This window comes from Tatumella ptyseos, from assembly GCF_030552895.1.
Taxonomy (GTDB): Bacteria; Pseudomonadota; Gammaproteobacteria; order Enterobacterales; family Enterobacteriaceae; genus Rosenbergiella; species Rosenbergiella ptyseos_A.
Window position 1 is genome coordinate 1,672,200 of the sequence record NZ_CP130649.1, and the last position, 115,343, is coordinate 1,787,542.

115 protein-coding genes and 2 tRNA genes (1 of these 117 only partly in view) are annotated in these 115,343 nt (G+C 45.7%); 46 read left to right on the forward strand and 71 right to left on the reverse strand.

What is annotated here, in order from left to right; genetic code table 11:
* The 3 genes from trpB to QJR74_RS07885 all read left to right on the forward strand — a co-directional run.
* A protein-coding gene (trpB, locus tag QJR74_RS07875; protein ID WP_304371328.1) for a tryptophan synthase subunit beta crosses the window boundary here: on the forward strand, positions 1–609 show its 3' portion. The gene continues 582 nt to the left of window position 1, outside the view; the window shows 609 of its 1,191 coding nt (coding positions 583–1,191); its start codon lies off the left edge, out of view; it ends in the stop codon at positions 607–609.
* Positions 609–1,421: a tryptophan synthase subunit alpha gene (gene trpA, locus QJR74_RS07880; protein WP_304371329.1), complete on the forward strand. Its 813-nt coding sequence runs from the start codon at positions 609–611 to the stop codon at positions 1,419–1,421. The genes trpB and trpA overlap by 1 nt, the downstream gene beginning before the upstream one ends.
* A 115-nt stretch (positions 1,422–1,536) precedes the next feature.
* Positions 1,537–1,851 (forward strand): BON domain-containing protein, encoded by a 315-nt coding sequence (locus tag QJR74_RS07885; RefSeq protein WP_304371330.1) that lies wholly within the window; start codon positions 1,537–1,539, stop codon positions 1,849–1,851.
* A 40-nt stretch (positions 1,852–1,891) separates the two neighbouring features.
* Here QJR74_RS07885 and ompW read toward each other — a convergent pair whose 3' ends face one another.
* Positions 1,892–2,524, reverse strand: a complete 633-nt coding sequence (gene ompW / locus QJR74_RS07890; RefSeq protein ID WP_304371331.1) for an outer membrane protein OmpW — start codon at positions 2,522–2,524, stop codon at positions 1,892–1,894.
* Positions 2,525–2,830: 306 nt separating this feature from the next.
* Here ompW and QJR74_RS07895 point away from each other — a divergent pair, with 306 nt between their 5' ends.
* The 3 genes from QJR74_RS07895 to yciA are packed head-to-tail and all read left to right on the forward strand — an operon-like array spanning position 2,831 to position 4,603.
* Positions 2,831–3,565, forward strand: a complete 735-nt coding sequence (locus tag QJR74_RS07895) for a YciC family protein (RefSeq protein ID WP_304371332.1) — start codon at positions 2,831–2,833, stop codon at positions 3,563–3,565.
* Positions 3,566–3,606: 41 nt separating this feature from the next.
* Positions 3,607–4,143 (forward strand): septation protein A, encoded by a 537-nt coding sequence (locus QJR74_RS07900; RefSeq protein ID WP_099822802.1) that lies wholly within the window; start codon positions 3,607–3,609, stop codon positions 4,141–4,143.
* A 37-nt stretch (positions 4,144–4,180) separates the two neighbouring features.
* Positions 4,181–4,603 (forward strand): acyl-CoA thioester hydrolase YciA, encoded by a 423-nt coding sequence (yciA, locus tag QJR74_RS07905; protein ID WP_304371333.1) that lies wholly within the window; start codon positions 4,181–4,183, stop codon positions 4,601–4,603.
* A gap of 39 nt (positions 4,604–4,642) precedes the next feature.
* On the opposite strand, the gene QJR74_RS07910 is transcribed toward yciA, so the two are convergent.
* Positions 4,643–5,413 carry an energy transducer TonB gene (locus tag QJR74_RS07910; protein ID WP_304371334.1) on the reverse strand — a complete coding sequence of 257 codons (771 nt, stop codon included), beginning with the start codon at positions 5,411–5,413 and terminating at the stop codon, positions 4,643–4,645.
* Between the two features lie 168 nt (positions 5,414–5,581).
* Between QJR74_RS07910 and QJR74_RS07915 the strand changes: the two genes are divergently transcribed.
* The 3 genes from QJR74_RS07915 to QJR74_RS07925 all read left to right on the forward strand — a co-directional run bounded on the left by QJR74_RS07915 (position 5,582) and on the right by QJR74_RS07925 (position 7,939).
* Complete coding sequence (locus tag QJR74_RS07915; RefSeq protein WP_304373997.1) at positions 5,582–5,878, forward strand: YciI family protein; 297 nt, start codon at positions 5,582–5,584, stop codon at positions 5,876–5,878.
* Positions 5,879–6,104: 226 nt separating this feature from the next.
* Complete coding sequence (gene cls / locus QJR74_RS07920) at positions 6,105–7,571, forward strand: cardiolipin synthase (RefSeq protein ID WP_304371335.1); 1,467 nt, start codon at positions 6,105–6,107, stop codon at positions 7,569–7,571.
* A 44-nt stretch (positions 7,572–7,615) separates the two neighbouring features.
* Positions 7,616–7,939 (forward strand): HI1450 family dsDNA-mimic protein, encoded by a 324-nt coding sequence (locus QJR74_RS07925; protein ID WP_304371336.1) that lies wholly within the window; start codon positions 7,616–7,618, stop codon positions 7,937–7,939.
* Between the two features lie 49 nt (positions 7,940–7,988).
* On the opposite strand, the gene oppF is transcribed toward QJR74_RS07925, so the two are convergent.
* From oppF to QJR74_RS07955, 6 genes are all read right to left on the reverse strand, one after another.
* The gene (gene oppF / locus QJR74_RS07930; protein WP_304371337.1) at positions 7,989–8,996 is read right to left on the reverse strand and encodes a murein tripeptide/oligopeptide ABC transporter ATP binding protein OppF; all 1,008 of its coding nucleotides are present in this window, start codon (positions 8,994–8,996) and stop codon (positions 7,989–7,991) included.
* Positions 8,993–9,979: an ABC transporter ATP-binding protein gene (locus QJR74_RS07935; RefSeq protein ID WP_304371338.1), complete on the reverse strand. Its 987-nt coding sequence runs from the start codon at positions 9,977–9,979 to the stop codon at positions 8,993–8,995. Before QJR74_RS07935 ends, oppF begins: the two co-directional genes overlap by 4 nt.
* An 8-nt stretch (positions 9,980–9,987) precedes the next feature.
* The gene (oppC, locus tag QJR74_RS07940; protein WP_304371339.1) at positions 9,988–10,896 is read right to left on the reverse strand and encodes an oligopeptide ABC transporter permease OppC; all 909 of its coding nucleotides are present in this window, start codon (positions 10,894–10,896) and stop codon (positions 9,988–9,990) included.
* A 13-nt stretch (positions 10,897–10,909) separates the two neighbouring features.
* Positions 10,910–11,830: an oligopeptide ABC transporter permease OppB gene (oppB, locus tag QJR74_RS07945; protein WP_304371340.1), complete on the reverse strand. Its 921-nt coding sequence runs from the start codon at positions 11,828–11,830 to the stop codon at positions 10,910–10,912.
* A 67-nt stretch (positions 11,831–11,897) separates the two neighbouring features.
* Positions 11,898–13,505: an oligopeptide ABC transporter substrate-binding protein OppA gene (gene oppA / locus QJR74_RS07950; protein ID WP_441007656.1), complete on the reverse strand. Its 1,608-nt coding sequence runs from the start codon at positions 13,503–13,505 to the stop codon at positions 11,898–11,900.
* A gap of 559 nt (positions 13,506–14,064) precedes the next feature.
* A complete protein-coding gene (locus QJR74_RS07955) occupies positions 14,065–14,682 on the reverse strand; it encodes a thymidine kinase (protein WP_304373998.1) in 618 nt (205 codons plus the stop codon).
* 172 nt (positions 14,683–14,854) lie between these two features.
* On the opposite strand from QJR74_RS07955, the gene QJR74_RS07960 reads away from it, so the two are divergent.
* Positions 14,855–15,262, forward strand: a complete 408-nt coding sequence (locus tag QJR74_RS07960) for an H-NS family histone-like protein (protein ID WP_304371342.1) — start codon at positions 14,855–14,857, stop codon at positions 15,260–15,262.
* Between the two features lie 51 nt (positions 15,263–15,313).
* Here the strand turns inward: QJR74_RS07960 and galU are convergent, their stop codons facing one another.
* Positions 15,314–16,213: a UTP--glucose-1-phosphate uridylyltransferase GalU gene (galU, locus tag QJR74_RS07965; RefSeq protein WP_304371343.1), complete on the reverse strand. Its 900-nt coding sequence runs from the start codon at positions 16,211–16,213 to the stop codon at positions 15,314–15,316.
* Positions 16,214–16,345: 132 nt separating this feature from the next.
* Entirely contained in the window at positions 16,346–17,359 is a 1,014-nt protein-coding gene (locus QJR74_RS07970) for a response regulator (protein ID WP_304371344.1), read from the reverse strand.
* A gap of 164 nt (positions 17,360–17,523) precedes the next feature.
* Here QJR74_RS07970 and QJR74_RS07975 point away from each other — a divergent pair, with 164 nt between their 5' ends.
* From QJR74_RS07975 to xthA, 4 genes are all read left to right on the forward strand, one after another.
* On the forward strand, positions 17,524–17,985 hold the full coding sequence (locus tag QJR74_RS07975) for a YchJ family protein (protein WP_304371345.1): 462 nt from the start codon (positions 17,524–17,526) through the stop codon (positions 17,983–17,985).
* Between the two features lie 46 nt (positions 17,986–18,031).
* Positions 18,032–18,880 (forward strand): formyltetrahydrofolate deformylase, encoded by an 849-nt coding sequence (purU, locus tag QJR74_RS07980; RefSeq protein WP_214216321.1) that lies wholly within the window; start codon positions 18,032–18,034, stop codon positions 18,878–18,880.
* A gap of 140 nt (positions 18,881–19,020) precedes the next feature.
* Positions 19,021–19,105 (forward strand) — tRNA-Tyr (locus QJR74_RS07985).
* A gap of 84 nt (positions 19,106–19,189) precedes the next feature.
* A complete protein-coding gene (gene xthA, locus QJR74_RS07990) occupies positions 19,190–19,999 on the forward strand; it encodes an exodeoxyribonuclease III (RefSeq protein WP_304371346.1) in 810 nt (269 codons plus the stop codon).
* Here xthA and QJR74_RS07995 read toward each other — a convergent pair.
* Together QJR74_RS07995 and QJR74_RS08000 are read right to left on the reverse strand one after the other, a co-directional pair.
* On the reverse strand, positions 19,996–21,906 hold the full coding sequence (locus tag QJR74_RS07995; protein ID WP_304373999.1) for a DNA topoisomerase III: 1,911 nt from the start codon (positions 21,904–21,906) through the stop codon (positions 19,996–19,998). The genes xthA and QJR74_RS07995 overlap by 4 nt on opposite strands.
* 93 nt (positions 21,907–21,999) lie before the next feature.
* Positions 22,000–22,551: an NAD(P)H nitroreductase gene (locus tag QJR74_RS08000; RefSeq protein WP_304371347.1), complete on the reverse strand. Its 552-nt coding sequence runs from the start codon at positions 22,549–22,551 to the stop codon at positions 22,000–22,002.
* 168 nt (positions 22,552–22,719) lie between these two features.
* Here QJR74_RS08000 and sppA point away from each other — a divergent pair, with 168 nt between their 5' ends.
* Positions 22,720–24,588 (forward strand): signal peptide peptidase SppA, encoded by a 1,869-nt coding sequence (sppA, locus tag QJR74_RS08005; RefSeq protein WP_304371348.1) that lies wholly within the window; start codon positions 22,720–22,722, stop codon positions 24,586–24,588.
* A gap of 97 nt (positions 24,589–24,685) precedes the next feature.
* Positions 24,686–25,696 carry an asparaginase gene (gene ansA, locus QJR74_RS08010; protein WP_304371349.1) on the forward strand — a complete coding sequence of 337 codons (1,011 nt, stop codon included), beginning with the start codon at positions 24,686–24,688 and terminating at the stop codon, positions 25,694–25,696.
* Positions 25,697–25,727: 31 nt separating this feature from the next.
* Here ansA and QJR74_RS08015 read toward each other — a convergent pair whose 3' ends face one another.
* Entirely contained in the window at positions 25,728–26,009 is a 282-nt protein-coding gene (locus QJR74_RS08015; RefSeq protein ID WP_304371350.1) for a YeaC family protein, read from the reverse strand.
* A gap of 7 nt (positions 26,010–26,016) precedes the next feature.
* Positions 26,017–26,418 carry a peptide-methionine (R)-S-oxide reductase MsrB gene (msrB, locus tag QJR74_RS08020; RefSeq protein WP_304371351.1) on the reverse strand — a complete coding sequence of 134 codons (402 nt, stop codon included), beginning with the start codon at positions 26,416–26,418 and terminating at the stop codon, positions 26,017–26,019.
* A gap of 223 nt (positions 26,419–26,641) precedes the next feature.
* Here msrB and gapA point away from each other — a divergent pair, with 223 nt between their 5' ends.
* Together gapA and QJR74_RS08030 are read left to right on the forward strand one after the other, a co-directional pair.
* Complete coding sequence (gapA, locus tag QJR74_RS08025) at positions 26,642–27,640, forward strand: glyceraldehyde-3-phosphate dehydrogenase (RefSeq protein ID WP_304371352.1); 999 nt, start codon at positions 26,642–26,644, stop codon at positions 27,638–27,640.
* A gap of 57 nt (positions 27,641–27,697) precedes the next feature.
* Positions 27,698–28,573 (forward strand): D-hexose-6-phosphate mutarotase, encoded by an 876-nt coding sequence (locus QJR74_RS08030; RefSeq protein ID WP_304371353.1) that lies wholly within the window; start codon positions 27,698–27,700, stop codon positions 28,571–28,573.
* A gap of 37 nt (positions 28,574–28,610) precedes the next feature.
* On the opposite strand, the gene QJR74_RS08035 is transcribed toward QJR74_RS08030, so the two are convergent.
* The gene (locus QJR74_RS08035; RefSeq protein ID WP_304371354.1) at positions 28,611–29,363 is read right to left on the reverse strand and encodes a MipA/OmpV family protein; all 753 of its coding nucleotides are present in this window, start codon (positions 29,361–29,363) and stop codon (positions 28,611–28,613) included.
* Between the two features lie 249 nt (positions 29,364–29,612).
* Here QJR74_RS08035 and QJR74_RS08040 point away from each other — a divergent pair, with 249 nt between their 5' ends.
* Positions 29,613–31,340, forward strand: a complete 1,728-nt coding sequence (locus QJR74_RS08040) for a potassium/proton antiporter (RefSeq protein ID WP_304371355.1) — start codon at positions 29,613–29,615, stop codon at positions 31,338–31,340.
* Entirely contained in the window at positions 31,340–32,542 is a 1,203-nt protein-coding gene (locus tag QJR74_RS08045; RefSeq protein WP_304371356.1) for a multidrug effflux MFS transporter, read from the forward strand. Before QJR74_RS08040 ends, QJR74_RS08045 begins: the two co-directional genes overlap by 1 nt.
* Here the strand turns inward: QJR74_RS08045 and alr are convergent.
* Both alr and QJR74_RS08055 read right to left on the reverse strand, forming a co-directional pair.
* Positions 32,535–33,620, reverse strand: a complete 1,086-nt coding sequence (gene alr / locus QJR74_RS08050; RefSeq protein ID WP_304371357.1) for an alanine racemase — start codon at positions 33,618–33,620, stop codon at positions 32,535–32,537. The two genes, QJR74_RS08045 and alr, sit on opposite strands and share 8 nt — an antisense overlap.
* 18 nt (positions 33,621–33,638) lie before the next feature.
* Positions 33,639–34,934 (reverse strand): D-amino acid dehydrogenase, encoded by a 1,296-nt coding sequence (locus QJR74_RS08055; protein ID WP_304371358.1) that lies wholly within the window; start codon positions 34,932–34,934, stop codon positions 33,639–33,641.
* Between the two features lie 455 nt (positions 34,935–35,389).
* On the opposite strand from QJR74_RS08055, the gene dsbB reads away from it, so the two are divergent.
* Positions 35,390–35,911, forward strand: a complete 522-nt coding sequence (gene dsbB / locus QJR74_RS08060) for a disulfide bond formation protein DsbB (protein WP_304371359.1) — start codon at positions 35,390–35,392, stop codon at positions 35,909–35,911.
* Positions 35,912–35,933: 22 nt separating this feature from the next.
* On the opposite strand, the gene QJR74_RS08065 is transcribed toward dsbB, so the two are convergent.
* A complete protein-coding gene (locus QJR74_RS08065; RefSeq protein WP_092675248.1) occupies positions 35,934–36,371 on the reverse strand; it encodes a YcgN family cysteine cluster protein in 438 nt (145 codons plus the stop codon).
* Between the two features lie 82 nt (positions 36,372–36,453).
* The gene (locus tag QJR74_RS08070) at positions 36,454–36,732 is read right to left on the reverse strand and encodes a YcgL domain-containing protein (RefSeq protein WP_304371360.1); all 279 of its coding nucleotides are present in this window, start codon (positions 36,730–36,732) and stop codon (positions 36,454–36,456) included.
* Positions 36,733–36,887: 155 nt separating this feature from the next.
* On the opposite strand from QJR74_RS08070, the gene minC reads away from it, so the two are divergent.
* The 3 genes from minC to minE are packed head-to-tail and all read left to right on the forward strand — an operon-like array spanning position 36,888 to position 38,717.
* Positions 36,888–37,598 carry a septum site-determining protein MinC gene (gene minC / locus QJR74_RS08075; protein WP_304371361.1) on the forward strand — a complete coding sequence of 237 codons (711 nt, stop codon included), beginning with the start codon at positions 36,888–36,890 and terminating at the stop codon, positions 37,596–37,598.
* A gap of 33 nt (positions 37,599–37,631) precedes the next feature.
* Positions 37,632–38,444, forward strand: coding sequence for a septum site-determining protein MinD (minD, locus tag QJR74_RS08080; protein WP_304371362.1), 813 nt, complete (start codon positions 37,632–37,634; stop codon positions 38,442–38,444).
* 3 nt (positions 38,445–38,447) lie between these two features.
* Positions 38,448–38,717, forward strand: coding sequence for a cell division topological specificity factor MinE (minE, locus tag QJR74_RS08085; RefSeq protein ID WP_062812076.1), 270 nt, complete (start codon positions 38,448–38,450; stop codon positions 38,715–38,717).
* 37 nt (positions 38,718–38,754) lie between these two features.
* On the opposite strand, the gene rnd is transcribed toward minE, so the two are convergent.
* The 5 genes from rnd to QJR74_RS08110 form a co-directional block, all read right to left on the reverse strand.
* On the reverse strand, positions 38,755–39,879 hold the full coding sequence (gene rnd, locus QJR74_RS08090; protein ID WP_304371363.1) for a ribonuclease D: 1,125 nt from the start codon (positions 39,877–39,879) through the stop codon (positions 38,755–38,757).
* 38 nt (positions 39,880–39,917) lie between these two features.
* Positions 39,918–41,621, reverse strand: a complete 1,704-nt coding sequence (locus QJR74_RS08095) for an AMP-binding protein (protein WP_304371364.1) — start codon at positions 41,619–41,621, stop codon at positions 39,918–39,920.
* A 108-nt stretch (positions 41,622–41,729) separates the two neighbouring features.
* Positions 41,730–42,314 carry a Slp family lipoprotein gene (locus tag QJR74_RS08100; RefSeq protein ID WP_304371365.1) on the reverse strand — a complete coding sequence of 195 codons (585 nt, stop codon included), beginning with the start codon at positions 42,312–42,314 and terminating at the stop codon, positions 41,730–41,732.
* 63 nt (positions 42,315–42,377) lie between these two features.
* Positions 42,378–43,106, reverse strand: coding sequence for a tRNA (adenosine(37)-N6)-threonylcarbamoyltransferase complex dimerization subunit type 1 TsaB (gene tsaB, locus QJR74_RS08105; RefSeq protein WP_304374000.1), 729 nt, complete (start codon positions 43,104–43,106; stop codon positions 42,378–42,380).
* A 59-nt stretch (positions 43,107–43,165) separates the two neighbouring features.
* Positions 43,166–45,067 carry an ATP-dependent DNA helicase gene (locus QJR74_RS08110; protein WP_304371366.1) on the reverse strand — a complete coding sequence of 634 codons (1,902 nt, stop codon included), beginning with the start codon at positions 45,065–45,067 and terminating at the stop codon, positions 43,166–43,168.
* A gap of 96 nt (positions 45,068–45,163) precedes the next feature.
* Between QJR74_RS08110 and QJR74_RS08115 the strand changes: the two genes are divergently transcribed.
* Positions 45,164–45,508: a RidA family protein gene (locus QJR74_RS08115; RefSeq protein ID WP_304371367.1), complete on the forward strand. Its 345-nt coding sequence runs from the start codon at positions 45,164–45,166 to the stop codon at positions 45,506–45,508.
* Between the two features lie 8 nt (positions 45,509–45,516).
* Here QJR74_RS08115 and QJR74_RS08120 read toward each other — a convergent pair whose 3' ends face one another.
* Positions 45,517–45,699, reverse strand: coding sequence for a YoaH family protein (locus QJR74_RS08120; RefSeq protein WP_304371368.1), 183 nt, complete (start codon positions 45,697–45,699; stop codon positions 45,517–45,519).
* A gap of 17 nt (positions 45,700–45,716) precedes the next feature.
* On the opposite strand from QJR74_RS08120, the gene pabB reads away from it, so the two are divergent.
* The 3 genes from pabB to QJR74_RS08135 all read left to right on the forward strand — a co-directional run bounded on the left by pabB (position 45,717) and on the right by QJR74_RS08135 (position 49,150).
* A complete protein-coding gene (pabB, locus tag QJR74_RS08125; protein ID WP_304371369.1) occupies positions 45,717–47,090 on the forward strand; it encodes an aminodeoxychorismate synthase component 1 in 1,374 nt (457 codons plus the stop codon).
* Positions 47,083–47,640, forward strand: a complete 558-nt coding sequence (locus QJR74_RS08130) for a CoA pyrophosphatase (protein ID WP_304371370.1) — start codon at positions 47,083–47,085, stop codon at positions 47,638–47,640. Before pabB ends, QJR74_RS08130 begins: the two co-directional genes overlap by 8 nt.
* A 145-nt stretch (positions 47,641–47,785) precedes the next feature.
* Positions 47,786–49,150 (forward strand): L-serine ammonia-lyase, encoded by a 1,365-nt coding sequence (locus QJR74_RS08135; protein ID WP_304371371.1) that lies wholly within the window; start codon positions 47,786–47,788, stop codon positions 49,148–49,150.
* A gap of 41 nt (positions 49,151–49,191) precedes the next feature.
* Here QJR74_RS08135 and QJR74_RS08140 read toward each other — a convergent pair whose 3' ends face one another.
* From QJR74_RS08140 to QJR74_RS08155, 4 genes are all read right to left on the reverse strand, one after another.
* Positions 49,192–50,760 (reverse strand): TerC family protein, encoded by a 1,569-nt coding sequence (locus tag QJR74_RS08140; protein WP_304371372.1) that lies wholly within the window; start codon positions 50,758–50,760, stop codon positions 49,192–49,194.
* A gap of 226 nt (positions 50,761–50,986) precedes the next feature.
* Positions 50,987–51,796 carry a 23S rRNA (guanine(745)-N(1))-methyltransferase gene (gene rlmA / locus QJR74_RS08145; protein ID WP_304374001.1) on the reverse strand — a complete coding sequence of 270 codons (810 nt, stop codon included), beginning with the start codon at positions 51,794–51,796 and terminating at the stop codon, positions 50,987–50,989.
* A 107-nt stretch (positions 51,797–51,903) separates the two neighbouring features.
* Entirely contained in the window at positions 51,904–52,113 is a 210-nt protein-coding gene (gene cspE, locus QJR74_RS08150) for a transcription antiterminator/RNA stability regulator CspE (RefSeq protein WP_001062678.1), read from the reverse strand.
* 334 nt (positions 52,114–52,447) lie between these two features.
* Entirely contained in the window at positions 52,448–52,738 is a 291-nt protein-coding gene (locus QJR74_RS08155) for a YebO family protein (protein WP_304371373.1), read from the reverse strand.
* 166 nt (positions 52,739–52,904) lie between these two features.
* Between QJR74_RS08155 and QJR74_RS08160 the strand changes: the two genes are divergently transcribed.
* Positions 52,905–53,129 carry a YobH family protein gene (locus QJR74_RS08160; protein WP_304371374.1) on the forward strand — a complete coding sequence of 75 codons (225 nt, stop codon included), beginning with the start codon at positions 52,905–52,907 and terminating at the stop codon, positions 53,127–53,129.
* A 7-nt stretch (positions 53,130–53,136) separates the two neighbouring features.
* Here QJR74_RS08160 and htpX read toward each other — a convergent pair whose 3' ends face one another.
* The 4 genes from htpX to QJR74_RS08180 all read right to left on the reverse strand — a co-directional run bounded on the left by htpX (position 53,137) and on the right by QJR74_RS08180 (position 57,563).
* On the reverse strand, positions 53,137–54,015 hold the full coding sequence (gene htpX / locus QJR74_RS08165) for a protease HtpX (protein WP_304371375.1): 879 nt from the start codon (positions 54,013–54,015) through the stop codon (positions 53,137–53,139).
* Positions 54,016–54,231: 216 nt separating this feature from the next.
* A complete protein-coding gene (gene prc / locus QJR74_RS08170) occupies positions 54,232–56,277 on the reverse strand; it encodes a carboxy terminal-processing peptidase (RefSeq protein ID WP_304371376.1) in 2,046 nt (681 codons plus the stop codon).
* A 19-nt stretch (positions 56,278–56,296) separates the two neighbouring features.
* Complete coding sequence (gene proQ, locus QJR74_RS08175; RefSeq protein WP_304371377.1) at positions 56,297–56,968, reverse strand: RNA chaperone ProQ; 672 nt, start codon at positions 56,966–56,968, stop codon at positions 56,297–56,299.
* 79 nt (positions 56,969–57,047) lie between these two features.
* Entirely contained in the window at positions 57,048–57,563 is a 516-nt protein-coding gene (locus QJR74_RS08180) for a GAF domain-containing protein (protein ID WP_304371378.1), read from the reverse strand.
* 201 nt (positions 57,564–57,764) lie between these two features.
* Between QJR74_RS08180 and yebS the strand changes: the two genes are divergently transcribed.
* The 4 genes from yebS (at position 57,765) to QJR74_RS08200 (ending at position 63,781) form a co-directional block, all read left to right on the forward strand.
* Positions 57,765–59,009, forward strand: coding sequence for a membrane integrity lipid transport subunit YebS (gene yebS / locus QJR74_RS08185; protein WP_304371379.1), 1,245 nt, complete (start codon positions 57,765–57,767; stop codon positions 59,007–59,009).
* Positions 58,978–61,611: a PqiB family protein gene (locus tag QJR74_RS08190; protein WP_304371380.1), complete on the forward strand. Its 2,634-nt coding sequence runs from the start codon at positions 58,978–58,980 to the stop codon at positions 61,609–61,611. The genes yebS and QJR74_RS08190 overlap by 32 nt, the downstream gene beginning before the upstream one ends.
* Positions 61,612–61,683: 72 nt before the next feature.
* Complete coding sequence (rsmF, locus tag QJR74_RS08195) at positions 61,684–63,108, forward strand: 16S rRNA (cytosine(1407)-C(5))-methyltransferase RsmF (protein WP_441007604.1); 1,425 nt, start codon at positions 61,684–61,686, stop codon at positions 63,106–63,108.
* A gap of 214 nt (positions 63,109–63,322) precedes the next feature.
* Positions 63,323–63,781: a hypothetical protein gene (locus tag QJR74_RS08200; protein WP_304371382.1), complete on the forward strand. Its 459-nt coding sequence runs from the start codon at positions 63,323–63,325 to the stop codon at positions 63,779–63,781.
* A 47-nt stretch (positions 63,782–63,828) separates the two neighbouring features.
* On the opposite strand, the gene QJR74_RS08205 is transcribed toward QJR74_RS08200, so the two are convergent.
* Positions 63,829–64,374 (reverse strand): DUF1440 domain-containing protein, encoded by a 546-nt coding sequence (locus QJR74_RS08205; protein ID WP_304371383.1) that lies wholly within the window; start codon positions 64,372–64,374, stop codon positions 63,829–63,831.
* Between the two features lie 200 nt (positions 64,375–64,574).
* Entirely contained in the window at positions 64,575–64,916 is a 342-nt protein-coding gene (locus tag QJR74_RS08210; protein ID WP_304371384.1) for a DUF2511 domain-containing protein, read from the reverse strand.
* A 133-nt stretch (positions 64,917–65,049) separates the two neighbouring features.
* Between QJR74_RS08210 and QJR74_RS08215 the strand changes: the two genes are divergently transcribed.
* The gene (locus QJR74_RS08215) at positions 65,050–65,283 is read left to right on the forward strand and encodes a DNA polymerase III subunit theta (RefSeq protein WP_304371385.1); all 234 of its coding nucleotides are present in this window, start codon (positions 65,050–65,052) and stop codon (positions 65,281–65,283) included.
* Here QJR74_RS08215 and QJR74_RS08220 read toward each other — a convergent pair.
* Positions 65,273–67,330: a S9 family peptidase gene (locus QJR74_RS08220; protein ID WP_304371386.1), complete on the reverse strand. Its 2,058-nt coding sequence runs from the start codon at positions 67,328–67,330 to the stop codon at positions 65,273–65,275. The genes QJR74_RS08215 and QJR74_RS08220 overlap by 11 nt on opposite strands.
* A 153-nt stretch (positions 67,331–67,483) precedes the next feature.
* On the opposite strand from QJR74_RS08220, the gene purT reads away from it, so the two are divergent.
* The gene (gene purT, locus QJR74_RS08225) at positions 67,484–68,668 is read left to right on the forward strand and encodes a formate-dependent phosphoribosylglycinamide formyltransferase (protein WP_304371387.1); all 1,185 of its coding nucleotides are present in this window, start codon (positions 67,484–67,486) and stop codon (positions 68,666–68,668) included.
* 32 nt (positions 68,669–68,700) lie between these two features.
* Here purT and zwf read toward each other — a convergent pair whose 3' ends face one another.
* Positions 68,701–70,188 (reverse strand): glucose-6-phosphate dehydrogenase, encoded by a 1,488-nt coding sequence (gene zwf / locus QJR74_RS08230; RefSeq protein ID WP_304371388.1) that lies wholly within the window; start codon positions 70,186–70,188, stop codon positions 68,701–68,703.
* Between the two features lie 281 nt (positions 70,189–70,469).
* Between zwf and pyk the strand changes: the two genes are divergently transcribed.
* The gene (pyk, locus tag QJR74_RS08235; RefSeq protein ID WP_304371389.1) at positions 70,470–71,912 is read left to right on the forward strand and encodes a pyruvate kinase; all 1,443 of its coding nucleotides are present in this window, start codon (positions 70,470–70,472) and stop codon (positions 71,910–71,912) included.
* Positions 71,913–71,944: 32 nt separating this feature from the next.
* On the opposite strand, the gene lpxM is transcribed toward pyk, so the two are convergent.
* The 3 genes from lpxM to znuA all read right to left on the reverse strand — a co-directional run bounded on the left by lpxM (position 71,945) and on the right by znuA (position 75,300).
* Positions 71,945–72,919, reverse strand: a complete 975-nt coding sequence (gene lpxM / locus QJR74_RS08240; protein WP_304371390.1) for a lauroyl-Kdo(2)-lipid IV(A) myristoyltransferase — start codon at positions 72,917–72,919, stop codon at positions 71,945–71,947.
* A gap of 128 nt (positions 72,920–73,047) precedes the next feature.
* Positions 73,048–74,370 (reverse strand): murein DD-endopeptidase MepM, encoded by a 1,323-nt coding sequence (mepM, locus tag QJR74_RS08245; RefSeq protein WP_304371391.1) that lies wholly within the window; start codon positions 74,368–74,370, stop codon positions 73,048–73,050.
* Between the two features lie 15 nt (positions 74,371–74,385).
* Positions 74,386–75,300 carry a zinc ABC transporter substrate-binding protein ZnuA gene (gene znuA / locus QJR74_RS08250; protein ID WP_304374002.1) on the reverse strand — a complete coding sequence of 305 codons (915 nt, stop codon included), beginning with the start codon at positions 75,298–75,300 and terminating at the stop codon, positions 74,386–74,388.
* Between the two features lie 138 nt (positions 75,301–75,438).
* Between znuA and znuC the strand changes: the two genes are divergently transcribed.
* Together znuC and znuB are read left to right on the forward strand one after the other, a co-directional pair.
* The gene (gene znuC, locus QJR74_RS08255; RefSeq protein WP_304371392.1) at positions 75,439–76,197 is read left to right on the forward strand and encodes a zinc ABC transporter ATP-binding protein ZnuC; all 759 of its coding nucleotides are present in this window, start codon (positions 75,439–75,441) and stop codon (positions 76,195–76,197) included.
* Positions 76,194–76,979: a zinc ABC transporter permease subunit ZnuB gene (gene znuB, locus QJR74_RS08260; RefSeq protein ID WP_304371393.1), complete on the forward strand. Its 786-nt coding sequence runs from the start codon at positions 76,194–76,196 to the stop codon at positions 76,977–76,979. The genes znuC and znuB overlap by 4 nt, the downstream gene beginning before the upstream one ends.
* A 59-nt stretch (positions 76,980–77,038) precedes the next feature.
* On the opposite strand, the gene QJR74_RS08265 is transcribed toward znuB, so the two are convergent.
* The 7 genes from QJR74_RS08265 to aspS form a co-directional block, all read right to left on the reverse strand.
* Entirely contained in the window at positions 77,039–77,713 is a 675-nt protein-coding gene (locus QJR74_RS08265; protein ID WP_304371394.1) for a hypothetical protein, read from the reverse strand.
* Between the two features lie 130 nt (positions 77,714–77,843).
* Positions 77,844–78,857: a Holliday junction branch migration DNA helicase RuvB gene (gene ruvB / locus QJR74_RS08270; RefSeq protein ID WP_304371395.1), complete on the reverse strand. Its 1,014-nt coding sequence runs from the start codon at positions 78,855–78,857 to the stop codon at positions 77,844–77,846.
* An 8-nt stretch (positions 78,858–78,865) separates the two neighbouring features.
* Complete coding sequence (gene ruvA / locus QJR74_RS08275; protein ID WP_304371396.1) at positions 78,866–79,483, reverse strand: Holliday junction branch migration protein RuvA; 618 nt, start codon at positions 79,481–79,483, stop codon at positions 78,866–78,868.
* A 91-nt stretch (positions 79,484–79,574) separates the two neighbouring features.
* The gene (gene ruvC / locus QJR74_RS08280; protein ID WP_304371397.1) at positions 79,575–80,096 is read right to left on the reverse strand and encodes a crossover junction endodeoxyribonuclease RuvC; all 522 of its coding nucleotides are present in this window, start codon (positions 80,094–80,096) and stop codon (positions 79,575–79,577) included.
* A 29-nt stretch (positions 80,097–80,125) separates the two neighbouring features.
* Positions 80,126–80,869, reverse strand: a complete 744-nt coding sequence (locus tag QJR74_RS08285) for a YebC/PmpR family DNA-binding transcriptional regulator (RefSeq protein WP_304371398.1) — start codon at positions 80,867–80,869, stop codon at positions 80,126–80,128.
* A gap of 63 nt (positions 80,870–80,932) precedes the next feature.
* On the reverse strand, positions 80,933–81,373 hold the full coding sequence (gene nudB, locus QJR74_RS08290; protein ID WP_304371399.1) for a dihydroneopterin triphosphate diphosphatase: 441 nt from the start codon (positions 81,371–81,373) through the stop codon (positions 80,933–80,935).
* A complete protein-coding gene (gene aspS, locus QJR74_RS08295) occupies positions 81,373–83,151 on the reverse strand; it encodes an aspartate--tRNA ligase (protein ID WP_304371400.1) in 1,779 nt (592 codons plus the stop codon). The genes nudB and aspS overlap by 1 nt, the downstream gene beginning before the upstream one ends.
* Before the next feature lie 244 nt (positions 83,152–83,395).
* Here aspS and cmoA point away from each other — a divergent pair, with 244 nt between their 5' ends.
* Together cmoA and cmoB are read left to right on the forward strand one after the other, a co-directional pair.
* On the forward strand, positions 83,396–84,124 hold the full coding sequence (gene cmoA, locus QJR74_RS08300) for a carboxy-S-adenosyl-L-methionine synthase CmoA (protein ID WP_304374003.1): 729 nt from the start codon (positions 83,396–83,398) through the stop codon (positions 84,122–84,124).
* The gene (cmoB, locus tag QJR74_RS08305) at positions 84,121–85,101 is read left to right on the forward strand and encodes a tRNA 5-methoxyuridine(34)/uridine 5-oxyacetic acid(34) synthase CmoB (RefSeq protein ID WP_304371401.1); all 981 of its coding nucleotides are present in this window, start codon (positions 84,121–84,123) and stop codon (positions 85,099–85,101) included. The genes cmoA and cmoB overlap by 4 nt, the downstream gene beginning before the upstream one ends.
* On the opposite strand, the gene cutC is transcribed toward cmoB, so the two are convergent.
* A complete protein-coding gene (cutC, locus tag QJR74_RS08310; protein WP_304371402.1) occupies positions 85,069–85,881 on the reverse strand; it encodes a copper homeostasis protein CutC in 813 nt (270 codons plus the stop codon). The genes cmoB and cutC overlap by 33 nt on opposite strands.
* 77 nt (positions 85,882–85,958) lie before the next feature.
* Here cutC and QJR74_RS08315 point away from each other — a divergent pair, with 77 nt between their 5' ends.
* On the forward strand, positions 85,959–87,095 hold the full coding sequence (locus QJR74_RS08315) for a MalY/PatB family protein (RefSeq protein WP_304371403.1): 1,137 nt from the start codon (positions 85,959–85,961) through the stop codon (positions 87,093–87,095).
* Between the two features lie 6 nt (positions 87,096–87,101).
* Here QJR74_RS08315 and QJR74_RS08320 read toward each other — a convergent pair whose 3' ends face one another.
* Positions 87,102–87,656, reverse strand: a complete 555-nt coding sequence (locus tag QJR74_RS08320; RefSeq protein ID WP_304371404.1) for a VOC family protein — start codon at positions 87,654–87,656, stop codon at positions 87,102–87,104.
* 228 nt (positions 87,657–87,884) lie between these two features.
* Between QJR74_RS08320 and argS the strand changes: the two genes are divergently transcribed.
* On the forward strand, positions 87,885–89,615 hold the full coding sequence (gene argS / locus QJR74_RS08325; RefSeq protein ID WP_304371405.1) for an arginine--tRNA ligase: 1,731 nt from the start codon (positions 87,885–87,887) through the stop codon (positions 89,613–89,615).
* Positions 89,616–89,683: 68 nt separating this feature from the next.
* Here the strand turns inward: argS and QJR74_RS08330 are convergent, their stop codons facing one another.
* From QJR74_RS08330 to otsB, 19 genes are all read right to left on the reverse strand, one after another.
* On the reverse strand, positions 89,684–90,121 hold the full coding sequence (locus tag QJR74_RS08330) for a GlcG/HbpS family heme-binding protein (RefSeq protein ID WP_304371406.1): 438 nt from the start codon (positions 90,119–90,121) through the stop codon (positions 89,684–89,686).
* A gap of 296 nt (positions 90,122–90,417) precedes the next feature.
* Positions 90,418–91,647, reverse strand: coding sequence for an O-antigen ligase family protein (locus tag QJR74_RS08335; protein WP_304371407.1), 1,230 nt, complete (start codon positions 91,645–91,647; stop codon positions 90,418–90,420).
* Between the two features lies 1 nt (position 91,648).
* Positions 91,649–92,638 carry a glycosyltransferase gene (locus QJR74_RS08340; RefSeq protein ID WP_304371408.1) on the reverse strand — a complete coding sequence of 330 codons (990 nt, stop codon included), beginning with the start codon at positions 92,636–92,638 and terminating at the stop codon, positions 91,649–91,651.
* A 566-nt stretch (positions 92,639–93,204) separates the two neighbouring features.
* On the reverse strand, positions 93,205–93,618 hold the full coding sequence (locus tag QJR74_RS08345) for a flagellar protein FlhE (RefSeq protein ID WP_304371409.1): 414 nt from the start codon (positions 93,616–93,618) through the stop codon (positions 93,205–93,207).
* Between the two features lies 1 nt (position 93,619).
* Positions 93,620–95,695, reverse strand: a complete 2,076-nt coding sequence (gene flhA, locus QJR74_RS08350) for a flagellar biosynthesis protein FlhA (RefSeq protein WP_304374004.1) — start codon at positions 95,693–95,695, stop codon at positions 93,620–93,622.
* Entirely contained in the window at positions 95,688–96,836 is a 1,149-nt protein-coding gene (gene flhB / locus QJR74_RS08355) for a flagellar biosynthesis protein FlhB (protein ID WP_304371410.1), read from the reverse strand. The genes flhA and flhB overlap by 8 nt, the downstream gene beginning before the upstream one ends.
* Before the next feature lie 143 nt (positions 96,837–96,979).
* Entirely contained in the window at positions 96,980–97,624 is a 645-nt protein-coding gene (gene cheZ, locus QJR74_RS08360) for a protein phosphatase CheZ (RefSeq protein WP_441007657.1), read from the reverse strand.
* Positions 97,625–97,630: 6 nt separating this feature from the next.
* Positions 97,631–98,020 carry a chemotaxis response regulator CheY gene (gene cheY, locus QJR74_RS08365; protein WP_304371412.1) on the reverse strand — a complete coding sequence of 130 codons (390 nt, stop codon included), beginning with the start codon at positions 98,018–98,020 and terminating at the stop codon, positions 97,631–97,633.
* A 47-nt stretch (positions 98,021–98,067) separates the two neighbouring features.
* Positions 98,068–99,117, reverse strand: coding sequence for a protein-glutamate methylesterase/protein-glutamine glutaminase (locus tag QJR74_RS08370; protein WP_304371413.1), 1,050 nt, complete (start codon positions 99,115–99,117; stop codon positions 98,068–98,070).
* Positions 99,114–99,980, reverse strand: a complete 867-nt coding sequence (gene cheR, locus QJR74_RS08375; protein ID WP_304371414.1) for a protein-glutamate O-methyltransferase CheR — start codon at positions 99,978–99,980, stop codon at positions 99,114–99,116. Before cheR ends, QJR74_RS08370 begins: the two co-directional genes overlap by 4 nt.
* Positions 99,981–100,045: 65 nt before the next feature.
* Positions 100,046–101,713, reverse strand: a complete 1,668-nt coding sequence (locus QJR74_RS08380; RefSeq protein WP_304371415.1) for a methyl-accepting chemotaxis protein — start codon at positions 101,711–101,713, stop codon at positions 100,046–100,048.
* Positions 101,714–101,791: 78 nt separating this feature from the next.
* Entirely contained in the window at positions 101,792–102,271 is a 480-nt protein-coding gene (cheW, locus tag QJR74_RS08385; RefSeq protein ID WP_304371416.1) for a chemotaxis protein CheW, read from the reverse strand.
* Positions 102,272–102,273: 2 nt separating this feature from the next.
* Positions 102,274–104,247: a chemotaxis protein CheA gene (gene cheA, locus QJR74_RS08390; protein WP_304371417.1), complete on the reverse strand. Its 1,974-nt coding sequence runs from the start codon at positions 104,245–104,247 to the stop codon at positions 102,274–102,276.
* 3 nt (positions 104,248–104,250) lie between these two features.
* On the reverse strand, positions 104,251–105,195 hold the full coding sequence (gene motB / locus QJR74_RS08395; RefSeq protein ID WP_304371418.1) for a flagellar motor protein MotB: 945 nt from the start codon (positions 105,193–105,195) through the stop codon (positions 104,251–104,253).
* Positions 105,192–106,079 carry a flagellar motor stator protein MotA gene (gene motA / locus QJR74_RS08400; protein WP_304371419.1) on the reverse strand — a complete coding sequence of 296 codons (888 nt, stop codon included), beginning with the start codon at positions 106,077–106,079 and terminating at the stop codon, positions 105,192–105,194. The genes motB and motA overlap by 4 nt, the downstream gene beginning before the upstream one ends.
* Before the next feature lie 85 nt (positions 106,080–106,164).
* The gene (flhC, locus tag QJR74_RS08405; protein WP_304371420.1) at positions 106,165–106,749 is read right to left on the reverse strand and encodes a flagellar transcriptional regulator FlhC; all 585 of its coding nucleotides are present in this window, start codon (positions 106,747–106,749) and stop codon (positions 106,165–106,167) included.
* A gap of 10 nt (positions 106,750–106,759) precedes the next feature.
* The gene (gene flhD, locus QJR74_RS08410; RefSeq protein ID WP_304371421.1) at positions 106,760–107,098 is read right to left on the reverse strand and encodes a flagellar transcriptional regulator FlhD; all 339 of its coding nucleotides are present in this window, start codon (positions 107,096–107,098) and stop codon (positions 106,760–106,762) included.
* 558 nt (positions 107,099–107,656) lie between these two features.
* Entirely contained in the window at positions 107,657–109,036 is a 1,380-nt protein-coding gene (gene otsA / locus QJR74_RS08415) for an alpha,alpha-trehalose-phosphate synthase (RefSeq protein WP_304371422.1), read from the reverse strand.
* Positions 109,029–109,802: a trehalose-phosphatase gene (otsB, locus tag QJR74_RS08420; RefSeq protein ID WP_304371423.1), complete on the reverse strand. Its 774-nt coding sequence runs from the start codon at positions 109,800–109,802 to the stop codon at positions 109,029–109,031. The genes otsA and otsB overlap by 8 nt, the downstream gene beginning before the upstream one ends.
* Positions 109,803–110,082: 280 nt before the next feature.
* Here otsB and msrA point away from each other — a divergent pair, with 280 nt between their 5' ends.
* From msrA to umuC, 4 genes are all read left to right on the forward strand, one after another.
* Positions 110,083–110,616, forward strand: coding sequence for a peptide-methionine (S)-S-oxide reductase MsrA (gene msrA / locus QJR74_RS08425; RefSeq protein WP_304371424.1), 534 nt, complete (start codon positions 110,083–110,085; stop codon positions 110,614–110,616).
* 138 nt (positions 110,617–110,754) lie between these two features.
* A tRNA-Ser gene (locus QJR74_RS08430) sits at positions 110,755–110,842 on the forward strand.
* Positions 110,843–111,080: 238 nt separating this feature from the next.
* Positions 111,081–111,503 (forward strand): translesion error-prone DNA polymerase V autoproteolytic subunit, encoded by a 423-nt coding sequence (gene umuD / locus QJR74_RS08435; RefSeq protein WP_304371425.1) that lies wholly within the window; start codon positions 111,081–111,083, stop codon positions 111,501–111,503.
* Entirely contained in the window at positions 111,503–112,765 is a 1,263-nt protein-coding gene (umuC, locus tag QJR74_RS08440) for a translesion error-prone DNA polymerase V subunit UmuC (protein ID WP_304371426.1), read from the forward strand. Before umuD ends, umuC begins: the two co-directional genes overlap by 1 nt.
* A 5-nt stretch (positions 112,766–112,770) precedes the next feature.
* Here the strand turns inward: umuC and QJR74_RS08445 are convergent, their stop codons facing one another.
* The 3 genes from QJR74_RS08445 to phoH form a co-directional block, all read right to left on the reverse strand.
* The gene (locus QJR74_RS08445) at positions 112,771–113,808 is read right to left on the reverse strand and encodes an NAD(P)H-dependent flavin oxidoreductase (protein WP_304371427.1); all 1,038 of its coding nucleotides are present in this window, start codon (positions 113,806–113,808) and stop codon (positions 112,771–112,773) included.
* 18 nt (positions 113,809–113,826) lie between these two features.
* Positions 113,827–114,309, reverse strand: coding sequence for a GNAT family N-acetyltransferase (locus tag QJR74_RS08450; protein ID WP_304371428.1), 483 nt, complete (start codon positions 114,307–114,309; stop codon positions 113,827–113,829).
* A gap of 62 nt (positions 114,310–114,371) precedes the next feature.
* Positions 114,372–115,160: a phosphate starvation-inducible protein PhoH gene (gene phoH / locus QJR74_RS08455; protein ID WP_304371429.1), complete on the reverse strand. Its 789-nt coding sequence runs from the start codon at positions 115,158–115,160 to the stop codon at positions 114,372–114,374.
* Positions 115,161–115,343: the final 183 nt, after the last annotated feature.

Consider the following 115,343-nt stretch of genomic DNA (forward strand, 5'->3'; position numbering starts at 1 on the left):
CCCTTCCCGACTATCGTTCGCGAATTCCAGCGCATGATTGGTGAAGAGACACGCCAACAAATTATGGAAAAAGAGGGGCGCCTCCCTGATGCCGTTATCGCCTGCGTAGGGGGTGGATCGAATGCGATCGGCATGTTTGCGGACTTTATTGATACGCCTGAAGTCCAGCTAATTGGCGTTGAGCCCGCGGGTCATGGTATTGAAAGTGGTGAGCACGGTGCCCCCTTGAAGCATGGCCGAACTGGTATCTATTTTGGTATGAAAGCGCCAATGATGCAGACCGAAGAAGGTCAAATTGAAGAATCTTATTCTATTTCAGCTGGCCTAGATTTTCCTTCAGTTGGCCCACAACACGCTTACTTGAATAGCATTGGTCGAGCTGATTACGTTTCAATTACCGACGATGAAGCCTTAGAGGCCTTCAAAGCATTATGTAAAGCAGAAGGCATTATTCCTGCGTTAGAATCTTCACATGCGCTGGCGCAGGCTATAAAAATGGCTAAAGCCGCTCCTGAGAAAGCGCAACTGTTAGTCGTCAACCTTTCAGGCCGTGGCGACAAAGACATATTCACTGTTCACGACATCTTACAACAACGGGGAGAAATTTAATGGACCGTTATGCAGCTCTATTTTCCCGGTTGTCTGACCAACAACAGGGAGCCTTTGTTCCGTTTGTAACCTTAGGCGATCCAACTCCTGAGCTTTCATTACAAATCATTGACGCCTTAGTTGACGGTGGTGCAGACGCTTTGGAATTAGGGATACCCTTCTCCGATCCTCTCGCCGACGGCCCAACTATTCAGACGGCAACACTGCGCGCTTTTGCTGGCGGTATTACCACTCAAAAATGCTTTGATATTTTAAAAACGGTTCGTAACAAGTATCCCGAACTGCCTATTGGTTTGCTCATGTATGCAAACTTGGTCTTTAGCCAAGGGATTGATGAGTTCTATCAACGTTGTGCCGAAGCGGGTGTAGACTCTGTTCTGATAGCTGATGTCCCTATCGAAGAGTCTTTACCTTTTCGTCAAGCGGCAACGCGTCATGGTATTGCTCCGATCTTTATTTGCCCGCCGAATGCTGACGATGCATTGATTGAATCTATTGGTCAGTGGGGACAAGGTTACACCTATCTCCTTTCGAGAGCTGGCGTGACCGGGGCTGAAAATCGTGCGACCACCTCACTTGGGCACTTAGTTGAAAAACTGAATCAGTATGGTGCCCCACCAGCAATTCAAGGGTTTGGGATTTCGCAACCTGAACAAGTGCGTGCTGCGATCGACTCGGGTGCGGCTGGCGCCATAGCGGGTTCAGCAACCGTCAAAATCATTGAGCAGTATGCCGTAGATCCTGAACATTTACTGCAGAAGTTAAAACATTTTGTCAGCGAACTCAAAGCGGCGACCCATAAGTCAGCTTAGTCGTGACGTGGATTAAGATTTACTATAGAAATATTAGAAGATTTCTTATTAATAGGCTAAATTTGAGCTGATCGTCTGATCACTATATCATCAAGATTCAACAGGGAGGCATCGAATGAAGTTTGCAAAAATAGTGACAACTGGTTTATTAGCGACCGTACTTGGATTATCTCTAGCGGGTTGTGCACCAACCCCAAAGCATGAAGGTACCGGTGGTTATATTGATGACACAGTCGTGACAACTAAAGTAAAAGCCAAACTATTAGGTGTGAAGGATTTACGTTCTACGGAAATCAACGTTGAAACCTTCAAAGGGCGTGTGCAATTAAGTGGTTTTGTAAGTTCTGCGCAAGCGGCACAAAAAGCAGTTGATGTAACGCGTACTGTACCTGGCGTTCGTTCGGTCGTGAATGGTATGCAAATCAAGTAAACCGCAAGGTAAAGGCCGTTAATACGGCCTTTTTTTAAATTTAGAACTTGTAACCTGCTCCTAAGAAAAATACCACTGGGTTGATTTTAGTATCAATTGAGTGTGATTCCCCCGCTGCTTTAAAGCGAACTTTCGTTTTAATATCCATATACCATACTGAAGCATTTAGCATCCAATGATCATTTAATTGATAATCCATACCTGCTTGCGCAGCATAACCCCACGAATCTTTGAGACGTAAGTCTGACAAGCCTGCTTGGCGGCCAGTATTATTGAACTTATTATCGAAGAAGGTTGTGTAGTTGATACCTGCGCCAACATAGGGTTGGAATTTTTCGCTGCTATCCAGAAAATAATATTGTGCCATCAAGGTGGGGGGGAGTTGGTGCACCGTGGCAATATTACCGGTGGAGCGTAAGCCGACTTTATGTCTGAAGGGAGTCGCAGCGAGAAGCTCCACACCAATATGGTCTGTTGCCATATAGGTAAATGTTAGCCCAAGTTGAGTGTTATTGCTGACATTAAATGAACCCAGTCCTAATACATTATCGGAATTTCCCGTTGGACGGACTAACGCTGCTCCGCCACGAATAAAAAAATCACCCGCTTGGTGGGCAGAGGCCATTGCTGGGAAGAGTAGAGCCATGGCTAACATAATTTTACGCGCTTCCATAATAACTCCTGAATTTATCGATAAAAAATGACGAAACGTAAACACCTATAATTATTGTGCCTATTCTGTCGCGTTTATCGACGAAATTCATGTGAATAATGAAGCAATTATTCTATATAAAACAATGCCTTGATCGAGATCAATTTAGATACAGTATTTCCCTTCGAGCAATTAACTCTTTTATCAAGCAGTTACCCATTAATGCTCAAAAATCGATATAATAGAAAGTTATGTAAGTCCTGTGCCAGTTCCCACTTTATCCATGTACAATTGGGTCAAGTTTTCCCTATACATCAAGGAGTTTTCATGTCCCTCACGGCCAATCAATTTTACCGTGACGCTGCCCAGCAGTTTAAGCAGCATTTCAAGCCGTTGATATTGATCTCACTGCTCTCAGCCTTTGTTACAGTATTGTTACTAAAAACTTTCATCCCCTCAACAGACCCACTAAGCGACTTTTTAAAAAGTGGTGAAAGTACCGACTCGCTTTTTGGTCTAATTAAAGACATGAGTGAGGATCAACGTAGTGTTTTAATGCACATCTCGGCCGTAATGACCTTTTCTGCTCTGATCGGTAATACTTTATTGGTAGGCGGAGTACTCAAATACTTATCTGCAACGGCTCAAGGGCAAGCAACGAGCGCAATTCGCGCTATCGGTGCCAGTGCACCAGTGTGGCCACGTCTACTTATTCAAACATTTTTGCTCACCACCATTGTACAACTCGGCTTTTACGTGTTGATTGTACCTGGGGTGATACTCATGGTGTTATTCTCTTTATCCCCTGTACTCCTGCTCGAAAATGATCGTGGATTACTGAAAACGATGAAACAGAGTGTGCCGTTAGTGTGGAAAAATATCCGTCTTATCGCACCAGCGGTTATCGCCTGGTTCGTCGTAAGGATTGCGTTGACCTTTATCTTTGGTAGCTTTGGCTTAATGCCTAACAGCATCATTCTGCTTATTAGCAATGTATTAGCCCACTTAACCTCAGCATTGTTATTGATCTATCTCTATCGTATTACTGCCCAGATTCGTTAATCACCATGCAGCCTACTTTTAGGCTGCATTAGGACAATAAAATGAAACAGTTGCTCGATTTTTTACCTTTAGTCGCTTTTTATATCTGTTACAAGCTCTACGATATTTTCGTGGCTTCAGGAGCATTGATTATCGCTTCAGCATTAGCCTTGATCGCAACCTGGTTTATCTACCGTAAAATAGAAAAAATGACGTGGGTGACCTTTATTTTGGTTACCCTTTTTGGGTCATTGACCCTTATTTTCCATAACAATGAATTTATTAAATGGAAGGTAACCGCTATTTATGGTTTCTTTGCTTTGGCACTACTTTATAGTCAGTTTTTTATGAAAAAACCGATTATTCAGTCAATGTTAGGGAAAGAGGTGCAACTTCCGGATAGTTTGTGGCGCAAGCTGACTTATGCTTGGGTACTCTTTTTTATCTTCTGTGGCGCACTGAATGTCTATGTTGCGTTCTGGCAGCCTGAAGCCGTTTGGGTTAACTTTAAAATGTTCGGCTTAACTATTTTGACCGTTGTTTTTACCTTAGTGAATGGACTTTTCATTTGGCGTCATATGCCACAAACCGACAAATAATAATAACTTATAAATAGATGTAATCTGGAGCAATGTTATGAGCGAAAATTTACGAAGCCCGCAAGGTGAGATGGTCCTGCGTACCCTGGCAATGCCCGCGGATACCAATGCCAATGGGGATATTTTCGGCGGCTGGGTTATGTCACAGATGGATATGGGTGGCGCGATCTTGGCTAAGGAAATTGCTGAGGGTCGCGTTGTCACCCTTCGTGTCGATGGTATGACCTTTCTAAAACCGGTTGCAGTGGGTGACGTTGTCAGCTGTTATGCGAGTTGTATCAAGACCGGCCATAGTTCAATTACCATTAACGTGGAGGTCTGGATTAAGAAAGTATCTTCCGAACCGATTGGACAACGTTATTGTACAACAGAAGCGGTTTTCATTTATGTAGCCGTGGACGAACAGGGTAAATCACGTGCACTTCCAGAGCATGCACAAGGACTCGCCCACTGTCGTTAATACAGAAAAAGCGTGAAGCTGCCTTCACGCTTTAGTTTTCTATTCGATCGATGAACTTCCATCAATTCTGAAGATAATATTGAAGGTCTGACCTTGAGCCGGATGCCCCGGTGCATAACGCCAGCGTTTAATGGCATTTCTAACTTCTCGATCAAACATTCCTCTTGGCTCAGCCGAAACAATTTCGATGTTATCGACGGCACCTGTTGCGTCAACATCAAACTTAACTCGAACACGGCCTTCAACATGTAACGCTAAGGCACGTGCTGGATAAGCGGGATTAACGGTTGCCAAACGTTGTGGCTTACCTTCAGACACACTTTTCTGTTGGTCTGTTGATTTTTGTGGCGCTGTTTGTGCACGTGTTTGCGGCTGCGTATTCTGTTGATTAAACGGATTATCTTGTGCAGGTGGCGCCTTATGTTCGACCGGTTTTTCTACTGGCTTATGTACCACCGGCTTGGGTTTCTCATGGTGGACCGGTTTAGGGATGACTTTTTTAACCGGCTTGGGCTTCGGTTTTTCAACCGGAATTTCAACCTTATGCTCTACAGTTGGCTGTTCAACCTCAGGCGTTGACTCAGCTGTTGAGACAGGTTGCGGGGTTGCCGCGGCACTTTTCGCAGCAAGCTCCGGCTGAACTTCAGGTGCGACCAAAGAAACATTTATTGCTTGCTGGGGAGGCGGCAATTGGAATTCACGGTTCATCGAGGCATAGAGTAATCCTGCAATGACTGCACCATGTAATGCAATAGAGACGATTGTCGCAATCGATCCACGTTTAGGTAACTCTTCGGTTAGACTGCTCATAGTATTCTTTCGCTCAATGTATTACCGATATTCTAAATGCAAATAGCAATCAGTTTCAATGCTGTTTTCATTACAGCCAAAGAAATTTGGTCACCGATGCTTTTTAATTGCGCCCTAGGTCATATTGCAGTAACTTTCATCTTTTACCCTACCGACAAAGGTATTCCTGTGCTTTACGTCATTTATGCCGAAGATAATAAAGATTCGCTAGAGAAGCGTTTAAGTGTACGAGCAGCCCATTTGGCTCGATTACAAATTTTAAAAGATGAAGATCGTTTGCTTACCGCAGGTCCCATGCCGATTGCAGATAGTGAAGAACCTGGTCATGCAGGTTTCTCCGGTTCCGTAATCATTGCTGAATTTTCATCTTTAGATGAGGCACAAACCTGGGCTAATGACGATCCTTACGTTGCTGCAGGCATTTACCAAAACGTTACCGTGCGCCCGTTTAAACGCGTTTTTTGATGGGCTACTAATTTCTGCTGAGCGGGGATGATTTAAATACCTCTCCGCTAGCTTTTAAACACATTTTACTATTACCAATTTTTCCCTTTATCTTTTCTTAGCCTGATTTGCTTCATAGTCTTTGCCCTTTCCCATTCGCCTCCCGAGTAAAAATCCGGAATTGGTTTACATTCCTAATACTCCACGTACACTACACTCAACTTTATTTGGGGATTCGATACTGCCTATGACCTCTGCGACTTTCTATGGCCTACTTAATGGTGTCATTCTCTTTAGCTACTGGCTATTGATCGCGAGTGTTACTATACGAATCCTGATAAAACGCCGTACCGTCTCTTCCTCAATGGTATGGTTACTGATTATTTTCTTTCTCCCCCTCGTCGGCGTTATTGCGTATATCGCTTTCGGTGAATTATATCTCGGCCGGCGGCGAGCTGAGCGTGCACGCAGTATGTGGCCAGCTACTGCACACTGGCTACAAGAGTTAAAAAGCTGTCAGCATATTTTTGCGACCCACACCAGCGATGTGGCCAGTAGTCTCTTTAACCTCTGTGAAAACCGACAAGGGATCCCGGGGGTGAAAGGCAATCAGCTGCAACTCCTCACCAGCGCACCAGATGTGATGAATGCGTTGATCCGGGACATTAATCTTGCCCACCGTACCATTGAAATGGTTTTTTATATTTGGCAGCCCGGGGGGAAAAGTGACCATGTTGCTAATGCCCTAATTAGTGCTGCGCGCAGAGGTGTTGTCTGTCGAGTACTACTTGATTGTGCGGGGAGCCGCCAATTTTTCAAAAGTGCATGGCCTGAACGTATGCGACATGCCGGTATTGAGGTGATTCAGGCACTTCCTGTTAATATTTTCCGCTTTTTTCTCCGTCGCCTAGATTTACGTCAGCATAGAAAAATCGTCCTAATTGATAACGCTATCGCCTACACTGGTAGCATGAATATGGTCGATCCGCGCTTCTTTAAGCAAGATGCAGGCGTCGGCCAGTGGGTAGATTTAATGGCACGGATGGAAGGACCCGTAGCGACTACATTAGGGATCGTTTACTCTTGCGATTGGGAAATCGAAACCGGTGAGAGAGTCCTTCCCCCTTTGCCTGAGCGTGTAAGTATGCCATTCGAGCAGTCCTCAGGGCACACCATTCATGTTATTGCTTCAGGCCCAGGGTTTCCTGAAGATCTTATCCATCAAGCACTGTTAACGGCCATTTATGCCGCTCGTGAAAGCTTGATTATGACTACTCCTTATTTCGTTCCTAGTGATGACCTTTTACACGCCATTTGTACTGCTGCATACCGTGGTGTTGAGGTCAGCTTGATTGTGCCGCGCAAAAATGATTCGCTACTCGTCGGCTGGGCAAGCCGAGCATTTTTCACCGAACTGCTTGATGCAGGAGTGAATATTTATCTTTTCGAGGAAGACCTCCTTCATACGAAAAGCGTCTTAATTGATGGAGAACTCAGCTTAATCGGCACCGTCAATTTAGATATGCGTAGCTTGTGGTTAAACTTTGAAATTACCTTAGTCATTGACGATGCGGATTTCGGGAATGATTTAGATTGTGTGCAACAAGATTATATTGCGCGTTCAACCCTCCTTTCTAAGGAATCATGGTCGCACCGTGCTTACTGGAAACGGATTGTCGAACGATTGTTTTACTTCTTGAGTCCATTATTGTAAAACTGCGTTGAACTCTATTCTCACTGAAAATAACTAGGTTACTTATGGATTTAAATAATCGCCTTACCGAAGATGAAACACTTGAGCAGGCCTATGATATTTTCTTGGAGCTAGCTGCTGACAACTTAGATCCTGCAGACACAATTCTCTTTAATTTACAATTTGAATCTCGTGGAGGCGCTGAGCTTCACGACCCCTCAGCAGATTGGGAAGAGCATGTGGATTTTGACTTAAATCCGGATTTTTTTTCTGAAGTCATTATTGGCTTAGGGGAGGATGAGGACGCCCCGATTACCGATATTTTTGCCCGAATTCTACTTTGTAGAGAAAAAAATCATAAACTCTGCCATATATTATGGAGAGAGTAATTCACTCTTTATCGGTTGGACGCCCTAGCTCAAACTAGGGCGTTTTTCGTTAAAGGGGATCGGCTTTCAAACAGGATACTGCATGACTGAAGTTACCTTCTAATACGGGTTTAGTCTTCGCACACTCAGCTACCGCCTGCGGGCAACGAGTACGAAAAACACAGCCTGAAGGAGGATTAATGGGTGAAGGAAGTTCCCCTTCAAGTAACTGTACCTGCTTAGTCATCTCTTTATCAGGGTCTGGAATAGGTACGGCAGACATCAACGCTTGGGTATAAGGGTGTAACGGCTGATGATAAACTTGGTCATAGGTTCCCAACTCAACCGCATGGCCTAAATACATCACTAACACCCGATCTGAAATGTGTTTTACGACCGCCAAATCATGCGCGATAAAAATAAGTGATAATCCCATCTCCCGTTGTAATTTTTGCAGCAAATTCACCACTTGAGCTTGAATCGAGACATCTAAGGCAGATACGGGTTCATCACAAATCACTAATTTTGGCTCGAGTATCAAGGCCCGAGCAATACCGATACGTTGACATTGTCCGCCTGAAAACTCATGTGGGTAACGGTTAATCAGGTTAGGTAATAGCCCCACTTTCATCATCATCGCCCGGACTTTTTCACTGACTTCATGCTTTGACATCTTTGGATGATAAGTCCTTAATGGTTCGGCAATAATATCACCGACAGTCATGCGGGGATTCAGTGAAGCCAGGGGATCTTGGAAAATCATTTGGATATCAGTACGCGCATCACGCCAAGCTTTATCATCTTGACCCAAAAGATCTTTACCTAACCAAGTGACTCTTCCTCCTTGTGCTTTAACAAGGCCGATGATCGCACGGGCAAGCGTCGATTTACCGCAACCCGATTCCCCGACCACTCCTAAGGTTTCTCCTTCGTAAAGACGCAGGCTGACACCATCTACCGCCTTTAAGCTCTTTTTAGGCTGCCAAAACCATTGCTGCCCCTCTTTAATCTCAAAATGGACACGCAAATCCGCGATTTCGAGTAAAACTTTTCTATCTTGTAGCGCGATATCGTTCATCGTGCGACCTCCAAGGGATGGTGGCAAGCGCGTAGGCGCCCTTCTGCAAATGCTTCGAGTTGTGGCGATTGGCGACAAATGTCCGTAGCGTAAGCACAGCGTGGTTGGAAAGGACAGCCACTAGGAAGGCGTAATAAATTAGGAGGGTTGCCCGGAATCGTCAACAAGCTCTCTTCATCGCTATCTAAACGTGGCACGGCACTGAGTAATCCTTGAGAATAAGGGTGTACCGGCTGATAAAAAATATCCCGTGCGCTGCCATATTCCATTGTTCGGCCCGCGTACATCACTAAAACTTTGTCACAAATACCCGCGACTACCCCAAGATCGTGGGTAATCATGATGATTGCCGTATTAAACTCATGTTTAAGCTCATTTAATAAGGTCATGATCTGCGCTTGGACCGTCACATCCAAGGCGGTAGTGGGTTCATCGGCAATTAACAGTTTTGGCTGGCAAAGTAACGCCATGGCGATCATCACCCTTTGGCGCATACCTCCGGAAAACTCATGCGGATACATGGCCATTCGCTTCTGTGCTTCCGGCATCTTAACAGCATCTAGCATCTGCAGGGAGTGCGTAAACGCCTCTTTCTTACTCATTCCCTTATGCAGTCGAAGCACTTCGATGAGTTGGTCACCCACTTTCATATAGGGATTGAGCGAGGTCATCGGGTCCTGGAAAATCATGGCCATCTCTTCCGCCCGCAGTCTATTTAACTGAGCTTCAGGGAGGTTAAGAATTTCTTGGCCATTAAAGCGAGCAGATCCGCCAATGCGACCGTTCTTAGCCAATAATCCCATCAGGGCAAAGGCAGTTTGCGATTTTCCTGAACCTGACTCACCAACGATACCTAAGGTTTCGCCTGGTTTTAGGGAGAAGTTCAAATCATTGACGGCAGTGACATCACCATCATGCGTACTAAAAGTGACGCGTAAATCTTTGACATCAAGCAGTAATGGATGCTGTGTTAATGAAGTCATTGTCCCTCCTAGCGGTCTTTAGGATCAAGCGCATCGCGTAAGCCATCGCCGATAAAATTAAAACAAAACAGTGTGATAACTAGGAATCCCGCCGGGAACAGTAATAACCAAGGAGAAACTTCCATTGAATTGGCCCCGTCACTGAGTAAAGCCCCCCAACTGCTGAGCGGTTCTTGAGTGCCAAGACCTAAAAAGCTGAGAAAAGATTCAAACAAAATCATACTGGGGACTAATAACGAAGCATAAACCACAACAACACCCAACACATTTGGCACAATATGACGGCTAACAATTTTGAAGGTGGAAACGCCACCGACTTGTGCCGCTTCAATGAACTCTTTGCGCTTTAGTCCTAACGTTTGTCCGCGTACTATCCGCGCCATATCTAGCCAAGACACCATTCCTATTGCCACAAAGATAAGAAGAATGTTTCGGCCAAAAAAAGTCACTAACAAAATCACAAAGAACATGAAGGGAAAGGAGTTTAGAATTTCTAGTATGCGCATCATGATCGCATCGACTTTTCCCCCCAGATACCCTGCTAAGGAACCGTAAAAAGTACCTACGATTACCGCGATGATTGCCGAGGCAACACCTACCATTAATGAAATCCTACCACCAATCGCTACGCGGACCAGTAAATCACGACCTGAAGAATCGGTACCGAAGTAGTGCTTTGAAGCTAAATCGGGTGCAGCTGACATCATCGACCAATCTGTATCGTCGTAGGTAAACGATGACAACACTGGAGCAAAGATGACGAATAGAACAATTAACAGTAAGACAATTAAGCTGAAGAGTGCTGCACGGTTATGAATGAAACGTCTACGGGCATCTTGCCATAAACTACGCCCTTCAATATCGAGTTGCTCGGTGAAAGCTTCGACCGCCTGACTATTTTTTTTACTTGCTAACATGCGGGTCTCCAGCTTAATAACGAATTTTCGGATCGATAACGGCATAGAGCACGTCAACAATCGCATTAAAGACTATGGTTAATACCCCGACTAAAATCGTCAGGCTCATGACCAAGGAGTAGTCACGATTTAATGCCCCATTAACGAACAGCTGTCCAATTCCCGGCAGACCGAAGATTGACTCAATTACCATTGAACCGGTGATAATGCCGACAAAAGCCGGTCCCATATAGGAGATAACAGGTAATAATGCGGGGCGTAAGGCATGACGTAGTACGATTCTGGATATGGGGAGGCCTTTGGCCCTGGCGGTACGAATATAATTAGAGTGCATTACCTCTATCATCGAGCCACGCATGATCCGGGCAATACTGGCAATATAGGCCAGTGAGAGTGCCAGCATAGGCAACAGCACATACTGCCATTGACCACCGTTCCAACCTCCGCCGGGTAGCCATTTTAGCGATATAGCAAACAGCATCACCAGTAAGGGCGCGACCACAAAACTCGGTATCACGACCCCCGTCATGGCAATTCCCATTACGGTATAATCTACCCAGCTATTTTGCTTTAATGCGGCAAAAATTCCGGCACTGACCCCGACCACTAACGCAAAAACAAAGGCTATTAGCCCCAGTTTGGCAGAAACAGGAAAGGCTTGGCCGACTAAATAGTTTACAGAATAGTCTTTGTATTTAAATGAAGGGCCAAAGTCGCCGTGCGCGAGTTGCACGAGATAGTTAAAATATTGTTGGCCGATTGGCTCATTGAGATGATATTTAGCTTCAATATTGGCCATCACTTCCGGAGATAAACTGCGCTCGCTGGTAAAAGGACTCCCGGGTGCCAAACGCATCATAAAGAAAGAGATCGTAATAAGTATAAATAGAGTCGGAATGGCTTCAACAAACCGACGGAAAATAAATGTTAACATTGCTTCACCTATCAGGCTTAAGTAAACGAGTTAACCCGGCGCTTTCACACCGGGATTGCCTGTAAAATTAGTGCTTAATAATATAGAGGTCTTTATCATAAACATTATCGAGTGGATCTTTACCCGTATAGCCCCCGACGTAAGGTTTAACTAAACGCGTGTTAGCATAATAGAATACGGGGATATCTGCGGATTGTTGGTCCAATATTTTCTCAGCCTGGCGATAAGCCTCACTTCGGCTGGCCTCATCTGTCGCTTTAACACTCTTCGCCATCTCGTTATCAAAATTCTTATCTTTGAAGAACGAGGTGTTATTCGAACTGTTAGATAACATATAATTGAGGAACGAACTCGGTTCATTATAATCCGCACACCACCCTGCGCGCGCCACATCGAAACTGCCTTGGTGACGAGAATCAATATAAGTTTTCCACTCTTGGTTGACCAGTGTCACATTAACACCGATATTTTTCTTCCAAATCGCCGCCGCTGCGATGGCGAGTTTTTTGTGAAGATCTGAAGTGTTATATAGCAGTGAGAACTGAAGAGGATGATTAGGACCATACCCTGCTTCTTGTAAAAGTTTTTTGGCTTCTTCATTCCGTTTCTCTTGACTCCAAGAGAACCACTCTGGCTTATCGATTTGAACACCATCGGTTGCCGGATTAGTGAAGCTATAGGCAGGGGTTTGCCCTTGGGCCAAGACTTTATTCACAATAATATCGCGGTCTAACCCTAACTTAAGGGCTGTTCTGACTTTAACGTCATTGAAAGGCGCTTTTTTATTATTTATTTCATAATAATAAGTACAGAGGAAAGGGTCGACGTGCAGCTCTTTAGGATTATTTTTCTGTAATTTTTTAAATAGCTCAATAGGTAAATTATTGTAGGTTATGTCACTACCGTTGTCCGAGAAATAGCGGTTTACGTCCGTGACTTCTGAAGCGATCGGTAGGAAGGTCACTTTGTTAATAACAGTATGAGCGTTATCCCAATAGTTTTTATTTCGGACGACCACAATACTTTCATTAACAGTGTGGCTAGCTAATGTATAGGCGCCGTTACTGACCCAATGTTCTGGAGAGGTCCATTGGTCGCCATAGGCTTTAATCGCTGGGGCATAAACCGGTGACATCGCAGCATAGATGGTTAATTTATAGAAATAGGGAATAGCTTCGGAGAGCGTAACTTGTAAAGTGTGATCGTCTAAAGCCTTCACACCCAATTTCTCTGGCGGAAGTTTACCGGCAATAATCGCATCGATATTCTCGACATGACCATATTGCAAGAAACTCGCATAAGGAGAAGCCGTTTTCGGATCGGCTAAACGCTGCCAGCTAAAAACAAAGTCTTGCGCAGTCACCGGTTTACCGTTCGACCACTTAGCCTCTTTACGCAAATGGAAAGTCCATACTTTGTTATCCTTTTGCTCCCAACTCTCTGCTACACCTGGAACCACTTGTCCTTGGTTATTAGAAATTGCTAATCCTTCAAACAGATCGTGGCTGACGTTACTTTCAGGCACACCCTCAATTTTATGCGGGTCTAGTGATTGAACTTCCCCACCATTACCCTTAATTAGCGTCTGATTTTCGGCAAGCTGTACCCCTGCTGGAACTTGTGCAGCAATTACCGACTGCCCCGCCGTCAGCGCCATTAAGACAGCAGTAGCCATTACGTTCTTAGTCAATTTCATGTTACGACTCCACACATTTTCATTATAATTATAGGGTTTTTCCCCGGCCCGATTCCTGTCTGTCCAACGACTCACTCTTTCATCAACCTTACAGACAATTGACAATTTTTTTACGCGTTAAGCGGTCAAGTTAGTAGTCTATCGTGAACGCTATGTGATGGACCTCACTGATAATCATCACATTGTTCACTATTAATACATGCACCTATAAGAGCATCTACTGATTGATCGGGATTTGTCCCTATAAATAACTATAAGCAATATTTATGCCAGAATCGCCACTATTGATCGAGCGGTAAGTAATTAACCTAAACGATATTTAAATTTGATTAAAGTGTTTAAACTATTAGGAAGGAATGTATCAGAGTCGTGAATAGATACTAAAGTATTATTAATGAAATAAATATCAGCACCAAATAAGTGCACCATTTCAGCATAATGCACTTAAATAATGCAAAACCTCACTCAGCCAGCAACATGGCACTAAGAAAGTGCAGACTATTTTATCTGCACCAACCTTCATGATAAAAATTATCGATTAATCTGAGGAAATCTTACCGAAAATAGCTTCTTCGCCGCCCTGCTCAATCGCTTGCCAATAATGCTTACGGCATACCGAAATATATTGATCATTACCACCGATAACCACTTGCGCCCCATCATGGAAGGGACGACCCTCAGCATTTAACCGCAGCACCATATTCGCCTTACGGCCACAATGACACACTGTTTTCAACTCTACGAGTTTGTCTGCCCAGGCAAGTAAATATAAACTCCCTTGAAATAATTCACCGCGAAAATCAGTTCTTAAGCCGTAACACAATACGGGTATATTCAAATGGTCAGTAACATAGGTTAGTTGTTTCACTTGTTCACGAGTTAGAAACTGCGACTCATCAATTAAGATACAATGAAGCTCTTGTGTTTCATTAGCCTGTTTAATCTCATGAAAGAGATCAGTACCTGGACTAAAAAGTGCGGCACTACTGGATAAGCCTATTCTCGACGCAACACGTCCCTTACCATATCGATCGTCAATCTCTGCAGTAAAAATTAAAGTGCGCATTCCCCTTTCCTGATAATTGTAAGAGGACTGTAATAGAGACGTAGATTTTCCTGCATTCATCGCAGAATAGTAAAAATAGAGCTGTGCCACGGAAGGATTCTCATTAAAAATGTAAAGCCCGATCATACCATAGCCCCTTTTGCATCAGGGGATTAAATCTCGGCGGATAATAAATGCTTTCGCTACGGGAACAAGTTGCAATAAGATAACCCTAGGTAATATCATAAAAATTACTAATGGAATTTTCCGACGAGGATCACTAATGAGTGGCCAACTTCTTTCCTTAAACAACTACCGTTTGTTACGTGCTGAAGCCCGTAATTTCTCTTTAGAAACTCTCTGCGACATAGTGGATAAATTTACGGCTATCGTCGAAGAACGTCGTGAAGAGCAAGCAAGTGAAGGCGCTAAAGCCGTCGAACATGCTAAAAGAGTCGATAAAATCCGCGAGATGATGCTGTCCGAGGGTATTGATATCAGTGAATTAATGCAACAAGATAAAAGTGTAGTAGCCGTTAAGAAAACGCGTGAAAAACGCCCGGCAAAATATGAATACACTGATTCATCGGGAATCCATCAAACCTGGACGGGTCAAGGGCGTACCCCTTCAATTATCCAGAAAGCCCTCGATAATGGCGATTCTCTAGAAAAATTCCTAATTAAAAGTTAAAAAAAACCGCCAATTCATGGCGGTTTTTTTATAAGCTATGCATTCAAAAAACTATTTAACGTTCTCTGATAACCAAGCTTTAAAGTCTTCACCCAACACTGGGTGACGAACACCGTATTCGACGAAAGCTTGCATGTAACCTAGCTTGTTACCACAGTCGTGGCTCACACCTTTAAGGTGGTAAGCTTCGACAGTCTCTTTCTCCATCATCATTGCAATAGAGTCAGTAAGTTGGATTTCTCCACCCGCGCCCGCAGGGGTTTTCGCCAACAATGGCCAAATGTCTGCAGAGAGTACGTAACGACCTACTACCGCTAAGTTTGACGGAGACTCTGAAGCCTTAGGTTTTTCTACAACGCCTACCATTGGTGCACTGTCACCAGGTTGTAATGTCGCACCTTGGCAGTCTACAACACCGTAAGCGGTCACGTCTTCAACCGGTTCAACCATGATCTGGCTACGGCCAGTTGATTCGAAGCGTGATAACATTTCAGCAAGGTTATCTTTCTTCGGATTAGATTCGTATTCATCAATGATGACATCAGGTAAGATTACCGCAAAAGGTTCATTGCCTACGACTGGGTGTGCACACATTACAGCATGACCTAACCCTTTCGCCTCGCCTTGACGGACTTGCATGATAGTCACGTGTGGAGGACAAATCCCTTGAATTTCATCTAACAGCTGACGCTTGACACGTTTTTCAAGCATTGCTTCTAATTCAAAGCTCGTATCGAAATGGTTTTCAATCGAGTTTTTAGAAGAGTGTGTCACTAACACTATTTCATTGATGCCCGCAGCGATACATTCATTCACCACGTATTGAATTAAAGGCTTATCAACCAGCGGTAACATCTCTTTTGGGATAGCTTTTGTCGCAGGTAACATTCTAGTACCTAATCCTGCAACGGGAATTACAGCTTTTCTAATTTTAGAAACGGGAGCAGACATCAAACAAACCTCGTTAGTTTGGCAGATTGCCAAAACATCCTTTAAAGAAACTAAATAATATCATAACAGTTAGTAAGAATTATCTAGAAAAAATAAAAATAGTTTAAGTATAAAAAGAGTTCATCAAGTTAATTACGAAAAACGTAACCATAACTTCCGCGGTCCATTCCACACTTCACATTCAGCACTTTGTAATAATAACCGTTGTTCTTGGACAGAATCGTGGTAATAACGCCCTAGGGCCAAATCCTTTATCAAAGTGGTGTGCCTTTGGTCATGATGAACGATACAAGATAACCCACTGTTTACGATTAACAGATGACCACGGGAACGATTAAAATACCCAATTACTAAGGGATATTCATCATGCAACCCAGACTTTTTTAACAAAAGTTGTAAGTCATGCAGTACTGAAGTTAATGCGGGAAGATAATCAGTATGGGAAGTAATGTGCTTTTTCAATAGATCATTAAAGAATGCTCTAAATAGCAGAGCGGTAACTGCCCCATACTCTCCTACCCACTCTGCATCAAATATATAGAAGCCAAATTCATGGTCTGATAACTCTGCAATATCGATAATTAATCCATTGTTTTCACTAGTATTGAGTTGACGATAACCGACATGGCATCCAGCAACAGTCAAATGGGCAGGAGGTTGCAGATTTCTGAGTAAGGCGAGAGATTCTTCAGGAAAAGAAACCAGATGGTTCCATTCTTGCTGTAACTTATCGTTTTCATCTATCTGAGAGCTGAACATATCGGGATACACGGCTTCAACCAGTAAGGTTTTTAGGGCTACAACATCCGTTAATGGCTTCAAGATAACATCATAAACCCCGGCCCGCATCACAGCAGCAATAAGATTAACGTCTTGGGTATCAGTCAACGCAATAATTGGCGTCTGCACCGTCGCGGCATGTAATTGTTTGATGAGCGGAACCGCTGGAATGTCCAGTAGATTGAGACCGCAGACAATCAGGGTAACATCATGTTGCTCAACAAGGTCTAATCCTTCTTCACCGCTGTCAGTTTTTATCACTTGCGCACCGGCATAGTGTAAAAATTCAGCCAGTACCGCGTCACAGACGGGATCATTGTCAATGATTACCACAATTTTATTGGTTAAGAAATTTTCCACACTCATCTACCTGCACTTTCATTTATACTGCTTGCTAAGTAAAACTTTCTGCGAAAAGCTTCACTCAGCTTAAGATATTGAAGTGAGTATAGCTGAAGTTTCTTGACTCGTTGTTCAATATTAAACAATTAAGAGTTTTGGATATCATTCCCCTTCATAAGAGAATTATTGTGCAACCAGACCTATGTCCATGTGGAAGCCTAAACCCGTTAGAACATTGTTGTCGTCCACTAATCAGGGGCGATGCTCACGCGTTATCGGCTGAGCAATTGATGCGCTCACGTTACACTGCTTATGCAATGAACGCTTATTCGTATATAACGGAGACGTGGCATAGCTCTACTCGTCATCCAACGTTAGCACACCTACTTGAACAAGAAAGCGTGGGGATACAGTGGCAAGGGCTAACAATTATTGAGACTCACGCTGGGCCCGTCGTTGATGAAGCCTTTGTTACCTTCTTCGCCCGCTATAAAAGTGATCAGCAGCCTGGCTGGATTTACGAAACTTCACGTTTTGTTCATGAAAATAATCGCTGGTATTATATTGACGGGGTTCATAAAATGCCGGGCCGTAATGAGATTTGTCCTTGCGGCTCACTAAAAAAATTTAAAAAATGCTGTGCACGCTAAGCTTTGTTAGCACACAGTTATACTATGCAACACAGGATCAGCTTTAATGTCAGCGAAAAATATTGAACGTAAAATTCTCCGTACCATCTGCCCCGATGCTAAGGGCTTAATCGCTAAAATTACGAATATCTGTTACAAGCATGAATTAAATATCGTTCAAAATAATGAATTCGTCGACCACCGCACTGGTCGTTTTTTCATGCGTACCGAGTTAGAAGGAATTTTTAATGACTCAACACTGTTAGCGGATCTTGACGGGGCGCTACCAAGCGGCTCACTTCGTGAACTGCATGCTGCGGGACGTCGTCGCATTGTCATTATGGTCACTCGTGAAGCACATTGTTTAGGTGACCTGTTAATGAAAAGCGCGTTCGGCGGTTTAGACGTGGAAATTGCGGCAGTGATAGGTAATCATGACACCTTGAAATCATTAGTTGAGCGTTTCGATATTCCTTTTATCCACATTAGTCATGACAATCTGACACGTGAAGCACACGATACTCAAATGGCAGACTGCATCGACCAATATCAGCCTGACTATGTGGTATTGGCGAAATATATGCGTGTATTAACGCCTGAATTCGTTAAACGTTTTCCTAACCAAATTATTAATATTCACCACTCCTTTCTCCCTGCATTCATCGGCGCTCGCCCCTATCACCAGGCTTATGAACGTGGCGTAAAACTCATTGGTGCCACCGCGCATTACGTAAATGATAACTTGGATGAAGGTCCAATCATTATGCAGGATGTAATCAACATTGACCACAGCTATACCGCGGAAGAGATGATCCGTGCTGGACGCGATGTTGAGAAAAATGTGCTAAGCCGTGCTGTCGATAAAGTCTTGGCACAGCGTGTATTTGTGTACGGAAATCGTACAATAATATTATAGAGTAGATCATTTGATTATTATTGCGTCGGCTTTCGCACAGAAACAAAGCACTTGATTGAATATCGTTGATTTCCACTTTACTCGGTAAGCGTTTTTGCTATTATGCCGCCACATCCGGCAACGGATGTGGCTTAGTATTAGGTGGGGTTCCCGAGCGGCCAAAGGGAGCAGACTGTAAATCTGCCGTCACAGACTTCGAAGGTTCGAATCCTTCTCCCACCACCACTTCTCTTTTTCACTTATCTCTTCCATGACATTCCACTCAATTCTCGTTACCATAACGAAAACTGAATCAATTAGGATGTCGACGTGAAATTTGTCTCTTTTAATATCAATGGCCTTCGCGCCCGCCCACACCAACTTGCTGCTTTGGTCGACCAACACCAACCTGACGTAATTGGGCTTCAAGAAACCAAAGTTCACGATGATATGTTTCCACTTGCAGACGTTGAGGCCTTGGGGTATCACGTTTTCTATCATGGACAAAAAGGCCATTACGGTGTGGCATTGATGACGAAAGTTAAGCCTATCTCTGTACAAAAAGGCTTTATTACAGACGACGATGAGGCACAGCGTCGCATCATTATGGCTGAGATCCCCACCCCATCTGGCGAAAGTGTCGCGGTAATAAATGGCTACTTTCCTCAAGGCGAAAGTCGCGACCATCCCACTAAATTTCCGGCTAAACAAAAGTTTTATGCTGACCTAACCCAGCATCTACGCACGCAACTCAAACCTGAACAACTTGTATTGGTCATGGGTGATGTCAATATTAGTGTGACTGACGACGATATTGGTATTGGTGAAGTTAACCGTAAGCGTTGGTTGAAAACGGGTAAATGCTCATTCTTACCTGAGGAACGCGAGTGGATGGACACTCTCTTAAGCTGGGGGTTAACGGATACATGGCGCCGAATCAATCCTGAAGTTAATGACCAATTTTCTTGGTTTGACTACCGTTCAAAAGGCTTTGATGATAATCGCGGTTTACGCATTGATCTGTTACTCGCCAGTGCACCGTTAGATGCACGTCTCATCGCAAGTGGCATTGATTATCCCCTTCGTTCAATGGAAAAACCTTCTGACCATGCCCCAGTATGGTCAGAGTTTGATCTCTAAGCCTTTTTCGCCACCCGCTTTTTATAAGCGGGTTTTGCCGGTGAGTGTTTTGCTAATTCCCTTAACACTCGCGTTGGTGGCGTTTGTCGAGCGTGACTAATTAACTGATGTAATGTGTCAACCAGAGGTTGCATAAAGTCTTGGTAACGATATTGTTTCTCGCTAATACGGGTCAACGTCGATTCCCAATGAGCGGTCATGTCCGGTGCGGCTGAGGGTTGAGGTAATGCATGAATAAGACCTCGGCCCACAATGGTAGAATGAATATAACGGCCCTTTTTTTCTAAGAAACCGCGTTTAAACAATAACTCAATAATCCCCGCTCGCGTTGCTTCTGTTCCCAAACCATCGGTTTCTCTGAGCACTTTTTTTAACGCCTTGTCTTGCACGAAACGTGCAATACCTGTCATCGCAGACAATAAAGTCGCATCGGTGAAATGTCTTGGGGGCTGAGTCTTTTTCGCAACAACTTCCCCCCCTTGACACTGTAAAATGTCACCTTTCGCGACGACCGGTAAAACTGCCCCGTCGTTTTCTTCATCACGTTCTTTCGCTCCGAGGAGTACACGCCAGCCCGCACTAGAAAGAAAACGCGCCTTAGCCACGAATTTTCCCCCTGCTATCTCAAGCTCAATGACACATTTACGGTATTGCGCATCCTGTGCGAACTGCATCAGGTATTGGCGGGCAATTAATCCATAAATATTCTTTTCATGTTCAGTAAGCTTGACGGTATTACGTTTAGCCGTAGGGATTATGGCGTGGTGTGCATCAACTTTTTTATCATCCCAGCAGCGATTGCGAAGACTGAGGTCAATCTCATCAGGTAACGACTGGTATTCGGAAAGATGGGTTTGTAGCGCATCGATGACAGATTGACGTCCAACGAAATGCTCTTCGGGGAGATAACGGCAATCTGAACGAGGATAAGTAATTAGCTTATGCGTCTCGTAAAGTTTTTGACAGATATCTAAAACTTGTTGCGCACCGAGATTAAACCGTTTTGCTGCTTCAATTTGTAGACTCGACAACGAGAATGGCAATGGAGCAATCTCACTCTCTGTTTTATTTTGGTAGTGCGTCACCTTAGCCGGTTGTTGCGTTATCCGCGCGACCACATGTTCAGCGAGACTTTGGTTCAGTAAACGACCTTCTTCATCCTGCCAGCCTTCGCAAGCATCACTAGGTACCCAAGTCGCCGTAAAAGGTTGGTTATCAGCCAAAACAAACGCTTTCACTTCGAAAAAGTCTTTGGCGATAAAATTCGCTATTTCTTCATCACGACGTACCACCAGCCCTAGCACGGGGGTTTGCACTCTGCCGACCGATAAAACCCCATCGAAGCCTGCTTGACGTCCAAATAAAGTGTAAGCGCGTGTCATATTGATCCCATAAAGCCAATCGGCTCGCGCTCTTGCCAGTGCAGAAATACATAACGGGGCAAATTCACTATTATTTCTCAGCTGCGTAATCGCCCGTTCAACGGCCTGTGGATTAAGATCATTAATGAGACAGCGCTTTACACGCTGACGTTTTTCTGTCGGTAACCCTAAATAATCAATAACCTCATCAACTAATAACTGTCCTTCCCGATCTGGATCTCCAGCATGCACAACCTCTGTGGCATCAGCTAGAAGTTTTCCGATAGCGGTGAGCTGTTTCTTAACATCATTACGCGGGGTCAACTGCCATTTTTCAGGAACAATGGGTAAATCCGCGAGCGCCCAACGTGCGTATCGCGGATCGTATAGATCGGGTTGTGCCTGTTCTAGAAGATGTCCAACACACCATGTGACCACATCTTTAGGACCACACTGTATGTAACCCTCTCCACGGCGGTGAGGCTTAGGGAGCACATCGGCAATGGCGCGGGCAAGACTGGGCTTTTCCGCAATAAACACTCGCATAGAAAAAGACATTCCTTAATCTTGGTAAAAAAAGAGTGACCGTTTAGCAGACAATCAACAGGCTACTATTACCGATTTTATAAAAATTTGCTGTCAGAATTCGCTGACATAGGGATCGAGATCAATAGGTTGTACGGGGGATACCGCGGAAAACTGCGGCGTACCCAGGTAAAGAAAACCGACTATTTTATCTTGAGGCTGGCAATGGAAAGCTTCGCGAACCTTAGGATGATCAGTCCATGCACCAGACCGCCAAATACCGTTGAATCCTTGTGCTTGGGCAGCCATTTGCATCGCCATCACGCTGCAGCCTGCACTCACCACTTGCTCCCATACCGGTACTTTATGATTTTCTTGGCAGCGAGCAACAACCGTAATAATGAGAGGCGCTCGGAAAGGTGCTTGAGTAGCTTTTTCGATGGCTTTATCGTCAAGCTGATCATCAATGGAAAGCTGACGCAGTAAGTGACTAAAACGTTGTAAACCCTCACCCTGTATCAGTGAAAAATGCCAAGGTTTGAGTCCGCCATGATCGGGTGCACGGGCCCCAGCTTGTAATATTGCCTCGAGCATTTCACCCTCTGGGGCTGGAGCGGTTAATCGAGAGACCGAACGGCGCTGTAAGAGTAACTCTAATGAATCCATGCTATTCCCCTTAACGGTAGTGGTTGGTTGAAGTCTGACATATCAATAGGCTTTGTAACAGTATTTGATGATTAACTGCTGACTTTTCACCCTGGTCTAATTAGGATAGATGACAAGTTTTTCTTTGGACCGTCTAAGTATTAGATTTTATTAATAAATGGAGAATTTATGCGCACTGCGTGGCGAATTATAGTCAGGGTTTTGAGTAGCCTATGGCGTGTTATCAATTTCATAAGAGAGTGTATTCTAAATCTTTTCTTACTCGTGCTAATTTTATGCGGGATAGCACTTTGGGGCCTGTTTTCTCACGAATCAACACCCACCCGTACAGTTAATACTACGCAAGCGCTAGTAGTAAACCTCAATGGCGTGATCGTGGAACAGCCGTCGCAAGATAAAAAAATCTCCAAGCTTCTAGGGCAAGAGCTTCTGGGAACAAATAGTAAACTTCGTCAGGAAAATGCACTCTTCGAATTAGTGGATACTATTCGTGAAGCTAAAAGTGATAAGTCTATTACTGGGATAGTGCTCGACCTGCACAATTTCGCAGGTGGCGATCAGCCAGCATTGAATTATCTCGGTAAAGCCTTAAAGGAATTTAGTGCATCGGGTAAGCCCATCTATGCTTATGGGGATAATTTTACCCAAGGACAGTACTATCTCGCCAGTTATGCTAATCATATCTATCTTTCTCCGCAGGGAGCCGTAGACCTTCATGGTATGGCAACCAATAGTCTCTATTTTAAAGCGCTATTAGATAAGCTCAAAGTCTCCTCACACGTGTTTCGTGTCGGGACTTACAAATCTGCCGTTGAACCCTTCCTTCGTGACGATATGTCCCCTGCTGCGCGCGACGCGGATACACGTTGGATTACTCAATTATGGGAAAGCTATCTGCAGACAGTTTCGGCAAATCGTCATTTAACACCACAGGAGGTTTTCCCGGGTGCTGAGGCTATCATCACCGCTCTGAAAGCGAATGGTGGCGATACGGCCAAGTACGCGTTAGCAACCCATTTGGTTGATGGTTTAAAAAGCCATGCTGACGTAGAGCAAGAATTGAGTAAGACTTTCGGTTGGGATAATCAGCAAAAGTCGTTTAAACAAGTCAGTATCTATGACTATACCCCCCCTGCCAAAACGAATAGTGATAAACCTAATATTGCGGTAATTGTCGCAAATGGCGCCATCATGGATGGGCCAGCCAGTGATGGAAATGTTGGAGGCGAAACGACTGCACAACAAATCAGAGAAGCTCGCCTCGATCCTGCAATCAAAGCCATTATCCTGCGTGTAAATAGTCCTGGTGGGAGTGTTACCGCGTCCGAGCAAATCCGCGAAGAGTTAGTTGCGGCGAAAACGGCAGGTAAACCTATTGTTGTCTCAATGGGCGGTCTAGCCGCATCAGGGGGATATTGGATCTCAACCCCTGCCGACTACATTATCGCTAGTCCGACAACACTGACCGGTTCAATCGGTATCTTTGGTGTAATTAATACCGTAGAGAATACCTTGGGCTCAGTTGGCGTCCATACTGATGGTGTATCGACCTCACCGCTTGCCGATATTTCAATGACTAAGGCATTACCGGATCAAGTGACCCAAATGATGCAACTCACCATTGAAAACGGCTATCGTCATTTTATCAACTTGGTTGCTCAGTCTCGTCACAAAACGCCAGAACAGGTCAATGAAATCGGCCAAGGACACGTTTGGACGGGTGAAGATGCGAAACAAAACGGGCTTGTCGATGCTTTAGGTGACTTTGATGATGCGGTGAGCAAAGCACAATCCTTAGCGCACCTGCAAAAAGCCTCCCTCAAGTGGGTACAACAAGATCCCTCTTGGATGGATACGTTATTCTCACAGATGCAAGCCTCCGTTTCGGCCCGACTTCCCGATCAGGTGAAGGCTTGGTTACCGGCTCCTTTGTCAGAAGTGATAAGTAAAGCTCAACAACAGCCTGGACTTTTTAATCAGCAAGGCGACCCACAAAATCGTTACGCTTGGTGCGTCAACTGCGGAGTCATCAATTAACACTCATAGCCCGACATTCGTCGGGCTATATTTCTTCTCCTGAAGTTTCTATACTCCAGCATAATTTTTTACTTTGTCCCGCTATTCGGAATTCGTTATGCAGAAAAAAAATATTTATGTCGCCTACACTGGTGGAACCATTGGCATGCAGCGTTCCGCTCACGGTTATATTCCAGTCTCAGGGCATTTACAGCAGCAGTTAGAGTTAATGCCAGAATTCCATCGTCAAGAAATGCCTGCTTTCACCATTCACGAATATACGCCGTTAATGGACTCCTCCGATATGACTCCGGCGGATTGGCAAGTCATTGCTGAGGATATTCGCACCCATTACGACGAATACGATGGCTTCGTGATTCTTCATGGCACAGACACCATGGCTTTTACCGCATCGGCGCTCTCTTTCATGCTGGAAAACCTTGGAAAACCGGTTATTGTGACAGGGTCACAAATTCCTCTCGCAGAGTTGCGTTCAGATGGTCAGCAAAACTTGCTCAATGCGTTATATGTCGCAGCCAATTATCCAATTAGTGAAGTAGGATTATTTTTTAATAACACCTTATTTCGCGGTAATCGTACCACCAAAGCCCATGCGGATGGTTTTAATGCTTTTGCATCCCCGAACCTCTCGCCATTGTTAGAGGCAGGTATTCATATAAAAAAATTGAATACAACACCAGTACCGGCTCAGCAAGGTGAACTTATTGTCCATCCAATTACCCCTCAACCGATTGGCGTAGTCACCATCTATCCAGGAATTTCTCCCGATGTTGTGAGCAATTTCCTCCGTCAACCGGTCAAAGCATTAATTCTACGCTCGTACGGTGTCGGAAACGCCCCGCAATCTGCAGCGTTTATTGCGGTATTAGCAGAAGCCTATGAACGTGGCATAGTGGTGGTTAATCTCACTCAATGTATGTCTGGTAAGGTAAATATGGGGGGATATGCGACCGGAAATGCTTTGGAGCAAGCTGGAGTCGTTAGCGGTAGCGACTTAACAGTGGAAGCTGCACTAACTAAGTTACATTATTTACTCTCTCAACAACTCTCTGCAGAAGAAATTCGAGTGCTGATGCGACGCAACCTACGCGGTGAACTCAGCGATTAAGAAGTAAGGGTGCTTTGGCGCACCCTTTCTTTCAATCGAGTTTGATACGGGTTATATCGTCGACTATTCCAAACTCTTCTTTGAGTTGTCGCTTACTTTTCATCACCATCTCTCCCCCTTTAGCCACTGACATATGCTGGGGGTTATCATTATGGCGAGCTTGCCACAACAGGACAAGCTGCAAAGTGTGCTCTTTTTGCTGGGACGTCAATGCCACACCATCCGGCCATTTACCCGTCTCAGTGGCCATTACTAGGCGTTGGTACACTTCTGGGGTCATCTCGGCTAATACACGCTGTAAATCGGCACTCATTTCAAGCCTATCCTTTCGTTTGACTACCATGAGTATCAGTGAAGTTTAAGGATGCCGAATTCACACAATATCGTTCACCACTCGGTTGAGGACCATCGGGGAAAACATGCCCTAAATGCGCATCACACTGTCCACAGCGAATTTCGATACGATGCATATTGTGGCTGTCGTCATCTAAATAACGTATAGCATCATCCGAAACCGGTTGATAAAAACTTGGCCATCCACAGCCAGAATCGTATTTTGTATCAGAGTAAAATAATGGTGCTTGGCAGACGATACAATGGTAATAGCCTTCTTCCTGATTGTGTAGTAGTGCTCCACTAAACGGAGGTTCTGTTCCTCGTTCCTGCGTGACATAGCGTTGCATTTCATTGAGTGAAGATAAAGAGGGTGACTCGTTGCTCATAATTGATCCTACTAAACAGTTCAAGTCATCATTATAACAAACTCATAACAAATTGGTCTTTTTTTTCGACCATAACGTCCAAACTCTTCTCAAAAACCCTTTTTTGTAAAAACCTGATAATTGATTTCCCACAGTTATTGACACGATTAAGCTTGACGTATGAAGCGGTTTTTGTAATTTTACTGCCAACCTTTTATTCACTATCAAATAGCTGGTGGAATATATGACTATCAAAGTAGGTATCAACGGTTTTGGCCGTATCGGTCGCATTGTTTTTCGTGCTGCACAACAACGTTCAGACATCGAAATCGTCGCGATCAACGATCTGTTAGACGCAGAATATATGGCTTACATGCTGAAGTATGACTCAACTCACGGTCGTTTTGACGGTACTGTTGAAGTGCAAGATGGCGCGTTAATTGTAAACGGTAAAAAAATCCGTGTTACCAGCGAAAAAGATCCAGCTAACTTGAAGTGGGACGAAGTCGGTGTTGATGTGGTAGCAGAAGCTACTGGTATCTTTTTAACTGACGAAACCGCACGTAAGCACATCACCGCAGGTGCTAAGAAAGTTGTCTTGACTGGCCCTTCTAAAGATGACACTCCAATGTTTGTTCGTGGTGCTAACTTCGATAAATATGCGGGTCAAGATATTGTTTCAAACGCATCCTGTACCACTAACTGCCTAGCGCCGTTAGCAAAAGTTATCAATGATAACTTCGGTATCATCGAAGGGCTGATGACGACCGTTCACGCAACCACTGCAACGCAAAAAACCGTTGATGGTCCTTCTCACAAAGATTGGCGTGGTGGACGTGGTGCAAGCCAAAACATCATTCCTTCTTCTACCGGTGCAGCAAAAGCTGTTGGTAAAGTATTACCAGAATTAAATGGTAAACTGACTGGTATGGCTTTCCGTGTCCCAACGCCTAACGTCTCTGTGGTTGATCTGACTGTACGTTTAGAGAAAAAAGCCTCTTACGCTGAAATCTGTCAAGCCATCAAAGCGGCTTCTGAAGGCGCAATGAAAGGTGTACTAGGCTTCACAGAAGATGACGTAGTATCAACCGATTTCAATGGCGAAACCCTAACGTCTATATTCGATGCGAAAGCAGGTATCGCATTGAATGACAATTTCGTCAAACTGGTTTCATGGTATGACAACGAAACAGGTTACTCTCACAAAGTTCTTGATTTAGTTGCACTGGTTGCAGGCAAATAAAATCTAAGTATTGTGAATAAGGGCGACTTAGGTCGCCCTTTTTTTTGGAGAATTTCAATGCAATCATCCCTTTTTACACTCCCGATCTCGGAGCAACTTTCTCCCTTCTGCTCTCTTCGTCGACAAGGTGAGTTAACACTGCTTATCATTGAACACACTGAATTCCGTGCCGCCTTCTCACTGCAAGGTGGTCAACTCATCGCATGGCAACCTAATAACCAACCTGCGGTGATCTGGTTAAGCGACCAGACTGAATTTACGCAAGGAAAAGCAATCCGTGGCGGCATTCCCATTTGCTGGCCGTGGTTTGGTCCAGCGGGCAAGCCATCCCATGGTTTTGCACGAACGTCTGAGTGGCAGCTAATTAATTGCGAAGAATCTGCTCAGCAGGTAAAAGTGACGATGCGCTTAACTGCCACGCCTGAAACGCACAAAATTTGGCCCCATGATTTTGAATTAACGTTAGTCGCTCTATTGAGTGCCGAGTCTAGCCGGATTACGTTACGCATTACAGGAAACATAGAAACGACGGCGGCTTTACATAGCTATTTCCACGTCGGCGATAGTGAAACGGCAAGGGTCAGCGGCTTAGGCGAATATTACATTGATAAAGTCAAGGGCAATACGTTAGCGTCTCAGCAGGGTGAGCAGACCTATCAAGGTGAAGTGGACCGTATCTTTACCCATCCCGCAGCTGAATCATTATTGAAAGACCCTCAGCTTAAGCGTGCACTAAAAATCGAACACGAAGGTTTAAGTGACGTTGTCACTTGGAATCCTGGCGCAACGCTTTGTCACTCGATGGCTGATATGAGCGATGACGGCTATAAAACGATGGTTTGTGTGGAAACTGCCCGGATAAGCCAGCCATTTGTTACAACGACTACCACCCCTGCCGAGTTAACGGTCACCATTACCCCACTACCCTGGTAAGAAAACTCTCCCAAAGCGGGCTTTGGGAGAGTTAATTTTAAAACTGGTAATTAACGCCTGTCCAAACCGTTGTTTGACCAGATTTATCGACCATTGAACTATGCTTAATCTCATTATCGAAATGGGTATAACGAGCACCTGCCACAATCGTCCAATCACGAGTCAATTGATACGTTGCACTGATATCAACATAAGGTGACCAGCTATCATCGGCTTTGTAGCGATCAATTCCGGTACGACGAGATTCTTTTTCTGAGACACCGTAGTAATAATCGGTTTGATTAGCACTCTGCCATGTTACCCCGGCACCAGGAATCAAAGAAAGCGCACCGAATTGTAACGGATAATGATAATTAGTGTCCCATACCAATCCATTACTTTCATTAAGTACATCACCCGTCAACGCAGTTTTTACTACACCCCAGGTGGCAACATGAGTCCACTCTCCACCCATCATCATTGTGAGATGACGTTTGTCGAGGCCACGCATCGCACTATGATGGGCACGGTGTGGATTAAAATATTGCCCAGTCGTGTTCGCAATAATTGAAAATTGGTCAGCTTCGCCATGATAGAGGTAATAACCAGCCTCTAAGCCATGAAAGAAAACGTTCTCATCTTGATAATTAATTAACGGAAACGGGACTGTCCGATCTTTTGTATTATGATAAGGCGATTCGGACCATAGTGCGGCAACTCCTACTGAAAGAGGTTGAGCTAACAGGTCCTGTGAAAATAAGAGGTTCGCGCCAACCAACGAGGCGGCTAATAAGTACGTTTTTTTTATCATGTTTACATCCTGAGTTAACTAACTTCCTAAGATTACTCACACTAAAATGATATTTTAGCGATATCTTCTTATCGAATTTTGATCATATAGGGCTTATTCATTTCGAAACTAGCTTTTTATTCTGAAGTTATGCATTTCGCACCAAAAATCAGGGTTTTCTTATTCTCCACTTCGTTAATAAGCGCCACACAGATTGCCTAAATTATGTAATACTCTGATATCTTCAGCAGGTGTAAGGGATGAGCCACTATGGATTCAAGTACAATCAACAGTTTGTTTATCATCGGCTCGGTACTCGTCACCGCCAGTATTTTACTCAGTGCCTTTTCGTCGAAGTTAGGGATTCCTATCCTGGTTATCTTTCTAGTTTTAGGGATGTTAGCTGGTGAACAAGGTATCGGTGGAATTGTCTTTAACAACTATCCTGTCGCGTATTTAGTTTCAAATCTCGCCTTAGCCGTCATTTTGTTAGATGGGGGGATGCGTACCAGTGTGAGTTCCATTCGTATTGCCATCTGGCCTTCATTGTCTTTAGCCACTATTGGCGTCTTGATTACGGCAGGTTTGACCGGTGCTTTGGCTGCGTACTTGTTCCACCTTGATCTCATGCAAGGCTTTCTCATTGGCGCAATTATTGGTTCCACCGATGCAGCCGCCGTGTTCTCTTTGATTGGTGACAAAGGGTTAAATCAGCGGGTCAGTTCAACCCTAGAAATCGAATCCGGTAGTAACGATCCCATGGCTGTCTTTCTAACCGTGACGTTAATAGAGATGATTCAACAGCATCATCAGGGTCTCGATGTCAGTTTTATTATTCACTTGATACGAGAATTTGGCCTAGGCATTGTCATCGGCCTTCTTGGTGGGATGACCTTACAACGACTGATTAATCATATTACTCTACCTGCTGGACTCTACCCATTACTTGCAGTGAGTGGTGGTATACTTGTTTTCGCCTTAACAACTTTACTAGGGGGAAGCGGGATTCTTGCAGTGTACCTAACAGGCTGTTGGTTAGGGAACAGCGGTATCCGCAACCGAACCGGTATTACACAAATTTTTGATGGTCTTGCTTGGCTCAGCCAAATTGGAATGTTTATTGTATTAGGGCTGTTAGTTGTTCCCAGTGACCTTTGGAAAATTGCATTACCAGCCCTGCTGCTCTCGCTATGGCTTATTTTTATCGCTCGCCCTCTTTCGGTATTTGCTGGGCTGCTCCCCTTTAAAAGTTTTAGTATGCGTGAACGGTTCTTCATCAGCTGGGTTGGATTACGCGGTGCAGTTCCGATTATTTTAGCCGTTTTTCCGATGATGGCTGGTCTCGACAACGCTTCTCTCTATTTTAATATCGCTTTTTTTGTAGTAATGGTATCGTTACTCCTTCAAGGCAGTACGCTATCCTTTGCCGCGAAACTCGCAAAAGTGATCGTGCCACGCACAGTATACCCGTTCCAACGTAATAGTTTAGATATCCATCCTGATAGCCCTTGGGAACAATACGTTTATCAGCTGGGTTCTGAAAACTGGTGTATTAATGCGCCCCTCAAAGATCTGAAAATGCCTGAACATACCCGGATTACCGCTTTATTCCGAGATAATGTGCTAATGCACCCTCGTGGCTCTACTCACTTGCGCGAAAATGATATTTTATGTGTGATTGGTCGAGAACGTGACTTATTGGCCTTAGGAAATATGTTTAGTCAAACCCCCCCGATCGATTTGGATCAACGCTTCTTTGGTGATTTTATCCTTGATGGCCAAGCGCCTTTACAACAAGTCGCGGAGGTTTACGGACTAACCTTGTCTGACAGCAGCTTTCACGGGATGAACTTATCACAACTTATGATTGAAAAATTGGGCCGTAACCCAGTAGTGGGGGATGCCTTACAATGGTCTGAGCTCTTACTGACCGTTGCAGAAAAAGATGATGACACAATTTCACGTGTCGGTTTACGTTTATTGGAAGAAGAAGATTAATGAATTCCCCGCGCTATTTTATTGCTTTATTATTATGCTTAGTCTTACTTTCCCCCTTAGGGATTGATTTATTTCTACCCACGTTACCTTATATCGCCTCTGGGCTTCAAACGCCGGTTAGTCATATTCAATTGACCATTCCATTATTCTTATTGGTCATGGGAATTGGACAATTAATTTCAGGGCCTTTAGTCGATAATTACGGGCGAAAACCTATTGCGCTAATAGGATTATCGCTTTATTTAGCGGGAAGTGCTCTGGCTGCCCTGGCTATTAACTGGCCTATTTTTTTAGTGGCTCGCATTGTTCAAGGTATGGCCGTGTGTTGTACCGCAGTGGTGGCTTTTAGTGGCGTACGAGATAAACTTGAAGGCGACGAAGCAGCACGTGCTTATAGCTTTTTAAATGGTTCACTGAATATTGTCCCTGCACTGGCGCCATTGCTAGGCGGGATGCTTGCGCACTATTGGGGTTGGCGCGCGCCATTCGGCTTTCTATTTCTGTATGGCTTAGTACTGATGGTCATTATTTATAAGTGGCTACCTGAGACACGTCCAGACACTACCCATCCCAGTGCTCTGTTTCCCATTCGTACCTATGCATCGATTGCAAAGCAACCCGCATTCTTGGCTTTTACCTTCTCCATTGCCAGTGCGTTGGGTATGGTATTAACGTATGTCTCTTTAGCCCCAACGGTGTTGATGGAGCATGATGCGTTATCACCTTTTACCTTCTCGATTATATTTGGCATAAACGGCTTATGGATAATGGCGGTCAGTGCAATAGCGAATCGTATTATTCCAAAGTGTGGTCGCCCATTCTGTTTACTGCTCGGCGCAATATCGATGATCGCTGCAGGGGTTATTCTTTTCGCTGAGCCGTATTTGTTGGCCCCAGCTATCCTTTCGCACTGGTTAAGCTATATGATACCGGTAGCGATTTCCGTGGCAGGTTTGGCTTTTATTATGGGGCCGGCAACGAGCTACGCTTTAGCCCCTTTCCAACAAAATGCTGGAGTGGCGTCAGCATTGCTAGGCTTTGTCCAGATGGCTGGAGGCGCAGGAGGGAGTATAATCATGCTAATGCTACCGCTAACGCCTTATACTGCACTTGCCATTATGATGTTGCTAGGCGGAGCACTGGCCACTGTTGCCTGGTTGACCAGCTTGAAGGTTAAGGGTTCTCTTATCTCACTCAGCTAATATCAGAAATAATAGTGAACGGGACGCGTTGGGTTACTGCTGTTAACAATTCATACCCTACCGTCCCAGCTGCGTGAGCAATGGTATCAACTGGGAGTTGAGAGCCCCATAGTTCTACAGCGCTTCCAATACTTGCCTCAGGACACTCGGTGATATCCACCATCAGCATATCCATCGAAACCGTTCCGACTATTTTGCATAATTTCCCAGCGATTAACACTGGAGTACCGGACGGCGCGTGGCGGGGATACCCATCGGCATAACCACATGCAACGATACCGATTCGTTGGGCTGAAGGTGTCACATAGCGGTGCCCGTAGCCAACGCCCTCACCTGCGGCAACCTGCTGAACCGCGATGATTTCACTCGTTAATGACATCACCGGGCGAAGATCGAACGATTCAATATCGGCCGCACACCCTGTGGGCGAGGCACCATATAATACGACCCCTGGTCGTATCCATTGATGGTGGGTCTCAGGGTGCCACAAACTTGCTGCCGAGTTGGCGTAACAGCGCGGCGCTTGAAGTTCTGAGGTGGCCTGATCAAGGCGTTGTGACGGTTCACGGATAAAATCAGGCCCCTCGTCTGCTCTAGCAAAGTGAGACATTAAGGTGATCTCTCCAACAGCAGGAAGCGTATTGAGTTGTTGCCAGACCGTCAGAACCTTGTCCGGAGAAAAACCTAACCGATTCATTCCATTATTAATCTTTAAATACACTGAAATGGGTTTTTGAGCTTTGTAGCTCGCAAGCGCTTGAAGTTGCCAATCGCTATGTATCGCTGTCGTCAGTTGGTAAGCTTCTATCAACGATAAATCAGTGGGTTTGAAGAAACCTTCTAACAGTAAGATCGGTTGGGTAACGCCGGCTTCTCTCAATTGGATAGCTTCTTCATAATTGAGCAAGGCATACCCATCCGTTGCGGCTAGCGCTTGATAGCAGCGTGCTAGGCCATGACCATAAGCATTTGCTTTCACCACACTCCACACCTTCGATGTCGGTGCTAACGCTCTAATTCTGCGAAGATTATGGCTCAATGCGGTTGTATTAATAGTTGCCTTGATCGGCCTAGACATCGCTACTTACTCCTCAACTCAGCCGTTTTGCGACTGTAAATGTAACGTCGGTGCTTCAAAACCCGGTAAATAACGGTAAACCGATAAATCATCCGCAGCAATATCCGGTGTACGGCCAGAGATAATATCGGCAATCAATCGTCCAGAACCACATGCCATGGTCCACCCTAAGGTACCATGCCCCGTGTTCAGATAGAGATTACTGAGTGGGGTTTTACCAACAATTGGCGTACCGTCTGGGGTCATTGGTCGTAATCCTGTCCAATAATGCGCTTCGCCCAGCGAAGCTGAATTAGGATAAAGATCATTGACCACCATCTCCAGTGTTTCTCTTCGCGCCTGAGGGAGTTCGTTGTTAAAACCAACAATTTCTGCCATACCCCCCACACGTATACGCTGTTCAAAACGCGTCACGGCGACTTTATAAGTTTCATCAAGCACAGTTGATACAGGCGCTCGGCTCTCGTCCGTAATCGGTAAAGTAATGGAATAACCTTTGAGTGGGTACACAGGGATATCAACCAATCCCTTTAGTAGCGACGTAGACCAACTGCCAGCGGTCACTAAAATCGCATCAGCTTGCAACTGATGACCATTGGCAATGACAGAGGTTATTCGGTTATTTTCAACCGTTAAGCGTTCCACATTTTGATTGAAAAGAAACTTAACCTTGGCTTGCTCTGCTAATTGCGCCAAACGTTGCGTGAAAAGCTTACAATCACCTGTCTCGTCATTAGGTAATTGCAAACCTCCTGTTAATTTATCAAGACTATTTGCAAGCCCAGGTTCAACCGATGTGAGTTGGTGGGATTCGAGTAAATTAAAAGGGACGCCCGCATCTTTAAGCACGGCGATATCTTTAGCAGCATTATCGAACTGTTGAGTAGTCCGAAAAAGCTGGAGTGTCCCTCCTTGTCGCCCCTCATAAACAATACCCGTTTCTTGACGTAATGCTCGTAAGCTATCTCGACTGTATTCGGCTATCCTCACCATTCTCGCTTTATTTTCTTGATAATGATCTAGAGTACAGTTTCGTAACATCGACCACATCCAAGACAGTTGGAATCGGCTACCATCTGGGCGAATTGCGAGGGGAGCATGTTTTTGAAACATCCATTTTATTGCTTTAAGTGGTATACCTGGCGCAGCCCAAGGTGCAGCGTAACCGGGAGAAATTTGACCGGCATTCCCCGCGCTAGTTTCCATCGCCACGCCAGACTGTTTTTCTACTACTGTCACTTCATGACCTGCAGCAGCAAGATACCAAGCACTTGTCACGCCTACCACACCACCACCAATAATCAGTACACGCATAACACCCTCGCAGAACATTTAACCTGAAACTGCCTTATCATCTAGTGAAAAGACCTACCGCTCACTGACAATTTATGAGCCTTTATTTCACGTTATTTTTAAGAAAAAAAACAATAAATAAAATGCATATTTAAAAACATAGATTTTTATGCTTCTTTTCTGAATTAATATACTGCAAAGAATCCAATTTGATCAATTATTGTACTATCTGATATATTAAATTTTGCATTACCCCTCAAATACAGAATAGAGTTAAATTCTTTATATGGATGTAAAAATAGAATATATAGCTTATTTTTATAAAAAATACGATATGGGAAAGATGCAGTAAGGAAATGACTGCAGCGTTAGCACTGATATGTTTAGGATGGGTAGTAGAAATATGTCCGATAGGATCCCTTCGCGTTCTTTGCTACTATCTTCCCGCTATTTCCCTTTTCGACTACAGGAACGTTATGTTACGGAAATTAAAACACCTCTCACAACATAGAGGCGCATGGTTATTACTGGCTGCTGGGGTAGTAGTGTTAGAGCTCACCGCAGTAGGCTTTCAACTATTTTTGGGACAAAAACCTTGTGTGCTCTGCGTCTATCAACGCGCAGCATTGGCAGGACTATTGTTGGCAGCCTTGATTGGCGCCGTTGCCCCCAAAACGCCATTACGCTTTATCGCTATTCTAGGTTGGTTGGTTGCCGCTGCGAAAACCTTCTCTTTAGCCTGGGAGCAAACTCAGCTTCAACTTCACCCGCCGCTTTTTGCAACCTGTGATTTTTTTCCAAAATTCCCCCAATGGTTACCCTTAAACCAATGGTTCCCGACTCTTTTTACCCCTACCGGTAACTGTACCGACATAGGCTGGCAATGGTTGTCCATGACAATGCCACAGTGGCTAGTTGGGATAAGCGGGGTATTGTTTGTGATAGGGGTGATCATCCTTGTCGCGCAGCTTCCTTGCCCTAGAAAAAATCGTCCTTAACAGGCCTTAGTGGCGACTACTGTTATTCAGGGTTGGGAATGATATGATCTTCCCAATTCCTGACTTCACTTTCTCTTACTGCAATATGCCTTACCGAGATACGTTGTGCATGCATGGCCTTTGCAGACCCTACTTTAAGCGGATGCCAAGCCGGCAAATCCTGGCCTTCAGCCAAAAGCCGGTAACTACAGGTTCTTGGTAACCAAGAGAATGTAGGAAGGTTATCTCGCGTCAACTTTATACAATCCGGTTCGTAAGCAAACCGGTTATCGTAGTGACGGCATTGGCAAGTCTTAATATTAAGAAGGTTACACGCGACATTCGTGAAATATATTTCGTCGGTATCGGCATCTTGTAGCTTGTTTAAGCAACATTGACCACAGCCATCACACACTGACTCCCACTCGCTATCACTCATTTGCTCAAGACTTTTTGTTTGCCAAAAAGGAAGCATTGTCATAAATCAATCCAACATAACAGGTTCATACTACACTGACTCGTTATCACCCCTAAGGAGGGTACAAAATATTTACAGATAAATCTTAGCTAGCTTTCGATTCTGTTGCTAAGTGGCGAGTTAATAAGTTCTCAACCGGGGGAGGGATCTGCAAATAAAAACCTTGCTCAATAAGCTGTTGTTTAACTTTATCAATATCTGCAGAAGCCAGACGTTCCCTACCCTCTAAAGAAATTACCATCGATAAAAGTGGTTTACCAAACCCTTTCATTAACGCTTCAGGAACACAGCTAAAGTCATCTTTTTTACTAAGATATAAATACGTCTGGTCCCGTAAAGAACTACGATAAATTGCACAAATCATAAATTTCTCCGAATAATCTAACTCGGTTGCTTGCCTGTTGAATACGAGGATTATAACATGCTTAAGGTTAACAAAATATTAGCCTTAAGCAGGACTTTACTCTTTCGTAAAGTCAGGTAAGGTGTATAAAAAATCACAGGACTGAACAAGTATAGATGTCACAGACGCCCATTGAACTAAAAGGCAGCAACTTCACACTTTCTGTTGTCCATATAAATCATTCACAGCCTGATGTGGTATTAAACGCGCTTCAGGAAAAGATTGCCCAAGCGCCCTCATTTTTGGCGAATGCGCCTGTAGTGGTGAATGTTGCATCGTTAAATAGCACTGTAGATTGGAAAAGTATGTATCACGCTATTTCACAGTCTGGATTAAAGATTGTGGGAATTAGTGGTTGTAAAGATGAACAACTCAAAACTCAGATTGCGACATTGGGTATCCCCTTTCTCAATGAAGGTAAAGCAGCTGTTCAGAAAACTCCCCCTGTTAATCAAGAATCTCCTGAACCAGTAAAAATATCCGACGATGACAAAGCTTTACGGACGCGGATTGTTGATACCCCCATTCGGTCAGGCCAACAGATTTATGCTCGTAATGCCGATCTGATTGTTACCAGTAGTGTAAGTGCCGGTGCTGAGTTGGTCGCAGACGGTAATATACATATTTATGGCAATATGCGCGGACGTGCATTAGCGGGTGCGAGTGGTGATACCCAGGCTCAAATATTTTGTACTCATCTCGCGGCAGAATTAGTGTCGATTGCAGGTGAATATTGGATTATGGATCAAATTCCAAACGATTTTTTTAGTAAAGCAGCACGGTTGGCCTTACGTGAAGGCAAACTGGCTATTGAACCTCTTAATTAGACCCCTTTTCTTAAGTTAAGGAAATCAAGAAATATGGCACGCATAATTGTAGTTACATCAGGTAAAGGGGGCGTTGGCAAAACCACGTCAAGCGCAGCCATCGCAACGGGTCTTGCCCGTAAAGGAAAAAAAACAGTCGTTATCGACTTTGATATCGGACTTCGTAATCTTGACCTCATCATGGGTTGTGAACGCCGTGTGGTCTATGATTTCGTCAATGTTATTCAGGGTGACGCTACCTTGAATCAAGCGCTGATCAAAGATAAGCGCACTGAAACATTGTATATTCTTCCTGCTTCTCAAACACGTGATAAAGACGCCTTGAATTACGAAGGTGTCGAAAAAGTTCTCAATGAGTTGAAGAAGATGAACTTTGACTTTATCGTTTGTGACTCTCCTGCAGGTATCGAAACTGGAGCCTTGATGGCGTTATATTTCGCTGATGAAGCGATTATTACGACTAACCCTGAGGTCTCTTCTGTACGGGACTCAGATCGTATCTTAGGCATTATTGCCTCCAAGTCTCGTCGCGCCGAAAAGGGTGAAACCCCCGTTAAAGAACACTTATTATTAACCCGTTATAACGCGGGCCGAGTTAATCGTGGTGACATGTTAAGCATGGAGGATGTATTAGAAATCCTACACATTCCTCTGATTGGCGTGATCCCTGAAGACCAGTCTGTGCTTCGCGCCTCTAACCAAGGTGAACCTGTGATTCTCGATGAAGAATCTGATGCAGGTCGCGCATACAGCGATACAGTTGAACGCTTGCTCGGCGAAGAACGTCCCTTCCGCTTTATTGAAGAAGAGAAGAAGGGTTTCCTAAAACGCCTGTTTGGGGGATAGACCATGGCGCTGTTAGATTTCTTTTTATCCCGAAAAAAAAATACTGCGAATATCGCAAAAGAACGCTTACAAATCATTGTTGCAGAACGTCGCCGTGGCGATAGCGAACCACACTATTTACCACAGTTGAAACGCGACATTCTTGAAGTTATTTGTAAATACGTGAAGATTGATCCTGATATGGTAACGGTACAATTGGATCAGAAAGGAGAAGATATCTCCATTCTTGAACTCAATGTGACATTACCTGAAGCAGAAGAAGCTGAAAAGTAGCGACTAGAAAGAGCGGTTATTCACCGCTCTTCTTAACTCAATATTGGGTTAATACCTTGTTAAGAGAATCGCCTAATAATTCTCCTCGCCATCCGTACAGTAATTCTGGCTGCACATCACTCTGCTTTAACTTCCAATGAGCGCTAATGAGTTGGTTAATCTGACGTCGCGAAGCTAACATCTCTTGGCTATAACCAGAACGAGCACTCACCTGTTTCACTACCTCTTTCAATTCCGTGAAGAGCTGCTTATAACGAGGGTTATCAATAATATTTTTCACCGGATTAGGTAAGGCGTCTTCACTCAGCGAAGCTCCCTTCCTTACTAGCGCTAAAATCGTTTCCCCGTGAAAACGAATTTCAGGTCCTATCGCCCCAAGCTCGCGAAGCTCGGCTAGAGATGATGGGCTAAAGCGCGCCGCCTTCCAGAGTAATTCTTCCTTCACCACGAAATTCACTGCCATATTATGTGCCCGCGCGTAATTCAGACGCCACTCGGCCAAACCTTGCAGAATAGCTAACTGCCTAGGCTTCAATTGCCATGCTTGTGAAATATCTAAGTAAGCTAATGCGGGGTCGATAGTGATCTGACGTCTTAGAATTTGTAACGCACATTCACTTTCAATGTAAGCGAGTTGCCCTTTATCTAGGGCTTGTTGATGAAGTTTTTCAGCGATAGGAAGTAAATATTCAACGTCGGCCGCCGCATACTGACACTGCTTCTCGGTTAATGGGCGGGCTAACCAATCGGTTCTTGATTCGCTCTTATCTAATTGAATACCTGTAAACTGCGCAACCATAGCTGCGAAGCCCCATGATGAAGGGTTTCCAAGAAAGGCTGCCATAATTTGCGTATCGAGCATAGGTGTCGGCACCACGTCAAAACGGTTTAGGAAAACCTCTAAATCTTCACCCCCAGCGTGAAGATATTTAATCACCTTTTCATCAGTCAGTACTTCAATAAAGGGCTGCCAATCGGAGATTTGTAATGGGTCTATCAGGCTGACTTGGCGACCATCGTAAAGCTGAATTAATCCTAAAAGTGGATAATAAGTCCGTGTACGAACGAATTCAGTGTCCAAAGCAATCGCTTCAACTTCCCGTGCCTCTTTACAACAGTCAATTAGTTGACGATCGGTCTCTATAAAACGATAACTTAGCATAATTTCTCTCTATTTCAGGGTTCTCCAGTCGCAGCGCATCATTCCTCAGAGGCTGAGGCTGAAGTGAGTGCTTGGCGTAAAACTTTACCTAACGGGTTCTTAGGTAGAACATCGCGAAATTCAATAATTTTCGGAACCTTATATCCTGTTAGTTGCTCACGGCAATATGCGATAACCTGTGCTTCAGTCAGATTCGGATCATTACGTACCACAAAAACTTTGACCTTTTCACCACTTAGTTCGCTCGCGATCCCAACCGCCACGGCTTCGCTAATAAGAGGATGCTCATTAAGGACTGATTCGATTTCGCTCGGATAAACGTTAAAACCTGACACAATGATAATATCTTTTTTTCGATCCACCAGTTTTAACAGCCCTTCCTCTGTGACGAGCGCAATATCACCAGTATGGAACCACCCCTCGCTATCAAATACCGATAAAGACTCTTCAGCGTGTTGCCAATAACCTTTCATCACTTGCGGCCCTCTGACACAAAGTTCTCCTGGCTGTCCAACGGGCACCGGTGATAAAAATTCATCGACTAAAGTGATCTCTGTCGAGGCAACAGGTAAACCAATAGTACCTGTATGTCGAGTTATTGATAGTGGATTGACGGCTACCAAAGGTGAACACTCTGTGAGTCCATAGCCCTCGATAATAGGAATGCCTGTCAGGCGTTCCCACTCCGAGGCAACTTGAGGTTGAATCGCCATTCCACCCGCAACACTAATTTTAAGTGAGGATAGGTTTAACTGACGAAAACCAGAATGATGGATTAAGCGTGCGTAGAGGGTGTTAACCCCAGAGATAACGGTAAAGTTCACTTTCTTCAATGAAGCAACCCAGCGATCCATATCCAGAGGGTTAGTGATTAGCACATTACTTGCCCCCTGCTCGACAAATAATAAACAGTTAATCATCAAGGCAAAAATATGGTAGAGCGGCAAAGCACTGATCACTCGCTCTTCACCTGGAACAAGCAGATCCCCGTAAACCGCCTTAATTTGTTCAATATTGGCCAATAAATTGCCATGGGTCAGCATTGCCCCTTTGGCGACTCCGGTTGTACCGCCGGTATATTGAAGGAGTGCAACATCATCGAGTTGTAAACAGGGTTGTTGATAAGGAAGGTCACGTCCTTTTCTCACACAGTCACGATAGCGCTGGTGAGCGAGCTGCCACTTAGGGACCTTCTTTTTTACGTAATGCAACATGAAATGAATCAGTTTACGTTGCAGGGGAGGATGCTCGTCACCCAGTTCGCTCACAATAAGATGTTTTACCGGACTACCCACCATCACGCGTTCTACTGTGTGAGCGAAATTACTCAAAATAACCAAGGTAGTAATACCGCTATCTTGTAACTGGTAACGCAGCTCACGAGCGGTATAGAGAGGATTGATATTCACCACAATGGCACCACAACGAATGATGGCGAATAACACGACAGGATATTGGAGGCAGTTTGGCAACATAATGCCGATTCGTTGACCGGCAGTAACGCCTAACTCATTTTGAAAGTAAGCCGCAAGCGCCCTACTTCGTTTATCAAGCTCGTGATAGCTCAGTGACGTACCAAGGTTAGAAAAGGCAACCTGCTGCGGATAACGTGCAACAGCTGTCTCAAACATATCTAACAATGAGTTATAACGTTGAGAAACGCTATTTTCAGCCTTAAGTTGAGAAATTCCTCGTTGTGAAGCGATTTCTCGACTTAATACTGTAGACTGCTGACTGTTCATAAAAGATACAACCCCTTATTGTTAAGCAGAGTAATGATAAAATTCAGGCTTAACCCTTCGTCCATAAAAAAACCGGTCACTTTTGGTGACCGGCTCACACATTTGACTCTATTCAGATAGAAAAGTCTGTACAGGCATCGGTCCTTGCATAGAGTACCCCCACCAGGGATCAATAAAACCCCGCCGACCATAACGTGGACCGTACCATATCCATGGGTCCATCGGCATTGGTGGTGTCATGACTTGCTGAGTAAGGTGCCATCGTTGATACCCGGTCACGCTGACGACCAGGAAGCTATAGTTTTGCTCACCAATTTTACCGGGCGTCACGCGTTGAATAAAGCCGAGCACGGTCAAATATTGATTCGTTAACTCTGCCGGATCGACAAAACTGGGGATATCGGCATATAAACGTCCCAAAGACGCCGCACCCAATATCGGCCGAGCACCATCGTCTAGCGGTTGTACCATTAACTCGATACGAGTAACGTTATCGTGATTTGTGACCTTAACGACTTTACCGCCAAAGCGTGATTCTTGGCCGACATACAAGTTCGGCGCATTCATTACGCGGGTGAAATCTTGTTGAGGGAGTGGAGCATTTCCTTGGATCGATTTCGGAATAGAGACACAGCCCGTTAAGAAAACTAAGGGCAGAAGACAAGCCAACACAGCACGGTGATAATATTTCATAACGCACTCCCAATCAGACTGACACAATAGACAGATTGATGGCTAAATAGTTTCCAAAAGAAATTAACGACCAGGTAATTTTTTCCACGTGACTTCATTACGAAGATAAATTGGCTCAATCTCCGCTGGATGAACAAGGTTCCCCGCCTGTAACTGTCGATAAGCTAAGGGTAGCATATCTTCTGCTTGGGGTAGGAGGCTCTCACTTGCCGTGAGCGTTAGCCTATGTCCCTCGAGCAGTTCAGGATATGCCTGCCATCCTGTCCCGGCCGTCATCCATTCACCAGTGAGGCTATTCATTTTCTTTACCGCGGCTTGAGGGGAAAGTACCTGTTCGCTCTCCTTACCCTGCCATTTCCCCTGATCGTCTCGTTGGTAGATAGCCCAATAGACTTCTCCCATACGCGCATCAATCGCAACTAAAACATTATTTGCTTGATGCTTACGCCAAGCGCCTTCAGCTAAGGCTTCGAGGCTTGAAATCCCGATTAACGGTAGTTGGGCACCATAAGCCAAACCTTGAGCAATGCCTATTCCAATACGTACGCCGGTGAAGCTACCAGGACCTAAGCAACAGACCAACGCATCCAACTGCTGCAATCTGAGTTGTTGGTCTTGCAACGCTTGTTCAACCATAGGCAGAATACGCTGCGTATGCTCACGCGGGGTCAGAGCAAATTGCGCATCGATCTTACCCTGGTGTAACAAAGCAACAGAGCAGGCTTCTGTCGCCGTATCTAAAGCGAGAAGTCGAGTGTCGAGAGAATAATCAGTCATTAATTTTGTCTTCATCATATACCGTATTTCTTGGCCGCAAGTGTACACAGAGTTGGCTGAGAGTGAAAGACAGCTTACTGCCGCTTAACAAAATCAAGCACGACATCCAGGTCACGTGTACGTGGGCAATCCGGTAGACTTTTCACAAAAACCTCACCGTAGGGCCGTGTGACCAGACGACTATCACAAATAATCAGCACCCCTCTATCCTGTTCATCTCGGATCAAACGACCCACGCCTTGTTTTAAGGCGATGACAGCATCAGGGAGTTGCACATGATAAAACGGATCACTGCCTTTAAGCTGCGCGTCTTCCATTCGCGCCTTTAATAACGGATCTTCCGGCGACGCAAAAGGTAGCTTATCGATAATGACCATGGAGAGCGCTTCTCCTCTTACATCTACCCCTTCCCAAAAACTACTGGTGGCAATCAATAAAGCATTACCTGCGGCAAGAAATTGTTCCAGTAATTGGCCCTTACTGGTTTCTCCCTGCAGCAGAACCGGACGTTCGATAGTCTCTCGAAAAAGAGCGGCCAACTCACGCATCATCTGATACGAAGTACAAAGAAAGAAGCATCGACCATCATTGGCTTCAATCAGCGGAGTTAATCGAGACACTAATTGCTGCGCAGTGCGTAACTGCCGCGTTTCTGCTAAGTAGCGAGGGACGCACAATAACGTTTGCTGAGCGTAATCAAAGGGGCTCTCCAACATAAGTTGTTGAGCTTGTTGTACCCCTAGCCGCTCAGCGAAATGAGTCATCTCACCGTTAACGGCCAAGGTCGCAGAAGTAAACACACAACTGGTTTTACGCGCCTTGATAACCTCTTGAAAGCGTTCCGCCACGCTTAGAGGTGTTAAGGCTAAAGTAAAATGATAACGACTGCATTCATACCAATAGCTAAATCCAGGTTCCTGCGTATTATTCAAGCGTTTTAAACGATTACGATACTGCCCCGCTCGGTCGAAGGCTGCATCAAGTAACGCACTGCGTCCAAGGTTAAGTTTGCTTACGTCGTAGCATAACTCAAGTGCATCATCGAGTAGTCGAAGCATACGCTGTTGCGAAGGATCAGACATTAGCGTGCGCAGATTCCCTCTAAATCCGGGCTCTCCAAGAACGAGTCGAAAATCTTGAGTGGCTTGCGCCAAACGATCTGCCGCCTTTTGTAGTTGGGTGACCTCTCGCACTTCTGTGCGGTAAGCGATAGTGATGTCGCGGGCCAAATCCTGCAGTTGTCGGCTTGTTAGCTGCTGTCCAAAATACTGACTGGCAATATCGGGTAACTGATGCGCTTCATCAAATACCATCACATCAGCTTCTGGGATCAACTCACCGAATCCTCCCTCTTTAACCACTAAATCCGCTAAGAATAGATGGTGGTTTACCACGATGATATCAGCGTCTAGCGCACGTTTACGTGCCTTTACCACATAGCACTGATCATATTGCGGGCAATCGCTGCCTAAACAATTATCGTTAGTACTGGTGACTAAAGGCCATAAGGGACTATCTTCGGGAACCGCCGCACATTGGCTAGTGTCACCCTCTTGCGTCATACTGGCCCAAGCACGGACATTGACGAGTTCAGAAAGTTGTCGGACGGGCAGATCACCCCCTGCACTATTTTGAGCGTCGAGCCGCTCTAAACAGAGGTAATTACTGCGTCCTTTCAGGATGGCAGTTCTTCCACGAAACTTTAGTGCATTAACGATAGTGGGTAGATCACGATGGTAAAGTTGATCTTGTAGCGCCCGGGATCCAGTCGATATAATGGCCTTCTTTCCCGAACGTAATGCTGGGACTAAATATGCATAGGTTTTACCAGTCCCTGTTCCGGCTTCGACCAGTAGCGTCGAGGTATTGCTTACCGCATCACTGATCGCCTTGGCCATAATTTGCTGCGCATGGCGCGCACGAAAACCGGGTATGGCCTGAGCTAGGGTGCCCTCTTGTGAAAAATCGTCGGTCAAACTAGCTCCTTCGACGAGGTTGTCCTGATTGGATTAAGGATTAAAGATGACATTTTATCTCGCTTATGTCAGGCTGACCCCAAAAGGGAGACACTCATGACTATTCAACGCCTAGATCCTGAACATCGTATGTCCGAAGCCGTGATCTACAACCAAACCATATATTACACCAGTGTACCGGAAAATCTCGATGCTGATGCGTTCGCTCAAACTGAAAACACATTAGCGGTCATTGACCGGATCTTGGCACGCGTCGGTAGTGATAAATCGAAAGTCCTCGATGCGACTATTTTCCTTACGGATATTGCTGATTTTGCCGCGATGAATGAAGCTTGGGATGCATGGGTTTCCCCTGGCAATGCTCCAGTACGTTGTACCGTGTTAGCGGGCCTGGTCGATCCACGTTATAAAATTGAAATAAAAATCATTGCGGCCTTATAGCCGATAACTTATTCATCATCTTCGTCTTCAAAGCGAGCAAGTTGCGGCTCGCCTTGATAATTTTCACGAATTTCTTGTGCAACTTGAGAAATCGCTTGGCCACTGGACAACCCTTCTGACATGAGTTGCTGAATTCGCTCGACCGCTTGTTGTTGTTGTTGATGCGATAATGCCGGTAATCCGTTGAACATTAAGAACCTCTTGAGTCATGACGCTTAAATCACCTGAATGTATTTCGCTATCTTATCATCAAGCTGTCGCAGAAACATGGTTTTCCAGATTGGCACAGTCACCTTGGGCCATACTGTTAAGCTCAGCTCAGTCGTCTCATGCTGATGCGCAGTATGACATACTGACTGCCGACCCTTTAGTCACCCTGTGTACCTGGGGTCAACAGACTGTTATTGAAGAAAAAGGGACTAAAACCCATTCTTCTGCCGACCCCTTATCACTCGTACAGCAAGCCTTATCGCGTTTACCTGAAGTTTCCCAACATAGTCTCCCTTTTTGTGGTGGTGCCGTTGGTCTGTGGGGTTACGATCTTGGCCGGTGCTTCGAAAACTTACCCTCGCAAGCACAAAGCGACCTAGCTTGTCCTGATATGGCCGTAGGAATTTATGACTGGGCGCTAATTGCCGATCACCATGCGCAAAGCTTGACCTTGGTAAGTTTGGCTGACGCGTCGCAACGCTTAGCCTGGCTTAGGGCACAAGTCCCTTCACCCACAGCGCCTTTCACGCTAACCAGTGAGTGGCATAGTAATATGGACCCTTCACACTACCAGCAGAAATTTCAGCAAATTCAAGACTATATTTTGGCTGGAGATTGCTATCAAGTTAACTTGGCTCAACGCTTTAGCGCTGGCTATCAGGGAAGTGAGTGGCAAGCCTACCAAGCGCTCAGTCAAGCTAACCGCGCGCCTTTCAGTGCATTCGTCCGCCTACCAACCTCGACGGTCATCTCTTTATCACCTGAACGATTTATCAGAATTAAAGACGGTGAGATTGAAACCAAGCCAATTAAGGGCACTGTCCCACGTGATCCCGACCCCCAACGCGATCTAGCCCAACAGCAGTGGTTGGCTCAGTCAACCAAAAATCGCGCTGAAAATCTTATGATTGTCGATCTCCTACGTAACGATATAGGGCGTATTGCGTTACCGGGTAGCGTTACTGTTCCTTCACTTTTTGCGATAGAGTCTTTCCCCGCGGTACATCACCTGGTCAGTACAGTAAGAGGAACACTTCCTGACGCCGTCCCTGCCACAGAATTACTACGAGCTTGCTTTCCAGGCGGCTCCATTACCGGCGCACCTAAGATTCGGGCCATGGAAATTATTGATGAACTTGAGCCTCATCGTCGTAATGCTTGGTGTGGCAGTATTGGTTACATCAGTCGCTGCGGCAATATGGATACCAGTATCACTATTCGTACCTTGCTGGCAGAAAACCAACAGTTATATTGTTTTGCCGGAGGCGGTATCGTGGCTGACAGTCAGTGGCAAGAGGAATATCGTGAAACCTTCCACAAGGTCAGTAAAATACTCCCTCTTCTTTCAGCATTGAGGCAGGAAAATGAATAACGACTTGTCTCTCTTCTTGAGCCGCTATTTATTCACCCCGCTGATGCAAGACTCGAGCGATAATACGCCTCATTCCGCGGCGGTATTAGTACCGATCATCAACCGTCCGCTGCGCCCTACCTTACTGTTCACACAACGCAGTTACCATCTTCGTCATCACCCCGGGCAAGTGGCGTTTCCAGGGGGAAAACGTGATGAAACCGATCACTCGTTATATGAGACCGCGTTGCGTGAAACTTATGAGGAGGTCGGTATTCCTGCTCACCTCATCCAATTGGTGGGTGAGTTACCAACGGTGAATAGCCGAACCGGTCATAGCGTTAAGCCCTTTCTTGCCCTAGTGCAGCCGAATTTTTCCCTAAATCCTAACAGCGATGAAGTCGCTGAGGTATTCGAAGTTCCTCTTGAGTACCTGATGCAACCCACTCATTATGTCACATTACCTTTAGGTCAGCGGCAGGTGCATTTTCTTCCCTATGGACCCCACTTAATTTGGGGAATGACCGCCAATATTCTCCTTCATCTTAACGCATCGCTTTCCCCTTTCTGATGTGACAAGTCCTACAATAAATCTCAATGAAATATTGACGGGTGCGAGGCGTTTCACTCTCTTTTTACTCCGGCAATGGTATAATTACCGCTATTCAGCCCTAATTGTAGGGTATTTAGCTCTCGTCGATGCAAGGTAACGTCAAGTGATTAGTGTTTTTGATATGTTTAAGATCGGTATTGGTCCGTCGAGCTCCCATACTGTCGGTCCTATGAAAGCCGGGAAGCTTTTTGTCGACATGTTAAGTGCCCAACAGTTACTGACCGAGACGACACGAGTGACTGTGGATATCTACGGTTCCCTCTCCTTGACTGGAAAAGGTCACCATACCGATACGGCGATTATTATGGGGTTAGCGGGGGAATCACCGGATACGGTTAATATCGACATGATTCCAACTTTCCTTACCGATGCACGTGCACGTCAACGCCTCCTTTTAGCCCTGGGTGAACATGAGATTGGGTTTACTGAGCAGGATGATCTGTTATTTCATTCGACGGCACTCTCGTTACATGAAAATGGTCTAACTTTCACCGCTTGGCAAGGCGATAAGGCCATTGTCTCACAGACATTCTATTCAGTTGGTGGCGGTTTTATTGTAGAAGAATCACAATTTGGCCAATCAGTGCTCAATACTGTATCAGTACCTTACCCTTTCCACTCTGCGTTAGAGATGTTGGAGGCTTGTCATCAAACAGGGCTTTCCTTATCCGGTTTGGTGATGAAAAATGAATTAGCACTCCATACGCAACAAGAAATTAATGAGTATTTTTCGGCTATCTGGGCTGCGATGCAAGCCTGTATCGATCGGGGACTCAATACCGAAGGCGTTTTACCTGGCCCTTTAAGAGTACCCCGTAGAGCTGCACCACTCCGCCGTCTACTGGTAGCTAACCATCGCCATAATAGTGATCCAATGAATGTTATTGACTGGGTCAACATGTTCGCTTTAGCCGTTAATGAAGAGAATGCAGCAGGTGGACGTGTAGTCACCGCGCCAACAAATGGCGCATGCGGTATCGTTCCAGCTGTACTCGCCTATTACGACCAATTCGTAGAGCCTGTCACGCCCGATATTGCCAGACACTACTTTTTGGCCTCTGGTGCAATCGGGATTCTTTACAAGATGAACGCATCGATTTCCGGGGCTGAAGTCGGTTGCCAAGGTGAAGTTGGCGTGGCTTGTTCAATGGCAGCGGCAGGACTAGCTGAACTGCTAGGTGCAAGCCCAGAGCAAGTCTGTGTGGCGGCAGAAATTGGGATGGAACATAATCTTGGCCTAACCTGTGACCCGGTTGCCGGTCAGGTACAAGTCCCCTGTATTGAGCGTAACGCTATTGCAGCCGTGAAAGCGATCAATGCCGCAAGGATGGCACTACGTCGCACAAGTCAAGCACGAGTCTCTTTAGACAAAGTCATTGAGACGATGTATGAAACGGGTAAAGATATGAATGCTAAATACCGAGAAACCTCTCGCGGTGGATTAGCAATAAAAGTTCAATGTGATTAAAAACAATAGAGGCCGATCGAATCGGCCTCTTTACTATTCCCTTATGGAGTCTCTTCACTCTCTATTTCAGAGAGCCGCTTACTTACTCTCACAAGTTCAACACGGTAATCCTTAACTTTCAAAATCGTGAAATCAAGTTCACCGATACTGATCACTTCACCCTCTACCGGTAACTGACCAGCTTGGCCAATTAACAATCCCGCAAGCGAAGCATGTGAGTGCGACTCGTCAACTAAGTCATAGACATTCAGGTGTTGTTCTAAGGAGTGAAGATCCGTCCCCCCCTTTACTAGCCAGCCTTCACCTTCCGCCACGATATCTGGGGTTTCGTCTTCGTCAGGGAACTCTCCAGCAATGGCTTCTAACACATCTAAGGGCGTCACTAAACCTTGCACGACACCAAATTCATTGGTCACCATCACGATACTACCTTTAGCGCGACGCAGTACGGCCAGAAGATTGATCGGGTCCAAGGTTTCTGGAACGATCATCGCAGGCGTCCTTGCCGCAAAGGTGGCAACATCGAGTTCATGGTCAAGAGCGATCAATAGCTCTTTCGCTCTAACGACGCCTACAATTTCATCTAGCTCACCGCGCGCCACAGGAAACAGGCTATGAGGCGTATCTAATAATTGAACGCGTATATCATCGACTGATGCCTCTGCATCGACCCATGAAATCTGATTACGCGGGGTCATTAAGCTACGTATAGAGCGTGAAGCCAGGGTAAGTACCCCATTAATCATGAAACGCTCTTCATCTTTAAACGTACGCGAGGCATGAGTGTTATCTTCCGTCGCATCACCAACGACATCTGAACTTGCTGTACGGTATCGGCTTCCCATCAAGCGCAAAATAGCATCAGCAGTCCGTTCACGCATTGGGCGTCGTGCTTCAGATTTAAGGAAGTTACGACGCGCAACTTGGTTGAAAAATTCAATGATAATCGAGAAGCCGATTGCGGCATACAGATAGCCTTTCGGAATGTGGAAACCAAATCCTTCCGCCACTAAGCTCAAGCCAATCATCAATAAGAAACTTAAGCAGAGGACCACCACTGTCGGGTGGGCATTAACGAATCGAGTGAGTGGCTTTGAGGCAATAAGCATCAAAATCATTGCTATGATCACAGCTGTCATCATTACCCAGAGATGGCTTACCATCCCCACAGCCGTGACAACTGCATCGAGAGAGAACACGGCATCGAGAATCACTATTTGGATAACCACCGCCCAGAAGCCTGCATACCCTTTGCTTTCTTGTTCTACCTCAGCCGAACTTTCCAACCGCTCATGTAATTCTGTGGTGGCTTTGAAAAGTAGAAATATCCCCCCCACCAACATAATCAGATCACGTGCAGAGAAGGCAAATTGCGCCACATGGAACAGCGGTTTAGTCAATGTCACAAGCCAAGACATCACCGAAAGCAGCAGTAAGCGCATAATTAACGCTAAACTTAGCCCGATGATACGTGCTTTATCCCGCTGTGCAGGAGGCAATTTATCCGAAAGAATGGCTACAAAGACTAAGTTATCAATGCCTAAAACAATCTCTAAAACGATTAAGGCTAGTAAGCCAGCCAGTATCGATGGATCCAACAAAAATTCCATTAGGCTTTCCTCTCGCTTGTTGTATCCAGAAGAGTGTCAGACTCTTGATGAGATAAAGAGTGGGTGCAGAGTAGTAACTGCGGCGTGGGAAATAGAAAAAGACCTCGGTGACGATCCATAATGTGGGATTAACCCTATACTCCTAGTTATCGTAATAAACTGTACTTTATCAGGTGCATTCTATTCGTCAAAATGTTTGCTTACATTTACATTTTAACGATTTTCATTACCCTTCAGTTCTTCGCCAAACCGTGATTTTGAAGTCTGTTTCACACGAAAATTTGTCGCACTGGGCGAGCGTTTGCCAGACTTGCTCACTCGCTTTCCAAGCAAATGGGGTCATTTGTAGTAGCTGCGTGGCACTCGTGGCCGAGAGCGTCAGCGGATAGTGCAGCCTTTTCTCGAGTAAACACTCAAAGCCTTCTAATGCCTCATCTTTCTCTTCATGCAGTTGAACCTCTTGATAGATCAACGCTTTGAATTGGTAGAGATGGCGTGCTGCCGGAGTCACCGTAATTAAGATTCCACCAGGAGCTAAGGTCCTCATCAATTCTTCAGCTTTACTTGGCGCATAAATACGGATTATTGCTGAGAGGGATGCAGACGCGAAAGGGAGACGGTAGCCAGAGGCAACGCAAAAATGAATCTGTGGGTAACGCTTCGCCGCCGATTTTATCGCAAATTTCGACACATCTACGCCGTATACTTCGCAATCGTTTTTTAACCATGCAGACGTGTAGTAGCCTTCACCACAGCCGAGGTCAACAATACTTTGCACTGAAGTCGTTGGGAGATAGTCATCAAGTAGTGACGATACTTGGTCACGTAATGGCTGATAGTGCCCTTCCTCTAAAAATTGACGACGCGCTTGGATCATTGCGGGGTTATCGCCAGGATCTTTGGAGCCTTTATGCTGTACTGGCAATAGATTAACATATCCCTCTTTTGCTCTATCGAATCGATGACGATTCTCACAAGCAAAGTCGTGTGATTCCGCGGTTAAGGGAGAGTGGCATAATGGACAAATATACAAAATTGGCTCCAAACATAATCTGAGCCGCGCAGTTTACCGTCTTAGTGCGATAAACCAAAGAAAAATCCCCGCGAGAGCGGGGATTCATAATTGCTTCGGTAAACCGAGAATTAGATAGCAGTAACGTTGACCGCTGCAGGACCTTTTTGTCCGTCTTGAATTTCAAACTCAACGTTTTGGCCTTCAGCCAGAGTTTTGAAACCATTACCTTGGATTGCAGAGAAGTGTACAAATACATCTTTGCTACCATCAGCAGGAGTGATGAAACCAAAACCTTTAGATTCGTTAAACCACTTAACCTGACCTTTAATCTTTGCCATTTTACCAATTCCTTAAAAATAATAGTTGCCCGCAGGCAGTAAAGACAGAAAACCGAGAAATAGTGTATGAAGTGGTGTTCTTAAATGGCAACAGACAAGACTAAGTAACTTTGACTGACTCGTAACTGGTTTACCAAAAACTTTACAACAACGTGCTGTTCTCGTTTATCCTATTAATTGTTATCACATATAACTTTATTTATGGCAAGGGCTTTTTAACTAAAATCTAATGATAAGCATTTTAAATATTTATCGTTAATTTTAGGCTCCACATACATAAAAAAAAAGCCTTAAGCCATTAGCACCTTTCATCAAGGAAAACGATTGCTAATATTTATCGTTCCGCCCTAAAAGTTAAGTGCGAAGGCTCTTCTACTGCGAGTTCTTGTGGACTTTCCAATTCAGACTCTGTCACCTCTGGCTCACAGCTTAATTCAACTAATTGTTGCAATACTTTAGTTTGTTTACGCTGTTCACGCAGTAAAGCTTCCAATAATAAGATCTGGTCGTTAGCTCTAACTGCTCTACGCATTGAAATAAATACCACTACACAGAAAAATACCACCGCAATTCCGAATAGCGCAGGTAACATATAACTCCCGCCGCCAGCAACCAATTCATTCATTTTCACCCCACAACTCATCTTCATTGAAATTCTGTTTATTCTACTCGGTCTGTGTTACTTGGTCATCAGGATTATTGGGGAACGGCTTTCAGTTATCTCTTATCGATTATTACCTCGCTCAAAGGCATGCTAGTTCCCTAGCATCACTAGCAGGAAATCGACAAACATGTTAACGAGATTGTTAATTGTTGTAATCGGCGGTTGGGCGATAATGATGGTATCCGATTATGGGATTTTGACTTACCGAGAAGCTGACAAAACGGGCTTTAACCTTCGCTGTGAATATCTTACGGGTAGAGGCTTAATCAACGCGGAATATCTGTTTGCTTCCGAGACAGCGCCTGAGCGCTGCCCCTTGTTACGTAAAACAAATATTGACATGGAAATGTGATACTAGGTTACTTGATATACTGACCTTGGCGCAGTGCCTCAATACGTTTATCTAACGGCGGATGAGACAGGAAGAGATCGCTTAAGCTTTTTTGTTTACCGTTGATACAAAACGCGGCCATTGTCCCAGGTTCTTGCGGCTCGTAACTGGTTTTTAAACGCTCCAATGCCGCGATCATTTTTTCACGTCCCACTAGCTTTGCGGAACCAGCATCGGCATGAAACTCACGGTGACGCGAAAACCACATCGTAATAATACTTGCCAGAATACCAAACACTAATTCTAAAACGGTCGCGACGGCAAAGTAGACCAAAGGGTTACCATTGCTCCCCTCCTCTTCACGATCGGAGCTTAAGAAGCCAGATGCAACTTGCGCAATAATCCGTGAAATGAAAATAACAAAGGTGTTCACAACCCCTTGGATTAGCGTCATGGTCACCATATCGCCATTGGCAACATGACTAATTTCGTGTGCAATGACTGCTTCCGCTTCATCGCGGTTCATATTTTGTAATAGCCCCGTTGAGACGGCAACAAGGGACGCATTTTTCCTTGCACCGGTAGCGAAGGCATTGATATCAGGTGCGTGATAGATGGCAACTTGCGGAGGTGTAATCCCAACTTGTTGCGATTGCTGGGTGACGACCTGCATTAACCATCTTTCGGTCTCATTTCGCGGTTGTTCAATCACTTCTCCGCCTACGGAACGCAATGCCATCCATTTGGACATCATTAGTGAGATGAACGAGCCACCAAAGCCAAATAAACCCGCCATAATCATCAAGCCTGGAATGCTGGCCGAACGAATACCGGTTAAGCTAAGAATAATACCGAACACCGCCATTACGGCGAGGTTGGTACCTAGGAACAACACGATACGCATCATAGACGTTTATATTTCCTTGAAGACTGAACCAAAACTTATTTGGCACTATCCTAGGCTGTTACCAAGAGTTTTCAAGAGGTACGCCAGGTTATCCCACTGAAAAGACATAACTTTACATTTTGTCATACACTTCTCGCACTTTGTCTTATTTAACTGACATGCAGAGAGGCAAACATAAAAAAACCCGCCGTAGCGGGTTTATCTTACCACTAAGCATTACTTCTTAGTGGTGGTTGATGCTGGCGGATTTTTACTCTCCACAGTAGCGAGATCATTAGCGATCGCGACACTTTCATCAAGATAAGGATCTGGCTCTTTATAATCTTTAGGCAACGCATCTAATGAGGCCAGAGGCTTTTTCCCTTCAGCTTGGAAACGAGCGTTAATACGTTCCAAACGAAGAGCATCCTCTTCTTTATTCTCTTTTTGACGTTCAGCCAAGTTGAGTGACACTATATCCATCTTATCTTTCATCGCATCGAAGCGTTGAATATCTTTGATGATATATTGGAACTCACGATCTTTAGCAATACGCGCCTCATGCTCTTGACGCAGCTGGGCCACATAAGGCTGCAAATCAGCCATAGGAGAATAGCTGGCCGCTTTAATACTATCCCAAGGCAAGGCATTATCTTCGTATTTCTCGCCTGTTTTAATGGTCTCTACCCCGGTTGGCATCAAGATGTCTGGCGTGACACCTTTACGCTGAGTACTGCCACCATTGATACGGTAGAACTTTTGGATAGTGTACTGAACCGATCCTAATGCAGGCCAATCTGGACGCAGCATTTGATCGTAAATACGATTCAATGAGCGATATTGTTGAACCGTCCCTTTCCCGAAAGTTGGCTCACCAACAATCAAGGCTCTGCCGTAATCTTGCATAGCAGCTGAGAAAATCTCCGAGGCAGAGGCGCTGAATCTATCCACTAACACGACTAATGGGCCGTTATAATAAACTACCCCATCATCATCACTATCTTGATGGATATTACCCGTGTTATCACGAACTTGAACAACTGGACCTGAAGGGATAAACAGACCGGAAAGCGATACCGCTTCAGTCAATGCTCCACCGCCATTTGTCCGTAAGTCGATAACAATGCTATCGACATGCTGTTTTTGCAGTTTTTGTAATTGTACTTTTACGTCATCGGTCAGGCCGACGTAGAAGCCAGGAATATCGAGTACGCCAACTTTATTTTTACCGACTTGATGCACAGACCCTTGCACGGCACGGTCTTCCAACCTAATACGCGCACGGGTTAGAGTGATGATACGTGTTTTGCTGCCTTTAGTGGCAGGCTGGATCTCTAAACGGACTTTACTTCCCTTAGGACCTTTAATTTTTTCAACAATGTCATCGAGACGCCAACCGACGACATCTTCAATAGGCTGTCCGGCCTGCCCGACACCAATGATTTTATCACCGATGCTCAGCGACTTACTCCGCGCTGCAGGACCACCCGCAACCATCGAGTTAATCATCGCGTAATCATCGTCCATCTGTAATACCGCCCCTATCCCTTCTAAGGATAAGCTCATTTCAGTGTTAAACTGTTCAGTATTACGGGGTGAAAGATAATTGGTGTGCGGATCAATCTCATGCGCGAACGCATTCATTGCCGTTTGGAAAACATCTTCGCTGGTGGTTTGTGATACGCGACGTAACGCTGCGTTATAGCGTCGTGTTAAGGTATCACGGATCTCTTGCTCATTCTTGCCTGCGAGCTTTAAGGTTAGCTCGTCGTAGGTAACCTTGGCATCCCACAATTTATTGAGCTCGTCGGTGGACGTTGGCCACGGTGCTTTACTCCGGTCCAAATCAATAGAATCATGAGAAGTAAAATTCATTGGTTTCGCTAATGCGCTCAGGGCGTATTGCAAACGTTCAAAGCGACGACGCTGGGATAAGTTGAATAACTGATAAAACGTGTCGAGATTCCCAGACTCCAGTTCTTGTCCAACTTGCGATTTCTTACTGGCAAATTGAGCAATGTCACTACTCAGTAGAATATTATGGCTGTAATCAATCATATTCAGATACCGATCAAATATTTTATTTGAAAAGGCGGCATCTAACGTGATTTGCCGATAATGCGACTGAGTAAAGCGTGCCGTAACACGCTGACTTACTGTAACTTGTTGCGGCTGCTCTTGTAATTGTGGGATCTGATCTTCACGAGTGATTGGATCAGCAGCAAAGGCTTGCCCCATAAACAGAGTGGCGACAAGTAAACTGACTTTAAAACTGGTGTTCATGCCTGGGTCACTCTCCGTTTCAGAACTGCAAATGTTCTGGGCGTACAATCATTGCCAGTCCCGATGCTAATTGAACTCGAACTCCCTCTTTAGAGATTTCAAGGACGGTAGCTTCGACGGCACTCAGACCTGCTTTAACACGAATGGGTTGACCGACTTTCAGCACTGAAGTGTCAGTAACGGCTTTTCCCTCTGCAGAGGATGATTGACGCGAGTCGTTTTTAGGCTTACGAGGTTTATTTTCCGTCGCAGACGCATTTTGTGCAGCAGGCTTACGGGCTGTTGGTTTGCGTGGGCGGCGTTCCGCCTTGCCTGCGTCATCAGTTTTAGCTTCGCTGCGTTGTTTAGCACGATGTGCAGCAACACGCGCTTTCGCTTCTTCTAATTGCTGACGAGCATGTTCAACATGTTGCTCTTCTAAGGTGCCACATGCGTTACCATCAAGATCTACGCGAGTCGCCCCTGCTTTAATTCCGTAAAGATAACGCCAGCTCGAAGTATAAACGCGAAGCGCTGAACGTAACTGAGTTTTACTAAGACTCATTTCAGCGGGGATACGCTCGACTAAATCCTGAAAAATACCGATTTTTAACGGCTTAGCTTCACCTTCAGCAATAAAACAGCTTGGAAATTGCTGCGAAAGGTATGCAATGACTTCTTTACTACTACTCAACTTAGGTTGATTTTCCATGAAATTTCCTGATTACAACGGTTTTGCCGACCAACGCAGGCATGAACAAGCGACATTATAATGACTACAGCGCTAATTGCTATGCTTCAGCGAAATTACCTTTTAATTGTTGTAAAAAAAGAGAAATTTCTGTGGCTGAGAGTAAGGTCTCAAGAGTGTTTATGACAGATTCGAGACCAGCTTCATCTTCATGATCAAAATTCGAAAAATGGGGACTATCGATATCTAAAACACCGATTATTTCACCATTACAACGTAGCGGTAATACAATTTCACTATTGCTGGCTGAATCACAAGCAATATGACCACTAAATTGATGGACATCAGCCACCCGTTGTACTTCACCGGTAGCGACGGCTGTACCACACACTCCTTTTCCGACGGGGATACGAACACAAGCTAATTTGCCTTGAAATGGGCCAAGCACTAAAGTGTCTTGTTCACTGAGCAGATAAAAACCTACCCAATTTAACCCCGCCATTCTTTCGAAGAGTAACGCACTACAATTCGCTAGAATCGGCAAAAACGCTCGCTCACCACTGTTAAGGGCACCGAGGTCACGGGACATATCTTGATAAAATTCAGACTTACTCATTTTCCAACCATAAAGTGACATTGATGAATCCGGAAGAGGCCTTGAATGAATGAAAGAAATAGACATCGTATGACGCTCAACTATGCTTATATTCTTCTTCAGGGAACTTCTGATACATTACGCTTTCAACGACTATAGCAGACCTAATTACTTAACAATGAAAATTTTATGCTTTGTAACGATAATTACTGATAACGCGCAATGAAAATTACCGCTATTAGTCCCAATGAAACCTTTACAGACCTCAAGCGCTGTGTGGAATGTGACCATATTTATCACCATCCTGTTTTGAAGGAAGGTGAAGTCGCTTACTGCCCTCGATGCAGGGCGAAGGTTGCCACTGGTAGAGATTGGTCTTTCTCAAGACTATGTTGCCTGGCCTGTGTAATGCTTTGCTTGATGCCCTTAGCATGGTTTCTGCCCCTGATTCAAATTCGTCTACTTGGCATGACCATCAGTGCCAGCATGCTGGCGGGTGTAATGCAAATGGTCAACCAAGGTGACATCATCACTGCCGCAATGGTCTGCTTTTGTATTATCGGTACACCACTGGCATTGGCGCTCAGCTTTGTTTATTTAGCCGTCGGTAAAAGGTTAGGAATGAATTTGCGCCCAGTACTTCTGGTATTAGATAAACTCAAAGAGTGGATTATGTTTGATATCTACTTGATTGGGGTTGTGGTTGCTGCCATCAAAGTTAAGGATTATGCCGATCTTTTTGCGGGATATGGCCTAGTCGCTTTTATCAGCCTTACCCTCTTCTATTTGCTCCTGATTATTCATCTTGATGTCGAAAGCTTATGGCATAGATTTTATCCGCAACCGCGACAGGCCTTAAAACCAGAAGAGGTCAAGTGCTGTATTTACTGTCATTACAGCGGTCAAACGGACGAACGCGGGCGTTGTCCTCGTTGTCATGTCAAATTAATGCCACGCATTCCTTACAGTTTACAAAAATCGTGGGCGGCGTTGATTAGCTCGATTATTTTTCTTTTCCCGGCTAACCTGCTGCCTATTTCCATTATTTATTTGAACGGTGCTCGACAAGACGACACTATTTTTTCTGGCATTGTCTCCCTTGCCAACGGAAACATTCCCATTGCCATGGTGGTTTTTACGGCAAGTATCTTGGTGCCGGTTAGCAAAGTCATAATTTTACTTGCGCTGTTAATTAGTATTCATATGGGCTGCGAACAAGGTCTGAAAACTCGGGTGAGATTACTTAGGGCAGTGAGATGGATTGGAAGATGGTCTATGCTCGATCTCTTTGTTATTTCGCTAATGATGTCTTTAGTGGACCGTGATCAACTCCTTGCTTTTACAATGGGGCCAGCCGCCCTTTATTTTGGTTCCGCTGTTTTTCTTACTATTCTATCCGTAGAATGGCTCGATAGCCGCTTACTCTGGGATGCTCATGCAACAGGAAACGCCGAATACACCGACTAGCGCTACGGTTAAAAAAAAGCGCCGTCTTTCCCCTTTTTGGTTTCTTCCCATCGTGGCAATCCTGATTACTGGGTGGCTTCTGTGGAAGAATTATCAAGAGAGTGGCACGACTATTACCATTAATTTTCATACTGCTGACGGTATTGTTCCCGGGCGCACACCTATTCGCTACCAAGGCGTAGAGATTGGAACTGTTCAAGATATCGTCCTGACTGATAACTATCGCGTCATTAAAATTAAAGCCAGTATCAAGAGTAGTATGAAAGATGCCTTACGAGCGAATACAAAATTTTGGCTAGTCACCCCTCAAGCCTCTTTGGCTGGGGTCTCAGGCTTAGATGCGCTGGTCGGGGGTAACTATATTGGTATGATGCCCGGAGATGGCGCTGCAACTGAAAATTTCACTGCGTCTGATAGCCAGCCTAAAAATATCGTTAATAACGGTGGTCTGATTATCCAACTCCATGCGAATGATTTGGGCTCACTGAATACTGGATCTCAGGTTTATTATCAAAAAGTTCCCGTAGGTCGCGTTTATGATTACAGCTTTGCGCCCCAAGGCAAAGGCGTTCTGATAGATGTACTGATTGAAAGACGTTATACGCAACTGGTCAAGAAAAGCAGCCGGTTTTGGAACGTTTCAGGACTACAGGCTAAGTTAGGGGCGTCAGGGGTAAATGTAAATCTTACTAGTGTCCCCGCACTGATCAACGGTGCCATTGCCTTTGACTCACCTCAAGACTCAGAGTCTGCAACCAATCAGGAACGTTATGAACTCTATCCTAATCTTGCCGAAAGCCAGCGCGGCGTAAATTTCATTTTGAAGTTACCCAGCGCAGACAATCTCACCGCAGGGTCAACAGCATTGATGTATCAAGGTTTGCAAGTGGGTACCCTTACCCATATCACTTTGACCGATCAACATCATGTGACAGGCGAACTGACGGTCGACCCAAGTGTCGTTGGGTTGATGCGCACAGGAACGCGTATCGAGATGCGGCAACCTAGCCTACAGGGTGGTAATCTTTCGGTGGGATCGTTACTCGCGGGAACCGTTTTACAATTAATTCCTGGCGAGGGAGAAGCCGCGACAGAATTCACCGTACTGCCAGCGAGTCAGTCACTTTTACAGGAGCCAAATAGCCTAACGCTTGAATTAACCGCCCCTGAAAGTTATGGCATCGACGCGGGTCAACCTTTGATTTTAAATGGCGTACCGATCGGTAAAATCGCCCAAAGAACCCTTACGGACCGCGGCGTTATATTCCAGGTCTCGGTTGAACCACAATACCGCCATTTTATTCATGCTGACAGCCAGTTTATTGCCGATAGTCAGATTCGTATTCGCATGGGCCTCGATGGCTTGAAATTGGTGGGCGCTCCGCCCCAACAATGGATTCAAGGCGGCATTCGCGTGAATACTGGGCAAAAAGGCCAGGCAAGCACACATTATCCTCTTTATGCAGATGACGATGCAGCCAAGGATAATACGCTAGGGGATAAACCCTCGGTGACATTGAAGCTGAAAGCCTCAAGTTTACCCGATATACAAGCGGGCAGCGTGGTGCTTTATCGCCGTTACCAAGTCGGTGAAATTGTCGATATCACTCCGAATGCTGACAATTTTATTGTCTCAGTTCACATTGCACCAGAGTACCGAAAGCTAATTACCGACTCTACCGTATTCTGGGCAGAAGGCGGTGCGAGAGTTCAATTTAACTCTAATGGCATCACTGTACAGGCCACACCACTTAACCGGGCCTTAAAAGGTGCAATCAGCTTCGATAGCCTCTCAGGAGTGACTAAACAGAAAGGGAATTACCGAGAGCTTTTTGCTAGTCGTAATGCGGCGAATGCCGTCGGGAGTCAAATTACTTTCCATACCTTTGATGGGAGTAAATTGGCCGCAGGGATGCCGATTAAATATTTAGGAATTAATGTGGGTCAAGTTGAGAGCCTGTCGCTCAGTCAAAACTTACATCAAGTTGAGGCAAAAGCCGTTCTCTACCCTGAATATGATCAACATTTCGCTCGCAGCGGTAGCCAATTTTCAGTGGTCTCACCGGAAATCTCATCAAACGGTGTCAACCACTTAGAGTCACTGTTGCAGCCTTATGTCAATGTCGATCCAGGAACAGGGAGTATACGACGCAGTTTCGAACTGCAAGAGGATACGATCACCGACTCACGTTATTTAGATGGCTTGAACGTCTATGTCGATGCTCCGGATGCAGGGACCCTCACCGTCGGTACACCAGTGCTCTACCGTGGCGTTGAAGTCGGTACAGTCACTGGCACCTCTCTGGGGAACTTAGCCGATCGCGTTCAGATAGCGATGCGTATTAGCACGCGTTATCAACATCTCGTCCGGAATAATTCGGTGTTTTGGCTGGCCTCTGGCTACTCACTTGATTTTGGTCTGACCGGTGGTGTGGTTAAAACAGGTACCTTCCAGCAATTTATTCGTGGAGGTATTCAATTTGCGACGCCGCCAACGGTTCCTCTCGCCCCGGCTGCTGAATCGAATAAACACTTTTTATTACGTGATGAGGCGCCAGACGGTTGGCAGAAGTGGGGAACGGCTATCCCTCGCCAAGAATAATCCCCTCTACACGGGCAGTATTACTGCCCGTGTTCATGTTACACTAAGCTTTTGACCGATATGGATCCCATTGTGAGTGCTGAAGCCATCCATTTTCCCGCCCAATTTCTAGAACTCATGCGCCAAGCGCTGCCCAACGAAGATGATTTCGCGGACTTTATCGCGATAAGTCAACGCCCTCTTCGACGCGCTATTCGTGTCAACACGCTTAAGATCAGTGTCTCAGAATTCTTAGCATTAACGGCAGATTACCCTTGGCAACTCACGCCAGTGCCGTGGTGCGAAGAAGGATTTTGGGTTCAGGTTAACGATGAGCAACCCCCCTTGGGCAGCTATGCAGAACATCTGAGTGGGCTATTCTACATTCAAGAACCTAGCTCGATGTTACCTGTACAAGCCCTTTTTGCTTCGCAGGAACAGCCCCTGATGTTGATGGATATGGCTTCAGCTCCGGGCTCCAAAACGACACAAATTGCCGCAAAAATGGCGAACCAAGGGCTTATTGTTGCGAATGAGTATGCCGCGAGTCGGGTCAAAGTCTTACATGCCAACATTAGCCGCTGTGGTGTGGTCAATACCGCGCTTACCCACTTCGATGCACGTATATTTGGTGCGGCGTTACCAGAACAGTTCGACGCAATATTGTTAGATGCCCCTTGCTCTGGAGAGGGAGTAATTCGCAAAGATCCTCAGGCTTTCACGCATTGGAGCCTAGAAAGTACTGAAGAGATTGCCCAGACTCAACGTGAACTGTTAGTCAGTGCTTTCCATGCTCTTAAACCTGGTGGTCGACTCATCTACTCAACCTGTACACTTAATACCATTGAGAACCAACAGGTCATTACGTCACTCTGCGCTGCTTTTCCAGGTGCCGTTGAGGTCGAATCTTTAGCCTCACTTTTCCCAGGCGCAGAACGCGTGGCGACGCCAGAAGGGTATCTTCATGTTTTCCCACAACGTTTTGATAGTGAAGGATTCTTCGTGGCAAGCTTGCGCAAAACGCGTAGCCTAGAGACTCCCCCTCACCCTGGTTTTAAAGTGGGTAAACTCCCTTTCCAACCAGTACCAACTAAAACGCAACAACTGATCATTGAGCAAGCAGCTTCTATTGGTATCCAATGGGAAAATTCGCTCAGTCTCTGGCAGCGAGATAAAGAACTCTGGCTCTTCCCTAAAATGGTTGAATCTCTAATGGGTAAAGTCAAATTCTCACGGCTCGGTTTTCGATTAGCAGAGATACATAACAAAGGCTATCGTTGGCATCATGAAGCGATAACCGCTCTGGCTACGCCCACTATTTCAACGATCGAACTGACTGCCGAGCAAGCAGCTGAATGGTATCGAGGCCGTGATATCTATCCAGATACACCATTGCCTAAAGGCGAATGTTTGGTGAGTTACCAGCAACAGGTGTTGGGCTTGGCTAAGATTATTAATCAGCGGATTAAAAATAGTTTACCCAGAGAGCTTGTCCGCAACGGACCCTTGTTTACATAAAGGCACTCCCCCTCACGGCTAGAACCTGTTAGGGGGGTAGAATGTCAATAAGATTAAACTTTTGTCAGTAAAATAATTAAGCCTTGAGCAGTCTTTTGATTCTTTACATTGGTATCTCCATCCGCTCACCCTATCTTGTTATAATCGCATCGCCCATACTTTTAGGGCTCTTACTGGCCTTGTTAATTATTTTATTTACCCTCTGGGAACGATAATGAAAAAAATTGCCCGACCGCTACTGATCGTATTGCCTGCTCTTTTAATGACCGTTTCCACTTTTAGTGACGCGCGTTCATTCTCGTCAAGGGGCTTTGGGTCTTCGAAGATGTTGAAACGTCCAGTGCAGCAAAAAACCAAACCTGCCGCCACGCCAGCGCCGACAGCACAACAGAGCGCTTCTTCCTCGGGTAAACAAGGGATACCCGGTGCAGAGCAGTATCGTTCCTTGAGCCAACAGGCTCCTTCACAGCGGCTAAAAAATGCTATCAACAGCCGTGGTAATAGTGGCGTGCGACTCACACAGCTGGCGATGCTCTATTGGTTATTGAGCAGTAGCAATACCCATGCTTCAGAGCTAACTGACGAAGATCGTGCTTGGGTGAAAAAAGAGATTAAAGAGAAAGAAAAGAACGGTGAAAAACTCGAAGAGAACACGCCGCCGGCCAAACCTTAAAGCCGATTCTGACACCGAACCGTGTGACGATTCGGTGTCGAGTCAGTTCATCGACGCCACGTTCCCTTAATCGGCTGAGCGAAAAGCGCTAGTACCGCAATGAGGCTGAACTCAATACTTACTGACCAGCAGATATGCCCAATGATTTCACTCCATAATTCATAACCATTGAGGTTCCACAACCATCCCGTTTGTCCTTCATCATAAACAGGATTACGAAAACCTAAGGCAGGGATTAAGAAACCATGCATGACCACTGTTATGACGACACCGTAAACCACACCATAACCCAACCGAACTTTTGGCCAATAATAAGCCCCGACAACGTATACAAAAGCAAATACAAAACTAAAGAGCCAATGGTAAAGCGTTACCGCCCCTAATACTGAATTTCCTTGATAAAGATAATCCAGAGAATGTTGATTTATGCCCGCCCACCCCAACCACGCATCAATATGGGCACCAGGTGGGGAAATTTCACCTGCAACGCGAGGCGGCATATTCACTTCAGAACCCCATTTCACCAATGAACTCATAAACCCTGCCAGCAGAGTCGCCCAGAGAATGATCTTATAATTAACTTTAGAACGCATAGAAATCCCCTTAAATAGACCGAGCATCCTATCTGTGCTCGGTACTAGAGATTCTACGAGGTTGGTCAGTCTAAGGCAGAGGTTTAACTCACTAGATATTGTCTAGGATCAACCTTTTAGGAAAGAATTGGAGACCTGTTTGAATCTCCGATTACATCAAGTCATTAGTCGTTTCACGTAGCGGTTAAACCACGCTTCGCTTATTGTCCGCACAAGGCTTGCGCACGCGACGTCAAAGGTGCGAGGTCCATTTTTTTGCCGGGTTGTTGTGGATCTTCAGCTTGAATAAGCGAAATAGGTTGGCCTTGGCTTTTCTTTTGATCCACATTCTGTTGTGCAATCGTATTGAGGGGGTATTGCATTAACGTGCTGTCATTGATAGCAAAAAGCCCGCCATCTTTATCGCAACGTAACATGATCTCTTCACGAGTTAGCGGCCACTGTTGCTTACCGATTTCACGTCGGCTTACCGTAATCACTTCAGATGCAAAGGATTGCCCACTAACGATGGTAAGTAAGAGTACGGATAAGAGTTTTTTCATTGGAATAATGCCTTAAATTCGTAATAATAAAACTGCCATGTGACTTACCGCACAGTGTAGCAAATGACGCATTTAAGTGGCAGCAGAAAGCATGAATTGTATCCCCTTCACTGCTCACAAGGAACCCATCATCATGACCTATAATCTCGCTAAACTCAGTGCAGAAGAGAAAAACCAACTCAATACCGAATTAGCGGCGGCAGGTGTCGCCTTCAAGGAACGCTACAATATGCCGGTCGTGCCCATCCATGTTGAAAATGAGCAACCCGAATCATTACGTGCACACTTTCAAGAAAAGCTGACGACCTATCGCCAGCTTTCTGTGACGTTGTCACGCTTACCTTATGAGCCTAAGATCAAGACTTAGGCCAACAATCACTAGCTAATCCTATCAGGAAGCTACATTCCCGAGCGATATCAACGTAAGCTTGATAGCGCCCGGACTTTCCTCCGTGTCCTGCATCAAGGTCGGTATAGAGGAGGAGTTGATGATTATCGGTTTTATGCTCTCTAAGCTTAGCCACCCATTTTGCCGGTTCCCAATACTGGACTTGTGAATCATGCAAACCTGTCGTCACGAAAAGGTGAGGATAGTCTTGTTCACAGACATTATCGTAGGGGCTATAAGCTTTGATCATCGCATAATCGGCCTCGTTATTAGGATTTCCCCACTCTTCATATTCGCCGGTAGTGAGTGGGATAGTTTCGTCTAACATTGTGCTGACCACGTCGACAAAGGGTACTTGCGCAAGAATACCGTGAAACAAGGTTGGAGCGATGTTACTTACCGCTGCGACCAGTAAGCCGCCGGCGCTACCTCCCATCGCGTAACAACGTTGCGGATCCCCCACGCCTTGCTGCAATAACTGCTCTGTTGCATCAATAAAATCGTAGAAACTATTCATTTTATTACCGAGCCGTCCAGCGTCGTACCATGCACGACCTAACTCCCCCCCTCCACGCACATGCACCATGACGTAGATAAACCCTCGGTCAAGTAGACTTTGACGCGTAAAACTAAAATCAGCCTCTAGCGCTGCACCGTAAGCACCATAACCATAAATGAGTAATGGGTTTTTGCTAGGTTGTAAGCAATCCTTGCGCCAAACGAGTGAGACTGGTACTTGAACGCCGTCACGCATGGTCAACCAACGCCAGTCGCTTTCGTAGTCACTCTCGTCGTAACGTGGAATATGCACTTGCTTTAACTGAGTTAGCCGGTGTGTAGCGAGATCCCATTCGTAAGTAGTGGTCGGTGTAATTAAACTGCTGTAACCGAAACGTAAGCATGTGCTATCGGCATCCGGATTATGCCCTATCCAAACCACGCCATTTTCCGCTTGCTTTGGTAAAACAAACCGATTTGTGCCGGTGAGAGTATATTGGCAGAGCACCATTTTGCCCTGCAGACGTTCTTCAGTGACGAGCCAGTCGTTAAAGAGCTGGAAGTCTTCAACGATACGATTCTTTGAGACGGCAACCACTTGTTGCCAGCAATCCTCGGTCGTCTCTGTTTCGACGCAACGATAAAGCCCGAAATTAATCCCTTCTCGATTAGAACGGATATAGTAATGCCCCTGAAAGTGGTCAATACTGTACTCATGGTCCTCACGTCTAGGCACTATGCAGCACGGTGGTAAATCCGGCTTATCTGCATCGATGGCCCACACCTCGCTGGTTGTCGAACTCTCAAGTACGATAAACAAACGCTGCTCAGAACTACTCCCCGTCAAACTAACATAGAAGCTATCATCTTGTTCTTCATAAACTAAACTATCCTTTGCAGGGTCCGTGCCCAGCGTATGACGCCATACCTGCCAAGGTAATAAAGTCTGAGGATCTTGCTTGATATAAAAGAGAGTCTGACCATCATTGGCCCAAACAATCGAAGGGGAGATCCCTTCAATGACCGTGTCGAGCCAGGTTTGATCGGTTAAGCGTTGAATACGTAACACATATTCCCGCCTTGATAGATAATCTTCAGTCACTGCCATATAACGGTGATCGGTCGTGATTTCTAATGCACCCAGTTCGTAATAATCAGCGTTATAAGCTCGTTGGTTGCAATCCAGTAAAGTTTGCCACGATGCTGCTTCACTATCCTTACGCCACACCCAATGAGGGTAATCATCCCCTTGCTGATAACGCTGTTGATACCAATGTCCCGCCTTCAGAAAAGGGACAGAATGATCATTACCAGGAATTCTCGCGGTCATTTCCTCATAGAGGGTTGCCTCAAGGCTTGCTAGCGGGGCCAATTGTTGTTCGCACCACTGATTCTCAGCGACCAAATAGTCAATGACGTGAGGATCAGCTCGTTGATCATCACGTAACCATGCAAAGTGATCTTCTCGTTTATCACCATGTATCTGATGAGTGAAAGGAAGTCGACGGGCTTTAGGAGGTGTGAGCATGGTGTTCGATACCGATAGAGTAAGTTATTATCCCAGTATCGCATGTTTCTTGCGCCCTTACCTACTTTCCGCTCCCCAGCTTAAAACGTGCCAACGCAAACGTTTTCGTTTAGACTACTCTGCAGTTATCTTCATCGAGTTTGGGAAAGTGTTATGCGAAAGTTCGGTACTGCGTTACGTGAAAATGCAACTAAAGTGATGTTGTTAGGTTGTGGAGAATTAGGAAAAGAAGTGGCCATCGAATGTCAACGTTTAGGCATTGAAGTGGTCGGTGTGGACCGTTATGAAAATGCCCCGGCAATGCACGTCGCTCATCGCGCTTATGTCATCGATATGTTGAATGGCGATGCCTTGAAATCAGTCATCGATCTTGAAAAGCCTGACTTTATCGTGCCAGAAATCGAGGCTATCGCTACCGAGAAACTGGTGCAACTGGAAGCGACTGGCTTAACCGTCGTTCCCTGCGCGCGAGCCACACAACTTACCATGAATCGCGAGGGTATCCGCCAACTCGCCGCAGAACAATTATCCCTGCCGACTTCTCGCTACCGTTTTGCGAGCCAGCAACATGAATTTTTAGAAGCGGTGGAGGCCATTGGCTTCCCTTGTTTCGTTAAACCCATCATGAGTTCGTCCGGTAAAGGACAAAGTCTGCTTCGTCACCCTGATGAGTGCGAAGCAGCCTGGAACTATGCTCAACAAGGTGGCCGTGCGGGTGCAGGCCGTGTCATCGTTGAAGGATTAGTGGATTTCGACTTCGAAATAACGCTCCTGACGATCAATGCCGTGGATGGAATCCATTTCTGTGCCCCTATCGGCCATCGACAAGAAGAGGGAGATTACCGAGAATCTTGGCAGCCGCAACAGATGAGTGATGTTGCCCTAGCTCGTGCACAAGATATCGCTCGCCAAGTCGTCACGGCTCTCTCAGGCTACGGACTTTTCGGTGTCGAGCTTTTCGTACGCGGGGACGACGTTATCTTCAGTGAAGTGTCCCCTCGTCCTCATGACACAGGTTTAGTGACGCTAATTTCACAGGATCTCTCTGAATTTGCCTTACATGTTCGTGCATTCTTGGGACTTCCCATCGGTCAAATTCGTCAGTATGGCCCTTCAGCCTCTGCTGTTATTCTCCCTTCACTCCACAGTGAAGCGATAAGTTATGCTGGATTAGAAAAAGCCTTAGCAGCGGGTCAACAAGTACGATTGTTTGCTAAACCTAGTATTGCGGGACGTCGACGGTTAGGCGTGGCACTGGCGATCGGTGAGACAGTTGAACAGGCTATTTCTGTAGCGCTATCCAGTGCTGCAGCCATTGAAGTTTCGGATGGTATCTAAAAAAAACCGCCAGCTAGGCTGGCGGTCATCAATTACTCTAACGGGGTTTCAGACTCATTCCATGAACGCCCATCTCGGGTAATCATCGCAACGGAAGCGACGGGTCCCCAGGTTCCCGCTTGATAAGGCTTAGCCGACTCACCATCCTTCTCCCATGCTTCGATAATCGAATCCACCCAAGTCCATGCCGCTTCGACTTCATCACGGTGAACAAATAGAGCTTGGATTCCGCGCATTGATTCCAGTAACAAACGCTCATACGCATCAGCTAAATGACTTTCGTTAAACGTTTCGGAAAAACTTAAATCTAATTTAGTCGTTTGTAACTTATGTTTGTGGTCTAAACCAGGAACCTTATTCAGAATCTCGATATCGACCCCTTCATCCGGCTGTAGACGAATGGTCAGTTTGTTCTGCGGAAGTTGAGTGTAAGACTCTTTAAACAGGTTCATTTCTGGATTTTTGAAATACACGACAACTTCAGAGCATTTAGCAGGGAGACGTTTCCCAGTTCGCAGATAGAACGGAACTCCCGCCCAGCGCCAGTTGTCGATATCTACACGGATAGCAACAAAGGTCTCTGTCGAACTGGTTTTATTCGCCCCTTCTTCATCCAGGTATCCCGGTACTTTTTTACCTTGCACAAAGCCAGCAGTATATTGGCCACGCACGGTTTTCTCGCGGACGTTGGTGTGGTCAATTTTGCGCAGTGAACGTAAGACTTTAATCTTTTCATCGCGGATACTTGCGGCGGTTAAGTCAGATGGCGGTGACATCGCAATCATCGTTAACACTTGCAGTAAGTGGTTTTGAACCATATCACGCATCTGACCTGCTTGGTCAAAGTAACCCCAACGCCCTTCGATCCCAACTTCTTCCGCCACAGTAATCTGTACGTGATCAATGGTTTTATTATCCCAGTTGTTCACAAAGATAGAGTTAGCAAAACGTAAGGCTAATAGGTTTAGAACCGTCTCTTTACCCAAATAGTGGTCAATACGGAAAACTTGGCTTTCGTCAAAGTATTCACCTACGCTATCGTTAATCTCTTGAGAAGTTTCTAAAGAGGTACCCAGAGGTTTTTCCATGACCACTCGAGCAGGCTTAGCATTTAATTTAGCCTGGCCCAATCCCTTACAGATTGCGCCAAATGTGCTCGGGGGCATTGCAAAGTAGTTAACGGTCACGCGGTTTTTCTGGTCAAGTAATTTGCCTAACTTTGTGAAATGCGCCGATTCATTGACATCTAAATTGCAAAAATCTAAGCGTGCGCTTAATTTTGCCCAGATCTCTTGATCGATCTCCTCTTTCATAAAGGTCTTTAAGGCTTTATCAACTTCTTGGATATACGTTGCCTTATCCCATTCTGCACGGCCCACACCAATAATTTTCGTTTCAGGGTTGATTTGACCGGCTTTTTCCAGCTGGTATAACGAAGGTAATAGCTTACGGCGTGCCAGATCACCCTTGGCTCCAAAAATTACCAGGTCGCAAGCCTGGACTGTTTGCGTTGACGCCATTTCATTCTCCTCGTTCTAACGTAAAGTCGCGAAAATCCGCTAAGAAGTGCATTAGATTCATATTATTGCCCACTTTACTGCGATTACAGTAGTGAGGTAAACAGTTTGCTATGTGAAATCAATGTTGACTACCGTCGAGACGTTAATCGGTTGTTAAACTGGTACCTAAAGTTGTACCCTAAAACCATTGCGAGCATTTATCGTTTTCTGCGATATTGAGTGTAATACCTATTCTCAACAACTGAGTTTTCTCTTTATTGATGATTTTACTGGAGTTGTCCATGTCAACACGCCTTAGACGTACGAAAATTGTGACTACATTAGGCCCTGCCACTGACCGCGATAATAATCTAGAAAAAGTGATTGCGGCAGGAGCGAATGTGGTACGACTGAACTTTTCTCACGGCTCCCCTGAGGATCACCTTACACGCGCGAATAATGTCAGAGAGATTGCCAAAAAACTGGGCCGTCATGTCGCTATTCTAGGCGATTTACAAGGACCTAAAATCCGCATCTCAACGTTTCGAGAAGGTAAGATCTTCTTAAACATCGGTGACCCGTTCATTTTGAATGCGACATTACCTAAAGGGGAAGGTACCCATCAACAGGTGGGAATCGATTATAAGGCACTACCTCAGGATGTAAAATCCGGAGATATTCTGTTATTAGACGACGGTCGCGTGCAATTGCGCGTCACCTCCGTTGAAGGTGACAATATTCATACCGAAGTGACGGTTGGCGGCCCGCTTTCTAACAATAAAGGTATTAATAAACAGGGTGGCGGCCTGTCTGCCGAGGCGCTGACCGATAAAGATAAAGCGGACATTATTACGGCTGCGAAAATTGGCGTAGACTATCTCGCCGTCTCTTTTCCCCGCTGTGGTGACGACTTACGTTATGCTCGGCGTTTAGCAGAAGAAGCTGGATGCCAAGCAAAAATTGTTGCCAAGGTCGAACGTGCCGAAGCCGTCGCGACTCAAGCAGCGATGGATGATATTATTCTTGCCAGTGATGTCGTCATGGTCGCGCGAGGCGATCTCGGTGTTGAAATTGGTGACCCTGAACTGGTGGGCATTCAAAAGAATCTAATTAGCCGGGCGCGTCAGCTAAACCGTGCCAGTATTACCGCCACCCAGATGATGGAGTCCATGATCACTAATCCAATGCCTACTCGGGCGGAAGTGATGGACGTCGCTAACGCAGTGTTAGATGGAACGGATGCGGTAATGCTCTCTGCTGAAACGGCCGCAGGTCAATATCCAGCAGAGACTGTACTGGCCATGGCCAATGTTTGTGTGGGTGCCGAGAAGATTCCAAAAGTGAATGTGTCACGCCACCGTTTAGATATTCAGTTTGATAATATCGAAGAGGCCATCGCCATGTCAGCGATGTACGCCGCAAACCATCTTAAAGGGGTCACTGCTATTATTACCATGACCGAATCTGGGCGTACGGCGTTGATGACCTCACGGATCACTTCAGGTCTACCTATCTTTGCCCTGTCACGACACGAAGCTACCCTCAATAGCACAGCACTCTATCGTGGTGTGACCCCGGTTGCGATTTCAGGCTACACTGATGGCTTACTAGCCGTACACGATGCAGTCAAATTGCTCAAGACCAAAGGGTATTTACAGACGGGTGATTTAGTCATCGTTACACAAGGCGATGTGATGGGCGCCACTGGCACCACCAACACGCAACGCGTGATCACCGTTGAATAAATAATAATACAGCCGCTGACGCGGCTGTTTTTTTATTTATACGGAAAGAGGTCTTTGCGACGATAAGGCTTCTCTTCACCTGCTTGCCGCGTTTTCAGTAACTCGAGGATCCAAGTATATTGCTCAGGGTTTGGTCCGACAAAAAATTCCACTTCTTCATTCATTCGTCTCGCCAATGTTCTATCGTCAGCCGTCTCGAGACCTTCCATTGCTGGGCGCACAAAAATTTCGAGTTGATGGCGGCGACTATCATAAACCGGAAATAGCGGAACAACCTTAGCTCGACATACTTTCATGAGCCGTCCAATAGCCGGTAATGTCGCCTTGTACGTCGCAAAAAAGTCGACAAACTCGCTGTGTTCCGGTCCATGGTCTTGATCGGGTAAATAATAGCCCCAATATCCCTGCCTGACTGAAGCAATGAAAGGCTTGATACCATCATTACGAGCATGCATGCGACCACCAAAACGACGTCGTAATCGGTTCCAAATATAGTCCATTAACGGATCTTTTTGGTTATGGAACATCGCCGCCATTTTTTGACCTTCTGAAGCCAGCAGCATCGCCGGAATATCGACAGCCCAGCCATGAGGCACGAGAAAAATGACATTCTGTCCCGATTGTTGGTAATGCTCGATAATATCTTTACCGTGCCAGACAATTTTCTGCCGGACACGTTGAGGGTCACGTAGTGCCAATTCGGCCATTAACACCATTGACTGCGGCGCGGTAGCAAACATTTCATCAATAATGTTTTCACGTTCCGCCACGGAAAGGTCAGGAAAACAGTAGTGAAGATTAATTTGCGCACGACGGCGAGCACCCTTTGCTCGTTGACCAACCCATTTTCCTAGTTTCCCTAACACCGGATCGCGAACGGTGGCCGGCACATAGGCCAATGCACCTGCCACGCCAATAGCTAACCATTTCCCCCAGAACTGGGGTTTGAAGAAAGAACGATTGAAAACAGGAATAAACTCAGACTGGTTACGTTTCTCGTTGATCATGCACTCGCCTCTTTTAAGAAGTGGCTAATGATAGTGATGGAAGCGAGTTTTGCAACAGACTTTTACTCGCCCGATTAGAGGTTATTTAAAAAAAGGCCATGCATGATGCATGGCCTGACTATAACCCACTAGAATGTCAGCTGACTTTGCCAAGCTTTAGCTTGCGCAAGGTAGGTCTTACGCTCTTTACCCGTTAAGCCTTCCATTCGCGGCAGTTTTGCCGTTAGGGGGTTAACCGCTTGGTTATTAATCCAGATTTCGAAGTGTAAATGCGGGCCAGTAGAGCGCCCAGTATTACCGGATAATGCAATACGATCGCCTCTTTTAACTTTTTGACCAGGTTTAACCATTACACGGCTAAGATGCATATAGCGGGTCATGTATTGTCGACCATGGCGAATAGCAACATACTTCCCTGCTGCACCGCCTTTAGCATTCGCCACTACTACTTCTCCATCCCCTGTAGCCAGAACAGGCGTACCAATAGGGACAGCAAAATCAACACCACGATGCGGAGTAATGCGTCCGGTCACTGGATTAAGCCGACGAGGATTAAAGTTTGAAGAGACCCGGTATGTTTTAGCCGTTGGGTAACGTAAAAACCCTTTTGCTAATCCCGAGGCATTCAGGTCATAAAATTTGCCATCTTCTGCGCGAAAAGCATAGTAATCCTTCCCCCCCGAGCGAACTCGGACAGCCTGAAGTTGGCTTTGCATGCGCTTACCAGCCAGAATTTCGCGCGAGAAAATGGTGCTGAATTGATCGCCACTACGGAGTTTACGAAAATCCATCTGCCATTGTAACGCTTTGATCACCGAGGCAGTTTCTCCCGCAGAGAGGCCAGCCTGCTGTGCACTGCTGGCAAAACTGCCTTTAACGGTGCCAGCCAGTGTATGGTCTTGCCACTCTCCTTGCTGTAATTGGCGCTCCATACTGTAGGTGCCATTCGCTCTGCGCGCGTAGTGACGCGTTTCACGACGGGAAATTTCCCAATCCAGAGTATCTAACTCTCCGTCTGCGTTGACTTGCCAATTAAGGCTTTGTCCAACATTGAGATTACGTAATGCACCATCACTTCCCACCAGCGCATTGATATTTGAGAGATCAATGCCATACTGATTTAATACACTGCTTAGGGTATCTCCTGACGCGACGGTATACTCTTTAGCATCTTGAGTCCCTTCCGCCTCTTTTTGGTCAGCAGGCAGATCTTCATCAGGTAAAGGGGTAGTTTGGTCATCAGGCTCGGAAGCGTCTGTCCCGGTTAAGTGTTGGGTCGCTTCTAGTTCAATCTTGCGAACTAAGGTTTCTTTATTTTCATCGTGGTGATTAAGTAGCGGTTGCCAGATAGCAACCGCAAGCGTCATAGCGGTCAATGACCCCAACATAACACGATGGGGCTTGGGTAATGTGTTAAGCGCGAGAGCGACAGAACGAGCAATCTGTTGCACTGTAAAAATTCCTCATTAGTTCATAGGCTTCAGACAGCTCACATACTGGCTCGACAATTGTGAGAGGAATTTCACATAACTGTCTGGCGATAAGCTGATATTGCTTCCCAAGGGGTCAAGAATGCCTTTGTGCACTGAGGTTCCTCGAGAAACAGCGTCGATGACGGCTGGTCTGAATTGTGGCTCAGCAAAAACGCATTGCACTTTTTGCTCAGTCAACTGTGTTCTGATTTCGTTTAATTTCTGTGCACCTGGCTGTATTTCAGGATTTACCGTGAAATATCCCAGTGGTGACAGGCCGTAATGTTTCTCAAAATAGGTGTAGGCGTCATGAAAGACATAATATCTCTTATCCTTCACTGCGCTAAGCTGTTGACGTATCTCTTTATCGGCACCTTGTAAACTGACTTTAAATATCGATAAATTATTATCTAATTTGGATTTTTGTGCAGGCATCAACTGCACCAACCGATCATGAATAGCCGTAGCACTCATCAAAGCCATTTCTGGAGACAACCAGATGTGCAAATTATACGTTCCTTGATGAGAATGACTATCAGACAGTTCCCTATCAGAAGAATTTATAGATGTTAACTTATCCGCATGCGTCGAAGCATGATCGTGATCATCTTCAACTTCGCCCACCAAATGTGATTGAATCACGGGTAGAGCCGAGAGTTCAAGGTTTTTATTCGCTGGTAATTGTGAAGCACTTCGCGTTACGAAGGATTCCATTTCAGGCCCTACCCACACCAATAGGTCAGCATTTTTTATCCGACGCACGTCTGATGGCCGTAGCGCATAATCATGTTCTGAAGCTCCATCAGGTAACACCACTGTTACCGGTGTGACGCCATTGGCAATCGCGGCGGCAATAAATCCTAAGGGTTTAATCGATGTCACTACATCCGCTTGCGCTAGGCCATTCATTCCTAACAGGATAGATAAACCCAAGGCGATTTTAGGGAAATGCTTTTTTCTTTTCATGATTCCTGGCGTCTCAGCTATTAACCTCAAATGGAGTTGTGATAATATAACATCTCTTTTTGAAATGAAAACTGATTAACCATGCCATCGAACTTAGTGACTTTAGAAAATATCGATGTTTCATTCGGTCAAAAACAAGTCCTGCAAAATATTTCGTTAAGCTTGCAACCGGGTAGGATATTAACCTTGCTTGGCCCTAACGGTGCGGGAAAATCAACCTTAGTGCGACTGATTCTTGGGCTAGTCACACCGTCTCGTGGCGTCTTGAATAAGAAATCGGGATTACGAATTGGCTACGTTCCACAAAAATTACATTTAGATACCACCCTTCCCCTGACGGTGGATCGTTTCCTACGGTTAGCGCGCCAAGCTAAAAATGCGGATATCCACGCAGCCTTGCAGCGGGTAAACGCCGGGCACCTGCGCCTATCTACAATGCAAAAGCTTTCCGGCGGCGAAATGCAGCGTGTGCTACTCGCCCGCGCGCTGCTCGGTCAGCCAGAACTATTAGTGCTGGACGAGCCCACGCAAGGGGTCGATGTGAATGGCCAAGTGGCGCTTTATGATCTGATTAATCAGTTACGTCATGAGTTGAAGTGTGCCGTACTGATGGTGTCCCATGACCTTCATTTAGTCATGGCGAAAACCGATGATGTCCTCTGTCTCAATCATCATGTTTGCTGTTCAGGTCCACCCGAAGTCGTCTCTCAACATCCGGAATTTACCGCAATGTTTGGTCCCAGAGCCTCCCAACAATTAGCGATTTATCGACATCACCACAATCACCGTCATGACCTTAAGGGTCGGATAGTGTTACGCAAGGAGCATGAGACTTCATGATAGAATTGTTACTACCGGGCTGGCTAGGAGGGATACTCCTTACCCTCACCGCGGGCCCACTGGGGTCTTTTGTCGTCTGGCGTAAAATGTCCTACTTTGGCGATACCCTCGCCCATGCGTCCCTTCTAGGCGTCGCGATTGGATTATTGTTAAACGTTAATCCTTGGTATGCAGTGATTGCCGTAACCCTTATCCTCGCTATTCTGTTAGTCGTGCTAGAGCAGCGACCTCACTTAGCTATCGATACTTTACTGGGTATCATGGCGCACAGCGCCTTATCTCTTGGGTTAGTCGTCGTGAGTTTGATGCATAATGTTCGCGTCGATTTGATGGCTTATCTGTTCGGCGACCTTCTATCGGTAATGCCCGAAGATCTCGTCTTAATGGCAGGTGGCGTAGTGATCGTACTCGCTGTGATCATCTCGCAATGGCGCGCGCTATTATCGATGACCGTCAGTCCAGAATTAGCCCAAGTCGATGGCGTTAATTTTGCCCGTACTCGGATGTTATTGATGCTGGTTACCGCGCTTACTATCGGTGTCTCGATGAAATTTGTAGGAGCACTGATTATTACCTCATTACTGATTATTCCTGCAGCCACCGCACGTCGCTTCGCCCGCTCCCCCGAGCAGATGGCGATTTTCGCAACCCTAATTGGAATGGTCGCCGTTACTGGTGGGCTAACTTTCTCAGCCTATTACGATACCCCTGCTGGCCCATCTGTTGTTCTGACCGCAAGCGCCCTCTTTATGCTCAGTGGGCTGAAGAAGATGCCCCATTAAGCAGCTGGGCCTCGGTAGTACCGAGGCCTAGTTGTGTTAACTAAAACAAGTAGACACTACTATTTCTTCAACAACGTCGGGAGTTGCTGACTGAATTGCTGAAGACATTGATCCATCAGATGCTGGGTTTCCACTTTTACTTTGGCATACTGATCTTTTTGCCATTCCGCTAAATCAGCTTCGACTGGGGCGGGTGAACAAGCTTGCTTAATAAAACCGCTAAAGATCGATCCCTTCTCAGGTTTTTTGTAGAAGAAGACTTTGTATTTCAACTCATACAGGGAGTCGCTACTATTAAAGTTTTTATAAATCAATGACCAAGTCGAATAACCTATATGCAACGGCTGTTGGTAGGTATAGCCTGCACTATTGTCATCTAACCACTTCACCAATGCGTTGTCCGCGTTGGTCTTAAAATAATCAAGGGTGGGGTTTTTCAACGTTTTGATAGCGTTCCCCTTATAGCTTTCCTTATCAAAGCCAGAAGTGTTAACGCTCCCTAACGCAGCAGAGAGCACCGCCAATCCAATCCCCGTGGCACTATGAACAGGTGTCACTTCGCGTAAGTAAGGATCTGAATACAGATTCCCATCATTAAATTCAGCAGGGGCGGCATGGTATAACACCCCTATCGAACTTTTATTTTTTCCCTCAATCACTGAGGGTTTGACTGACGCACAACCAGAAAGGAGTGCGATGGCAGTAACACAACACAATACATAGCCGTTCTTCATGATATCCCTATACTTTTCACTGATTCCCAATAGTGAATCGGAAGTATAAGTGATGAGTCGTAGCGGGAATAGGTAGAGAAATGTCAAAAGTTGACATTCCTCGAACTATTGAAGGTAAACGTGGGGATTTTTAAAGGTGTTTATAGTGGTCGAGCAGATCGAAATGCTGGTAAGCATGTTGGGTGGCTAATCGTCCGCGTGGCGTTCGCTGAATAAAACCCTGCTGAATCAAATAAGGTTCAATAACATCCTCGATAGTTTCGCGCTCTTCACCGATTGCGGCCGCAAGGTTATCTAACCCTACAGGTCCACCACTAAACTTATCGATAATCGCTAGCAGTAATTTACGGTCCATATAGTCAAAGCCTTCACTGTCGACATTGAGAAGGTCTAACGCACTTGCTGTCACCTCCCCGTTCATATCGCCCGCGGCTTTGACCTCAGCGAAGTCACGCACACGGCGAAGCAGCCGATTAGCAATCCTTGGTGTACCACGGGAACGACGAGCAATCTCCAGCGCCCCTTCTTGGCTGAGAGACAGCCCTAGACAGTCTGCTGCGCGTTTAACGATAGACTGTAGATCAGCCACTTGGTAGAACTCCAAACGTTGGACGATCCCAAAACGGTCACGTAATGGCGAGGTTAGCGAGCCTGCTCGTGTGGTGGCGCCGATTAGAGTGAATGGAGGTAAATCGATTTTAATCGAGCGGGCCGCCGGACCTTCTCCGATCATAATATCCAGCTGATAATCTTCCATTGCAGGATAAAGTACTTCTTCAACAATAGGAGAAAGACGGTGGATCTCATCAATAAAGAGTACATCGTGTGGCTCAAGATTCGTCAGCATGGCGGCAAGGTCACCCGCTTTCTCCAATACCGGGCCGGAGGTAGTCCGTAAATTGACGCCCATCTCGTTGGCCACGATATTAGCCAACGTTGTCTTTCCTAAACCTGGAGGGCCGAAAATCAACAAGTGATCTAAGGCATCGCCCCGCATTTTCGCTGCACGAATAAAAATTTCCATTTGCTCGCGGACGTGCGGTTGACCGACATATTCATCGAGTAAACGGGGACGTAAGGCTCGGTCAAAACGCTCTTCATCAATAGTCACTTCCGCAGAGACTAGGCGATCCGCATCTATCATACTTTTCCTTATAGCGACGCCCGTAAGGCGTCTCTGATCAAGGTTTCACTATTCGCCCCAGTTTTGGTAATTTTACTCACCATTTTGGAGGCTTCTTGCGGTTTATAACCTAATGCTACTAAGGCTGCGACCGCTTCAGCTTCTGCATCATTGGTGGTGGAGGGGTCGGTAGCCGGTGCTGTGAGCGTAAACTCGCTTTCTGTATTAAACAGGTCCCCGTGCATGCCTTTAAATCGATCCTTCATTTCGACCACAAGACGTTCAGCAGTTTTCTTACCTACCCCTGGGAGTTTTACTAAGGCAGCTATTTCTTGATGTTCTACCGCATTCACAAACTGCTGCGCTGACATGCCAGAGAGAATGGCAAGAGCGAGTTTCGGCCCAACCCCATTCACCTTAATCAATTCCCGGAAAAGGGTACGTTCTTGTTTATGATTAAAACCGAATAACAGTTGTGCATCTTCCCGTACCACAAAATGGGTAAAAATAATGGCGGAGTGATCTTTATCAGGCAGTTCGTAGAAACAGGTCATCGGCATGTGAACTTCATACCCTACGCCACCGACCTCAAGCAATACTAATGGCGGTTGCTTCTCTATGATGACTCCATTAAGACGTCCGATCATACATTTACCTTTATCAATGTGTTCGCTAGGATTAATGATGCGTTTATACCATAAAAAAGGCTGGATGAATATCCAGCCTATGCAGAGAAAGCTAACGTAACCGCCCTCGGGTGAGTACCAGTGCTTTATCAGAAATATTCAGCGCATTTTGGCTGATATGACAATGGGTAATCGCAATAGCCAAAGCATCAGCGGCATCAGCTTGAGGATTAGCGGGCAGTTTTAATAAGGTTCGCACCATATGTTGCACTTGCGCTTTATCTGCTGCCCCGGTCCCGGTGACGGTTTGCTTTACTTGTCGAGCAGCGTACTCGAAAACGGGTAATGTTTGATTTACCGCCGCGACAATCGCTGCGCCACGCGCTTGCCCTAGCTTTAAGGCGGAATCAGCATTTTTCGCCATAAACACTTGCTCAATGGCAAAATAATCAGGCGAAAATTGCGTGATAATCTCAGTTACACCGGCATAAATGAGCCGCAAACGCTCGGGTAAAGCAGGCGTATTGGTCCGGATACAGCCACTCCCCAAGTAGGTCAATTGACGACCGACTTGTCGTATTACCCCGTATCCGGTTACCCGTGACCCAGGGTCGATACCAAGAATTATGGCCATAACGGACCCAATAACTGGGTGGATTGCACTTACAGGCTCTCAGCCACTTCGTCAGAAATCTCACCGTTATGGTAAACTTCCTGAACATCGTCGCAATCTTCGAGCATATCAATCAGACGTAGTAGTTTTGGCGCCGTCTCGCTATCCATTTCTGCTTTAGTTGAAGGGATCATCGTGACTTCCGCTTCATCTGGTGTTAAACCTGCTGCGATTAATGCCTCTTTCACCGCACCTAACTCTTCCCACGCGGTAAACACATCGATGGCGCCATCGTCATAGCTCACCACATCTTCAGCACCGGCTTCCAAAGCAGCTTCCATTAACGCATCTTCATCTTGGCCTGGTGCATAAGCGATAACCCCTTTACGGCTAAAGAGGTAGGCAACTGAACCATCAGTCCCAAGGTTACCACCGGTTTTGGTGAAAGCATGGCGCACTTCTGAAACGGTACGGTTACGGTTGTCACTCAGACACTCGATCATGATGGCGCTACCGCCTGGGCCATAGCCCTCATAAATGATCGTTTCCATATTGGAGTTATCATCACCGCCGACACCGCGTGCGATCGCACGGTCCATCGTATCACGCGTCATGTTGTTGGACAGGGCCTTATCCATCGCGGCTCTCAGACGAGGGTTCGAGCTAGGATCGCCACCACCGAGTTTTGCCGCAGTGACCAACTCACGAATGATTTTAGTGAAGATTTTACCGCGCTTCGCATCTTGTGCCGCTTTACGGTGTTTGGTATTCGCCCATTTACTATGTCCAGCCATAATCTTATTCTCTCAAACAAATAACGGTAAACGGAACGCGTCTTCAGACGCATTCCCCTCTAATTATTCCTCGGCAAAAAGGCGCTCAATCGCTTGGCGATTACTCCACGATTTGGTTAACGCTGCAGCCTGTTGCCAAGGGAGCCACTGCGCCGCCGTATGCTCACTTAAACAGGGAGTCTTTTCGGATTCAAGACCCAATGTAAACCAATGTTCTTGATTATGGGTCACTCCCGGAGCATAACGGTGACGATATTGTTCAAAAATTTCAAAACTAATCTGTGTACGACAGTCAACCAGTAGGTCTTGCGCAGGAGTATAGACAAATCCAGTCTCTTCCTGCACCTCACGCAAGGCCGCCTGTTCTGGCTGTTCGCCGCTTTCTAGACTGCCTGTCACCGATTGCCAAAACTGCGCATCGTCTTGACGCTGTAACATTAGCACCCGTTTGGTATCTCTTGCGTAGATGACGACCAACACCGAAACGGGATGCTTGTAGGCCATTACGCTGACTCAGTTTTAGCTTTTTTCACTACCTGTAATGCCAACTCTTGTAACGCATTCGGGTTAGCTTCGCTCGGTGCATCCGTCATCAAACAGGCCGCAGCAGTTGTTTTCGGGAAGGCTATTACGTCACGAATATTGTCCGTACCCGTTAATAGCATGGTCAAACGGTCTAAGCCAAAGGCTAATCCAGCGTGCGGTGGCGCGCCATATTTAAGTGCATCCAGTAAGAAACCGAACTTCTCTTGTTGCTCATCGGCACTGATTCCCAGAATACTGAATACTGCTTGTTGCATGGCACCAGTATAGATACGAACCGATCCACCACCCACTTCATAACCATTAATGACCATGTCATAGGCATTGGCAATTGCATCACTTGGCGCTTGACTCAGTTCTTCTGGCGTTAACTCGCGTGGCGCCGTGAACGGATGATGCATGGCGGCTAAACGCCCTTCATCATCTTGTTCAAACATTGGGAAATCCACCACCCAAAGCGGAGCCCAACGATTTTCATCAGTCAAGGCTAAATCGCGACCGATTTTGAGACGTAATGCCCCCATCGCATCTGCCACGACATTCGCTTGATCAGCACCAAATAACAGAATATCTCCTGATTCTGCTGCGGTTCGCTCAAGCAGCTGCTCAATAATCTCAGCAGTCAGGAATTTAGCAACAGGACTTTGAATACCTTCAAGGCCAGCATCACGTTGGTTGACTTTCATCCATGCCATGCCCTTCGCACCGTAGAGGCCAACGAATTTGGTATAATCGTCGATCTGTTTACGCGTTAATTGCGCACCACCCGGTACACGTAAGACTGCCACCCGCCCTTTCGCATCGTTGGCTGGACCGGAGAAGACTTGGAACTCAACCTGTGCCAATAAATCGGCAACGTCCACCAATTCCATCGGGTTACGTAGGTCAGGTTTATCCGAACCGAAACGACGCATCGCCTCTGCCCACGTCATTTGCGGGAATTCGCCCAGATCGACCCCTTTAATAGCGATCCAAAGTTGACGAATAAGACGCTCCATAACTTCTCGCACTTGTGGCGCCGTCATGAAAGAGGTTTCAACATCGATCTGCGTGAATTCAGGCTGACGATCTGCACGTAAATCTTCATCACGGAAGCATTTTACAATTTGATAGTAGCGGTCAAAGCCAGAGACCATGAGTAGCTGTTTAAATAGCTGAGGTGATTGCGGTAACGCATAAAATTCACCTTTATGAACGCGGCTAGGCACTAAATAATCACGCGCACCTTCTGGCGTCGCTTTAGTGAGCATTGGCGTTTCAATATCCAGAAACTCATTCTCTTCCATAAAACGACGAACAAAAGCCGTGATCTTCGCACGAGTTTTGAAGCGCGAGGCTACTTCAGGGCGACGCAAATCTAAATAGCGGTATTTAAGCCGAGCTTCTTCGCTGTTGACATGATTACTATCCAGAGGCAGAGGTTCTGAACGGTTAATAATGGTGAGCTCGGTGGCATAAACTTCTACTTCACCCGTTGCCATGTCAGCGTTTTTATTACGCTCATCACGCGCTCGTACTTTTCCAACGACTTGAATGCAGAATTCATTACGTAATTCTGACGCGCGCTCAAACACCTTTTGCTCATCCGGATCAAAAAAGACTTGTACAATCCCTTCGCGATCACGCATATCGATGAAAATTAAGCTCCCGAGGTCGCGACGACGATTCACCCAACCGCTGAGAGTCACTTGTTGACCGATGTGGGACACATTAAGTTGTCCGCAATAAAGTGTACGCATTGATTATCCTTTTGGGCCCGGAAGGCGTTTAACGTAAGCTGCCGCCATCTGGCGATATTGCTGCAAAATGGCTCGCATTATACTGAAAAATAATGTCAAGGATAAGCCTATGAGTGTAATAGCGCTCGATATCTGCGCAATTAACACTTTTGCTTGTCTAAAAACGCTAAAAACTTGTCTTATAGATGCGCGGATGAGCGGTTTCTGCGACAATAGTTTTTTTGCAAAGTTAGCGAACGCCGTTATGTCCCACCGCGATAGTTTATTTTCCGCGCCAATTGATAAATTAGGCGATTGGACTTTTGATGAACGAGTAGCTGAAGTCTTCCCCGATATGATCCAGCGCTCTGTGCCAGGTTACTCGAATATTATCTCTATGATTGGGATGTTGGCGGGGCGTTATGTCACGGAAAATAGCCGCGTCTACGACCTCGGATGTTCACTTGGAGCGGCCACCTTATCGGTACGTCGTAATATCACGGCTTCCGGTTGTGAGATCATTGCCGTTGATAACTCCCCTGCCATGGTTGAGCGCTGTCGTCGCCATATTGACGCCTTTCGTGCGCAAACACCGGTACAGGTTATTGAGGCGGATATCCAAAATATCGAGATCGATAACGCTTCACTAGTGGTGCTGAATTTCACCCTGCAATTCATTCCACCTGAAGACCGTCAAACTTTACTAGCGAAAATCTGGCAGGGTTTACGTCCTGGCGGCGCCTTAGTGCTCTCTGAAAAATTCAGTTTTGCCGACCAAGCGATGGGTGAGTTACTGTTCGATATGCATCTAGATTTCAAACGCGCTAACGGTTATAGCGAGCTTGAAATCAGCCAAAAGCGCAGTATGCTCGAAAATGTCATGCTTACCGATAGCGTAAGCACCCATCAACAACGATTACGGGCTGTTGGTTTTCAACATGCTGAGCTGTGGTTTCAATGTTTTAATTTCGGATCCTTAGTGGCCATCAAATGATAGATTTTGGAAATTTTTACCAGCAGATTGCAACGGGTCCCCTCGCCTCATGGCTAGAGGTTATCCCTGCCCAGCTTGCCCAGTGGCAGCGCGAGAACTTACATGGTCACTTTCGTCAGTGGCACAAAGCGATCCAGTACTTACCGGCCCTTACGCCTGCTTCGCTGAACTTGGTCGACCAAGTTCATGCTGAACATCCGGACCTCACACCACGTCAACGTCAGGGAATCGAGTCGTTACTGCGTCAGCTAATGCCATGGCGTAAGGGCCCTTATCATCTTTACGGCACGCATATCGATACCGAATGGCGGTCTGATTGGAAATGGGATCGCGTATTACCCCATATCAGTCCACTTAACGATCGTCTCATTCTTGATGTCGGTTGTGGTAGCGGTTATCACATGTGGCGAATGATCGGCCAAGGTGCCAAGATGGTCGTCGGGATCGATCCGATGCAACTTTTCTTGTGCCAGTTTGAAGCGGTACGTAAGTTGCTGGGTAATTCACAACAAGCTCATCTTTTACCACTCGGTATTGAGCAGCTGCCGACAAGTGAAGCCTTCGATACCGTGTTTTCAATGGGTGTGCTCTACCATCGCCGTTCCCCCTTAGACCATTTGCTACAGTTAAAAAATCAGTTGGTCAATGGTGGCGAGCTCGTTTTAGAAACGTTAGTGACTGAAGGGGATGAACACCAAGTCTTGGTACCCGGTGAACGTTATGCCCAAATGCGAAATGTGTATTTCCTCCCTTCTGCCCTCGCCCTGAAAAGTTGGTTAGAGAAAACCGGCTTCGTTGACGTGCGTATCGTTGATCAAGCCGTCACACCGGTAAGCGAACAACGCCGAACATCGTGGATGACGAGTGAATCGTTGGCGGAGTTCTTAGACCCGAACGATTCTCATAAAACAGTGGAAGGGTACCATGCGCCGTTACGTGCAGTATTAATTGCCCGTAAGCCCGGAGAAGTAGTCTAAGCGGCTAGAGTGATGTTCTGCCGTTTCTGTTGGCGGTGCATCACCTTGTAAACGGATGAGGGTTTGCATGGCTTCCACTACGTTAGGATCAACTTCGGTCCGCAAATATTCATCCGCCATTTTATCTGAACACATCGAGACGCCGGCTTTACAGTAGCGCATCGCTGAAGGCACCTGCCGGCTGGCAGAGCTGTGAACTTCCTTAATCCCTGCATCTAGAAACTTCGGGAGATTAGATAACCGCACACCCGCACCTGCCATGATGATTGGTCCCGTCCCTATCGCTGTCAATTCATGTAAAAGGCTAATTCCCGCCTCAGCAGATTGCTGTTGTCCTGAGGTTAAGATTCGTGCCACGCCCAACTCAGCCAATTCATGGTAGGTACGATAGGGATTACTGCACAGGTCGAAAGCACGATGAAAGGTCACTGCCATTCCTTTTGCTACCGTCATCAGCTTTTGCATTCTCGGCTTATCGAGCAAACCTTCAGGGCAAAGAATTCCAGTCACTACTCCAGGAAATCCCATATCGCGGATCTGCGCCACATCCGATAGCATAATTTTGAATTCTTGCTCGCTATAGCAAAAGTCGCCGCTGCGGGGTCTTACTATTGGATGGACGGGAATTGAAATTTGAGAACGGGCCTCACGCAATACCCCTAACGATGTGGTGAGTCCCCCTTCTTGGGGCGCGGCACAGAGTTCAATACGGTCCGCGCCTGCCTGCGTCGCAGCTAGGGCGCAATCCAATCCATAACAGCATATTTCTAAAGTCGGCATAGTCGATTCCTTTGTCAGACCTGATGGATATGCTACTGTGCATAGCGCCTCTCCCTAAATACCTGCCTGGAGTACGGATGTCATTTAATTTTGATGAAAGAGTCGAGCGATATCACACTGATAGTGAAAAATGGCTCAAATATAGCGATCAAGATATCATTCCATTATGGATAGCCGATACTGATTTTCGTGTAGCCCCTGCTATTCAACAAGCATTGGCTGACCGGGTTGCACAGGGGGTATTTGGCTATGCTGATGACCAAGGTAAATTGGCTCAGGCCGCGGCACAGTGGGTTGAAAAGCAATATCACTGGACAATCGATCCCGACTGGGTCATCCCCCTCTCTGGGATAAAACCTGTATTTAGTCTATTACAGGAATGCCTCCTCTCTTCCGAGCAACGCTCTATTTGCCATACGCCAATCTACCCACCTTTTACACAAAGTGCCCGCAATGCCCAGCGAGGCCAACGTTTAATCCCTTATCCATTATTTGATGAGCCTGATATTCTATCGGCCTCTCTTCCAGCGCTTACGGGGCGAGAGCGCTTGTTGTTTATCTGCAATCCGCACAACCCAGGTGGAAAAAGTTATTCACGTGATGCCTTACAACAGCTCGCAGAGTATGCTGAACATTACGACCTCTGGGTCTGCAGCGATGAGATCCATGCAGATTTATTGCTTGAACCGGATCGTGAACATATTCCTTTTGCTTCGCTGTCAGCGGAGAGCTCACAACGGTCCATCACATTACTCTCCGCAGCTAAATCATTCAATCTTGCCGGGTTAGGATGCGCTATCGCTATTATCCCTAATAACATGATGCGTGAGCGTGTCCGTCAAGCTGTTGCGCAACGAATGGCAGTACCAAACAGCTTAGGACTTGTCGCCACGCGTGCGGCGTGGCAACAGAGCGAGGAGTGGTTAACTGCTCAGCGCCATTATTTGCGAAAAAACCGTGACGTTTTGGTTGAATTTATACAACAACATCCAGCCTTACGGATGGTTGTACCCGATGCTGGATTCTTAGCCTGGATTGATGCATCAGGCTTACAAAAAGCGGATCCCCATCACTGGTTGGAACAGCATGGTGTAGGGTTAACTTCGGGTAAAGCTTTCGGCGATCCCCAAGCCGTACGGCTAAATTTTGGATGTTGCCGATCGCTGTTAGAGGGAGCCCTAGGCCGCCTACGCCACGCTATTGACCAAGCTTAATCCATCTTAGCGTTCACTCTCTACCACTTTGTCGATGGCATAGGTATGAAACTTGAGTGTAATCTCACCGTTAGTAATCGCTAGCGTCGTATTGTCCAATGTCCCGGCTTTCGCTTGCGGACGCCGGGTTTTGACACTGATTCCCGGCATGACTAACCCGCGATCATCGATCAAGGCCATGGCGCGTTGACCGATTTGTTCCGGTTCCCCCGCCAACACCACTTCAACATGCTCCCAGCCTTCGTGGCGGTAACGCTTCTCACCCGGCCAAGGCAGCTCGACGATATCAATAGGGTGATTTAGTAGCAGTAACGGTTGTTCTAGCCGATAAAGGTGAATGGGTCGCCCGCCGATCACTGCGTCGGAAAAACAGCTACCGACTTGTGATAGGACCATCGCCCAACGTTCAGCTGTTCGATCTTGGTGACAACGTAACGAAATGTGGTCAAGCGTTAACTCACTTAAGTTAAGTCCCAATTGCTGTGCAAACGCAGATAATTTTTGTTCGAACTGAGAGAGATCATCGGCTAGCTCGGGGAGAGCGATAAAGAGTGGATGCATAATGCCCTGCTGTCATGAATAACGGTTTCGTCATTTTCGCCCTCTGCCCACTCGCTGTAAAGTCAATAGCTGATTAATTTCAACCACTTTGCACGACAAATGAATATGGTGGCTGACGCCTTAAGCTTTTTTACGTATACTGCTCGACCATTAAAGTTTCTACGTTTCGATGTTTCGACATCTCGTGCTGTATGGCTTGCCATACACTCAATTGATAAAGGTATACCGGTGAATATTCAGGCTCTTCTCTGCGACAAAGTTAGTCAGGCTATGGTGGCTGCCGGCGCTCCCGCCGATAGCGAACCCCTCATCCGTCAATCCGCAAAGCCACAATTTGGTGATTACCAAGCTAACGGAATTATGGGTGCGGCGAAACGACTGGGTATGCCTCCTCGACAGCTTGCCGAAAAGGTGGTTGAACAACTTTCTCTAACGGGTATTGCCAACAAAATCGAGATAGCTGGTCCGGGCTTTATTAATATCTTTTTAGATCCTCAGTGGCTGGCCACTGAAGTCGAACAAGCGTTAGGCTCTGCACAGCTCAACATTGCTCCTGTCACGCCGCAAACTATTGTCGTCGATTATTCTGCGCCTAATGTTGCTAAAGAGATGCATGTCGGGCACTTACGTTCAACCATTATCGGCGATGCGACGGTACGGACGCTTGAAAAACTCGGCCATAATGTTATCCGCGCAAACCATCTCGGTGACTGGGGTACGCAGTTTGGAATGTTAATTGCCTATCTTGAACAACAGCAAGCCGATCACGCCGCAGAAATCGCTTTGCAAGATTTCGAAGCCTTCTATCGTGCCGCGAAAATTGCTTATGATGAAGATGAAGACTTTGCGGTGCGCGCCCGTAGCTACGTTGTCAAACTTCAAGGTGGTGACGAGTATTGCCTAAAAATGTGGCGTAAGTTAGTCGACATCACGATGGAACAAAACCAACGCAACTATGATCGGTTAAATGTAAGCTTAACGGCTGACAACGTGATGGGTGAGAGCCTTTACAACAGCATGTTGCCCGGAATTGTTGCTGACCTGAAACAAAAAGGATTAGCGGTTGAAAGTGAAGGCGCGACTGTCGTGTTCTTGGATGAGTTCACCAATAAAGAAGGTGAACCAATGGGCGTTATCATCCAGAAGAAAGATGGCGGATACCTCTATACCACCACCGATATTGCGTGCGCCAAGTACCGTTATGAAACGTTAAAAGCGGAGCGAGTCATTTATTATATCGACTCACGCCAGCATCAACACCTGATGCAGGCCTGGACTATTGTCCGTAAAGCGGGTTACGTACCGGAGTCTGTACCCTTAGAACACCATATGTTCGGTATGATGCTAGGTAAAGATGGGCGTCCTTTCAAGACCCGTGCTGGCGGAACGATTCGCCTGGCGGATTTATTGGATGAGGCACACGATCGTGCATTGGCACTAGTGAAAGAAAAAAATCCAGAGATGGACCCACAGACCTTGGATCGTCTGGCGGAAGTCATCGGTATTGGCGCAGTGAAATATGCTGATTTGTCTAAAAACCGTACTACCGACTACGTGTTTGATTGGGACAATATGCTCTCATTCGAGGGGAATACTGCACCTTACCTGCAATATGCTTACACCCGCGTCCTGTCTATCTTCCGTAAGGCGGGTATTGATGAGCAATCGCTTCAGGGCCCACTTGCTCTAACAGAATCCCGTGAAGCCGCTTTGGCCACTCGCCTACTGCAGTTCGAAGAGACCTTACAGCAAGTCGCTCGCGAAGGAACGCCTCACGTGCTTTGTGCTTACCTCTATGACGTAGCCGTACTCTTCTCTGGGTTCTATGAACACTGTCCGGTATTAACCGCTGAAGATGAAAATAGCCGCCAATCACGTCTCAAACTCTCCGCCTTGACGGCTAGAACCCTTAAAAGCGGCTTAGACCTGCTTGGTATTGATACCGTCGAGCGCATGTAATAATTAGCATTAGCTTACATTGATAAGGCGCCCGCAGCAGTGCGGGCGTTTTTATTTACAGAATAACCCTAAGCTGCACCAAGTGATTTAAATGCCTTCACAACATGATCGGCAACTTGCTGATCTTGCTCAGCCGTTCCTCCCGATATACCGACTGCACCGACCACCTGTTCGTTATGGATAAGTGGCTCTCCGCCAGCGAAAACGATAACTCTCTGGTTCAATGTGATATTAAGACCATAGAGCGATCCACCGGGTTGCGCGTCTTTACCAAGTGAAGCCGTCGCTGCGCTAAATAATGCACTGGTATACCCTTTGTTTATAGCGTGTTCAATACTGGGGAGCGGCGCGCCGTCCATCCGTAAAAAAGCGACGAGAAACCCTTTTGAATCAACTACTGCAATATTCGAGGCAATACCCATTTCCTGGAGCTTCGCTTCACCCGCCGCGATGAGTTTTCCTGCCAACTCTGTATTAATTGATGAACTGGTATTAAAAAATGACATTACTTTCTCCTTGCGGTAAAGACTCAATATTAGTCCTTATCTACCAAAAGCGCAGTGTGCCCTAGCAACTCCCATTTTTTAACAACCAACCCACCTGAAGAATCATCGGTGTCTTCTCGTTGCATTCATCAATCGGACCAGGATATTTTTGCTACCTCATCACCTTCCAACACTGTAAAGCTTTAGAGAAATTATTTTTAAAATCAATGTGAAAGGTAGATAACGTATGGATATCGGGTCAGACGCATACCCACTGGTTCAACGTTAAGTGGAGGACTATTCATCAACGAGTCATGTTAAGACCTAACTTCGTTGTCTACCTTGCTGAGTACGCTATACAAACATAATATCGACAATACGCAGACTATTGCTTTGGGATAAATCATTAGTACATCCCCAACACCAAAATAAAATAGGGGTAGCGTAAAGGTATAAATGGCTAAACCGTTTTTACCATTTTTTCTAAAGGCCATAATAGTCATGAAATAGAAAATTAGCATCAGCACTGCAGGGAGCACACCTTGTAATGATGCAATCTCTAAGAGTTCATTATGCAAATGATAAGGTATATTACGTAAAGCCTCTTTATTCCCTCTCTCATTAATCTCAATATACTGAGTAACTTCATTTAATCGCGATTCTGCACTTTGGCCAAACGGGTGGCGACCCGCCGTATAAAAACCCGATTGCCACATACTAAAGCGAGAACCAATAGAGGTACTATTATTAACACTGTCTTGACTAATGTCGTAATATAGCTCAACAAAACGCTCCCTTATCTGATGTGAGATAAATAGTGGCATGGCAAATAAAACAACTAGCGCAGGTAAAACTTTGCGATAATCCTTAACCGCCAGGCTGTTTAGAGCCATTATAATTAAGATGATAGGGAAGATTACCATCGCGCTACGCGTTCCAGTCATTACTATAATGGCGAAGGTTAATATACTGACTAGGATTATTAAAAAACGCTTATAGTGTGTCGCAATTTTATTAATGGCATAGAGACATAATAAACCTTGAAGCGTCATCAGATAGGCGGCTGTTGTCGATATACCTCCTATATTTGCCCGTATACTTTTTTCACTAAAGTAAATATACCCTCCTTGGATAACTTTAACTCCAAAGGCTAAACAGATCACCATCAACAATACGAAACGAAAGCGATAAATGACATCTCGAGGAATTGCGCTAGTGGCGAGTATTAATATCGAAAAAGAGAATAGGAATGGGTAAGTTACAGTATAATTGACATTAGCCAATAACTGACTCTCTTCTTTATTTTCATACTTCATCACCCACCAGCATTGGCTCAACGCAACAGCTCCTACGGCTAATGCGATAAGTAGCCACCTCTTAGTAGACAGAGTGTTGTAATTCTCCCTATTGACAACGAACTGTATAATAAGAATTCCTAGCGCGAGAAACATCGCATTTCGCCCTAATATCCATTCTGTAGAGGTTAAAAATGCACTGATTGGCAGCAATAACAGACTAATACCATAAAACCCGTCACGCAGAGTCATACTACACATCCGATATTTTATATTTTATATAGCTGTAGAATGACCGAATAAAATTCTTATTATACTTATTATGTTTGGCTGCATATTTGTAATTGTATTTTGTTTTAGGTTTAATTAATGGCTCATTACACCATGGTGATGACTCTTTGGCTAATCTAAAGGGTTCGCATTCATCATAAAATTTAGACCATGCATGCCATGGCTTCGTTAATCCAACAAAATGAAATAATGCGGCTTTCTTTTTTGCTAAGTTGTCACAACATTTATATTTATAATTTAGATCAATAATGTAATTATAGCGATCATCGATAAACAGTACAGTTTCACAGGTTGCTATATTGATAGCATCTTGATCGTAATAAGTCAGCGTATTAACCACGCTATCATCCGTAAGAATATCCATTGATTTTTTAGTAATATCGTATTTACTCCACTCATCAAGATTTATCAACATTACTCCCGAATTAAAATAACCGACTTGAGTAAAACGAGTAGAGAAAACTTTGTCTATATTGATAATATGAGTGATGCTAGGGTCCCGTACCGCCGCGACAGTATACCCTTTCAAATCTAAACTCATTAAATCACTCAACCCCCTATTACAGAACACGTCAGCATCAAGGTATAATATCTTGCTAAGCTTATGAGTAAAATAATCAGCAATTATTAAACGGAAGTAGATAGTATAATTCCAAGAATTATTAGAAGGTAACGTTCTGATAAAATCGGTATTGACACTATAAATACTGATAGCGACTCGATGGTTCTGGCAAAGTAATAAAAGACGTCTTTTATTACCCTCTGATATATCATCAGTAAATATATGAAAATGAATCCTCTTATCCTTGTTATTGATAATAACCGATTCAATTGACACGCCAGCACCGAACATGAATTCATCATCTGCACCGTAAGCGATATTGAATTCCTCATCCTCTTCAAGTGATGAGACGTTGAGCTGATGATTAATTAACTCCTGACCAAAAAACATTGAAAGTCCTAATGACACATACGATAAGGACTTATTCTATATTAAGTTAATATAAGGAGCCATAAAGATATAGTTTAGAAAAATTTAAGTGGAGTGGTGATCTTAAATTAGTTAACAATAATGACACACTCCCCCTATTCTTTTGAATCGCTTTATAGCTACCGGCTCAAAAAGTAAAATATAATTATATTATAGGGAAATTAATCAGATGTTTTATTTTATAAAACAATATCAGAATAGATTACTAAAATTAATCACTATGTAATTAAACATCACCAAGCACTAAACTCACAACCCTCAGTTAATACAAGCCGGCATGATATCTTTTCTGTTTCCCCGAATAAATATTAAGGATAACCCACCCATAAATAGGGAAGGGAAATTAATGAATGAAATCATCAACCCTCTTATAATTGATAAATAAATTAATGTTTTAGGTCGTACTCATTAACGGAAACCCTAGCCCCCCTCTAACTTATTAAGAGAGATGGTAAAGCTTATCGCAAACTGGTTGGGGAAACCTACTGAATCTTTAGATACTGATTTCAAGAAATTTGACGGCTCCCTTAATTATTTTTAATGCGACTATCGACAGTTAAGCTTATACCATTTACCTGTAATGGCTGCTGCGCAGGAGCACCGTCGGCGAGTCGTATAGTGAACTGCCAGCTACCTCCGCTGTTCAATCCGGCAAAACGCGTACTTCGTCCCGCTAATCCATCCACAGGTTGGCAGTATTGGTTTAGACAGAGAAAAAGTCGCGGAGGCTGATGCCATACGCCTGTACTGGTAATCTGCCAGCTTACCGCTCTAACAGTGCCGATATAACCCTCCGGTAATTGCCCTAAACTAAAGCGATACCACTGACCATGACGAACTAAGGTTTGTCCGTTTTGGCTTAGCGTGGCGCTAGCAATGGGACTTCTCCCCTCAACATTGCTAATGACCAAGCATAGCGCGACCGTAATACACCGCCACATTTTATTCCCCCAGCGTTGCAGTTTGCCTAATAGGCCTATCACTGACTAATTCTACGGTCGACATGACCACCAATTGACGATAATGACGACGCAGGTATCGTGCCAATAGCAGCCGTAACGCACTATCAACGAGTAATACGGGAGTAACGCCTAACGATTCTTGATAGGTGATCGCTTCACCCGCTTGGCTCACCAATTGCTCAGCAAGTCCCGGTTCAAGTCCTCCACCATTACGCATCACTTGTTGTAATAACTCTTCCAGTGCAGGGGAGAGACCGATGACTTGAATGATCTCATCCTCTTGAAACCACTGTTGGGTAATGGCTCTGCCTAGTGCCACCCGTACGACAGTGGTAAGTTCCACACTGTTTTGCGTCGTACTGGCATGCTCGGTCAGTGTTTCCAAAATAGTCCGCATATCGCGGATCGAGACTTGTTCCTTGAGTAAATTCTGTAACACCTTATGCACTGTAGTGAGTGATAAAAGGTCAGGAATAATCCCATCGGTAAGGCTTGGCAGGGTTTTGGCGACATGTTCGATGAGTTGTTGTGCCTCCAAGCGTCCAAATAGTTCACTCGCATGGTGACTAAGCAGATGATTCAAATGCGTTGCAATCACCGTACTGGCTTCAACAACGGTGAAACCTACTGTTTGGGCTTGCTCTTTTAATGCGCTATCAATCCACACCGCGGGTAAACCAAAGGCCGGATCCCGTGTGACTTCGCCAGGTAAGTCACTCCGCGCACTCCCTGGGTTAATCGCTAACCATCGCCCAGGCCAGACGTCCCCCATCCCGATGGTTACCCCTTTCAATAAGATCCGATAATGCGCCGGCGCTAGGGCTAAGTTATCGGAGATAAAAATACTTGGCGGTAAGAAGCCCATACTGGTTGCGAATTTTTTTCGAATTCCGCGGATCCTTCCAGGTAACTCCCCTTTTTGGGCTTCATCCACCAATGGGATCAGTCGGTAGCCAACCTCCATTGAAAGTGCATCTTCGATCACGACATCCTGCCAACTCGCTTCTACTGGTTGGGCCTGGTGTGAATCGCTCGGAGCCAGTACAGGGCTTTCCATTCGTGACTGATTTCCCTTCAGCCACCAAGCAAGGACTAACAATAACGTCGTGAAAAGGAGGAAAATACTATTCGGCATGCCAGGGACTAGTCCAAGCAGCCCTATCACCGCGGCACTCAATACCATGACTTGCGGTCGGCTAAATAACTGACTGACCATCTGCTCGCTGACGTTACTGTCATTGCTGACCCGCGTCACGATCACCCCTGCGGCAGTGGAGATAACTAATGCTGGAATTTGTGCCACTAGCCCATCACCAATAGTCAATAACGTATAGGTCTCGGCCGCTTGACCAATGGATAAGCCATGCTGTACCACGCCAACTAATAAGCCCCCCAGGATATTGATCACCATAATGATAATTCCAGCGATAGCATCCCCTCGTACAAACTTACTCGCACCATCCATGGAACCATAAAAATCGGCTTCTTGAGTCACCTCCTGCCGCCGCTGTTTTGCCTGCTCCTCACCAATTACTCCTGCATTGAGGTCCGCATCAATGGCCATCTGTTTACCAGGCATACCATCTAGAACAAAACGGGCACCGACTTCCGCAATACGTCCAGCCCCCTTAGTAATCACCATGAAGTTGATAACAATGAGGATAATGAAAACCACAATCCCGATTGCAAAATTTCCGCCGACTAAAAAGTGGCCAAATGCTTCTATGACCTGACCGGCTGCCGCTCCTCCAGTATGGCCTTCAAGTAAAATGACCCGCGTTGAAGCAATATTCAGCGCTAATCTCAGTAACGTCGCAAAAAGAAGAATAGTGGGAAACGCCGCAAACTCTAGAGTTCTACGCGTAAACATGGCAACCAATAACACCATAATTGATAGGGCAATATTGAAGGTGAAGAAGAGATCCAACAATATGGTGGGTAGCGGCAGAACCATCATCCCTAAAATCAGTAAAATTAAGATAGGGCCAGCTAAAATTTGCCAATCCACCTCACGCCAATGGATAGGTAAACGTAACCGCGCATAAAGCTTATTCATCATCATCACTCTCTAAGTCAAAAGTCATCTCAGCAGGTACCACTAATTGCTGGGGTCTCTCTGGTTTTTGTCCGCCCATCTTTCGCCAACGTCGTACCTGCCATACCCAAGCCAACACTTCGGCAACCGCGGTATATAAAGCCCCTGGAATTGGGTCACCTACCTCGGTGTGTCGCCATAACGCGCGGGCCAAAGGAGGCGCTTCCAAGGTGGGAATATGGTGTGAGTTCCCCAATGCCCGTATTTTTTCGGCAACCTGCCCGCGCCCTTTTGCCACGACTTGTGGGGCAAGCATCTTGCCTTCTTGATAAAGCAGTGCGATAGCAAAGTGGGTGGGGTTTGTGAGGATGACATCGGCTCGCGGCACATTGGCCATCATCCGTTGCCGCGCCGCTGCACGCATTTGTTGTCGAATACGTCCCTTAAGGTGGGGGTCACCTTCCTGCTGTTTATGTTCATCACGAATCTCTTGGCGCGACATCCTTAACTTTTTGTGATAGCTGTAGAGTTGCCAAAATAGATCGAACGCAACCATCGGCATCATCCCCATCACCACCCATAGCCAAAGTTTAACGAGACCATAAGCGCCTTCTTTAAGGGCTATCTGCGAAGGTTGGTGGATAAGACCGAGGATTTCACGCTGCTTGAGCCACAACACCGTGAGTAAAATTGATATTACGATGCACGCTTTTAGCAAGGACTTCAGTAACTCAGCCCCGGTCTGAGCGCTGTAAAATTTTTTCATGCCCGATAACGGATTGAGCCGAGAAAATTTTACCTGTAAGGCCTTAGGGCTGAGGTTAACCCCGCCAATGATAACGTTAGCGATAATTGCCACTACCCATAGGCTTAGACCGAAAGGGAGGAATAGCCACAGGCTGAGCGGGATCATATCAACACTATAAGCCCCCCATTGATGGGCGTTGACCTGACTTAAATCAAACTGCCAACTATAACGAACGATGTGCAACATGCCCTGCCAGCTCATTGGTAAGGTGAGGCTAAGCGCTAAGAGTCCTGTTAATAGCAGTAACATGGAGGTCAATTCGCGCGAACGAGGGATATCCCCCTCTTCCCGCGCCTTCTCAATACGACGGCTACTGGGTGCTTCGGTCTTATCGTCTTTATTTTCTTCAGACACCACAACTTCCTCGTTGGATAATTACCCGTAGAGTGCCAGAGCCGAAAGCAGGCTATTGAAGAAGTAAAGGAGAGAAGAGGTGCTTATTATACTAATAATAAGTACCTCTCTAAGGCTAGTCGTTAGGCATTATCGACCTTTAATCAAAATCCAAGGCTATCCAACAAATCATCAACTTGTGACTGGTTGGCAATCACCCCACTGGCAGTAGTATCGATTTGTGGGCCATTTAATAAACTATTTTTTTGCGTAGGGCTGACGCGTGCGTTATCAGGAATATTATCGAGCAACACCATTAATAGCTGAGTTTCGATTTGCTCAACAACATGCATCATTTTCTTAATCACTTGTCCGGTGAGATCTTGAAAATCTTGTGCCATCATAATTTCTAATAATAACTGGTTTGTTCTACCGGTTGCGGCAGGAATGCTGGCGAGAAACTCCCGTGTTGACGTCACCAACGACTTAGCCTCCTCAAAACTTTTCGGCTCTTCGAACCACTCATCCCACCGTTTTTGCAAGCTTTCAGCATGGTAGGTGAGTTGATCTTGTTCGGGTTGAGCTTGCTCAACACAGGTTAATACTCGGTTCGCAGCCTGTGTCGTCATCTCAACGACATAAGTGAGACGACCCCGTGCATCAGGGATAGCGTCTGCAGCATCCGCTATCGCTTGCTCTAGCCCTAATTCTTGTAGGCTATCTCGTAACATCCGTGTGAGAGACCCTAAGCGAACGATAATGTCTGACATATGATCATTATCATTAGGGGGTAAGGAATGGCTCATAATAACTCCTTACATTCCATATTTTTCGAAGATTTTATTGAGTTTTTCTTCCAAAATCGCCGCAGTAAAAGGCTTGACGACATAACCGCTTGCCCCCGCTTGTGCTGCGGCAATAATATTTTCTTTTTTGGCTTCTGCCGTGACCATTAATACCGGTAAGTTGGCAAAACGCTCTTGCCCACGTAAGGTTTTTAACAGATCTAAACCGTCCATATTCGGCATATTCCAATCCGAAATAACAAAATCAAATTTTCCTGCTTGAAGCTTAGTTAAAGCATCCTGTCCATCTTCCGCTTCATCAACATTGGTAAAACCAAGCTCTTTCAATAAATTGCGCACAATTCGACGCATCGTTGTGAAGTCATCTACCACTAAAAAATTAAGAGACTTATCTGCCATGATTTTTTCCTTATCTCCGTTAATGTATCCCTGTAACCTAGCGATCCTTAAATTCGTATCGCTTGTCCCGAGGCCAGTCGACTCACCATGTGCTGACTGATGTCGTCAAGGTGCGTGACCTCAGAAGCCGCATTCAACAATACCGCCTCGCGGGGCATACCATAGACGACACAGCTCGCTTCATTTTGTGCGATAGTCCAGCTACCCGCTTTTTTCATTTCTAATAATCCAGCCGCACCATCGTTCCCCATACCAGTAAGAAGTACCCCGACCGCATTACGCCCGGCACAGGCTGCCACCGAGTTAAACAACACATCGACTGCCGGACGATGGCGGTTAACCGGTGGGCTATCGAGTAGACGAATGAGATAGTTCGCCCCAGAACGCGTTAACTCCATATGCTGATCACCGGGTGCGATATAAGCATGGCCAGGTAGAACACGTTCACCCTGCTCTGCCTCTTTTACTGTGATCTGACAGAGTCGGTTAAGCCTTTCAGCAAAAGAATGGGTAAAACCGGCGGGCATATGTTGGGTAATCAATACCGCTGGGCAGGCAGCAGGAAGCGGCTCAAGCACTTGCCGAATCGCCTCGGTTCCCCCAGTCGAGGCCCCTATCGCAATCACCTTTTCACTCCCAATAAGTGTTTTCAACGATACTGGCTTTGCCGTGGCGCGATGCGCAGGATTTGGGAGACGAGCTTGGGCGGCGGAGCGGATTTTCTCACAGATTTTTTCGCCATATTGCATAATGCCATCACGAATACCGATTTGAGGTTTAGTGACAAAATCGACGGCGCCCAGCTCAAGCGCACGTAAGGTCACTTCAGATCCCCGATCCGTTAATGATGAAATCATCACAACTGGCATCGGCCTTAAGCGCATTAATTTCTCCAAGAAGTCGAGCCCATCCATTTTGGGCATTTCAACATCTAACGTCAGTACCATCGGACTATGTTGCTTAATTAACTCGCGGGCGACTAAGGGATCAGGCGCCGTGGCGACCATAAACATGTCATGTTGACTGTTAACAATTTCCGTCATCAGTTGTCGGATTAATGCCGAGTCGTCAACACATAACACACTTATTTTGCTCATTTTTTTCTCCCCGCAAGTCGGTAAACGGTTTGGCCCTGCAGTTGAAAGTCAGTACTAATTTGGCTGAGATTTTCTGAATGGCCTGCGAATAATAAACCGTCAGGCTGCAGACTATTCGCCATCCGGCTGAGAATGCTTTGTTGAGTTTTTTTATCGAAATAGATCATTACGTTACGACAGAAAATCGCATCCACTTTTTCTTTTAATTTCCACTCCGCTGAAAGCAAATTAAGCGGATAAAAATTTACCGTCGCGGCCAACTCAGGCCTGACCCTGACTAATCCTTGGTGTTCACCCGTGCCTTTTAAGAAGTACTGCTGTAACTGCTCAGGCGTTAACATCGATAGATTCTCTTGTCGATAGATTCCTTGCCTCCCCTTTTCCAAAACTTGCGTATCGATATCGCTGGCATAGATTTGAAATCGGCCAGGGCCTAGCCCTAGTGTTTCAGCCAAGGTAATCGCGAGTGACCAAGGTTCTTCACCGGTGGATGCCGCACAACACCATAGTGTGAAACAGCCTTTATGTTGCCGAGCATACTGAGCGAGAATCGGAAAATGGTGTGCTTCACGAAAAAAAGCCGTGAGATTAGTGGTCAAGGCATTAGTAAATTCTTGCCATTCATGACTCTGCGGATTTTTTTCCAAATACTGAATATATTGGCTAAAATTCGTCAGATTCAGTGCCCTAACTCGCCTGAGTAAGCGGTTATAAACCATCTCCTGCTTATGAGCTGCCAGCACAATACCGGCACGTTGATAAATCAATGCGGATATTTTTTGAAAATCTTGTGCCGATAACTCATAACGTCCACTTTTTGTTACCACCGCAGAGGACGGCGTATTGGGGGGTTGTTTATGCATAATCCCTTCGCTTATTAACTCAGCGAGGAGCCCCTGACAGAGGTTCTCCCCGTTGACTATCCGTATTAAAACGTTTCCCAGTCGTTATTAGTTGGCATTGGCCCACTACTGCTCGCATTTGTGGTAGCAGAGACATATTTTGGTTTTGAAAGCGTTACCGGCAAAGAGGCCGAAGCATGACCCACACGGAACACTGCTACCGCTTGTTTAAGTAATCCCGCTTGCTCCTCCAAGGTCGCGGCTGCTGTAGCGGATTCTTCTACTAAGGTGGCATTTTGTTGAGTAACTTGATCCATTTCAGTCACCGCGGTGCTCACCAGATCGATACCACGACTTTGCTCTTCGGAGGCTGAGGCAATCTCTCCCATAATGTCGGTAACACGCGTCACGGCATTGACGATTTCACCCATGGTGATGCCCGCATTCTCAACCAATTGTGAACCTGAATCGATTCGATTGACCGAGTCCTCGATTAAGATTTTAATCTCTTTGGCTGCTTGGGCACTGCGCTGAGCAAGATTACGAACCTCTCCTGCAACCACCGCAAAACCGCGTCCCTGCTCGCCAGCACGCGCAGCTTCTACAGCAGCATTTAGCGCGAGAATATTGGTCTGGAAGGCAATCCCATCAATGACGCTGGTGATATCTGAAATTTTCTTTGAACTATCGGCAATATCTTTCATGGTGGTCACCACGTTATCGACGACGTTACCGCCATGACGTGCTGTTTCTGACGCATTTAACGCTAATTGCGAGGCTTGACGAGCGTTCTCAGCATTCTGTTTCACCGTCGCGGTTAATTGCTCCATACTGGAAGCGGTCTCTTCTAAAGACGCGGCTTGCTGCTCTGTCCTTGCAGAAAGGTCATTACTTCCATTGGCAATTTCGCTGGCGCCACTGAAAATTGACTCAGAACTATCCCTTACTAATCCGACAGTATGTTTCAGCTCATCCTGCATATGTTTTACCGTGGTCAGTAATTCTCCCATTTCGTTTTTACTCACCACTTCTATAGATTGGGTCAAATCCCCTCGCGCAACATTTTGTATATGATGAATACAAGCATGTAACGGCTTGAGTAATACACGATGAATACCAATCCAAGCGAGGAAAATGACAAATAAAGTTATTACAATAAATACCGCAGTTAAAATTAATGCTTGGTCATATTGTTCCCGGCTATGGTCAATACCAATTTCTACCTCTTTCTCATTTTTGCTATACCAATCATTCATTTTGCTATCGAAAGTTTTTTGCTTATCCATAACAGGAGTTGTCATAAACTCTTTAACTTTCCCCTCACGAAGCAAGGCTAATAACGTATTCAGTCCGTTACGATAATCGATAAAGGCGCGTCCCATCGCATCAAGCTTTGCCTCCTCTCTTTCTTTATCGCTGAAGGTATTCCAGAATATCTTGTACTCATCGTCTGCTTGCTGAATATTCTCTTCCGCACTACTTAAAAATTTCTTTATTTTCTCATCAAACCCTTCTTCTTTAGCGCTTTGTAATGAATAAATCATCCCAAAGTTAATATTCGAGCGGGCCTCTAATAAATAAGAGGTGGCATCGGAGATACTTTGCTGTTGAACTCTCAACTTTTGATTTTGCGAAAATATCGTTTGATTACCTTTCGACATTTGTAGAAAAAGCGCACTACTTACAATCTGTAGCACTCCCATAATACTCAGAATTAATAATAGACTCGTAACAACTTTAAGCTTACGTAACATAGGGTCCCCTATTGTCCTTGTAGAGAATTACCTTATCGGTAATGGCATCCTTTTCTTGATAATGGTGACGAAAACGCTTTATCCGGCATGCAGTCGATCGACTAAAGCCATCTCTTCACTATTAAGTAATTTCATAATATCAACGAGAATCAACATTCTTTCGCCACGTGCGCCCAGCCCAGTCAGGTACTCCGTCGACAAGGTCACGCTAAATTCCGGGGCGGCACGAATATCTTCCGGTGTCAGCGCAAGCACATCGGAGACGCCATCAACCACTATCCCGACAATGCGCTCCGCTAAATTCAGCACAATCACAACTGTATTATCGTTGTAAGCAATATTTTCTTGAGCAAACTTAATTCTTAAGTCAATAATCGGTACAATAACGCCACGTAAATTTGTTACACCTTTAATAAAGGTAGGGGTATTTGCTATTCGTGTGACTTGATCGTACCCTCTTATTTCCTGAACTTTTAAGATATCAATTCCATATTCTTCCTTCCCTAAGGTAAAAATAAGATACTCTTGGCTCTGACCCTCTTCATTTTTACTTTCCATAGCTATCCCTGAATATTAACTTCACTCTGTAATGAAACTTTTTCACGATTAATGGCTTGTAAGACCGGGATGTCGACAATAAAAGCGACACTTCCATCACCCATAATGGTCGCTGCAGAAATACCTTGTACCCGTCGATAGTTACTTTCTAAGTTTTTCACCACAACTTGATGCTGTCCCATTAAATAATCGACCAATAGTGCAAAGCGTTTACCCGCGTTTTGTAAAATAATCACAATACCCTTTGTAGGATCTTCTCTGGCCCCCTCAATATCGAAGATTCTAGCGAGTGATATCAACGGAAGGTATTCCCCCCTCACCTCCAATACACATTCCCCCCCGGCTAAATACTTTAATTCGCTCTGCCGAGGTTGTAATGATTCCATCACAGCATTCACTGGGACAATAAATACCTCATTACCGCTTTTGACTGACATACCATCTAATATGGCTAATGTTAGCGGTAATAAAATACGAATCGTCGTCCCTTTTCCTGGTTGGGTTGCAATGTCGACATGACCCCCCATGTCTTGAATATTCCGTTTAACGACATCCATTCCCACACCGCGACCCGAGACATCCGTGACTTGCTCTGCGGTTGAAAAACCTGGGGCGAAAATTAGCTGCGCAATATCCTCTGGGCTCATCGATTCATGCACGGCAATACCTGAACTTAAGGCTTTTTGATAAATTCTCTCAAGGTTTAACCCTGCACCGTCATCAGTCACCTCGATACAGATACTGCCACCGCGATGTTCTGCGGATAGTACGAGATTTCCCTCCGCTGATTTACCCGCTGCAAGACGCTTTTCTGTCGATTCCACACCGTGATCGAGACTGTTGCGAACCAGATGGGTTAAGGGGTCGATGATTCGCTCAATCAAACTTTTATCTAATTCTGTTGATCCGCCCTGTAACGTTAGCTCCACTTTTTTGCCAAGTTTTGCGGCAAGATCTCGGACCAGCCTTGGGAAGCGACTGAAGACATATTCCATCGGCATCATCCGTATCGACATCACCGACTCTTGTAAATCCCGAGCATTACGCTCAAGTTGATTAACGGTATTAAATAATGCGCCGTGGAGTGTGGGCTCTAATTCAGAAACGTGCTGCAAAAGCATAGACTGCGTAATGACCAACTCTCCGACTAAGTTAATAAGTTGATCCACTTTTTCTACAGCGACCCGAATACTGCCACTATCTGGTGTCTTAGTCGTGGCCGTGGCGGGTTTAGTCACCGGAGCAGGCGTTGGCGTTGGCGGTGGGATAGCCTCCCTTTCAACACTGGGTTCCTCCTTGGGTACCGATGCTGCGCTGTCTAGTGTGGGAAAACTAATTTGATCCTCATCTATGATAAAGCAGAGCACGGCAATAAGCGCCTCTCGACTCACCCCCTTTACCTCGAGATCCAAACTCTGCGCATCCCGATCGAGTAGCGTGACGGTGCCAAGATGATTAATTTCTTGCAGTAGCAATTCAATCTCTGACGGTTTCAAACGGGTAAGTCTTATTCGTACCCTTTGCTCGGCCGATAGAGAACGATCGGGGTTCACCTCATCATTAACGAGCGGTTTTTCTTCGACCTCTGGTGATTGATTCAGCGCGATCTTACGCAACATGTCGCAAATATGCTGAAAAGTATCCTCATCGGGTGGTGTTGAGCTTTTATAAGCATTGAGTTGCTCTTGCATAATATCTTTGGTTTCCAGAAAGAGATCGATGAGCTGACTGGTTAACGACAATTCTCCCCGTCTCGCGTTATCAAGAATATTTTCCAAAATATGAGTGGTTTCTTGCAGAATACTAAAGCCAAAGGTCCCTGCTCCTCCTTTAATGGAATGAGCTGCCCGAAAGATGGCATTAAGTTGCTCTGAATCGGGATTGGCTGGGTCGAGCGCCAGCAGATGCTGTTCCATATCCGCCAATAATTCATCTGCTTCATCAAAAAATGTCTGAGAAAAATCAGAGATATCCATTCTTTACTCTTTCCTTTCCGTCGGCTGTTCGTTTTTTTGAGCCTGCCCGTTGAGCGATGGCGCTATCACAGGTTGCAGTTCGCCTGCGGCAGTGATGATCAGCGCTTGTCCTTCATGGTTTTCTTTCTCCACTTCGTCTTCAGCATCATGCGTTAAGATCAACAAACTGATACGGCGATTCTCTGGTGCATCGGAAGCCACCCCTTTCATATTCATGGTGTCTGACATCCCGATAATTCTCAGCACCTTCCCTTCAACTAATCCGGCTTTGACCAGTTCACGCCGAGATGAATTCGCCCGTTGGGTCGATAATTCCCAGTTACTAAAACCATGATCTCCCGTTGCATAAGGCGAATTATCAGTATGACCGGCAATACTCATTTTATTCGGCACATCATTAAGGATAGGGGCTAGTGCATGTAGAATTTCTGCCATATAAGGTTCAATATTCGCACTTCCCTTGAGAAACATTGGCCTCTGCTGACTATCCACAATTTGTATGCGTAATCCGCGATTGATCATGGTGAGGAAGAGGTGTGGACGTAAGGATTTCAATCTTGGATCAGTCAACAAGAGTTGCTCTATTTTATGTTTAATTCCCTGTAAGGCTTTGCGGTCACGGTCCTTATCTTTACGACCGATCGAAGGATTGGGGTAACTTTCAGTAGACTCCTTTTTTTGTCCAGCTTCGCCACCTGGAATAACCGTTGTCGCATCACTTTGGTGTTTTCCGGGCGCAAGCGCTACCCGTAAGGGCATGCGAAAATAGTCGGCGAGTGATTCTAATTTTTGTGGGTCGGCAATGGAGATCAACCACATCACCATAAAGAAAGCCATCATGGCAGTCATAAAGTCTGCGTACGCAATCTTCCATGCACCATGACTATCATGCCGTGCGTGCTTCTTCTTCTTTTTAATAACAATAATGGGAGGCCTAGAGTCCTTCATTCTTCACTAGTCTCCGCGCTACGATTCCCAGGTTTATTATTACGTACAAAATCTTCAAGCTCTGTGAAAGCGGGACGTTCGGTGGTATATAAAACTTTACGACCGAATTCCACCGCGACTTGCGGGGCATAGCCATGTAAATTGGCCAATAGCGTCACTTTAATACACTGCAACATTTTGATTTTTTCTGCCGACTTTTGACGCAGTACCGTTGCAAGAGGCGAGACAAAGCCGTAAGAAAGTAATATCCCTAAAAAGGTCCCCACCATCGCGTGAGCAATCAGTTCGCCGAGTTCTGCCGGAGGTCTATCTGCTGAGGCTAAGGCATGGACCACCCCCATCACCGCAGCCACAATACCAAAGGCAGGTAACGCGTCTCCGACTGCAGCGATACTTTGTGCAGGTATATCGCTTTCATGCTCACAGGTTTCAATCTCTTCATCCATCAGCGATTCAATTTCTAAGGCACTCATATTCCCACTAATCATCAATCGCAAATAGTCGGTCAGGAAATGCATTAATAATAAATCAGCTGTCAGCTTGGGATATTGATTGAAAATATCACTGGCACTTGGATCTTCAATATCTTTCTCTATGGATAACAGCCCTTGCTGTCTCGATTTAGACATAATATTGAATAATAGACTCATCAGTGAAAGATAATGACTTTTAGTATAGTTTGAACCACGAAATAATATCGGTATTGACGCCATTGTCTTTTTTAAGGCTTTACCATTATTCCCAACAAATAAAGCCCCAATACCGGCACCGCCAATTATCACCAATTCTGAAGGTTGATATAATGCTCCCATATGGCCACCTACCATCGCGTAGCCACCGAGGATCGATGCAGTCACTATAATATAGCCAATAATTATAAACACAGTCACTCCCTAACAAGGCACATCCCTGATATATGAAATAAAGGAGTTACTGATAGAGATATTGCTGAAAAGTAAATTTAATTATTCATAATATTCCATAACGTAACCCTTTACTCTCTTCATACCCTTTATCGGCTTCTGAATAACAAAGTTTACGTTTTTTTATTGCTCTAGAAGGTGGCTGGCAAAGACTACACACAAAGCTTCCTTTTGGTTGATGAGCATGATTAATAAACTGCCCTTGGCACTGTCGGCAGGCGGATAGTTCAATCATTCCGCTCTCCGCAAAACGGATTAACGTCCATGCACGAGTTAATCCTAGTAGCGGTTCATCACCTTCCTCATCGGCAGGACACTGCTCTAGATAGAGACGATAAGCTAAGATAAGGCAGTCAACATCCGACTTCTCAGTCTGATTGCGTAGAAATTGCCATGCATGATAAAAAACGGTGGCGTGAATATTGTGTTCCCACGTCATAAACCAGTCCGTTGAGAAAGGCAGCATACCCTTAGGAGGGGGAGTCCCCTTAATCTCCTTGTATAATCTTATTAAACGTCCGCGACTTAATACCGTCTCATTCTCCAGTAGCTGTAATCTTGCCCCCAATCTGATTAATTCCATTGCAACACGAATATCGTGCCCCTCTCTGAGTACGCTTTTTTCTTTCATGATATCCCCACTATTGTCTTATTCTTTTATTATTACTACGCGCATTTAATAAATTACTGGCTAGCATAATACCTGTGTGGATCTGCTGTAGGTCATCGACTCGAGAATCTTGCGTCAGTTTTTCAACCACTTCTATTTTCTCAAATCGAAACTTACATATAAGTTGGTTTGTTTCGGCAAGTTTGACTAATTCATGTAGACTTAGTCCCATTATTTTTTCAGCTAACTCTCCTTCCATTCCAAGCCGATAAAATGCTGAATATTTATCTTCTTTAAGCATTCTTTGCGCTAAGAGAAGATATGATAAATTGATCCCATAGATTTGTTTGACAATATCTGAATTATCCATATTTTCCTCAAATAATTATCTAATAATAAATAAAATACAGGCTGGTAGTATAAAGATATTTTATTGGTCTTTATAATATTATTAGAAGTTACCTTGTTATCAATAATTTCACAATACACATTATTAAACATTTAAGTTTCATATTGATTTAGATCATATAGATTAAGAATGGCATTAAAGTTCACGAGATGGAGTTATATTAAAAGCAGAGTAGAAATTAAATCATCAGTAAAAGATATCTGATCATTTTTATATTACTTATATTAAAATAGCTTGAATATATATAAAATAAAACACCACAATCTGCGAGATTAAAATAGTAATTAACAAACATAAAGTAATCAATAGTATAAGCTAAGTGATATTTCTGCTCCTGTTCAATTCATTGATGGGAATATTGACCCATGTTTTTTTAAGGAGCAAGGTTAGGACGTGATATCTAAAAAAAAACCATAAAATAAAAGTTAAAATCCTTATAATTTTATAGGGGGAATATTAAGATTTTTTCATATTAGAGCGGAATCTCCTATCACCGCAGTGATAGGAGATGGCAATTCGTTAACGCCCTATTTTGTAGAGATCGTCTAAAAAGGTTTCGCGCCAACGAGTAATAGTTTGATGGCTGAGAGTCTCCATCATGATTGCGTGCCGCCGAACGCGCTCTTCTTTACTCATGGTCGTCGCATGTAAAATGGCCTTCGCCACCTCATCGCGATCATAGGGATTCACCAATAATGATTCGGTCAGCTCACAGGCTGCCCCAGCGAATTTCGATAGGATCAGTACACCAGGGTTAGACGGGTCTTGCGCAGCCAAGTACTCTTTGGCAACCAAATTCATCCCATCGCGTAGCGGCGTAATCAGCGCAATATCTGTCAGCCGGAAAATTTTCATTAATAGACGGCGATCAAAGTGCTGGTTTAGGTAATAGAGGGGCGTCCAGCTCATCGTGCCGTATTTCCCATTTATTCTGCCTGCTTCCGTTTCGAGCTGATGACGTATCGCTTGGTAGGCTTGCACCTCACCGCGCGAGGTCGGCGCGATCTGCGTGTAGCGGATATTTCCGCGGTGCTCGGGGTATTTTTCTAGGAAACTTTCATAAGCAAGAAACCGCTCTGGGATCCCTTTTGAATAATCTAAGCGCTCGCAGGCAATGATATTTTTGGCATCACCGAGCTCTTGTCGAATAGCCTGCATTTTCGGCGGAAGTGGACCTTCTGCTAATTTACGAATGCTCTCGGGGTCAATGCCAATTGGATAATCGTGGACATGGAAGGTGTTACCATAAGCTTGATAAACGCCCTCTTCTAGCGTCACCAACTCCGTCTCATGGCCAATCGCAGCTAAAAACGCTTTCGCATCACGTTCTGTTTGAAAGCCTAGTAAATTATAGGCGGTCATTAATCGTAAGATTTCTTGGTAGTCCGGTAGCGCCATCAACACTTCAGGGGCTGGGAAGGGAATATGCAAGAAAAATCCGAGTGGATGTGAGCTACCCTGCTGACGTAGCGCCGCCGCAAAAGGTAATAAATGGTAGTCATGCACCCACACCACATCATCTTGTTGCAGCAGTGGAGAAAGTTTAGCTGCGAGTAGTTCGTTGACATGTAAGTAGCCTTCCCATGCCTCACGCTGATATTCGACGAGATCGAGGCGATAATGAAAAGCAGGCCAGATCACGGTATTCGAGAATTGGCTATAATACAGGTCGTAATCATTTTGGGTCAGTGAGCAGGCGGCATAGGTGATATTTTTCTCTTGCTCGATCTGTAGAGGCTCCTCCTCCCCCGTAATTTTACTGATTTCTCCGTTCCATCCGAACCAGAGTCCGCCCTGCTCTTGTAGAGCATCCAATAATCCGACGGCTAATCCACCGGCTCCATTTTTACTGTTATCAGGGAGTGCGATACGGTTGGAGACAACCACTAATCTACCCATGCTGTACACTCCTCATTTTATCTAGATCAATATTATTGTTGGCTAAATCATCTAACCACTGGTGCAGGGCTATCACGTTGGGTAATCGGTGGATCGCTTCGCTCTCACCACTACCAATTTTAATAGAAATCCCATGTTGCTGGTTCACATACTGGAAGCCGGCTTCGTCCGTGATATCGTCGCCCAAAAAAACTGGAATGCGGCCTTTAAAGGGAGGGGTTTGCATAAGGAAATTTATCGCCTTACCTTTATCACAGGCACGCGGTTTGATCTCCCACACACACTTTCCTGCTTGGACTTTAAAATCGGGGTAACGCTCCACGATATTCTTGGCCAATTGCTGCAATGCCGCCTGCGCGTTAGGCGCTTGTCGGTAATGTAAGGCAAACGCAATGCCTTTCTCTTCTAAACGTACGCCCGCCAGCGACGTAATTTCCCGTGATAAGTACTGTTCAATGTCGCCAAGCTGCTGCGCATCGACATGCGTTATCGTCAGTTCACCGTTGAGTGTGCGGATTTCGGCGCCGTGGATACCTGCCGCCGCCCCGTGCAGTGGGTAGGTTAACGCATCAATTTGGCTTAACGGTCGCCCTGAAACAAAAGCGATGGCTCCCCCTGACTGTTGGGTTAATTGTTTAAGATCAGCCACTGCCGAAGACGGTATTGATACGGCTTCTGGTGTCGCTTGAAGGTCAGCTAGCGTACCATCGATATCAAAAAAAAATGCGTAGTGATTTTGTCGGCATCGTTGCCGCAGTTCATTCATAAATACTCGCTTTCTTTGGTTGCGCATCGCGGTGAAGAGCCTACTTGTTATGTGGGATCAACGCCTCTCACTCAGTTATAAAAATGTAATAATTAAGAATATTATGTGATTCATTAATGTTACTAAGTATAGACTCAATCTCGACGATTGCGCGGCGAATCAGAAAGTTACCTAATTAATAGGGCAAGAACGGCTCCGACTGCACAATCTGCTCATGGTCACCGTGAAGACATTCCGCTACTCTAGGGGGATGAAAAATGACGTTAATAATGAGGTCTATATGGCAACTGAATATGCAATTATTGCAGGCGGCTGTTTCTGGTGTACGGAAGCCGTCTTTCAAAGCTTGAAAGGGGTGTCGTCTGTCGAAAGTGGTTATACCGGTGGCGCGTCAGCGGATCCAACGTATGAACAAGTCTGTAGCGGGTCGACTGGCCATGCAGAAGCCATTCGTATTGGTTTTGATCCTGAGCAGATTAGTTATGCCGATCTCCTCGCGGTGAGTTTTGCTACCCACGATCCAACCCAGCTTAACCGCCAAGGTAACGATATCGGTACGCAATACCGTTCCGCTATTTTTCCTCTGGATGCTGCACAACGACAGACCGCTGAACAAGCGATCAAACTGGCCCAGCAGGATCACTCGCAACCCATAGTCACCACGATTGAAACCTTTACCCTGTGGTACCCTGCTGAAGATTATCATCAAGATTATTGGGATCGCGTAGGAGCAAACAATGGTTTCTGTATGGCAGTGATTCCACCTAAGCTACAGAAGTTACGTAAGAAATTTGCAGATCGGGTTAAGGATTAAGCTGAAAAAGCACGACATTCCGCCGAGTCGCTCAGCTCTTGAGCGGATAAGTAAAAAGCGTGAAATAGTACTTGACCGTTGCGGGGCGACTCCCTATAGTAGCGCCCCGTTAGCGCTGCAAAGCTTAACAAACAATTTGGTGAGGTGTCCGAGTGGCTGAAGGAGCACGCCTGGAAAGTGTGTATACGGCAACGTATCGAGGGTTCGAATCCCTCCCTCACCGCCATATTCTGTAAAAGAGTGACTATAACTCTTTTCCCATTAGCACTTCCATGCTAATGACGAAACCCAGTGCTATTGGCACTGGGTTTTTTTTGACTTAATTTCTTTCTTCCGCGCCCCATATTTCCTAAATAACGCTTTCCATCATAGGGTTATGCAAATCTACGCGTTTGGGACTTGCACCTTTCAGTAAAATACAGATACTGTATATATTTACAGTATTAATCTGAGAGGCGATGACAATGTTATGTTATCAACCTGCACGTATTCGTGCGCTCCTTGAGCTACCTTTGTTTATTAGTCGTATTCCTTGCGGCTTCCCCTCCCCTGCTCTGGACTACGTTGAGCAACGTATCGACCTTAACCAACTTCTTATCAGCCACCCCAGCGCGACCTATTTTGTTAAAGTGAGCGGTGACTCAATGATTGATGGCGGGATCAGTGAGGGAGATATGCTGGTGGTCGATAGCGCCTTGACCGCGAAACAGGGCGATATTATCGTTGCCTCTTTAGCCGGAGAGTTTACCGTTAAGCAGCTGATGCTAAAGCCCACTCTGCACCTCCTACCATTAAATACAGCTTATGCCGCTATTCCTATTGATGATGCCGACCAATTCGAAATTTTTGGTGTCGTAAAGCATGTTATCAAAACGCTGAATCCCTAATGTTTGCGTTAGTTGATGTCAACTCGTTCTATGCTTCCTGCGAAACGATCTTTCGTCCCGATCTTCGCGGTAAACCAGTGGTCGTACTAAGCAATAATGATGGTTGTGTTATCGCTCGCTCCGCAGAGGCCAAAGCACTGAACATTCGAATGGGTGAACCCTATTTCAAACTTACACAGCAAACCTTTCCTCAAAAAATAGCGGTCTTTAGCTCTAATTACGCCTTATATGCGGACATGAGCCATCGCGTGATGACGCTATTGGAGGAGATGGCCCCGCATGTCGAAATTTATTCAATCGATGAGGCCTTTCTTAACCTTACTGGTATGGCGGCATATGGCTCGCTAGAGCAGTACGGCCAACAGGTACGACAACGTATTAAAAATGAAGCACATCTGATGGTCGGTGTCGGCATTGCGCCCACTAAGACACTGGCGAAGCTCGCCAATTATGCCGCAAAAAAATGGGTAAAAACCGCAGGTGTGGTTGATCTCTCCTCGCCACTCCGACAAAACAAATTACTGCCGCTGGTGCCGGTAGAAGAAGTCTGGGGCATTGGCCGTCGATTGAGTAAAAAACTTCAACAGCTCGGCGTTTATACTGCCGCCGATCTTGCCAAACAAGATACCCAGTTTATCCGTAAATCTTTTTCGGTCATTGTTGAACGAACAGTACGCGAATTACGCGGCGAGCCATGCTTAGCCCTAGAGGAGTTTGCACCGGTAAAGCAGCAGATACTCTGTTCCCGCTCATTTTCTCAGCGTATTACCGACTACCGCCAGATGCGTGAAGCGGTCTGTAATTATGCCGTCCGGGCTGCCGAAAAATTACGTATTGAAAAACAGTATTGTCGCCAAGTAGGCGTTTTTATCCGTACCAGTCCGCATGCTGTCGGCGAAATTTATTATGCGAATCAACTTACCGGTCAACTCCTCACGCCTTCTCAAGATACGCGCGATATCGTACGACTAGCCCTTTATCTACTCGATCAAATTTGGCGCGAAGGCCCACGCTATATGAAGGCAGGGATTATCTTAGGCGATTTTTTTCAGCAAGGTGTGGCGCAGCTTAATCTTTTTGATCCGCTAGCCCCTCACGCTAACAGCGACGCATTAATGCACGTTGTTGATGGGATCAATCAAAGTGGCAGAGGAACGATTTGGTTTGCAGGGCAAGGAATTCAAAAATCGTGGGCGATGAAGCGAGAGAAATTATCCCCTGCCTATACGACCCGTTACCAAGATTTACCTTGGGTAAAGTAAGGCGTCTACTGCAATTCAGTGATGAGCGTCTTCATGAGCGGCATCGCCTCTAAGGGCCGTAATGCCGTTACGCCCGTCCCCGCCCAACACACTTGGTAATCGGCGACGCCTTGCGCACTGGCGACCTTATCCAATTGCTTGGCAAGAGCGTAACTATAAGGATAGTCCGCATGGGGAGGACGTAGCGGGCTGTCAATATCTTGCTGCCAACGCCCTATAACCCCGCGAGCAGGTCGCCCAGAAATGACATCCGTAATTTGCGTCCCGGTCGCCGTGGCTAAACGTTGTCTTAGCGAGTCGCTCGCGGCAGACTCTTGGCAGGTAATAAATGCAGTCCCCAATTGTGCAGCACTCGCCCCTTGGGCTAACAGCTCATTAATTTGTCCTCCCGTCATTACGCCCCCTGCGCTAATAATAGGTAGCGAGACCTGTGGCGCTAATTGCTGTAATAACTGCTGAGTACTCAGTCCCGCATCACAAAGCGGGTCGAAAGTCGCACGGTGCCCTCCCGCTTCGATCCCTTGCGCAATAATCGCTGAGCACCCCTGCTGTTGGGCATAGAGTGCCTCACTGAGCCGTGTCACACTCACCCAATAAGGGATTTTCGCATGCTGTAAGGCTTGCAGGATAGACTTAGGTGGTAGACCAAAGTGAAAACTGACGACTGCTGGGCGGGTGGCGAGGATGACATCGAGTAACTCAGGCGAGTCAGCAAAGGAAGCATAAGGGGCAACAAGCTGCGAAGGCACAGCCTGCTCAAATTGCGTAAAATGCGCTGAAAGGTACTGGCACCATGCTCGGCTTTTAACCGGATCCAAGGGTACGGAACGGTGACAAAAGAAGTTGACCTGAAAAGGCTGACTGGTCAGCTGTTGCGTCCCCCTGATTGCGGCCTCAGCCTGAAAAGCATCACAAGCACCTAGCCCTAAGGCACCAAGCCCTCCCGCCTCAGAGACCCGGCTGGCCAATAGCGGTGTGGTTATGCCAGCCATCGGCGCTAAAAAAATCGGATAACGTACGCCTAACTGAGTGAGTAACGACATACTGAGTCCTTGTATAGCTTACTGATCTCGCCGGTAAAGCATCTCGATACAGTCGAAAGTATAGTTGGCGGCAGGCGAATAGTGGGTATCATTGCGCACGCGTAGAAAACCTTGTTTAAGATAAAACCCCTCAGCATTAGGGGTAGAAGAGAGGGCAATAGTTTCTACGCCTTGCACTAGCGCCTCTTGCTTTATACGCGTCATAATGCGTGAAGCGAGCCCTTGCCCCATTGCTTCAGGCAAGGTAAACATCGCTTCAACACGCTGCGTCTTGATATCCAAATATCCTGTCGCTAGCAGCCGACCTTGCTCTTTCTCTGCAACATAAAAGGGATTGTGCAATATCGCCTGTCGATAATCACTAGGCATTACCTCTGGCGTCCACGCGGTGATGGCAGATAAGGGGTAGCAGGCTTGGCACTGTGCAACTAGCGCTAGATTACGGATACGCCAACAGACCTCGGCCTCGTCCCCCCGCGCTCTTCTAATCCTTATTGTCATGCCTCTCCCTCGATAACGACCAATAAAAAACCGCCCTACTGGGCGGTCGACAACATAACTTATTATTGATAGGCAAGCAGTGTGCGTTGACAGAGTTCTGAGCGAACACAGTCTTCTGCTCCAAAGCGTACCACCCCAACTACCTCATCATCAGAAAAACGCTGCATCGCATCGGCAAGCCCAGACTTAACGCCTGCTGGAAGGTCGCATTGGGTAATATCACCGTTAACAATCACAGTTACGTTTTCCCCTAACCGAGTGAGAAACATTTTCATTTGCGAGGCGGTGACGTTCTGTGCTTCATCAAGGATCACGAAGGCATTTTCGAACGTTCTCCCCCGCATGTAAGCGAAAGGAGCAATTTCTACTTTCGCAATTTCAGGGCGCAAACAGTAGTGCATGAAGGAGGAACCCAAGCGTTTGACTAATACGTCATAGACCGGGCGAAAGTAAGGAGCAAATTTTTCAGAAATATCGCCAGGGAGGAAACCCAAGTCTTCATCGGCTTGTAATACAGGGCGAGTCACAATGATACGCTCTATATCTTTATTGATTAAGGCTTCTGCAGCTTTCGCTGCGCTAATCCACGTTTTACCACACCCCGCCTCGCCGGTAGCGAAAATTAACGACTTGGCAGTTATCGCCTGCAGATAATGAGCTTGTGACGCATTACGCGCGACGATCGGTTGGCGATCACGGGTATCCCGTGCCATGCCAATGGCATCAAGGCCACTCATATGAACTAAAGAGGAGACTGATTCTTCTTCGCGTGAACGATGGCTACGCGCATCACTGCGAAGAACCCGTTTTGCTTCACGACGTGCTTTGACTACTGCTTTTTGTCTTCCCATGATGGCACCTTGCTGTTGGTTTCAGTTACCGTCTACCCAATGGTGACGTATAGTTGAACGCTTTAGAGGTTAGCTTCCTTAAGAGCCTTACTGCCTGAGATTAGAAGTCGATGACGTACATTGATGCAAGACCACTGCTTAAGCGAGCAGATCGCGGTTAGAGGTGGAGAATAGGAGAAAAGC

Bases quoted from the DNA above. Each gene is read 5' to 3' on its own strand.
- QJR74_RS08220 (WP_304371386.1), bottom strand. From the start codon at position 67,330: ATGCTCACACCTCCTAAAGCCCGTCGACTTCCTTTCACTCATCAGATA.
- QJR74_RS08155 (WP_304371373.1), bottom strand. From the start codon at position 52,738: ATGAATGAATTGGTTGCTGGCGGCGGGAGTTATATGTTACCTGCGCTA.
- cheR (WP_304371414.1), bottom strand. From the start codon at position 99,980: ATGCATAAACAACCCCCCAATACGCCGTCCTCTGCGGTGGTAACAAAA.
- QJR74_RS08200 (WP_304371382.1), top strand. From the start codon at position 63,323: ATGAAAAAAATTGCCCGACCGCTACTGATCGTATTGCCTGCTCTTTTA.
- QJR74_RS07885 (WP_304371330.1), top strand. From the start codon at position 1,537: ATGAAGTTTGCAAAAATAGTGACAACTGGTTTATTAGCGACCGTACTT.
- QJR74_RS08370 (WP_304371413.1), bottom strand. From the start codon at position 99,117: ATGAGCAAAATAAGTGTGTTATGTGTTGACGACTCGGCATTAATCCGA.
- ompW (WP_304371331.1), bottom strand. From the start codon at position 2,524: ATGGAAGCGCGTAAAATTATGTTAGCCATGGCTCTACTCTTCCCAGCA.
- gapA (WP_304371352.1), top strand. From the start codon at position 26,642: ATGACTATCAAAGTAGGTATCAACGGTTTTGGCCGTATCGGTCGCATT.
- QJR74_RS08035 (WP_304371354.1), bottom strand. From the start codon at position 29,363: ATGATAAAAAAAACGTACTTATTAGCCGCCTCGTTGGTTGGCGCGAAC.
- htpX (WP_304371375.1), bottom strand. From the start codon at position 54,015: ATGATGCGTATCGTGTTGTTCCTAGGTACCAACCTCGCCGTAATGGCG.
- QJR74_RS08100 (WP_304371365.1), bottom strand. From the start codon at position 42,314: ATGAAATATTATCACCGTGCTGTGTTGGCTTGTCTTCTGCCCTTAGTT.
- flhC (WP_304371420.1), bottom strand. From the start codon at position 106,749: ATGAAAGAAAAAAGCGTACTCAGAGAGGGGCACGATATTCGTGTTGCA.
- QJR74_RS08000 (WP_304371347.1), bottom strand. From the start codon at position 22,551: ATGGATTCATTAGAGTTACTCTTACAGCGCCGTTCGGTCTCTCGATTA.
- QJR74_RS08130 (WP_304371370.1), top strand. From the start codon at position 47,083: ATGAATAACGACTTGTCTCTCTTCTTGAGCCGCTATTTATTCACCCCG.
- QJR74_RS08445 (WP_304371427.1), bottom strand. From the start codon at position 113,808: ATGTCGTTACTCACTCAGTTAGGCGTACGTTATCCGATTTTTTTAGCG.
- ruvA (WP_304371396.1), bottom strand. From the start codon at position 79,483: ATGATCGGACGTCTTAATGGAGTCATCATAGAGAAGCAACCGCCATTA.
- aspS (WP_304371400.1), bottom strand. From the start codon at position 83,151: ATGCGTACACTTTATTGCGGACAACTTAATGTGTCCCACATCGGTCAA.
- QJR74_RS08190 (WP_304371380.1), top strand. From the start codon at position 58,978: ATGCAACAGGAAACGCCGAATACACCGACTAGCGCTACGGTTAAAAAA.
- proQ (WP_304371377.1), bottom strand. From the start codon at position 56,968: ATGGAAAATCAACCTAAGTTGAGTAGTAGTAAAGAAGTCATTGCATAC.
- QJR74_RS08320 (WP_304371404.1), bottom strand. From the start codon at position 87,656: ATGCATCCACTCTTTATCGCTCTCCCCGAGCTAGCCGATGATCTCTCT.
- oppF (WP_304371337.1), bottom strand. From the start codon at position 8,996: ATGAACGATATCGCGCTACAAGATAGAAAAGTTTTACTCGAAATCGCG.
- QJR74_RS07935 (WP_304371338.1), bottom strand. From the start codon at position 9,979: ATGACTTCATTAACACAGCATCCATTACTGCTTGATGTCAAAGATTTA.
- trpA (WP_304371329.1), top strand. From the start codon at position 609: ATGGACCGTTATGCAGCTCTATTTTCCCGGTTGTCTGACCAACAACAG.
- dsbB (WP_304371359.1), top strand. From the start codon at position 35,390: ATGTTACGGAAATTAAAACACCTCTCACAACATAGAGGCGCATGGTTA.
- flhA (WP_304374004.1), bottom strand. From the start codon at position 95,695: ATGAATAAGCTTTATGCGCGGTTACGTTTACCTATCCATTGGCGTGAG.
- otsB (WP_304371423.1), bottom strand. From the start codon at position 109,802: ATGAATGAACTGCGGCAACGATGCCGACAAAATCACTACGCATTTTTT.
- QJR74_RS08450 (WP_304371428.1), bottom strand. From the start codon at position 114,309: ATGACAATAAGGATTAGAAGAGCGCGGGGGGACGAGGCCGAGGTCTGT.
- cheA (WP_304371417.1), bottom strand. From the start codon at position 104,247: ATGGATATCTCTGATTTTTCTCAGACATTTTTTGATGAAGCAGATGAA.
- yebS (WP_304371379.1), top strand. From the start codon at position 57,765: ATGAAAATTACCGCTATTAGTCCCAATGAAACCTTTACAGACCTCAAG.
- ruvB (WP_304371395.1), bottom strand. From the start codon at position 78,857: ATGATAGATGCGGATCGCCTAGTCTCTGCGGAAGTGACTATTGATGAA.
- tsaB (WP_304374000.1), bottom strand. From the start codon at position 43,106: ATGAAGACAAAATTAATGACTGATTATTCTCTCGACACTCGACTTCTC.
- QJR74_RS08045 (WP_304371356.1), top strand. From the start codon at position 31,340: ATGAATTCCCCGCGCTATTTTATTGCTTTATTATTATGCTTAGTCTTA.
- ruvC (WP_304371397.1), bottom strand. From the start codon at position 80,096: ATGGCCATAATTCTTGGTATCGACCCTGGGTCACGGGTAACCGGATAC.
- oppA (WP_441007656.1), bottom strand. From the start codon at position 13,505: ATGGCTACTGCTGTCTTAATGGCGCTGACGGCGGGGCAGTCGGTAATT.
- QJR74_RS08055 (WP_304371358.1), bottom strand. From the start codon at position 34,934: ATGCGTGTACTGATTATTGGTGGTGGTGTGGTAGGCGTGACAAGTGCT.
- QJR74_RS08015 (WP_304371350.1), bottom strand. From the start codon at position 26,009: ATGAGTGCCGATTTACAGCGTGTATTAGCCGAGATGACCCCAGAAGTG.
- pabB (WP_304371369.1), top strand. From the start codon at position 45,717: ATGACGCTTAAATCACCTGAATGTATTTCGCTATCTTATCATCAAGCT.
- QJR74_RS08285 (WP_304371398.1), bottom strand. From the start codon at position 80,869: ATGGCTGGACATAGTAAATGGGCGAATACCAAACACCGTAAAGCGGCA.
- cheW (WP_304371416.1), bottom strand. From the start codon at position 102,271: ATGGAAAGTAAAAATGAAGAGGGTCAGAGCCAAGAGTATCTTATTTTT.
- QJR74_RS08380 (WP_304371415.1), bottom strand. From the start codon at position 101,713: ATGTTACGTAAGCTTAAAGTTGTTACGAGTCTATTATTAATTCTGAGT.
- cmoB (WP_304371401.1), top strand. From the start codon at position 84,121: ATGATAGATTTTGGAAATTTTTACCAGCAGATTGCAACGGGTCCCCTC.
- QJR74_RS08070 (WP_304371360.1), bottom strand. From the start codon at position 36,732: ATGATTTGTGCAATTTATCGTAGTTCTTTACGGGACCAGACGTATTTA.
- QJR74_RS08315 (WP_304371403.1), top strand. From the start codon at position 85,959: ATGTCATTTAATTTTGATGAAAGAGTCGAGCGATATCACACTGATAGT.
- motB (WP_304371418.1), bottom strand. From the start codon at position 105,195: ATGAAGGACTCTAGGCCTCCCATTATTGTTATTAAAAAGAAGAAGAAG.
- QJR74_RS07925 (WP_304371336.1), top strand. From the start codon at position 7,616: ATGGATTTAAATAATCGCCTTACCGAAGATGAAACACTTGAGCAGGCC.
- QJR74_RS07900 (WP_099822802.1), top strand. From the start codon at position 3,607: ATGAAACAGTTGCTCGATTTTTTACCTTTAGTCGCTTTTTATATCTGT.
- minD (WP_304371362.1), top strand. From the start codon at position 37,632: ATGGCACGCATAATTGTAGTTACATCAGGTAAAGGGGGCGTTGGCAAA.
- sppA (WP_304371348.1), top strand. From the start codon at position 22,720: ATGCGCACTGCGTGGCGAATTATAGTCAGGGTTTTGAGTAGCCTATGG.
- nudB (WP_304371399.1), bottom strand. From the start codon at position 81,373: ATGGCCTACAAGCATCCCGTTTCGGTGTTGGTCGTCATCTACGCAAGA.
- QJR74_RS08210 (WP_304371384.1), bottom strand. From the start codon at position 64,916: ATGAAAAAACTCTTATCCGTACTCTTACTTACCATCGTTAGTGGGCAA.
- msrA (WP_304371424.1), top strand. From the start codon at position 110,083: ATGGCAACTGAATATGCAATTATTGCAGGCGGCTGTTTCTGGTGTACG.
- QJR74_RS08205 (WP_304371383.1), bottom strand. From the start codon at position 64,374: ATGCGTTCTAAAGTTAATTATAAGATCATTCTCTGGGCGACTCTGCTG.
- QJR74_RS08095 (WP_304371364.1), bottom strand. From the start codon at position 41,621: ATGAACAGTCAGCAGTCTACAGTATTAAGTCGAGAAATCGCTTCACAA.
- QJR74_RS07970 (WP_304371344.1), bottom strand. From the start codon at position 17,359: ATGAGTGTGGAAAATTTCTTAACCAATAAAATTGTGGTAATCATTGAC.
- QJR74_RS07995 (WP_304373999.1), bottom strand. From the start codon at position 21,906: ATGCGAGTGTTTATTGCGGAAAAGCCCAGTCTTGCCCGCGCCATTGCC.
- QJR74_RS08215 (WP_304371385.1), top strand. From the start codon at position 65,050: ATGACCTATAATCTCGCTAAACTCAGTGCAGAAGAGAAAAACCAACTC.
- prc (WP_304371376.1), bottom strand. From the start codon at position 56,277: ATGAACACCAGTTTTAAAGTCAGTTTACTTGTCGCCACTCTGTTTATG.
- QJR74_RS08030 (WP_304371353.1), top strand. From the start codon at position 27,698: ATGCAATCATCCCTTTTTACACTCCCGATCTCGGAGCAACTTTCTCCC.
- cspE (WP_001062678.1), bottom strand. From the start codon at position 52,113: ATGGCAAAGATTAAAGGTCAGGTTAAGTGGTTTAACGAATCTAAAGGT.
- QJR74_RS08265 (WP_304371394.1), bottom strand. From the start codon at position 77,713: ATGAAGAACGGCTATGTATTGTGTTGTGTTACTGCCATCGCACTCCTT.
- minC (WP_304371361.1), top strand. From the start codon at position 36,888: ATGTCACAGACGCCCATTGAACTAAAAGGCAGCAACTTCACACTTTCT.
- ansA (WP_304371349.1), top strand. From the start codon at position 24,686: ATGCAGAAAAAAAATATTTATGTCGCCTACACTGGTGGAACCATTGGC.
- cheY (WP_304371412.1), bottom strand. From the start codon at position 98,020: ATGGCAGATAAGTCTCTTAATTTTTTAGTGGTAGATGACTTCACAACG.
- alr (WP_304371357.1), bottom strand. From the start codon at position 33,620: ATGTCTAGGCCGATCAAGGCAACTATTAATACAACCGCATTGAGCCAT.
- purU (WP_214216321.1), top strand. From the start codon at position 18,032: ATGTCAGCGAAAAATATTGAACGTAAAATTCTCCGTACCATCTGCCCC.
- zwf (WP_304371388.1), bottom strand. From the start codon at position 70,188: ATGGCGTCAACGCAAACAGTCCAGGCTTGCGACCTGGTAATTTTTGGA.
- QJR74_RS07960 (WP_304371342.1), top strand. From the start codon at position 14,855: ATGAGTGGCCAACTTCTTTCCTTAAACAACTACCGTTTGTTACGTGCT.
- pyk (WP_304371389.1), top strand. From the start codon at position 70,470: ATGTCAACACGCCTTAGACGTACGAAAATTGTGACTACATTAGGCCCT.
- lpxM (WP_304371390.1), bottom strand. From the start codon at position 72,919: ATGATCAACGAGAAACGTAACCAGTCTGAGTTTATTCCTGTTTTCAAT.
- QJR74_RS08340 (WP_304371408.1), bottom strand. From the start codon at position 92,638: ATGTTTTTTGGTCAGGAGTTAATTAATCATCAGCTCAACGTCTCATCA.
- cls (WP_304371335.1), top strand. From the start codon at position 6,105: ATGACCTCTGCGACTTTCTATGGCCTACTTAATGGTGTCATTCTCTTT.
- QJR74_RS08345 (WP_304371409.1), bottom strand. From the start codon at position 93,618: ATGTGGCGGTGTATTACGGTCGCGCTATGCTTGGTCATTAGCAATGTT.
- znuB (WP_304371393.1), top strand. From the start codon at position 76,194: ATGATAGAATTGTTACTACCGGGCTGGCTAGGAGGGATACTCCTTACC.
- rnd (WP_304371363.1), bottom strand. From the start codon at position 39,879: ATGCTAAGTTATCGTTTTATAGAGACCGATCGTCAACTAATTGACTGT.
- QJR74_RS08160 (WP_304371374.1), top strand. From the start codon at position 52,905: ATGTTAACGAGATTGTTAATTGTTGTAATCGGCGGTTGGGCGATAATG.
- QJR74_RS08065 (WP_092675248.1), bottom strand. From the start codon at position 36,371: ATGACAATGCTTCCTTTTTGGCAAACAAAAAGTCTTGAGCAAATGAGT.
- msrB (WP_304371351.1), bottom strand. From the start codon at position 26,418: ATGAGCAACGAGTCACCCTCTTTATCTTCACTCAATGAAATGCAACGC.
- umuD (WP_304371425.1), top strand. From the start codon at position 111,081: ATGTTATGTTATCAACCTGCACGTATTCGTGCGCTCCTTGAGCTACCT.
- QJR74_RS08140 (WP_304371372.1), bottom strand. From the start codon at position 50,760: ATGGAATTTTTGTTGGATCCATCGATACTGGCTGGCTTACTAGCCTTA.
- znuA (WP_304374002.1), bottom strand. From the start codon at position 75,300: ATGAATGGCCTAGCGCAAGCGGATGTAGTGACATCGATTAAACCCTTA.
- oppB (WP_304371340.1), bottom strand. From the start codon at position 11,830: ATGTTAACATTTATTTTCCGTCGGTTTGTTGAAGCCATTCCGACTCTA.
- QJR74_RS08120 (WP_304371368.1), bottom strand. From the start codon at position 45,699: ATGTTCAACGGATTACCGGCATTATCGCATCAACAACAACAACAAGCG.
- flhD (WP_304371421.1), bottom strand. From the start codon at position 107,098: ATGGATAATTCAGATATTGTCAAACAAATCTATGGGATCAATTTATCA.
- QJR74_RS08335 (WP_304371407.1), bottom strand. From the start codon at position 91,647: ATGACTCTGCGTGACGGGTTTTATGGTATTAGTCTGTTATTGCTGCCA.
- galU (WP_304371343.1), bottom strand. From the start codon at position 16,213: ATGTCTGCTCCCGTTTCTAAAATTAGAAAAGCTGTAATTCCCGTTGCA.
- umuC (WP_304371426.1), top strand. From the start codon at position 111,503: ATGTTTGCGTTAGTTGATGTCAACTCGTTCTATGCTTCCTGCGAAACG.
- QJR74_RS07910 (WP_304371334.1), bottom strand. From the start codon at position 5,413: ATGAGCAGTCTAACCGAAGAGTTACCTAAACGTGGATCGATTGCGACA.
- QJR74_RS08330 (WP_304371406.1), bottom strand. From the start codon at position 90,121: ATGTCATTTTTTAATACCAGTTCATCAATTAATACAGAGTTGGCAGGA.
- yciA (WP_304371333.1), top strand. From the start codon at position 4,181: ATGAGCGAAAATTTACGAAGCCCGCAAGGTGAGATGGTCCTGCGTACC.
- cmoA (WP_304374003.1), top strand. From the start codon at position 83,396: ATGTCCCACCGCGATAGTTTATTTTCCGCGCCAATTGATAAATTAGGC.
- znuC (WP_304371392.1), top strand. From the start codon at position 75,439: ATGCCATCGAACTTAGTGACTTTAGAAAATATCGATGTTTCATTCGGT.
- cutC (WP_304371402.1), bottom strand. From the start codon at position 85,881: ATGCCGACTTTAGAAATATGCTGTTATGGATTGGATTGCGCCCTAGCT.
- minE (WP_062812076.1), top strand. From the start codon at position 38,448: ATGGCGCTGTTAGATTTCTTTTTATCCCGAAAAAAAAATACTGCGAAT.
- purT (WP_304371387.1), top strand. From the start codon at position 67,484: ATGCGAAAGTTCGGTACTGCGTTACGTGAAAATGCAACTAAAGTGATG.
- QJR74_RS08115 (WP_304371367.1), top strand. From the start codon at position 45,164: ATGACTATTCAACGCCTAGATCCTGAACATCGTATGTCCGAAGCCGTG.
- phoH (WP_304371429.1), bottom strand. From the start codon at position 115,160: ATGGGAAGACAAAAAGCAGTAGTCAAAGCACGTCGTGAAGCAAAACGG.
- QJR74_RS08180 (WP_304371378.1), bottom strand. From the start codon at position 57,563: ATGAGTAAGTCTGAATTTTATCAAGATATGTCCCGTGACCTCGGTGCC.
- QJR74_RS08040 (WP_304371355.1), top strand. From the start codon at position 29,613: ATGGATTCAAGTACAATCAACAGTTTGTTTATCATCGGCTCGGTACTC.
- otsA (WP_304371422.1), bottom strand. From the start codon at position 109,036: ATGGGTAGATTAGTGGTTGTCTCCAACCGTATCGCACTCCCTGATAAC.
- QJR74_RS07895 (WP_304371332.1), top strand. From the start codon at position 2,831: ATGTCCCTCACGGCCAATCAATTTTACCGTGACGCTGCCCAGCAGTTT.
- oppC (WP_304371339.1), bottom strand. From the start codon at position 10,896: ATGTTAGCAAGTAAAAAAAATAGTCAGGCGGTCGAAGCTTTCACCGAG.